Consider the following 109,687-nt stretch of genomic DNA (forward strand, 5'->3'; position numbering starts at 1 on the left):
ATGTCGGCAATACCACCGCCACATGCGCATTTGGGAGGGTGTGGCGGTAGTTAGTGCCCGGGTGTCACAGGTCATGTCGGCAATACCACCGCCACATGCGCATTTGGGAGGGTGTGGCGGTAGTTAGTGCCCGGGTGTCACAGGTCATGTCGGCAATACCACCGCCACATGCGCATTTGGGAGGGTGTGGCGAAGTGGTGTCCGGCTGTCACGGGGTCGTGGTGCTCACGCAGCCACACACGTACGAGAGCGAATCGGTTGGGGAGGGTGTGGTTCAACTGACGTCCGATGAATCGACCGAGAGGCGGGTGGGACCGAGCGACGTGCACACGGGCCGCACAGGGGCACCTGAGACGGCACGGTCGGGACCCGCGTACACGAGCCAGACACGCCTACACGTCCGGCTCGCCCGGGTGCGCCGTCGGCTCGCCGCTCGCATCCGACCCCGAGTCGACCGCGTCGTCGGCCGCCCGCGTCAACGCGTCGGCGTCGTCGGTGCCGAACGCCGAGTCGACGAGCATCTGTCCGCCGAGGACCGACGGCGAGATCACGCGGTCGGCCCCGGCACGGCGGAGCTTGTCGATGTTCTCCCGCTGGGTCGCGGCCGCGACGATCCTGACGTCCGGGTTGAGCTGTCTGGCCGTGAGGATGGCAAGCGCGTCGCGCGCGTCGTCGGCAGCCGCGACGACGACGGCCCGGGCGTCCTCGATGCGAACGCGGCGAAGCGGGTCGACGTCGCTCGGGTCGGCCGTGAGCACCGGCACCGACCGCTCTGTCAGCCGACGGGTCGCCGTCTCGTCGGTCGTCACGACGGCGTGTGCGTGTCCCTGTTCGTCGAGTCCGTCGAGGATAGGCTCCGTGAGGTCGCCGTACCCCAACACGAGGACGTGGTCGTCGAGGAGTTCGAACTGTCTGTTTGTCATGGTTCCGAGCGCCTTCGAGAGCCCTGCCTCGATGGCAGGGGTGAGGAGGACACCGAGTGCGACCGCGAAGGCCGCGACGTTCAACACGAGCGAGGAGAGCACGAACAGCTTCGTGATTCCGGTACCGGGCGTCACGTCGCCGTACCCGACCGTCGAGGCCGTGACGATGGTGAAGTAGAACGCGTCGACGAGCGTGTCGACGCCGGCGAACTCCTCGCGCAGCGCGTACGACCCGACGGTGCCGTACGCGACCGCGGCACCGAGCGCGGTCCCGGCGGCGAGCTGCGTCGGCGACGGGACGAACCGTCGGTCGAAACGCCCCCGGTTGACCGCGAGCGGCACGACGGACGCGAGCGAGAACGCCACGAGCAGCAACGAGACGGCAGACGTCTGGAGTAGTCCCTGTGCGGCCGCAAGCGGGAGCAACACCGCCGTCAGGTACCACCCGATGCGGTACCCCCGAAGCAGCGCGAATCCGCTCGCGAGCATCGCGACGCCGGTCACCGTCCCGGTGAACCCGACGGCCTGCTGGATCGACGACGGAACGTACGGCGCGAGCGGGCCACCGACGCCGACCCCGCCGATGTGGAGCAGGCCGACGACGATCGAGCACACGGCGACGGCGAACGTCAGGAGCACCGACGCACGGACCGAGACCCACTCGCGGCTCAACTCCATGCCCGCTCGTCTCCAGCGACCGTCGTAAATCCACCGAGGACGCAACGCTCATCACTCGTCCCCGCGCGAGGGAGAGGTATGGAGTGGAAGCTGTTCGCGGACATCGCGGAGATCGCTGGCAACCGCGTCGTCGACGTTGACGTGGCCGCCGGCGACACCGTCGGCGATGCCCTCGACGAGTTGCTCGCGACGCACCCGGCGCTTCGTGACCGGGTCCTCGAAGACGGCGACGTCGCCGACCACATCAACGTCCTGCACAACGGGCGAAACGTCCACCACGAGGACGGACTGGAGACGACGCTGGACGCGGGAGACGAGCTGGCGCTGTTTCCGCCGGTGAGTGGCGGATGCGTCGCGCACGTGCGTGCCGATCGGTCGGTTCAAACCCCGGCACGCCACAGTGGTGGACATGACCGACGACGCCGACGAGGAGAGCGAGACGCACACCGACGAGGGAAGCGACCGGGAGGAGTTCAGCCACGACCCCGTCGGGCACGCGCGGGTCGAAGCCGGGATGACCGCCGGCGAGCTGCTAGACGCCTACGGTGAGGCCGGGATCGGTGCAAGCGCACTCAACGACGCCGGCGACGTCCTCACCGAGATGCTCGCGAACGACGACTGCACCGTGTTCTGCTCGCTCGCCGGCGCGATGGTCCCTGCGGGAATGCGCCGGATTGTCTCCGATCTGATCCGTGACGGGTATATCGACGCACTCGTCACCACCGGTGCGAACCTGACACACGACGCGATCGAGGCGATCGGCGGCAAACATCACCACGGTCGCACCCACGACCCGGAACGCAGCCTCCGCGAGCACGACGAGACGCTGCGCGAGGAGGGAGTCGACCGGATCTACAACGTCTACTTACCGCAAGAGCACTTCACCGCGTTCGAACACCACCTCCGTGAGGCGGTGTTCCCGTCGCTCGAGGGATCCGGGCCCGTCTCCATTGCAGAGTTGTGTACGGCACTCGGCGAGGCGAACGCCCGAGTAAACGAGCGCGACGACGTCGCCGAGGACCCGGGCGTGGCCGCCGCCGCGGCCGACGCGGACGTGCCGGTGTACTGTCCGGCGGTCCAAGACTCCGTGTTGGGCTTACAGGCGTGGATGTACGCACAGACCGCCGACTTCACCCTGGACGCACTCGCGGACATGACGGCGCTCACCGACCTCGCGTTCGCGGCCGACGACGCGGGCTGTCTGCTCGTCGGCGGGGGCGTTCCAAAGAACTTCACGCTCCAAACCATGCTCGTGACTCCGCGTGCGTACGACTACGCCGTCCAGCTCACCATGGACCCCGAGGCGACGGGTGGCCTCTCGGGGGCCACGCTCGAAGAGGCGCGCTCGTGGGGAAAACTGGAGCCGGACGCACAAAACGCCTCGGTGTACGGGGACGCGACCGTGACGCTCCCGCTGCTCGTCGCGGCCGCCCGTGAGCGAATCGAAGGCGCTAATTAGATATAATTAGACTTTTTATCGAGGCGTCACACCATCCGTGTGATGAGCGAGTACACCACCATCTCGCTGCGCAAGGAGTTCGTCGCGGACGTGGAAGCGTACATCGAAGACGAGCCGTTCGGCTCGGTGAAAGAGTTCGTGAAACACGTCGTGGTTCGAGAGATGGAGACCGACGAGCCGATCTCGGCGGCCGAAGCGAAACAGATCGCCGCGAAACTCCGCGAGTTGGGCTACATGGAGTGAGTCGATGTCGGGCTCGACCCTCTCCACAGATCTCGACCGCGCGGACGTGATCCTCGGCGGGATGCCAGTGGTGTTTTTCGGGACGTCCGGCGTCGGGACCCTCGCGTTCGACGCCTGGGTCGTCGCCGTCTGTGGTGCAGCGCTGCTCTGTTGTCTCCTCGTCGTCGACGGGCTCTTCGTGCATCCGCCCTCGAACGGGTGAGTGTCCGGACACACGAGTCACTCACGAAGACAGCGGACAGACAGCAGGTAGGAGGCGATAAAACGCGGATCGTCGGTCAGTGGTCGCCGGCTTTCGACTGCCAGGCGTAGTCGCGTCGCTTCGCAGAGTCGCCGAAGCCGCAGGAGGCGCACCGTTCTTTCGTGAGGTGGTACGACTTCTCGCCGCAGCGGCGGCACTTCACGTGTACCGTCTTGTTCTTTTTCCCTTGAGAGGGCGTGCCGGAGCCGGTCATGCTTTGATCGTGACGACGTTATCGCCGCGTATAATCGTTGTGTCTTCGATTGCGACGGCGAACTCGCCGTCGAGGTCGTCGTCGACGCGGTCGTCGACGGCCGGCTCCGGTTCGATCACGATGTTCATGTGCTGGTCGTAGCCGCCGAGGACGCCGTAGTACGTCGTCCCATCTTTGAGGTGTACCGTCACCGGCTCCTCGAGCGACGCTTCGAGCACGTCGAGGGGTCGTCCACTCATTACGTCAACCGGTGCCCGTGAAACTATTAAAAATACCGGGAGACGGACGGATCGATGTGTTCGACGAGACGAGACGAGACGCCCTAGCCTCGTCACCCGAGCTCCTCGTTCCACCGCCGATAGAGACCGATGCCGAAAGCGAGGATCACGCCGCCCACGCCGATCTGCCGGCCGACCGTCCCGACGTCACCCGCAGTGAGCGCGACGACCGCTCGAACGGCCATCACGGCCGTGACGAGCCCGACCAGTGCGAGGACGACGTCTCGCGTCTCCATGCAATCTCGTCGTACAGCCGCTGCATAAACGATCAGGTTGTCACACGACAAGCCGCCCGTTAATCTAGTGGATGTCCGAACGTAACTCGTACGCGTGTAAACGCGGGTGTGCCCGGTATGATAGACCCAGTCCTCGCCAGTCGGCTGCAGTTCGCCATCACGACCATCGTCCACATCATCTTCCCGGTGATGAGCATGGGGTTGGCGCCGTTTCTCATCTACTTCACCTGGAAGGACATTCGGACGGGTGAACCGATATACGAGCAGTTACGCCGGTTTTGGACCAAGATATTCGCCATCTCGTTCGTCGTCGGGACGGTGACGGGGATCGTCTTGGAGTTCGAGTTCGGGACGAACTTCGCGGCGTTCTCGACGGCCGCGGGCGAGCTGTTCGGCGGGCCGCTCGCGGTCGAAGGGATGATGGCGTTCATGCTCGAGGCCACCTTCCTCGGCGTCTTCGTCTTCGGCCGCGAGCGCGTCGGTGACGCGCTTTACTTTGTCTCCAGTGTTGCCGTCGGACTGGGTACCTGGCTCTCTGCGGTGTGGATCCTGATCGCCAACTCGTGGATGCAGACGCCCCGCGGCTACGAGGTGGTGACCGAGAACGGCCAGCCGGTGATCCACCTCGTCGACCCCCTTGCGGCGTACTTTACGCCGCGGTTCGGATACATGTACGTCCACATGCAGAACGCGGCAGTCGAATCCGTGGCGTTGTTCATGGCCGGTGTCGCCGCGTACTTCGTCTTCAGACACCACGTGTGGGGCTATCAGACCCAACACGTCGAGTTCTGGGAGGTGACGCTGAAGATCGCGCTCGTCGCACTGCTCATCACCGCCCCGCTACAGGTGCTCCACGGCGACATGTACGGCCGGCACGTCGCCGAGACGCAGCCACAGAAGTTCGCCGCGATGGAGGCCGTCTGGGAGACGGAGGCATACGTGCCAGAGTACCTGGTCGCCGTCCCGACGAGTCTCGACCAACTCACCGATCCGCGTGCGAAGGAGCTCTTCGGCATCGGAATCCCGGGTGGTGCCTCGTGGCTCGCCAGCGGGGGTGATCCGTCGGCGGAGATACGCGGGCTCGAGACCTTCGAGTCGGAGGCTCCGCCGGTCGCGATCGTCTTCTGGGCGTTCCGGGGGATGGTCGGGCTCGGGTTCTGGTTCATCCTCCTCGCGTTCTGGGGCGGCTACCGCTGGTTCACCGGCGAGCTGTTCGAAGACGGCCTGTTACACAAGGCGCTCATGGCCTCCTCGCTGCTTGGGATCGTCGCGGTGCACCTTGGCTGGATCGTCACCGAAGTCGGCCGCCAGCCGTGGGTGATCCAGGGCGTGATGAAGACGAGCGAGGGCGTCTCTCCGGGACTCACCGCCGCCGAGGCGACGATCACGCTCGTCGGGTTCGTCCTCGTCTACGCGGCGCTGCTCGGACTGTACGTCTACGTGATTGCCCGCATCATCCGCAACGGTCCACCCGGCGAGTCGAGCCTGCGGTCGGTGCCCGACGCGCCACCGTCGCCGTCCGCGCCAGGGGCACCGGGGGTCGCCGACGATGATTAGCGTCGAGACACTCGGTGCCGGCCCGCTGTTCGGGCTGCCGCTCGCGGAGTTGTGGTTCGCGTTGTTGTTCGCCATGCTCGGGACGTTCTTGTTCCTCGACGGCTTCGACTTCGGCGCTGGGGCGATCTTCGCCGGCCTCTCCGGGCGAACCGAGCGCGAGTCAGTCCTCTCGGCGATCGGACCGTTCTGGGACGGCAACGAGGTGTGGCTCGTCGTCTTCGGCGGCGCGCTCTTCGCGTCGTTCCCGGCAGCGTACGCCAACCTGTTCAGCCGGCACTACCTGTTGATGTTCGGCATCCTCGGGGCGCTCATCCTCCGCGGGCTTGCCCCGGAGATGTACGAGCAGCGCCACGACGCCCGCTGGCAGCGGTGGTGGGGTCGGTCGTTCGTCGCCGGGAGCGTCCTCGCCCCGTTCCTCCTCGGTGCGTTCGCCGGCAACTGGCTCGTCGGAAGCACGCGGTCGGCCACTCTCGTCGGCGTCGTCATCGGCGTAACGCTCACCTCGCTCACCGTCGTCTCCGGGGCGGCGTTCCTTCGGCTGAAGACCGGAGAGACGCTGCCGACGAAGGTGACGCGATACGGACTCGTCGCGGTCGCCGGCTACCTCGTCGCGGTCGTCGCGACGCTCGCCGTCCTCGCCTTCCGGCTCCCGGGCGGCACCGCCGCGCTGTTCGACCCGCCGATACTCGGATTGGTCGTCGCATCGATCGGCCTCGCCGGTGGGTACGCACTCGCGCTGCGGCGCGGCGCGAACCTCGCGGCACTCGCCGCAGCCGGGGGACTCACCTACGGGCTCGCGGCGGTCGTCGGCCTCCTCATGTACCCGCAGATCGACCCTGCGGTCGGCCTCCGCGTCGACGAGGCGATCGTCTCTACCCTGCCGTTGAACCTGATGACGGTCGGTGCGTCGCTGTTGTTGCCGCTCGTGACGCTGTACTTTATCGTGCTGTACTCGGCGTTCAGCGGGCCGATATCACCGGAGGAGACTTACTGATGGGCGACGCGGACGGGTCCCCGCAGTCGGCAGATGGCGGTTGGCCAGGCGACCAGGTAGACGACGACCGAACGGACGACGACCGAAGAGACGACGACCGAACGGACGACGGTACGCAATCGACCGGGAATCGTGGCTCCGTCGGAACCGGACGGCTGCTCTCGCGGGTGCTCGTCACGTGGGTCGAACTCACCGTCGTCGGCTTCACGGGAGCCGCCGTGGGTGGGCTGACGTCCGGTCCACCGCAACTCGTCGGCTACTTCGCGACGGTGTTGGGACTCGTCGCGGTGTTCATGTACAACGTCGATCAACACGTCACCGAACGATTGGCCGATGTACGCTAACCCACACTGGGTCGTCGGTACCCAACCCGATCATCCGATGCGTCGACGCTCTCGGGTCTCGACGCCACGGTCTCGTCTGAGTGCGATGCCGACCAGCAGTGCTGCACTCGGCACGAACAACAGCGCACCGAGCGCCGTGACGGCATCGTCGGCGACGATGCCGTACGCGACGCCGACGACCGCGACGACGAGCGCGACGACGCCCGGAACCAGGACGCGTCGGTCGACGGCGGCCGCACGGCGAGCGAGCGAACGAAGCGCGACCATACACAGGATCGACGTGGCCAGCGAGCCCTATGTCCGTCGTTGTCGTGAGCCAACCCGGTCGATCGACGATGAGAGACGGGCGGCCGGCGCGCGGCGACCACGTCACGACCGCGAACGGCCGCCCCTCGGAGACGCCTAAATGTACGACTTTAGCTTCACGATCACCTACGAGCCCGGCGCAGACGCGTACATGGACACGTTCATCGAGTGCGACTCGCTCCGATCGGAGACGGTGTACGCCTGTCTCGACCCCTCACGGATGTGGTCACTCGAGTTTCTCACGGGCGACCCGGGCGAGATCGAGGCGGTCGACGCGCACTTCGACGACGGCGCGCCCGACCGCGAGTCCGTGAGCGGGCGGCCCTGTGCGGCGACGCGAACCGTCAGTCGGCTGGCCGGTGAGCGCCGCAGGCGGGTCACCTACACCCACCTCTCGGGTATCGACTACTGCGACGCCGTCCCGCTGCTCGCAACCCGGTTCTTCGAGACCGGCGTGGTGTTCAAACAGGTGCGGTCGGGAGCGACGGCGCAGTGGCGCGTCCTCGCACAGGACGACGAGAAGGTCGGGCTCCTGTACGACTCCGTGAGTGCCCGTCTCGCCGACGGCCTCTCCTTCTCGTTCGACCACCTGACCGAGCTCGACCGGTGGCGCGGCGACCTGCTCGCGCCCGGTGGCCTTCGCGCAGAACAACGGCAGACGCTCGTGACCGCCGTCGAGCACGGCTACTTCGAGACCCCCCGCGAGGTGACGCTCGACGAACTGGCCGAAGAACTCGACGTTCCGCGCTCGACCGTCTCGTACCGACTCCGGCGCGCAACCGCGGAGCTCGCGAAGGCCTTCGTCGACGAGGGGGCGCCGTGACCGACGCGTACCCGGACGCAGCCCTCGTCTCACCCGACTGGGTCGCCGACCGGCTCGACCGAGCGACCGCTAACGACCCCGGGCTCCGGGTCGTCGAGGTCGACGTCGACACCGACCGCTACGGGCGCGGGCACGTTCCCGGGGCGGTCGGCCTCGACTGGCGGCGCGACCTCCGTGCAGCCGACAGCCACGATATCGTCGGCCCGGAGGCGATGGCCCGACTCCTCGGCGACTGCGGGATCACCGCAGAGACGACGGTCGTCGTGTACGGCGACGAGGCGAACTGGTTCGCAACGCACTTGTACTGGCAGCTCACCCACTACGGGCACCCGGACGTCCGGGTCGTCGACGGCGGCCGCGAGTACTGGGTCGAACAGGGATACCCGACGTCGACCGCGACGGTGTCGACGACGACGCGGTCGTACGGTCGGCCGCTGTCACCGCCGGCGCGACCGGCCGTGCGCGCGTCTCGCGCCGACGTCTCTGCGGCGATCGACGACGAGACAGTCCTCGTCGACGTTAGACTCGACGCCGAGTTCCGCGGCGAGCGGACCGCCCCGCCGGGCACGGACGAGTCGGCGGTCCGCGGAGGACACGTGCCGGGCGCGACCAACGTGCTGTGGGCCGAGAACCTCCGGCCGGATCGTCGGTTCAAATCGCCGGCAGCGCTTCGGGCGCTGTACGCGGACCACGGGATCACGGCCGACGACGCCGTCATCGCCTACTGTCGGATCGGTGAGCGGTCGTCTATCACGTGGCTCGCGCTGTCGGAACTGCTCGGCTTCGATCGCGTGGCCAACTACGACGGGTCTTGGACCGAGTGGGGGAACCTCGTCGGCGTGCCGATCGAGACGGGATCGACGTCGCGGTGAGCAGAACGGCGCGATGGGTGGGGCGGTGTGACGGTCAGGATGGGGCGGTGTGACGGGCGAGGCGGTCGCCGCGGCGACGATCCCCGGTGTTTTTATCGTCCCGTGGTCTACGTCGGGGTACCACACTCCCGCGGGACACGGTGAGCCGACGTCGGCTCGGCCGTAGCGGGGCCTTCACCGACACGCGGTTAGACGCCGGGGCTGACGGCTCCTGTGCGGGGTACCAGTGAGAGACCGCCGAACGGCGGCGATCGAACCCACACCACTATGGAAATCGAAATTGCGACAATCGGCGGCTACGAGGAGGTCGGCAGACAGATGACGGCGGTCCGTGCGGGCGAGGACATCGTCATCTTCGATATGGGCCTGAACCTGAGTAAGGTCCTCATCCACGACAACGTGGAGACCGAGAAGATGCACAGCCTCGACCTGATCGACATGGGCGCGATCCCAGACGATCGGATCATGAGCGACCTCGAAGGCGACGTCCAGGCCATCGTCCCGACGCACGGTCACCTCGACCACATCGCGGCGATTCCCAAGCTCGCGCACCGATACAACGCGCCCGTGGTCGGGTCGCCGTACACCATCGAACTGGTGAAACAACAGGTCGCAGACGAGGGGAAGTTCAACGTCGACAACGACCTCGTGAAGATGAAAGCCGGCGGCACGATGGCGATCGGTGACTCCGAACAGGTCGAGCTGGAGTTCGTCAACGTTACCCACTCGATCATCGACGCGATCAACCCGGTGTTACACACGCCCGAGGGGGCCATCGTCTACGGCCTCGACAAGCGAATGGACCACACGCCGGTCATCGGCGACCCGATAGACATGGCCCGATTCCGCGAGATCGGCCGCCAGGACGAGGGTGTGCTCTGTTACATCGAAGACTGCACCAACGCCGGCAAGAAGGGCCGCACGCCGTCGGAGTCGGTCGCGCGAAAACACCTCCACGATACGCTCACGTCGGTCGAAGACTACTCGGGCGGCATCGTCGCGACGACGTTCTCTTCACACATCGCGCGGGTGAAGTCGCTCGTCGAGTTCGCCCGTGAGATCGGCAGACAGCCGGTTCTGCTCGGCCGTTCGATGGAGAAGTACTCCGGCACCGCAGAGCGACTCGACTTCGTCGACTTCCAGGGCGACGTCGGGATGTACGGTCACCGCAAGTCCGTCGACCGCGCGTTCAAGCGGATCATGAAGGAGGGGAAGGGCAACTTCCTCCCCATCGTGACGGGCCACCAGGGTGAGCCGCGCGCGATGTTGACCCGGATGGGACGCGGTGAGACGCCGTACGAGCTCGAAGACGGCGACAAGGTCGTCTTCAGCGCGGGGATCATCCCCGAGCCGACCAACGAGGGACAGCGGTACCAGTCCGAACAGCTGCTCCGGATGCAGGGCGCGCGGATCTTCGACGACATTCACGTCTCCGGACACCTGCGCGAGGAGGGGCACTACGAGATGCTCGACACGCTCCAGCCGCAACACCTCCTCCCCGCTCACCAGAACATGAAGGGCCGGTCGCCGTACGTCGACCTGGCGAACGCACAGGGGTACAAGCTCGGTCGTGACCTCCACGTCACGCAGAACGGAAACACCATCCAACTCGTCGAATGACGACCGAGACGACGGAGGCGCGGGTGCTCGAGGCCATCCGCGAGCGGCGCGAGCTGGTCAACGCCGCTATCGACGATGAGCTCCCCGTACAGCCGCCGGAGCGGCTCTACGAGGCGTCGCGGTACATCCTCGAGGCGGGAGGCAAGCGGCTCCGGCCCGCGGTGACGACGCTCGCAGCGGAGGCAGTGGCCGACGTCGAGCCGATGAGCGCCGACTTCCGGGCGTTCACCGCCCCCGACGGGAGCGTCGTGGACGTCATGCGCGCGGCCGTCTCGATCGAGGTGATCCAGTCGTTCACGCTGATCCACGACGACATCATGGACGACGACGCGCTGCGTCGCGGTGTTCCCGCGGTCCACGAGCAGTACGACACCTCGACGGCGATCCTCGCCGGCGACACGCTCTACTCGAAGGCGTTCGAGATACTGTCAGAGACCGGCGCCGACCCGGCGTGCGGGCAGGCGGCGATGCGACTGCTCGCCTCGACGTGTACGGAGATCTGTGAGGGACAGTCGCTCGACGTCGCCTTCGAGTCGCGCGACGACATCGACCCCGACGAGTACCTCGAGATGGTCGAGTTGAAGACCGCCGTGTTGTACGGCGCGGCAGCCTCGATGGCGGGCGTGTTGCTCGGCGCCGACGACGACGTCGTCGACGCGCTGTACCAGTACGGGATCGACTCCGGCCGCGCGTTTCAGATCCAAGACGACGTGCTCGACCTCACCGTCCCGTCCGACGAGCTCGGCAAACAACGCGGCTCGGACCTCGTCGAGGGCAAAGAGACGCTCGTCACCCTCCACGCCCGTCGTGCGGGCGTCGACGTCGACGGACTCGTCGACGCAGAGACGCCGGCGGCCGTCACCGAGGCGGCCGTCGACGAGGCGGTCGAGACCCTCGAGGCGGCCGGGTCCATCGCGTACGCCAGAGAGACGGCGACGGAGCTCACAGAGCGCTCGAAAGAGCACCTCTCGGTGCTCCCGGAGAGCGACGCCCGCCGCCTCCTCGAAGACCTCGCGGACTACCTCATCACCCGCGGCTACTGACCGTCGAGGGCGCGAGAGGGCATTCGAGAAGCGCAAGAGGGTTACTGATGCCCGCGAGAGGACGACCATGACCGAGTACTTCGAGGTGCACGAGCGCGACGGCGCGGCGAGGATCGGTGAGGTGCGACTCACCGACCCGGTGACCACGCCCGCGCTCGCCGACCCGTTCCTCGTCGACGCCGGCAGCCTCTGGGCTGCCGACCGCGAGGAGCCCGCCGGCGACCCCGCGGCGCTTACTGTGCTTCCACACCGATCGTTTCCGGCGGGGACGCGCACGGCGGTTCGGGAGGCGTTTCGGGTCGATCACCCCGACGTCGACGCGCCGACCGCGGCCGTCGTCGATAGCGCGTCGCCGGAGCCGGTCGGCGCGGACGCGTATCTCCTGGCCGACGCCGCCGGGTTCGTCGGCCACGGCGAGGCGTTTCGCGACGCGATCTGTGCGGCGAAAGCGGCACTGCCCGCAGACACCGCGTTGTACCTCGCCGGCGTGGCGACGCCCGCGAACGTCGCGACGCTCGTCGCCGCCGGCGTCGACCTCGTCGACGCGACACTGGCGCGAACGAAGGGCACCCAAGGGAAGTACCTCACCGAGTCGGGCGAACACTTCCTCGAAGACCTCACCGAGCTGCCGTGTGCGTGTCCGGCGTGTGCGACGCCCCGCGACGCGTTCACCCGTGCCGACTGTGCCGAACACAACGTCAACGCGCTCTCGGCCGCACTGCGGCGGGTTCGTGAGCGGATTCGGGCCGGACGGCTGCGCGACTACCTCGAGGGACAGGCGCGCCACGAGGCGTGGCTCACCGCGACGCTTCGGGAGTTCGACGACCAGTGGACGTACCTCGAGACGCGGACCCCGGTGTTTCGAAGCGCCGAACTCACCGCCGCGTCGGCCGAGACGCTCGACCGGGTGGCGATCAAACGGTTCGCCGACCGCGTGACGACCCGATATCGAAGCCGGTTCACCGACCACCCGCTGGTGCTCGTTCCGTGTTCGGCGACGAAGCCGTACAGCGACTCACAGAGCCACCGGCAGTTTCACGACGCGATCCAGTGGCGCGGACACACCGTCTCGATGACCTCGCCCATCGGGGTCGTACCGCAGGAGCTCGAGACGACGTATCCCGCCCAACACTACGACGCGGTCGTCACGGGCGACTGGGCCGAAGACGAGGTCGGCTTCGTCGCCGAGGTGCTCCGGCGGTACCTGGCTCGCACCGACTACGACCGAGTTATCGCACACGTGCCGACCGACGGGTACCGCGAGATATGTGAGCGCGTCGAGGCCGACCCGGCCGTCGATATGCCGTTCGAGTACACCTGTGAGGACCACCCCACGACCGACGCGTCGCTCGCGGCGCTCGACGCCGCACTCGAGGGCGAGCCGGCCTACAGCAAGCGCGAGCGCGAACACAACACCGTTCGGGCACTCGCCGACTACCTGATCGGTGACGGGGCGGGAGACGCGCTGTTCACCGACCTTTCGACGACGGGCCGCTATCCCAAGCTCCAAGCGTGGACGACCGAGGGCGACGACCGCGAACAGCTCGCGACGATGGTGCCACAGTACGGCACGCTCTCGTTCACGCTCGCGGGGGCTCGCCGGTGGGTCGAACGCGACGTGCCGACGCGTCGCGTCGAGATCGACGGCTTCGTTCCGCACGGCTCGGTGCTCGCGCCGGGTGTCGTCGACGCGACCGATTCGATCCGCGTCGGCGACGAGGTCGTCATCGAGGGACCGAGGGCGTTCGCGGTCGGTCGCGCCGAGATGGCCGGTACAGAGATGGTCGAGTCGACCCGCGGCGTCGCCGCGACGGTCCGTCACGTCCAAGAGACGTGAGGGGGCCGGTCACTCGACGGGGACGTACGTCTCGAGCCGGGTGAGTCGTCCGTCGGTGACGGTGAAGACGTCGAGGAAGGTGAACAGCTCGTCGCCGGTGGCCTCAAGGAGCCGACCGCGAACGGCGACGCCGGTCGCTTCACCCGCCGGACCACCGCCAGAGGCGTCGCCCGGGTCGGTCGCGTACACCGCGTCGACGACGTGTTCGGTGTCGGTCATCGGCCGATCCTCGCGCATGAACGTGACGAACCGATCGCGGCCCCGAAGCGTCTGGTCCGGACGCACGTGGACGAACGCCGGGTCGAGTCGGTCGGCGAGCGCCTCGTATCGGTCGGTATCGATCGTCTCGTAGTACGACCGCGCGAGCGCGGCGGGCGTCTGCTCACACATCGGCGAGACTGGCGAACTCGGTCGCCGACGTACGGGTGCCCTTCGAGATGATGACGTCGCCGACGCGAATGGTGGTGTCGAGGTCGGGGCCGACGAGCCACCCCTCGTCCGGGCGGCGGATCGCGAGTACGCTCGTCGAGATGTCGGTCGCCGGCACGCCGTCCTCGACGCGCGTCCCCGCCAGGGCGCTCCCAGCTTCGACCGGGGTTCGGGTGATGATTTCGTCGGACTCACGGACGGCCATCTCGACGACCGGGTGGACGCTCAAGTCACGTAACACTCCTTCGGCGATCTCGACGGCGGCGTCTGAGATCTCTTCGGTCGCGACGCCGAGGTGGATGAGCCCGCGGAGTGAGACCGGGTCCGCCGCTGCGTTCGCTGCCCGAAGCGTCCACGCCTCGAACCGTGACTGGAGCGCGTCGACTTCGACCTCGAGGTTCGACACCTCGGTCGCGAGCGCCTCGGTGTCGAACAACACGGCGCCGTACGCCAGGTCGACGGAGAGTTCAGAGAGATTCTTCATCAACACGATGGAGTCGACGGCCCGTTCGAGGTCGTCGATGGCGGGCTCTGCGGGCGGATCGGGCTCGAACGGCTCACCGGCGAGCGCCGGGTACACCTCGGAGACGCCCGCCTCGGGGCCGCGAAGCAGCGTCACATCCCCCGGCTCGAGTCGCGTCGCCGGTCCCGGGTTGCATATCCAGTCGTCGTCGCGCCGCACGGCGATGACTCGCACACCCGTCAGCGACTCCAAGTCGACGTCGCCGAGGGGTCGACCCGCGTACGTCGAGTCGTCCACGACGGTACCGCGCACGAGCGTCTCGACCCCTTCGGTGAGGGCGCCGCGCATCGCGTCCGGGAGTCCGATCTCGTCGCTCACGATCTTCGCGATGTCGCCGGCGGCGTCGGATATCTTGTCGGCGGCGGCGACGACGCCGAGTACGGGGGCCAGCGTCTCGGCCTCGCTCGGACTTCGCGCCGCGAGCATGAGGCTCATCCGGGCCCGAAGCTGGAGGACGTCCATCCGGCGTTCGAGTTCGACCACCTCGTGTGCGACCGACGGGCTCCCGTGGAGCACCGCGGAGTACGAGAGGTCGATGAGGAGCTCCGCGGTGTCTTTCATCTCCACGAGCAACTCCTTCACGCTCGTGGGCTCGTACGACACCGTCTCGGCCGGGCCCTCTTCGTCGAATCCGGGCATACCACGTGGTCCACCGGCTCCGGCAAAAAGGCTTGTCACGCCGGTGAGCCGCCGGATTCGAGCGCGTCGCCGGCGACGTACGCCGACGACTCGGTCGCTGTCCCGTCGATTGGCGTCGCCAGATCGACGAGCGAGAACCACCTCAACAGCCGGTCCGCGCGGTCGACCCACGTCTGCTCCCACGAGGGGTCCCGCGCACGGTCGTGTCGCGGAACGTCCGCACGCGTCGCCGCGAACAGCGACTCCGGCGTGACCGGCGTCGTCGGCGTCGCCTCGCGGAGCAGCTCGAGTGCGGTGGGTGCGTGTACGATCCCGTCGCGGAGGCCGCGCCGGACCACCTCGGCCGTCGGGTCGACGTCGGCGCGGACGAACCCGCGCGGCGTCTCACGGACGAGACCGAGCGTGCGGAGGAACGCGAGCCAATCGTTCGCGGCCCGCCGGTCCGCAAGTCCACAGCGATCACGGAGTCGAGCACAGCAGTCGTCGGTGTCGCCAGGCACGAGCGGGACGGCCCGCTGGTATGTGTCGAGCGCGTCGAGGTCGACTGGGGGTTCTGGAACGCGCTTGAGCCGCATCAGCGGTAGCCGAAGGAGTCGGCGAGCAACGCCTCGTCGGTCTCGCCGACCGTGTAGACGGGGCCGTCGACGACGTCGACGGTGACCTGTGCGGGCGCAAACACGCTCTCTGGCACCGCGTAGAAGTCCCACTCGGCGTCGTCGAACACCTCGACGAAGGGGGTGCCGTAGTCCTCGCGGACAGTCGAGACGATCTGCTCGAAGCGGTCGTCGTCGCGGGCCACCTGGAGATGCACTCGCCCGCCGTACGCCAGCGCGTCGTTCGTCCGGCCCATCGCCAGCGCCTCGTCGTGGGTCGCCGGGGCGATCGGCGCGCTGCCGGCCGCGTGGAGCACGTCGGTCGGCTCGTAGCCGACCTCGAGGAGCCGGAACACGGCGAGCTCTGCGGCTCGTGCCGCGGTCGCGACCGATCCCGCCATCGAGCCGGTGGCGTAGGTTGGTAAGAAGACGCCCTCCGGGTCGACCTCCGCGAGGTCGGCGACGTGCTCGGCGACCGTCTCGTCCGGAAGCGTCGCAGACTCGACGGCGAGCGTCGCGAACTCGGCTTCGTCGTAGTACCCGACCCGCTCGAACTCCGTCTCCTGGCCGACGAGCGCCCGGGCCGGCCCGGAGCCGAGGCCGTCGAAGCCGTCGTCGAACGTCAGCTCCCAGCCGGCCTTCTGTGCACACAACAGCGCGACCGCCGGATGGTCCGTCGAGAGCTCGACGTACTCTCTCGGGGCCCCGGCGAGCTCACCGAGCCGCGTGTTCACGCTCGCGAGGCCGGCCGTCTGGATCTCCGCCAGGAGCAGTCCGGCCTCCACGCCACCGGTGGCGTCCACGCCGAAGTCGATCACCGTCGCGCCGTTGTCGAGTTCGTAGCCCGCTACGTCGAGTTCGCCCGCGAAGTCGAGCGCCTCGTCGACGAGCTCGATCGCGGTCCGATTGATGCTCTCCATACCAGGCGTTCGATCCCCACACTAAGGGGTTTGCCGGTCGCGGGCGGGCCGCATCGGCGGCACTCAGAGAGCGATCACCAGAACCCCCCCGATCCGCTCGGACCGCCGGGGCCGCGTGGGCCCGACGGTCGCGGATCGGGGTCGATCCGCACTCGTTCGCCCTCGGGCCGCGGGTCTATCTCTGTGCCGTTCTCGTATCGGACGAACGAAAGATAAAACGGCTCGCCACAGCCCGGGTCGCCCTCGCTCTCGTCGGACGGATCCCAGGTGACGCCCTCGCTCTCGCCGCAGACGAACCGCACGCCGTCGGCTGCGCCGTCCTCGAACGGGGCCGTCGGCTCGACGTACTGCCACCCCTCGAACGGATACGGCGTCACCGACTTGTCGGCGAGGTAGCCGTCGCGCTCGAGGGCGACGATCGTCTCACAGTGCGGACAGTGATAGGTGACCGGGTAACTCATAACCATCGTTGGGGCGGACCCGACAAACATCCGTCGGCGCCGACGCCGACGCGGTCACCCCACCGGCACAGTCACCCCGCCGGCGCTGATCGACGCCGACTCTTCGGGTCGCGGTCGGCAGGCCCGCAATCGCTTTGGGCGGTGGCGTCGACTCTGTGTCCATGATCGACGAGACGGTCGCCGAGATACGAGCGATGCGAACGCACAGCACCTCGACGGTGGCGGTGAAAGCGACGCAGTCGCTCGCGGAGCTGCTTGAGCGTGAGTACACGGCCGTCGACGAGTTCGAACGAGACCTCGAGCACAACGCCGGCGTGTTGCGACGGTCGAATCCCTCACACGCCGCGCTCCACAACGCGATGCGAGAGGTCGAGCGGGCGGTGATCGGTGAGCCGACCACCGTCGAGGGCGCAAAACAGCGGCTCGAATCGGTGATCGACCGCGTCGTCGAAGACATCGAGACGGCGAAGGCGGCCGCGGCGGCCAACGCCGCCGCCCGGATCGCCGACGGGGAGACGATACTGGTCCACGACTACTCGAGCACCGTGCTCGAGTCGATAGAGACTGCCGCCCGCGACGGTGCTCACCTGACGGTGTACGTGACGGAGGCCCGTCCACGAACGATGGGCCGCAAGACCGCACGCGTGCTCGCGGGCATGGACCGCGTCGACACCCACCTCGTCGTCGACGCAGCGATGGGATATGCCCTCCGCGACTGCGACCGCGTCTTACTCGGGATTACGTGTATCACCGGTGGGACGTACTACAACCGGATCGGGACGTTTCCGGTGGTCGTCACGGCACGAGAGCTCGGCGTCCCGATCACGGCGGTCGGGTCGGGTGCGAAGACGATCGCCGAGTTCCGGTTCGAAAACGAGTTTCGCGACGACGTAGAGGTGATGCGCGAGCCCGTCGAGGGCGTGACCATAGAGAACCCGAGCTACGACGCGACCCCGATCGACATGCTCGACACCGTGATCACGGACGACGGCGTGCGCGAGTGAGCCCGCGGCGCGTCGTCGATCGCGGCCGAGACCGGGGGGCGCCACAACGGTTTTGACGTGTGCCGCGTTGACGTGGTGTATGAGCGTGCATCGTGGCGGCGACATCAGGTTTCAGATTCCGGCTCGAGAGACGCTCGAATCCGGCTGTGCAGGGACTGGGTGTGACCCGCTCGCGGTCGTAACCGACCCCGTCGTCGTGGCCGCGCTCGTCTGCGTCGGTCTGTTGCTCACCGTCGCCGCGGCGTACGTCCGCGACGCGAAGGCGACGTGTCGAAAGGAGCGCCGGCGGGTCGTCGACGAGCGCGACGCGTTCGAGGAGTTCGGCGACCGCGTCGCGGCGCTACGCCCGACCACGGCCCGAGAGACGTCCGTTGAGCCCGAACGCCTCACAGCCCCCGGTCTCGCCGCCGACCTACCCGTTGCGGACGGCGGCCGCAGCCGGGTGCTGGCCGCCTACCAGGACACCGTCGTCTCGTTACCCCACTACCGAGCGGAGTACGACGAGACGGTCGGCGAGAGCCTCGCTGCCGAGCTCGGCGAGGACACGGCCGTCTCACTGGCGTCGAACGAGGCGCTCTCACCGGGGCTCCAGTCGGCGCTCGTCGACCGAAGCCGGCGCGCCGCGGCGGCGCGAGAGTCGCTCGCGGCGGCCATCGACGTCGAGATCGACCGCCTCGAGCGGGCAGGCGACCGCGTGGCCGACGTCGACCGACGCCGGGAGCGGCTCGTCGACCACCTCGCGGGACTCACCGGCGAGACCGCACTCGACGCGTCGATCGACGTCTGGGAGCGGCTAGACGCCCTCGAAGCCGAGTGTGACGCGGTCGCCGCCGACCGCCAGGCGCAGCTGTCAGAGCCGCCCGCACCGATGCGGGCGTCCGGGCCGTCGCCGCCCGTCGACGTCGCGTTCACCGAGTACCTGTACGAGCCGAGCCCGGGGACAGACCACCCGGTGTTGGCGGCGATTGCGGCGGCCGCAGCCCGGATACGGCGCGACCGCGACCGCGTCGCCGCCCGCATCGCGGAGTCGTGAGTCCGCGGCCACCACCCGGACGCATCCGAGCCCCGATCACGCCGGCTCGTCCGTCCGGCGGTTGGCGTACCGCGTCCACACGAGGTGTGTGAATACGCCGAGTAGAAACGCCAGGCCGAGGTTCGTGGTGACGCCGAGCCCGCCGATCGCGACCGAGAACAGCGGCCGCTCTGATGCACGGACGGATCGGGCCAGCGAGAGTGCGACGACGCCGAGCACGGCCCCGATCATCGCCAGTGGGATCGCCGCGACGAGCGCGGTGGTCGCGACCAGCGCGGCCGCGAGGTAGCCGACCCCAACGACGACGTTCGCACCCCCCGTCCGGGCGCCGAACGCGTACTTTCCGGAGACGCCATCACAACCGTGACACATCGGAATCCCGCCGAGTGGGACGGCGAGGAGGTTCATCACGCCCATGCTTGTCGCGAGCGCGTCCGGCGTCACCTCGGCGTCCAAGCGGTCGGCCAAGAGCAGCGAGGTCGCGAGCGCGGCGTTTCCGACGGTCATCGCCAGCTGTGCGAGGGTTCCTCGAACGGCAGAGGCCGTCGCCGCCGCCGCGAACGCGGGACGCGGCGGGAGGCCGGGAAGCGTCGGCGTCGGGAGACCGGTCGTCGACACGGCGACCGCCAGACTGGTCGCGACCACGATGAGTCCGGCGGCGGATCGACGTCCGGCCAGGGCCGCGATGCCGACGAGTCCGACCCCGACGGCCCCCACGCTCGGGGTAGCCAGCGCGAGGTCGAGGCCGGTCTCGAAGAGGACCAACGCGACGGCGAACTGGACCCCGCGGATCACCGGACCGCCGATCCACCGTTCGACCGCGCCGAGCGTCCCCGAGAGGCCGACGACGAGGAGGACGGTCCCCAGTGCCACGCCCGCGAGCGCGAGTTCGGCGTAGGTGAGCGACCCGGCGATGGCGAGCGCAGCGAGCGCCTTCATCGGCTCGACCGACAGCGGGAGCCCGTACACGACGCCCCACACCACCTGGAACGCTCCGAACCCGACCAGTACGTGTGGCAGTGAGACGTCGGTCAGCGTCGCCAGCGCGACCACGAGCGGGATGACCGTAACTGAATCACCTACCGCTCCGGTGAGCTCGCCCCGGTCGAACGCGACCCGACCGTCGGTGGCCGAGGCGACGTATCCGCCCATGTGCCGGTCGTCGCGTCGACCCTGCTTGAACGTTGGTAGTAATCGGGTCCCCACACGATCGACAGACACGTAGCCGGGTTTAATTTCGCGCGTGGACGGCACCCTGCGCTGGGCGCGCGGTCAGAACGGCCACCACGACCGGTCGCGAACGAGGCCGCGGAGACGCGAGAGCCGGCTGTCTCGGGACGTCCGGTTGGTCGGGTCACGGCGCTCCCATCCCGCCAACTCGGCCGCCTCACGAACGGGCCGGTACTCCCAGTCGGTGGCGTCGGCGATCTGTCGGTCGGTCCGTCCCGTGCCGACGAAGACGTGCCGAGGCGTGTCGGTCGCCTCGCGGATCGCCTCCATCGTCCCCCACTTGTCCCACCGCCGGATCGTGTAGTCGTTCTCGACGCCGTGCCGGTCGACGAACGCCTCCACGGCGCGTGTGTCGTTCGCGATGACGCCGACGTGGGCGCTCCAGGATCTGGCGTCGGCAAACGCTGCCGCCGGGTCCGCGAGCGACCGGGCGGCGCCGAGGCTAAACAAGAGCGTCAGTTCGGCGACCTCGGTCGGATCGGCAGCCGGGCGGTCGGGTGCGGTCACGCGTGGTCGACCGATCGATCGCCCGCGTCAGGCATAAATCTCGCGCGGACCGTCGCGCCCGACTGGGCTCTACTTCGGTCGCGAGTCGCTTAAGAGGGTGAGCCTTCGATGGAACACGTGGTGGCGATGACGACAAGTTACCCCCTCTGAGCCCCGTGTGACGATGGGTTTCCACCGAGCCACCGTCTCTGCGACGAGAGCGACAGCTACGCGGGTCGAGACGACGCCGCAGCGACGACGGGCGAAACGGCTCACGGACGCGTGCAAACGCGACCGGTGACGGCCGTTTTTATACCGACGCGTCCCGTTAAGCCGGCTATGGAACTGGAGCTCCGCTTTTTCGCGACCTTTCGCGAGGCGGCCGGCGGCAAGACGGTCGTTCGCGAGTTCGAGGGCGCTACAGACGTCGGAGACGTGCTCCGTGCCCTGGAGGCCGAGTACGACGGGATGGCCGGACGGCTGATCGTCGACGGTGACCTCGCCCCGCAGATCAACGTGTTGAAGAACGGCCGAGAGGTGCTCCACCTCAAGGGCCTCGCGACCCCGCTCGAAGACGGGGACCGACTCTCTGTGTTCCCACCGGTGGCCGGTGGGGCGGTCGACGCCGAGCGCGACGACGGCGAGGACGACGAGCTGGTCGACGGTGAGGACGGCGAGCTGGTCGACGCCGACGAACGAGTGCCCGCTGAGGTGGGCTGGGTCCGCCGATCGGTCGCGTACCGTGGGATCTCTCGCCGGCTCGCCGCACACTACCTCGCGAATCTCGGCGGCCAGTTCGTCGACGCGGAGACCCCAGAAGCGGCGACTCGGATCGACGGCGATGGGTGGCGAGCGTCGCTCGAGGCGGTCGAGGTGCGAGCCGCGGGGTCGATCACGCTCACCGAGGTTCGTGTGTCGTTTGCCGGCGACGAGTCGGTGCTTGAGGGACTATTGCCCCGGTTCGAACGGAAGGCGATGCGTGCAGGGGGCTGATGGACGACGCCGATCCCGACGCCGGTGACCACCCGATCGGTGGCACGCCACTCGTGAAAACGGCCGCGCTAGCGAGCGTCCCCGCAGACCGGCTCTCACCGCTCCTCGCACAGGTGCAGCGGTGTCTCGAACCACGAATCGAGACGTACCGGCGTCGCTACGAGCGCGTCGCGTGCGATGAGGGCCACGAGTCGTTCCTCGTCGAATCGGATCACTGGGAGGCTGTCGGTGCGGAGTTAGCACTCGCCGACCGCGAGCGCGACGCCGTCCGGCGAGCCCACGAGACGGCAGTCGTCTACGACGGCACGCGGTCCGGCCAACGCGACGAACTCGAGACAGCCCTCGAGATACGGTCGGCGGTCGTAATCGGGACGACGAACGAGACGTGAGACCTCGGACGAGATGAGGCAGAAGGTGGTCTCAGAGCCACTCACGCGATTCCGGGGACGAGCACGAAGAAGCCGTACGCCAGGATCGTTGACACCGACGGCCCGATGATCCACATGGAGACGTACTTGATGATCGCGCGAGGGTTGAACAGGTCGCCCGCGTTGAGCACGGGTTCGGGCTCCGCGGCACCGATCGGCTCGGCGGGCTCGCCGGCCATCCCCTCGGCGGTGATCGCTCCCGCGGCGATTTCTTTATGTTTCGTGTCACGGCTGACCGCCTCCCGGAACGTGATCGGTCGGGTCGCCCGTCCCCACCCGATCCCGACGATCGTCATCACCGTCGCCATCACCAGACTGATCGGGATCCCGATCGCCGAGAGTGCCGTCGTGATAGTCGAGGCGGTCGCCATGACGAACAGGGCGGCGAGAAGCGGAATGTCGCTCAGCTCGCCGCCGACCGACTCCATCGTCCGCCGAGCGATGGTGAATCCGCCGACGCCGATGGCGAGCGTCGCGACGACGATCGCCAGGTTCTCTGGGAGTCCCGCGGCGCCACCTACCAGGGGCGCGGCGGCGTTCGGGACGTTGCTCGCGCCTGCGCTGAACGACATGTAACACCCGATCGCGAGCACCACGAGCGTGCTCCCGAACTCCGAGGTGGTCGTGTTCGGACCGAGCGTCGGCCGCGGCACGGCACCCGTGCGGTCGAGCGTCACCAACGGCCCGTCGGAGCTCTCGATTTCGACCCGCTGGTTCACCTCCGTGTACACGTAGCGACCGATGACGCCGCCGACCCAGAAGCCGATTATCGGGGTGACGATCCACCACGTGATGATCTGGGTGACGGTCTCGTAGTTGAGCGTGCCCGTCGCGAGTCCGAAGCCAGCGATCGCGCCGACGGTGGTCATCGAGGTCGGCACGGGCACGCCGAAGAGGTTCGCGATGAGGATCCCGAGTCCGATGAAGAACAACACCGCGACGCCTCCGCTCAAGGAGAGGTCGGTCGTGACGATTCCCTCACTCAGCGTGTCCATCACGTTCCGACCGACGGTCCACCCACCCAAAAAGACGAAGAGCGTCATGAGCGCTGCTGCCGCGGTCTTCCCGATGGTCCCTGCGCCGACCGGCGGCCCCCACGCGATCCCGGTTGAGGAGCCGCCGATGTTGAAGCCGACGAAAAGAGAAGCGACGATGCCGACGGCTAGCAGCGTTTCGATCATCAGTACACGCTACGCCGATACGGGTAAAGTAAGCATCGTCATCGGGCGGCGGCTCACCCGCGTCGCGTGCAGACCGATCCCCACGAAGGAATCCTCGCGCTTCACGGCGGGGAGGATATCAACTCCCGATCATCTGCGTCACTGCTCCTCACAGGCAACGATAGGTAGTTACCCGGGTCCGAGAGCGCTACGGTCGTCTCTCCGATCGGCCGTGTGAAGGTGTCAGCACCGTGAACGGGCGGGGAGGAGCGTTTAATCGGTCCCTCTAGTGAAGGACCTCGGGGACAAGCGGTTCGAGACGCGAAGCGTCTCGTCATCACGGAAATCTCCGATTTCCGTACGACCCCGGGGCACTCGCCTTGATTATCTGTGGATCACGTCCGACAGGTCGAAGAGGCGGACGTCGTCGCGGGCGTCGGCGACGCGTTCGAGATCGTCAGTGTATCCGGAGCGACTGAACAAGACGTACAGCGACGCCCCGTCTGCCGGTTCCGCTGCCCACCGTACGTCTGACGTCGTCCGTTCGAGATCCGTGAGGACGCCTTCGCTCACGGGGCGCGACGTGAACTTACACTCGCCGGCGACGAGTCCCTCGTCAGTAAGTCCAAGCACGTCCAACTCGCGTTCCTTGAACCACCACTGCCCGAGGTCCGTGAACTGTCGATCCACGAGAGCGGGGAGCGCCTCCTGACAGAGCCGTTCGAACAACGGACTCACGTAATCCGCGAGGTCCGGTGCCACGAGTTCGTCGTACGCGTCGTCGCCGAGCAGGCGAAGCTGGTCTTGGTTCCCGTACACGAACCGGAACCAGAACCGGAACAGCGGCGCTGCGATGCGATACCGGCCGCGGTTCGACGACGTCGGTGACGCCGTCACGGGGATGTGGCGTTCGACGAGGCGGAGGCGGCGGAGCTTCTGGAGGTACGTGCTGAGCGACCCCGACTCTACGCCGGCCATGCCCGCGATTTCGTTCGGCGTTCGACGCCCGTGAGCGAGCGCCCGGAGGATGCTGAAGTACGTGTTCGGTTGCCGGAGCTCGGTCCGGAGCAGGAACTCCGGCTCGGAGTACAGGAGCCCGCGCTCCGACAGGATCGCTTGCTGGACGTTCGTTCCCAACGGTTGGCCGGGGTCGATCGTCTGCAGGTAGTACGGCGTGCCGCCGTAAATCGACCACGCGGCGATCGCGGTCTCCGGATCGTACGCCGGGAAGAACTCGCAGGCGTCGCCGACGTTGAGCGTTTTGAGATCGATCGTCGCCGTCCGCCGCCCGTACAGCGGTGCGCTTCCGGAGAGGACCTCGTCTTCCATGACGCTGATCGACGACCCGACGAGCACGAGCGTCATTTCGGTGTCCTGTAGCTCCGTGTCCCAGACGCGTTGGATCCGGGACGGGAGTGATTCATCCTCGCCGATGAGGAACGGGAACTCGTCGATGACGACGACGGCGTCCTCTGCCCCGAGTGCTTCGAGAAGTACCTCCCAGTCACGGCGAACGTTTTGTAGCGACGGGAACTGCGCAGTAACGGTCTCGACGAACTGCTCGCGCTGGTTCTGCGCCGTGGACTCAACCGCCTGATAGTACACCGCGTCGTCCCGATCAGCGATCGACTGGCGGACGAGCTCGCTTTTCCCGAGGCGACGGCGTCCGTAGATCACGACGAAGTCCGCCGTCTCGGAGTCGTAACAGCCCGTGAGTTGATCGAGTTCAGCGTCCCGATCAACGAATCGTTCCATACCGTCAGTCCTCACTCCACACACATAGAACTCCCGAGTTTGGAAACTGCGATTTCTGAAATTGCGATTTCTTAATTGCCGTTCAACGGTAGGTCTCACACGAGGAGCCACACTCAACCGATACCGAGGCACATGCGTGTCTCACAACACGTTAACGTGTTCTGGAGTTCTTCCCGGGAACCGCCCGGTAATCGTCAAGCTCCATCGGCTCCCTCCGGAGACCGAGCCTCCCGGCACGCGGATGGCACTTCGTCCGCTGACCACGTGCGCGAACCGCACGACGACAACGGGGTGAGGATCGCGTCCTGCGAACCCGATGGGCGTCGCAAACCGGGGAATCGCATGACTGCGCGGTTGTGTGTGAATCCTTCGAACTTACGTGGTCTACACGTTGAGTCGGACATGCGTGACAGCGCAGGCGAAAACCACGAGACGGCGGGAGGAAAGAATGCTCCGGCTGGGATTCGAACCCAGGTCATTGCCGTGAGAGGGCAATATGATTGGCCGGACTACACCACCGGAGCACACCGCTACGTCGTGGTGCATCAGCAGGTACACCGCTGTAAAGTAAAACAGTTCCGCTTCGGCCCCGCCGTGATTCGGTTTGACGCGGTCGACGACCCGTGGACCGTCGTCACCGACCCCGGTCGACGCGGGACGGTGCGGCCGGTACACCCGAGAGAGGCGGGGGGTCGACGAGGCGACCGCTGCAGCCGCACTCCCAGCACAATCCACTTACGCGTCGGCAGTGTCGGATCGTCATGCACCTCTTTCGAAGTCTCCAGGCGGTCTCGGAGGCCTCCGGAACCGGCGTCGTCGACTGGGAGCAGGCCGGGGTGGCGGCGAAAGCCGGTACCGACTCGGGGTCGCTCGCGGTGAACGAGGCGGACAGATCGGGGTACGCCGCCGACGTCCGCGACGCGAGAGACCGGCTGCGAGCGGTCACCGACATCGGATTCGACCTGCCCGAGACGGTCGAACTCCAGGATCGCCACCACTGGATCGACGCGAACCGCGCGACGTTCCGGCGCGTGGTAGCCCCCGTCGAAGCCGCGGCAGCCGAAGCAGCTGGCACCGCCACCCGTGTGGTCAACACCGGCTCGATGGCGTTCGCACTCGGCTTTCTCGCCCGAAACGTCGTCGGGCAGTACGACCCGTCGTTGCTCGCCGACGCGTCTGACGCCGACCACGGACTCTACTTCGTGCACCCGAACGTCGTCGCCGTCGCCGCCGAACTCGACGTGCCGTACCCTCGATTTCGCCGGTGGATCGCGTTCCACGAGGTGACACACGCCGCCGAGTTCGGCGCGGCGCCGTGGCTCACCGGGTACCTCGAGTCGCGAATCGAACGCGGAGTGAGCGAACTGACGAGTGGCGCCGTCGACCGTGCGGCTCTCGCCGAGCTCCAGGCGACGATGACCGCCGTCGAAGGGTACGCGGAGGTGTTGATGGACCGGGCGTTCGACGACGAGTACGCCGACCTCCGTCGAAAACTCGACGCCCGCCGCGGGGGCGGTGACCCGCTCTCACAGCTCGCTCGCCGGCTCCTCGGACTCGGACTCAAGCGCCGACAGTACGAGCGTGGCGCCGCGTTCTTCGACCGGATCGTCGACGAGCGAGGACTGGACGCCGCGACCGTGGTGTGGGATCGCCCAGAGACCCTCCCGACCGACGCCGAGATTGACGAGCCCGAGGCGTGGCTCGCCCGTGTCGACCCGTGAGGACGTCGACCGGACGGCGACCACACCACGACCGTCGACGCGGATCCACGGGCGCGCTCACCGCGGGTGCGGAACACCGCCGATGGGTTTAGGGACTACCTACACGCATAGGACGCATGAGACTCACCGGGCCGTGGGACCGCGAGCGGGTCGACGAGTTCCTCGGGGCAGCACAGATCCCGGTGCGACTGGGCTGTCACACGCCAGCCGGCGATCCGTGGATCGTCTCGCTGTGGTTCCGGTGGGACGGCGCGGTCCACTGTGCGACGAGCGCCGACGCCGACCTGGTGTCGTTTCTCGCTGCCGACGACCACGTCTCCTTCGAGGTGTCCACCAACGACCCACCCTACGCGGGCGTTCGTGGGCGGGGGACGGCGTCGGTCGAGCCCGACGTCGACAAGCGGCTGTTGCGGCGGCTCTTCGGGCGGTACCTCGGTGGGACGGACAACGACCTCGCCGACGCGTTGTTGCGCCCGGAGCGCGAGGAAGTCCACGTCCGGATCGAGCCGGAGAGACTCCACACGTGGGATTTCTCGGGACGGATGCCGGGCGAGCCGACGGACGGTACGGCTGCGGCTACGGAGACCAGCGTGACGACGGAGCCCGAGTGAGCCGGGCTCAACGCCCGAGGTCGGCGAGCCGCTCCGTCTCGACGCGAGCGGGGAGCCGGTCGAGTGCGGCCGGATTCCAGTCGTCGTGTCCGAGGGTGAGTTCGGTCTCGGGGTTCGCGTCTGCCAACCGACGAACACCGTCGGCGGCCGAGGTCTGGGCGGCGGCGTCGACGCGCTCCGGAACCTCCGCGGTGAACGGATAACTCTCGGAGAGCGCACGGGGGAACGGCCCGAACGGCGGGACCACCCGCCACACCGCGTCGTACGAGTGCGTCGACGGCGACTTCGACTCCGTGAGAAGCAGCCGGGCTGGCGCGTCGAGTCGGTCGAGCCGGTCGTGATGCCGGCAGACCTCTGGCCGGCGAGCCGCCTCGTGAGAGGTGTAAAAGAAGGTGTCTTTCGAGACGGGGTCGGTCGCCTCGAGCTGATCGACGTGGTCGAGCAGCGCCCGATAGCCGTCGAGCATGGCCGGGTGGCTCCGGGCGCGGCGGTCGACCAACTCGAGGAGCGTCCCGCGGCGGATCGCGGCCTTGATTCGTCGGATCTCTTCGAACGTGACGTGGAGGTTGTGCTCGGCGAGGAGTCGCTCACGCTCGTCGGCGGCGCGGTCGCGCACCTCACTCGGCGTGTGTGCGAGACACACCGGACACGAGCAGGGAAACGCCGACAGCTCGGCGAGGTGTTCGGTGCCGGCAACGGTCAGGTATCGCCCGTCGCGCGCCATCAGCGCGTAGGCAGCCGAGTCGAACAGGTCACAGCCCACCGCGACCGCGAGCGCCAACATCATCGGGTGGCCGGCGCCGAAGAGGTGAACGGGACAGTCGGGGTCGAGCCCACGCTTTGCGGCCGCCACGGCGTCGACGACGTCGGCATAGCGGTAGGCGTTCAACAGCGGGACCATGGCGCCGACGGGGAACACGTCGAGGTCGGTCGCGGCCGCACGCCGCCCGGCCGACGCGCGAAGGTCGGCGTACGTCGAGCCCTGAACGGGGGCGTTGACGAGCATCTCACCGGTAGATGCGGCCTCTGCGTCGTCGAGTGCGCGCATCGTGGTCTCGAGTTCCGATTCGGCTCGCTTGCGATCGATGTCGGGCGGCGTCGGCACGTCGACCGGCGTGGCGATGTCGCTGCCGATCCGGCGCTGAAACTCGAGGATCTCGGCGGTTGTGACGTCGATGTCGCCGTACTCTGCGAGCTGAAACGAGCCGGAGTCGGTCATGATCGCCCCGTCGAATCCGAGATACGCGTGGAGCCCCTCCTCGAGCACCTCCTCGCGGATCCGGTCGGTCTGGTCGACAATGTAGGCGTTCGTGATGAGCATCTCCACGCCGAACTCCGCTTCGAGCCGCGCGGGCTCGATCGTGAGCACGTTCGGGTTGACGACCGGCAAGAGCGCGGGCGTCTCGACGGTGACCCCCGCACGTGGAACCGTGAGCCGGCCGATCCGGCCGGCGGCGTCGTGGTCCCGTACCTCGAAGTGATCGCGCATACCTCGAGTGCGACGAGGCGGGCGGTAAGCGTTGCGTTCTACCGGATCTGGGAGATCACGCCCCTCCGTCGCCGTGACGGCCGCGGAGACCGGTCAGGTCGGCTCGGCCGCGAAGACGACTCGTACCGTCACCGAGACGTCGACGTCGCCCGGCTCGACTCCGGTCGTCGGCCCGTCCGATCCGCCTGCCGCCTCGGCTTCGAGCCCCGTGCTCCGATACGGAGTCGTCCGGACGTTCGTCGTCGACACCGTGTGGACGCCGGTGATCGTGAGGTTCGCGTGCGAGGCGAGTACGTCGGCTTGCCCGCGCGCGCCGTCCATCGCGTCGGTGAGCGCTCGCTCGCGGACGGCCGTCTCGCGTGCCGCGGAGAGGCCGAACTGCACGCGCTCGACGCGGTCGGCACCGGCGCGTATCGCGACGTCGACGACGTCGCCCACCGCCTCCACGTCGTCGAGTGCCAGCGCGTACACGTGGGTCCCCACGTACGGTGGGTCGTCCCGTCCGGTCGACGGCTCTCGCGCTCGCCGCTGTCGAACGTCGTATCGCTCGGTCCGAACGTCGGCTTCGGTCAGCCCCCGATCGAAGAGCGCAGTCCGCAGGGCGTCGTCCGCGGCCGCGAGTTCGTCTCTGACGGCCCGTGCGTCGGGGCCGGTCGACTCGACGGCCACGAGCACCGTCGCGCGGTCCGGCGCGCCGGACGCCCCGCCGTCCGCGGTCACCTCGATCGACCGGTCGGGGCCGGCTGCGTCACCGGCCGTGGTCGCCCCACCTGTACACCCTGCGAGGAGCACGCACGCCGTGAGAGCGACGGCTGCGAGACGCTGTCGTCGTGTTCGCATCACTCGGCTCGTACGTCGCCTACCGAGATAACCTGGCGGGTGTTCTCTCGCGTCGATAGTCTCGACGCCGGGCCCGGAGAGCGCGACTACAGTCCGGTTGGGTGCGAGACGAAGCTGGTCTCGAGTCCCCACTCGTCGGCGAGTGTCTGTAGCGAGCGGACGCCGAACGTCTCCGTGGCGTAGTGGCCCGCAAGAAACACCGTGAGGCCCGCCTCGCGGGCCGCGTGGTACGCCTGCTGTTTTCCCTCGCCCGTGATCAGCGCGTCGGCCCCGGCGTCGACGGCCTCCTCGAGCCAGTCGGTTCCCGACCCGGTGACGACCGCGACGCGTTCGATCGCGTTCGGCCCGAACGCGAGTGCGCGAGTCTCGCTCGTCTGTCCCTCGAAGGCGTCGAGACGACCACAGACCGTCTCCGTCGAGAGTGGCTCACGCGTCTCGCCGACCGTCCCGACCGTCACCGGGCCGAGCGCACCGAACGGCTCCCTGTCGGAGAGTCCGAGCGCGTCGGCGACGCCCGCCGCGTTACCGAGCGTCTGGTGGCCGTCGAGCGGGAGGTGGGAGACGTACAACGAGAGGTCCGCGTCCACGAGCGCAGCGATCCGGTCGTACGTCTGGCCGGTCACGTGGTCGATCCCACCCCACGAGAGTCCGTGGTGGGTGACGAGCACGTCCGCGCCGGCCGCAGCCGCCTCGTCGATCGTCGCGACGGCCGCATCGACCGCGAACGCGGCGTGCTCGACGGTCGCCGTAGCCGGCCCGACCTGGAGGCCGTTCGCGCTGGCGTCCACCTCGCTGTACGCGTCCGTGTCGAGGCGGTCGTCGAGTCGGTCGACGAGCGTCTGAAGGTGCATACGAGTGGATACGAGGCCCGAATCAAAAGCGTTCTCGTCGCTTCCTCACGCCACGACGTGTCCGTGCTCAGTCGTCTAGCTCGTCGAACGGCGGGTCACCGGCACTGGCGAACGGAACGCCGGCCGGCGGTCCTCCCTCACCACGCTCACCCGGCGTCTCCGGCGGGGCGTCGAACTCGGGGTCGAAGAGCTCGAGAGCCGTTCGGATCGTCTCCCAGTCGTCCTCGCCGGCAGCGTCTCGTAGCGAGTGGGTGGGCGCGGCGAGAAGCTGTCCGACGAGCGCGTCAGCGAGCGACTGGACCGTCTCTCGCTGGGCGTCGGTGAGATCCCCCTGCGCCTCGAGTTTCGTCATCGCTCGGTCGACCTCACGGGCCTTCACCCGGTCTGCACTCGCGTACATCATCGAGATGGCGTCGTCGGCGCGCTTGCGCTTGTACGACCGGAGGATGCGGTCGAGCTCTTCGTCGACTATCGACTCGACCTCTCGTGCGGCCGTCTCGCGCCGCTCCCGCGTTCGGTGTGTGATGTCCTCGAGCGCGTCGATGTCGAAGACGGTGACCCCAGAGCGGTTTGCCGCGGCGGGATCAACGTCCCGTGGCTGGGCGATGTCGATACACACCACGTCCGTTGCATCCGCGAAGTCGGCAGGTTCGAGGATCGGGTCGGAACTCCCGGTCGCCGTGATCACGACGTCCGCTGTGGCGACGACCGTAGGGAGCTCGTCGAGGTGTGCGACCGAAGCCGTCGTCTCGACCGCCTCGGCGACGAACGCCGCGTGTGGCACCGTCCGGTTCGCGACGACGATCGTCGAAACGGGCGTGTCGTCGAGGCTGCGCGCCGCGAGCGTCCCCATCTCGCCCGCGCCGACGACGACCGCGGTGGCGTCCGTGAGGTCGACCTCACCCGCCGCGAGTCTGACCGCGGCCGACCCGAGCGAGACGACGCCCTCGTTGATCGACGTCTCCGTCCGTGCACGCTCGCCCACGTGGATCGCTTTCGTGACCGCGTCCTCCAAGACGGGCCCGACGCCACCGGCGGCTCGAGACTCCTCGTACGCGTCGCGAACCTGACCGATGATCTGGTCTTCGCCGAGTACGAGCGACTCAAGTCCGGCAGCGACACACATGAGGTGTCGGAGACTCCCCTCGTGGTCGAACCGCTGTACCGCACCCCCGCGGACGGTGGGGGCGAACGAGTCGAGCGCCGCGTGACCGTCGCCGGTGTGGTCGGTCACGACGAACGCCTCCGAGCGGTTACACGTCTGGAGAGCGAACGCCTCTTCGACGCCTTCCCGTGCGAGTAGGTCGGAGACGGTCGCCCGGACGCCGTCCCCACCGGCTGCCTCGATCTCGTCGACGGTCGCCGCGTCATGTGCGACGCTCACGCCCGTGATAGCACCCGGCTCGTTCATCGGTCGACGACCTCTTCGATCACGTTGTACGCCTCATTACGAGCGTACGATCTCCCCTTTTGTAAAGCCTTCCAAACCGCCGGAGATCGCACGACTCGACGGATAGCGGTCCGCCGGTCGGCGGGGGCGACGCCGGCGTCTGCAAGGGCCGTCCTGAGCTCTCCCGAGAGGAGCGCCATCTCCCCCGCGCCGTCGATCGCCGACTCGATGCGCTGGCGGAGCGCCTTCGCGAGCGCCGGGCTCTGGCCCCCCGTCGAGATCGCTACGCGAACTGGGTCGTCGGCCACCGTCGCGGGGACGACGACGCTCCCCGGGTCGCGCGCGCCAGAGACGTCCGTCCGGTTGACGAGCGCCCCGGTCGCGAGTGCCGCCGTCTCGGCCGCCTCGTTCACCGCCTCGTCGTCGGTTGCCGCAACGACGAGCGCCGGCGAGAGTCGCTCGATCCATCCACTAACCGTCGATGGTGACGGTGCCGCCCTGACGAGCTCTACGGACCCCGAAGATGCCTCCTCGGCCGCTTCCGCCGCCTCCAGAAGCCGCTCGTCGAAGTTGGGGCTGAGGACGACGACGCGAGCCTCCGAGCGGAACCGAAGCGCCTTGCGAGCTCCGACTGCACCGCCACCGACGACGAGAACGGTGGCGTGCGTGAAGTCGTGATAGAGCGGTATCATCGGTGCAGGTAACTGTGTGACGTCGGTGTCGTCTGTGCCCGCCGATCGCGTCGACGAGTCACGCCGTGTTGCTCTCGGCGCGCTCGGCGATCCGGATGCCCGTCTTCTTGAGGATTCGTGTCGAGAACAACGTGTCCCAGTCGTCCGAGCCGACGTCCCAGTAGTCGGCCATCGTCTCGCGAACCTGTGCGACTCGACGCTCGCTTTCGGCCTCCGTTCGGCCGTGCGTCATCGCGAAGAAGTTGTACTCCCACACCCCTGCGTGACGCGGTCGCTCGTAACAGTGAGTGACGAACTCGAGGTCGGCGACGACCGGGCCCACCTCGTCGAGGACGTCTTCGGGCACGTCCCAAACCGTCATGCCGTTCTCAGTGTACCCGAGCGCGTAGTGGTTCGGGATCACGCCGACCCGGCGGACCTTCCCCTCGCGTCGGAATCGTTCGATGGTCTCGACGACCCACTCGACGTCCGCGTCTATCGCCGCGGCGACATCCGCGTACGGGGTCTCGGTGATCGGTAGTCCGCCCTGAATCTCGACGACGAGGTCGCGCTCGTCCGGCGTGAGCGTCGACCGATCCGACGGATCGACCGCAGGCGCCAGTCCGGACAGGTCGACGTCGCCGTCGGGAACCGGTCCGTCGACGAGGAACTTCGCACCGACGTGAAACTCCTGGAGTTTCGGGAGGTTGTACGTCTCTTGGCCAGTCGCCGCTTCGATCTCCGCGAGCACCTCTTCGACTCGGTCGTCGCCGTCTTTGTCCGGGTCCGGGTGGTCGGCGACGCTCACCACGAACCACACGTTGAGATGTGGATGCTCCCGCTCGTAGTTGTGTGCGACCTCGGTGAAGTCGTTCACCGTCTCGACGACCTCGTCGAACCGCTCGGCCGGCGCGTGCATGGCGACGAGCGACGCGGCACCCCCGATCGCTTCTGCGTTGACGAGCGCACCGAACCGCGAGAGCACGCCCGTGTCGTCCAGCTCACGGACGCGCTCACAGAGCTCGGTGCCCGTCACCTCGACGCCGTGGTCTCCGAGTGCGGCTGCGGCGGGACCGAACGGCCGCCGTGTCACCGGGAACCCACCCTGGAAGGCGTTGATGATCGCCCGGTCGAGCGCCGACAGATCCGCGTCGACCTCTCTCATACCTACCGTTCGGGGACGCGGGAGAATAAGCGATCCGACCCGCGGCCGGTTGGCACCGACGGCGGTCGACGCACGGACGTCGACGACGGTCACTCGTCGAGACGTTCGGCGATGTCTGTGAGCGAGGATCGTGGTTCGCGCACGGCGTCGTACACCGCTCGCTCGCCCGGGAGCCGGAGTCCGTACTGCTCGCCCGGAACGACGACGTCGAGCACCACGCTGTCTCCCGGTTCGCGGTCGCTCGCGGCGAGCCACTCGGTCAGCCGATTCCGTCCCTCACCGGGCGTCCGCGCGCGCCGGCGGTCGTCGAATGCCCCGCGAAGCAGTCGCCCCTCCGTGTCGGCGGCCACCCGTGCGTGGTACGTCGACCGGTCGACATCGAGCCGGATCAGGTTGCCGTCGGTGAGTGAGAGCGTCTCACACGAGCCGGACTCGACCCGACCTTCGAGGGCTGTATCCGCCGGCAGACGCACGCAGAGACGTCGCGTGCCGCCGCTCCGGGCGAGCGACACGCGGACGGCGGCAACGCTCTCGTCGTCTGAGGCAACGCGCGGCATCGATGCGGATTATTCGTCGTCTGCAAACGCGGCCGCGACGTCGCCGTCGCCGTCAACGACCGCGACGTTGATCTGTGCCACGTCGTCGGCGATCTCGCTGCCGCGGACCGTGATTCGCTTTCGCTCGCCTTCACGAGACGGCTTGAACCCGACGCCGCCCTCCAAGAGGAGCTCTTTCAGCCGGGTTCCAGAGACGTCAGCACGCATCGGGCGGCCGGTCTCGTCGGAGCCACCGGTGATCTCGACGGTGTGTTCGGAGAGCCCCACGGCGTCACCGTCGACCTCCTCGCCGATGCTTCGACCGAGGAACCGGTTCGCATCCTGTCCGTCGACCGTTCGCTGGACCGTCTCGCCGGAGTCGGGGTCGGCGACGACGACGTTGAATTCAGCCATGAGCCGACTGAGACGCCCGCGAATAAAAAGCACGTCGAAAGACCCCACGGTCACGGCTGGCCGCTCGCCCCGGTCGTTTCGTCACCGACGTGGGTGACGGTGATCGTCGGGAACCGATCGTGTACCGTGGTGTCGGCGGCTACGTCGACATCGGCGAGGGGGCCGGCGTGGCCGTCGCTCGACGAGCGACGCGCGGTGTGAGCCTCGATGCGCTCGTCGGTCGCACGTGTCGAGGCACACAGCGCGAACTCGACTGCCCGTCGGATTGCGGCGGCGTCTGTCGGTCCACCGGCTGCCTCGACGCTCCCGACCGTCGCGGGGTCGAAGTCGACCGCGAGCGCATCGTAGGTGGGCGTGAGTACCTGGCCGAGGACCGTCGCATCCGCGACCGTCGGGACCAGACACCCCGCGACGAGTGCCGCGTCGGCGCGGACGCGCTGTGCGAGTCCGACCAACTTTCCGCTCGCTTCGACGCGAACGGAGTGGTCCCCGGGACAGAACGACGCCGGCGGCTCGCCGGGGGCCACGGCCGCACCGAGGTCCCGGAGCGCTCGCCGAACGACCCGGCCAACGACCGTGTAGCGGTCGTCGATCGATTCTCCACGGTCCTCACGAGGCGTAGCTACCGCGAACGCGAGCGTCTCCCCGGAGTAGGCGACCGCACGGCCGCCGACGGAGCGCTCGACCGGGGCGAAGCCGGCTCGCTCGGCGGCGCGACGGGCCCGTTCGTACCCCGACGCCCTGGTGTCCCGTCGCCCGAACGCGACGTGTCGCGGTGGCGCCCAGACGCGCACGCCCGGCACTCCCTCGGCGGCGCGTTCGAGTAGCCGTGCCGTCAGCTCACGGTCCCGGACGGGATCAGGTGCTCGGCCGCGAACGAGGTGCACGGTAGCTAGTCGTCCCGCCTCGGGCAAACGCGTTTCGCCCGAACTGCGATGGGGATTTTATCTTCCCACACCACGAGTGCGTATGCCTGTCAGCCTGCCGTCGTCTGTCGTTGGTCGGTACGAGCGGTTCTCACGGTACAACTCGCCGTATCCGGCACACGACGGCGGTCGTGCGGTCGATCTGTATCCGGCCGATGAGGCGGCCGTCTCGCCGGTGGCCGGCGTGGTGCGTGAGACACGCACCGTGGGTTGTCCGAGTCGGGCCTACGCCGCGTCTACCGATCACCTGATCGTCGTCGACCTCGCCGACGAGTGGTGCGTGACGGCCGGTGTCGCGGCCGGCACCGTCGCGCGGGTCCTCCACGTAGACCCCGCGGTGAGCGCGGGTGATCGGATCGCCGTCGGCGACACGCTGGGACGGCTGACGCGGTCCGGCTTCTTCGGTCGGTGGGTCGCGAACCACCTCCACCTCGGATTCCGACCACCCGGGGCAGACGCCGTGCGCGCGAGCGGGTCGCTCACCGTCGCCGTCGACGCCGACGTAGCGGGTGTCGCGTGGGACGGCACCGGAACCGTCGTCGAGACGGGACCGACACACGTCGTCGTCGGCGGACCGGACCACCCCGAGCCGGGCGACCGGTTCGCGGCGCTCGCGAGCGACGAGGGCGTCCCGCTCGACGGCGGCCTGTGTCACTACGCCGGCGGCGGGACGTTTCGTGAGGAGCCCGTCCCGGCCGCGGTGTCGCTGTGGGGGACGCGAGTCGGGACACGGACCGAGCAGGGACTCGAGTGGGAACCGGTCGACGTGGTGGTCGATGGAGCGCGCGTTGTCGGCCTCTCGCTCTTCGCGGGGATCGACGACTTCGGTGTGAAGGTCGTCTGTCCGGACCACGACCTCGTCGTCGGCGATCGCGTGACCGTCGGGACCGAGCCGAGCACGGATCCGATTCGGCTCGGGCGTGACGACCGGGCGTAGCCGCACGCGGGCGTCGGGACGAAGACGACTTGGACGGACGCGTGGTGTCGAACAGCCGGCGTGGAGGAGTCGCGACGGCCCACCGGGCTGGTCCTCGGGCGCCGCGGTCGGTGCGTCAGCGCATAGCGTGGCTGGTGCGTCATGGTATATAAGCCGTCGCCGGACACGACGAGCACCGGAACCGCGTCGGCCGACACCGACATCCCTTAGTCGGCGGACGCCCTCGTCGCGGTTGTGGTGGGATGGCAGAGCGGCCCATTGCGCCGGTCTTGAAAACCGGTAGCCTCACGGCTTCCTGGGTTCGAATCCCAGTCCCACCGTCCGAGACGGGTCCCACGTCGTCTCGCGCGCGAGTCGGAGCGGGTGGCGTAACTAATATACATTACATCTCGACCGGTCACGGCCTCCTATTGGAGACCAGTTCGGGACGGCAGGCGCGTAGCAACCCCCCACGAGGTGGTTCGAGTCGGGCGAAATCGGCGGGTTCGCTGCCTGCTGGCGTGTGGTACCACGTGCCGCATTATCTTTAACACGAATCGCTTCCATCGTAGATACAGGTGATACAACGATGAGCTACGAACTCGACCCACTTCCGTACGAGTACGACGCGCTTGAACCGCACATCTCCGAGCAGGTGCTCGAGTGGCACCACGACACCCACCACCAGGGGTACGTCAACGGCTGGAACGCCGCCGAGGAGACGCTCGAGGGGAACCGCGATGAGGGCGAGTTCTCCTCGTCTGCCGGCGCGATCCGTAGCGTAACCCACAACTCGTCGGGCCACATCCTCCACGACCTGTTCTGGCAGAACATGTCACCGGAGGGCGGCGACGAGCCCGAGGGATCGCTCGCCGACCGGATCGAGGCCGACTTCGGCTCGTACGAGGCGTGGAAAGGCGAGTTCGAGGCGGCCGCCGGCGACGCGAGCGGCTGGGCGCTGCTCGTCTACGACACGTTCTCGAACCAGCTCCGCAACGTCGTCGTCGACAACCACGACGAGGGCGCGGTGTGGGGCGGTCACCCGATCCTCGCGCTGGACGTCTGGGAACACTCCTACTACCACGACTACGGTCCGGCCCGGGGCGACTTCGTCGAGAACTTCTTCGAGGTCGTCGACTGGGAGGAGCCGGCAGCCCGCTACGAGCAGGCCGTCGAGCTGTTCGAGTAACGCCAGCCGGACGCGCTGGACGCGCGTCGAATCCTGTGTTTTTTGATCGAGACCAGCCACAGCGACGACCGAGGTGAGCGGCCCGTCGGTGTCGGTCGGCAGGTGACATCCTCGGTATTTACCCGGTGGACGCGCTACGCGGGTAGTATGCCGGAGCCAAGAGACGCCTTCGACGAGACGTTCCCGTGTGACTTCTACGAGCCGAGTGATCTCTTCGAGCCGGAGCTGTTGTACACGATACCGGAGATCGGACGACTGCTCCAGGGGCTCAACCCGGACGCCGAAGTGGACCCAGAGACGGAGGCGGTCTTAGTCGACTGGGCAGTTCCGTGGGTGCTCGTCAACGCCGACGACCTCGTCGTCGCAGAGCCGCGCACCGAGAACGGACCGGGATACTACGGACTCGCCGAGCACGCGTTCGACGAGGAGACCACCGAGAAGTCCTGATCGACTCGAGACGTTCGAGTCGTCTGTGCCGTCAGCTGTCGGACTACGCTTCTTGGCGTTTGGTGTACGCGTCGAGCGCCGTCTCTATCGTCGAGAGCGACTCGGTGACGCGACCGTCGGCGACGCGCATCAGCCCGGGCGTGTACGTCGGGGAGTAGTCGAAGATGCGATTGACGGCGCGTTTCGAGACGGTAATCGGCGTGAACGACGCGACGGTGTACACCCGTGTGGCCGGGAAGGCGGTCCACAGCGTGCTGCTGGCCCAGCGGTCCTCGTCGAGGAACGTCTGGCCGACCCGGCCCGTTCCGACGTACTCGCCGTCGTCGTAGAACAACAGGAGGTCGTCCGGCTCCATCTGCTCGAACGTCGAGCCGCTCCCGGTGTCGTCGCCGATCGCCCACAGGCGTGCCTCCTCGGCGTCCGCGATCGCGTCCGGCCGGTCGGCGTACGTGGTGAGGTCGACGGGGGACCGGACCGTTCGGTCGAAGTTCTCCGGCTCTATCGGGACCAGGAACACGTTCTCGCTCATCGACTCACGATTCGGGGGTGGGATTTAAAAGCGTTCGTTGTCGAGGCTCACGCCTCGGCGTACAGGCGGTCCATTCGCGCCGCCATCACGAAGTCCGAGCGGTGAAGACCGTCGATGTCGTGACTCCAGAGCTCGATGCCGACGGCGCCCCACGAGAGGTGGATGTCCGGGTGGTGCCACTCCGCCTCGGCGAGGGCACCGACCTCGTTCGTGAACGCCAACGCGTCCGCGAAGTCGTCGAACGAGTACGTCGCCTCGAGGTGGTGGTCGTCGACGACCTCCCAGACGTCGTCGAGAGAGGCGAGCAGTGGCTCGTACTCAGCTGGCGTGAGTGGCTCGTCGTCGGCGGACGACGGTTCGACCGGCTCGTCTGCGAGTGCAGTCGACATACACGCCTTTCGGCGTCGACCGGTTTGTAGCTTCGGTGCGGCGGCGGGGCGCGGGGGGAAGGGGTGGCCCGCGGTCGTCGCGGCAGAGCGGGAGGGTTATGATTCAGTCGACGCACCAGACGGTATGAACATCGAATCGACGTTCGGAACGGCCACCCCGGTGATCGGCATGGTCCACCTTGGCCCACTGCCGGGTGCACCGAAGGCCGCCGCCGACGGTGCGGCGGCGATGCAGTCCGTCCTCGAGGGGGCGGTCGCAGACGCACGCGCCCTGGAGCGAGGAGGCGTCGACGGCGTGCTGGTAGAGAACTTCGGCGACGCGCCGTTTCACCCCGACGACGTGCCGAAACACACCGTCGCAGCGACGACTCGCGCGGCGACGGCCGTCGCGGACGCGACGACGCTCCCGATCGGTATCAACGTACTCCGGAACGACGCCGAGGCGGCCGTCTCGGTCGCCGCCGCCGTCGACGCCGCGTTCGTCCGCGTGAACGTCCACACCGGAGCGCGCGTCACCGATCAAGGCATCGTCGAGGGACGGGCCCACGAGACGCTCCGACTCCGCGAACGGCTCGGTGTGGACGTCGGGATCTTCGCCGACACCGACGTGAAACACTCTGCCCCACTCACCCCGGAGGGGTACTCGGCAGAGTCGTTCGCCGACGCGACGGAGCGGGGACTCGCCGACGCGGTCGTCGCCTCGGGGTCCGGGACCGGTGCGGCGATAGACCGCGCGGCGCTGGAGGCCGTGGTCGACGAACGAGAACGACACGGCCTCGAGACGCCCGTCTTCGTCGGGAGCGGCGTCCGTCCAGAGACGATCGGCGACCTGCTCGCGCTCGCCGACGGCGTGATCGTGGGAACCGCGCTGAAAGCGGCGGGTGAAACGACGGCGCCGGTCGACGAAGAGCGCGTGGCGACGCTCGTCTCGCGTGCCGACGACTGTCGGTGAGTCCGAGCCAGAGAGCGCCCGACCACCCGAGCGGAGACGGGCTCAACCCGTCGGGTCGACTCCACGCTCAGCGAGGAACTGTCGAACCGTCTCACGCGTCGGCAAGCCGGCCTGCGTGGACCGCTCGGTGCAGTTGATCGCGGCCACTGCGGCCGCGAACCGGACTGCATCGTCGATCGCAGTCGGCGCGTCCCTCGCGAGTAGCCACCGATCTATCAGTCCGGCGGTGAACGCGTCGCCGGCGCCCGTTGCGTCGACGACGTCCACCTCGAACGCGTCGAACCGCCGAACCCGTCCGTTCGCGACGACAGTCATCCCCTCGGCGCCGTGGGTGAGCACCGCCGGTCCTACCTTAGCGGTTCGGACCCGTTTGAGCCGCTCGACGGCAGCCGCGTCCGAGCCAAAGTACGCCGGTGTGGCGACGCCGCCGGCGACGAACAGGTCTGCGTGGTGGACGTATCCATGGATCGTCTCAGGGGCCGTTCCGCGCCCGACGAGTTCGGTGACCGGCCCGGAGAGGTCGAAGACGAGCGCCGGGCGCGCGGCGGCGGACTGTGCGACGACGGCGTCGAGCAGCCGACGTGCGACGCGGTCCGGCGTGTACGCGGTGACGAAGACGACCGCGCTCTCGAGCGTCCGCTCCAGCGTCGCATCGTCGAGCTGGAGTGACCGGAAACTCTCACCGGTGGTGACGATCGCCCGTTCGCCAGCGGGATCGCGGAGGACGAGCGATCGGGTGGTGGACTCGTCGCCGACGGCGACGTGGGTCGTATCGACGCCCGTGTCGGCGAGCCACGCGATCGCTCGGCGGCCGTACTCGTCGTCGCCGACGCGACTCACGAGGCCGACGTCGCGTCCGAGCCGGTCGAGAGCCACGGCGACGTTGGCGCCGACTCCGCCGGGTGCAGCAGTCACGTCGCGTGCGAACGCGCCGCCGTCTGGCTCCGGGAGGTTCGACACCGCGTACCACTCGTCGACGGCGGCTGCGCCGACGGCGGTGACGCGCGGAGCGGCAGTCGACTCGTCCCGTCGTTCACGCCCCACCGTCGTCGCCTCCGAAGACCGACTCGTGGAGCCGCATCGCGGCGTCGGTCGCGACCGGGCCCTCGACGCTCGTCTCACCGCCGGCGCGCTCGATCACCTCCGTGGCCGGGATCGTCACCACGTCGCCGGTGAGTTCGTCGAGAGTCGCACCGTCGACGCCGAAGACGACCCGATCGATTCCGGCGTAGTGGATGGCAGTGGTGCACATCGGACAGGGTTCGGTGCTGGCGTACATCGTGCAGGTCGCCAGCTCGTCGGCGTCGAGTTCGCGTCCCGCCCATCGAGCGAGCTTGAGCTCTGGGTGGGCGGTGACGTCCTCGGCCGTTCGTGTCGTGTTCCGCGATTCGCGGACTACCTCGCCGTCGACGGTCAACAGCGCACCAAACGGCGTGTTTCCGGCGTCCACCGCCTCGGCGGCCAGTTCGATCGTTCGTTCGACGTGGTCGTCTCGGGTCACAGCTTCGCTTCGAGCGGGACGACCTAATGGTTCGCGTCGCGGTCGTCCGCACCGGGATCCGCGGCGGCTCGTCCGGTCCCATCCCGGCTCGTTGCGTGCCGGCCGGTCGTGTGCTGACCCTCGGACGCGTCCGCCTCGCTTGCCCTCTGACCGCTCCCGCCCGGGTCCGTCTTCGTCCCGTCGTCTGGAGCGTCTACCGGTGGCTGCCGAAGCGACCGCAGCGCGTCGACCGCATCGTCGGTCGCGCCCGCCCTGGTCTCGGTCACGGCGTCGGGGTCGAGCTGGGTCGGGTCGCTCGCCGGTCGGTCGTCGGCGGTAGGCGTGGCCGTCTCGTCGTCAGCTGGCGTCTCCTCGGCGGGGTCGGTCCCACCGAGTACCGCGGCGAGTGCGTCACGGATCGACTTGAGGATGGACATCGAATGTGTGGATGGTGCCGTCGGTCAGTAGTGTTTGAACAACAGGGCGCGGACGTCGTCTTTGGTCCGTGCGGCCTCGATGCTGCCGTCGGGGAGTTCGACCTCGTAGCGGGCGTCTCCGGCGGACTCGCTCCACTTGTCGGCGTGGGTGTCGAGGAGCCGCATCATCGCGTTCAGCTGTCCGGCGCCCCCGTCGTCTGCTCGGTCGTCGTCGTCGGTCGTCTGGGCGTCGGCCACACCCGCTGCCGCGTCGGTCCGTCCACCGTCGCGGGCGGTTTCGTCGGCAGTTCCCGACGAGTCGCTGGTCTCCGACGAGTCGACAGACGACGCGGGCTCGCGCGCCGCCTCTGCCGGCGTTTGGTCCGGGAGGTCGAGGTCGACCAGCGCGAAGGGGTTCGCCGCGAGCGTCGCTGCACGGTCGAGGATCGCCTCAACGAGCTCGTCTTTCTGCATGTCGCTGCGGCCGGTGACGTCGAAGGCGGCTGCGATCTCGTGGAGGTCGAGCCGGTCTGCTGAGTCCGGGTCACCGTGGCGGAGATTTCGGTCCTCAAGCGCCGTCCGTGCCGAGTCACGGTCGAACGGGGGCGCGGGCGTATTCCGGACGGCGGGTTCCGTAGGGTCGGCGCGGTGCCCGGGGTCGTCGACGGCGTCGGCGAGGTCGAGGAGGTACGTGATCGTCTCACCCGTACCGACCGTCGCGTACGGTCCCGCGTGGTCGTCCGTCAACGCGGCTCGTAGCTGCTCGATCCGGTCCCGCTGTTCGGGCGTTAACTCCAGTGTTGGCATCTCACTCTCTCCTCGCGAACCGTTCGAGTGCCTCGGCCCACGTCTCGACGGCGCGCGGCTCACCCGAGTGGTCGGCCTCCACGCCGACGTACCCACACTCCTCACACGAGACCGCCTCTGCGCCGCCGAGGCTGAGCGTCGTCAGCGTCGATCCACATCGCGGACACTCTGTCGACACGCGTTCTCGGACGGGGAGACGACGCCGGTGGTGAAAAACACCGGGGTCGCCCGGCGGGGCAACAGTCATTAGACTCCGCACAGAGGTCGACGTATGAGCGACTCGAGTGAGGAAGCGAACCCGCTTCTCGGGTTCTACCGACGGTACGTCGGCGACCCCGACCGAGCCGTCGACGTGTACGCCGGGTTCGGGCTCTTCTTCGTGGGACTCGGACTGGGGGTCGTCGGCGTCGCCGTCTTCCTGTACAGCGCGACGCTTCCGCCGAACAGCATCTCGATGTACTCGGTCCGTGAGGTGGCCGCCGTGGCAGCCGCGCTCGGCCTTCCGGGTCTCCTTCTCGGCGTCGTCGTGCTCCTCCCTGTCGACCGTCGCATGCGCTACCTCGGCAGCGCCGGGTCGGCGGTTTCCGTGGTCGCCGTCGGATGGTTCGTCACGGTGTACCCGTACGACTGGAACGTACCGGAGCCGCCGGACTACAGCGCCCAGGTCGTCGCACTGTACAGCGCCGGCCTCGTCGCCGTGATCGCCGCGACCGGTGCCGCGCTCGTCGCCCACCGGGTGGAGCAGGCGACCGACGGTGTCACGGTCGATCCGGATTCGACCGCCACGACGCGGTCGGCCGACGACGGAACCGAGACGGACGCGGAGACGGTGACGGACGAGGCAGTTCGGGCGGACATCGAGCGCGAGCTCGAGAAGACGGAGCTCACCTGGGGTGGCGTCGAGCGCTCCGAGGGGCGGCGACTCCAACTCGACACGTCAGTCGTCGACGACGCAGACGTCGACCCGGGCACGCTCTCGGGCTCTGCGACCGAGACGCGGACCACCTCAAGTACCGTCGACGACGCCGTCTCACAACTCGCCGGGCTGCAAGGCGGGACCCAGAACACCGCGAGCGGCGAGAGCACCGACGACCAGGCGGACGCGCTCCGCGCGCTCCGCGAACAACAGCGCGCGGAGGAGGCCGCCGAGGCTGACGACGAGTCCGTCGTCGGCCGGATCCGCGGGTTGTTCGACTGATCCGCGGGTGCCGCCCGCGGCGCGGCGTCTCGGGTGGCTGTCCGTCTGTCGTGTACCGTCTCCGTCCCGACCCTTTTCTACGATCGGGAGACTACGCTCACTCGTGTCCAGCGTCACCGTCAGTGTCGACCCCCACGTCCACTCTGCGGCCAGCTACGACGGTCACGAGCCCGTCGAGCTGATACTCGAACACGCCGCGGAGATCGGGTTGGACGCGGTCGCGATCACCGACCACGACACGATGGGGGCCTCCCGGCGTGCCGCCGCCATCGCCGGGGAGTACGGGCTGATCGGGATCCCGGGCGTCGAGGTGTCGACGGCACACGGCCACCTACTCGCACTCGGCGTCGACCGGATGCCGCCACGCCGCACGGCATACGCCGACACGATCCGGTGGGTTCACGACCACGGTGGCGTGGCGATCGTGCCCCACCCGTTCCAGCGATCCCGCCACGGCGTCCGTCGTCGCGACGTGCCGCTCCCCGACGACGAGGACGCGTGGAGCGGTGGTGCGGGCGGTCGAGCCGGTCCGACGCCCGACGCCGTCGAGGTGTTCAACGCCTGGCTGTTCACCGGCTACCGCAACCGTCGCGCCCGCCGCTTCGCGACGAGCTACGGCTTTCCCGGCGTCGCGGCGAGCGACGCTCACCACCTCCAGTACGTCGGCCGCGCGTTCACCGAGGTACGCGTCGGCGACCGGGAGAGCGTCGAGCAGGTGACGGCAGCGGACGTGCTCACGGCGATTCGAACCGGGACGACTCGGGTCGACGGCCGGCGCGCACCCGTCCGGATGGCGGCGCGACACTACCTGACCGCGGCCGAAGAGAAGTCGCGATACTACGCCACGCGTGGGGCCGTCCGTGGGGTGACGGCGACGGTGGCGGGAACGAGAGCAGCCCTCTCGCTCGGCCGTGTCGGGGTCGCACAGGGGCTCCATCGGACGCGGCGGGCACTCTCGTGGTTTCGGTGAGCGGCGGGTGCTCGTGTGGATCCGGTCCGAGACGCCCGCCGTCGCCGGCGGCGGGGTTTTTGCCCGCGGAGGCGAAACGGACGGACATGAGTCACGACAGACGGGAAGCCGGGTTCAAGCGTCGGACCCGCGTCGAAGAGGCGCGCTCGACGCTCCTCGCGGCCGCCGAGGCCCACGGACGGACCGAGACCGTCCCGCTCTCGGCCGCCGACGGACGGGTGCTCGCGGAGCCCATCGACGCCCCCGTGCCGGTACCGGGGTACGACCGGGCCGCCATGGACGGCTACGCGGTTCGCGCGGCTGATACGTTCGGTGCGTCCGACCGGTCTCCGGCCGTGTTGCGTGCGGTCCCCCTCGGGGACGGGTCGGTCGGTCCCGACGAGGCGGCACGGGTCCACACCGGGAGCGCGCTTCCAGACGGCGCAGACGCGGTCGTCACGATCGAGCAGGTCGAAACCGTCGGCGACGACGTCGAGACGTTCGACGCGGTGGCGCGCGGCGAGAACGTCGGTCCGGTGGGCGAAGACGTCGCCGAGGGACAGCGGCTCTACGACGCCGGTGAGACGCTCCGGCCGTCGGATCTGGGGCTCTGTCGGTCGGTCGGGCTCGACGCCGTCACCGTCTACGAGCCGCCGACGGTAGCCGTGATTCCGACCGGTGAAGAGCTGGTCGAGTCGGACCCGGACGCTGGCGAGGTGATCGAGACGAACGGGCTCACCGTCTCGCGGCTGGTGAGGCGGTGGGGCGGTGAGGCCCGCTATCGAGACGTCGTGACCGACGACGAGACGGCGCTTGCGGCCGCCATCAAGGCCGACCTCGACGCCGACGTGATCGTCACCACCGGCGGCTCCTCCGTCGGCGAGCGTGACCTCCTGCCCGAGGTCGTCGACGAGCTCGGGTCCGTGCTCGTTCACGGCGTCGCGCTCAAGCCGGGACACCCCGTGTGTCTCGGTCGCGTAGACGACACGCCGGTGGTGTCGCTGCCGGGATACCCAGTCGCCTGCATCGTCAACGCGGTGCAGTTCCTCCGGCCGGTACAAAAGCGGGTCGGCGGCACGGACGCCGGACCGATCCCGACCACTCGTGCCCGACTATCGCGGAAGATCGCGAGTGAGCCCGGTACACGGACGTTCGCGCGGGTGACGCTGTCACGCGAGTCGGCGTCCGAAGACGCAGCCGACTCCGGCGGCCCCACCCACGTCGCGACACCCACGCGCGCCAGCGGCTCCGGCGTCCTCTCGAGCGTCGCGCTCGCGGACGGCTGGGTCGTCGTCCCGGAGTCACAGGAGGGATTCGATGCCGACGCGGTCGTCGACGTCGAGCGGTGGGAGGTGACGGAATGACCGACCGAAAGGAGTTTCGCGACCTCGCGACGCCCGCGGCGGCACACGACGCGATCGACTCGTTGGAGCTCACGCCAGCGCCCGAGTCGGTTCCACTGACGGCGGCTCGCGGTCGGGTCCTCGCCGAGCGTATCGACGCCGGCGTCGACGTTCCGGGGTTCGACCGCGCGTCGGTGGACGGGTACGCGGTTCGCGCTGCCGACACCTTCGGTGCCGACGAGGCCGACCCGGTCGAGTTGTCCCTCGTCGGTGCGGTTCACGCCGGTGTCGCCCCCAAGGTGTCCGTCGAGGCCGGCACGTGCGTCGAGGTGTCGACCGGGGCCGTGTTGCCCCCCGGCGCCGACGCCGTCGTGATGGTCGAGCGAACGAACGAGCATCTCGACGAGGACGGCGACCCGACCCGAATCGCCGTCAGGACGGCGGTCGCACCCGGCGACCGCGTCATGGCCGCCGGCACCGACATCGCCGCGGGTGCCCGCGCGCTCGGACCCGGTACCCGCCTCACCCCGCGTGAGATCGGACTCCTCTCTGCGCTCGGCGTCAACGAGGTCCCGGTTCGCGGTCGCCCGACCGTCGGTATCGTCTCGACGGGAGACGAGCTGGTACGCCCCGGCGACGAACTCGACCCGAACCGCGGTGAGATCTACGACGTCAACTCGACGACGATCGCCGCCGGGGTCGAGGCGGCGGGCGGCGAGGCGGTGTTGTACCCACACGCAGGCGACGACTACGACGAGATGGAGCGGCTGCTCAGAACCGCAGCCGACGAGTGTGACTTGGTGCTCTCGTCCGGCTCGACCTCTGCGAGCGCCGTCGACGTGATCTACCGCGTCATAGAAGCGCGCGGCGAGCTGTTGCTCCACGGCGTCGCGGTCAAGCCCGGCAAGCCGATGCTCGTCGGCCGAATCGACCGTGCCGACGGCGGTGAGTCGGCGTACGTGGGACTGCCCGGATACCCCGTCTCTGCGCTGACGATCTTCCGGACGTTCGTCGCCCCTGCGATCCGGTCGGCTGCCGGTCGTGCCGAGCCGGCGACCGCGACCGTCGTCGGCGAGATGGCCGTCCGCGAGCGCTACGCGGAGGGGCGAAAGCGGCTCCTCCCGGTCGGCGTGTTGGACGTCCACGACGAGTCGACGGCGGGAGCGGAGGGCGGCCGGCCGCTCGTCTACCCGGTCGACAAGGGGTCGGGAGCGACGACCAGTCTGGTCGAGGCCGACGGAGTCGTCGCCGTCGACCCGGACACCGAATACCTCGACGCCGGCGAGACCGTCACGGTGCAGCTCTTCTCGCCGGGAGTCGCGCCGCCGACGCTCCTCGGTGCCGGCGAGGACGACCCCGCGTTGAACCGACTGCTCGACGAACTCGCCGCGCCGCGCTACCTCCCGGTCGGCTCCCGAGAGGGGCTCCGCCGACTCAGGGCGGGCGTCCCGGACGTCGCGGTGACCGCCGGCCCGACCGACCGGCAGGTCGAAAGCGTCGAGCTCGGCGGATGGCGGCGCACGTGGGGACTCGCCGTTCCCGCCGGCAATCCCGACGGTATCACCGACCTCGGCGACGTCGTCGACGACGACCAGCGACTCGTGAACCGGCCGACAGAGACAGGGCTCAGGAGCGCGCTCGACGACGCGATGGCGGATCTCGCCGCCGAGCGGGGCGTCGACCGACGCGACCTCACCGACGCGGTCGACGGCTACGCGATGACCCGCCGCGGGTTCGAGAGTCCGGTCCGGGCGGTGTGTGAGGGGCGCGCGGACGTGGGTCTCGCGCTCCGAGAGACGGCCGAGCGGCTCGGCTGTGATTTCGTCCCGCTCGGCGAGCAGTCGGTCGTCGTCCGAGCGGCACCGGACCGCGCCGACCGGGAAGCCGTCCGGGCGGTCGGTGCGGCGCTCTCTGGGGAGCCGTTCGCAGAGACGCTCGCGTCGCTCCCGGGCTACGAGCGTCGGTAGGATCTGGTGGCGTCGAGCCGACGCGGGTCGGTGCGTGGCGGCGTGTCGCGGCTACGCACGGACGATCCGTCGCCCGTCCTCGTCGTCGACGACGTCGAGCCCGTGCTCGTGGACGAACGCCGCGGTGTGGTCGGGGACGATTCGCTCGGCCGCAAAGCGCGCTCTGAGCTGTGGGATCGTATCGAGGAGGTCACCGCGGGTCTCGAGTGCGGGCAACGACTGGAGGAAGTCGACGTCGAGGCCGGCGTCAGCGCCGCGCGCGGCGAGCGTGGTGAGTGCGGGTCCCTCGAACGCGCCCGCGAAGTCGATCGGCTCGGTGAACCCCGCGTAGTACGTGTGGCCGCGGGTCGACGGACCGAGCACCACCTGCGTGGTTCGCAGCTTCATCGCCGCGGCGTCGACGATGCTCCGTGAGAGCAGCGGTGCGGTCGGCGTCACGACGGCGACCGAGTCGGCGTCCTCTTCGCGGAGAAGGTGCGTGACGGTGTTGCCGGCGCGAGCGCTGAACGACGAGCCGACCTGCGGTTCGAATCGAGCGCTCTCGGTCCCGCCGAGGGTGTCGGCGACGAGCGCCCGAAGGGTCGCCTCCGGCGACGACGCAGCCCGGTGGGGTGCGGGTAGCTGGTCGGCCGTCGGGTAGTTGACGAGGAGTTCACCGCCCGAGCGGTCGACCGCGAGTACGGCGTCTCTGAACGCGGCCTCGTACAGCTCTGCGGCCTCCGCGGTCGACAACGGCGTCGAGTCCGCGAGGTCGGTCGCGACGAGTCCGTCACGCGGCGGATCGGCCAACACGGCGACGACGGTCATATCGGATCCTGTCGCGTCGGCATCTTCAACCCGCCGACTCGGCGCGTCCGTGGTCGGCTCACGCGAAGTCGCGCCGCATCGCGATCTCGAACCACGGGCAGAGCCGGAGCTGGCGGTACAACGCCGGGTTGTCGTGGAGATGGTCGTAGTCGACCCACAGCCGCCCGCCAATCTCCTCGGGGTCGGGGTCGAGCGTCGTCTCCTCGAGTGTCACTTTGAGCACCGCACACACCTCCCACTCGACGCCCTCGTTCGGGTAGTAGCGCTTGTACTCGAACCGGTCGGTGACGCGGAGGTCGTCGTACTGTGCGGGGGTGATCCCGAGCTCCTCTTCGAGCCGGATCGCCGTCGCCTCCTCCTGTGATTGTCCCTCGACGGGGTGTGAGGCGACCGTGCCGTCCCAGTGACCGTCCCACAGCCGCTTCGTCGGGGCGCGCTGGGCGAGCAGGATGCGACCGTCGGTGTCGAACACCAGACAGGTGAACGCGCGGTGGCGGATGCCGTCGCCGGTGTGGGCATCAAGTCGGTTGACCGTTCCACTCGGGGTGTCGTCTGGGTCGACCGCGACGACGTCTTGGGCGGCGTTCTCGTGGTCGAGGTCCTCCCCTCCGAGGCTGCCCGCTGGATCCGGGCGCTCGGCGTCCTCTGAGCTCATACAGTCTCTGTCACCAACCGAGGATAATAAGCGTTCGATACACGCGACCGGACGGCGGCGAGGCCCCGCCGCGTCTGCCGTCGCTTCGACGCGCTTAAACGGCCAGCACGGCTACGTAGCGGGGATGAGTGACCCGGCGCTCGACGTTGTCGAGTTCGTTTTAACCACGCACTTCTACACCGAGAACCGCGACCTCGACGAGAACGATCTCCCGCCTCGGTTCCGGCAGGTGTTCTGGTCCGACGACGCCGCCGCCGACGCACCGGGGGGTATCGAGCGACCGCTTTCCGCGACGGACGCGACGACCCGCACGGCGACGGGAGTCGAGCGGCCGTGGGACGCGGTTTCTGATCTGTTGTTTACCCAGCACACGGACTTCGCGGGCGAGATATCGCTCACCCAGCCGTCGATGGCACTAGAGTGGTACCGGGACCGGGCCGACGACGACCGCATTGCGTCGAACCCCACGATGGTCGCGACGCTCGAATCGACCGACGGGGTCGAGCCTCCCGTTACCCACGCGGAGGCGCGTGAGGACGTTCGCCCGATCCAAGCCGACCGGGTCTGGATCGACGCGTTGCTCTCGGAGTACTTCGACGAGGACGAGGACGGCGAGATGTTAGACCTCGTCAACGTTCGTGCCCCCGAGGAGATCGAGACGACGATCACGGACCTCGTGTTGACCGGCAATCAGGAAGCGGAGATCCAGAAGATCGTGAAGGCGATCGAACACCGCGAGTATCTCGCGAGCATCGGCCTTCGAGAGATCGGCAAGCTATTGTTCGTGGGGCCGCCCGGCACCGGTAAAACGACGATATCCCGGGCGTTGGCACACCAGCTCGGCATCCCGCTCGTCGAGGTGAAGCTGTCGATGATCACGAGTCAGTACCTCGGAGAGACCGCAAAAAACGTCGAGAAGACGTTCGAGGTCGCAAAGCGGCTCTCGCCGTGTATCCTCTTCATCGACGAGTTCGACTCCGTGGCGAAGACGCGTCGTTCCGACGAGCACGCCGCGCTCAAGCGGGCGGTCAACACCCTGCTCAAGTCGATCGACGAGGTGTCGCTCGTCCGCGACGAGGTGTTGCTCATCGGGGCGACGAACCACCCGGACCAGCTCGACGCGGCCGCCTGGCGGCGCTTCGACGAGATCGTCAACTTCCCCAAGCCCGACCGCGACATGCGCGCCGACATCCTCCGAGTCGTCACCCAAGAGATGGAGATCGCCGACTTCGACCCCGAGGCGGTCGCCGACCGAACGGCCGGGCTCACCGGATCGGACCTCCGGATGGTGCTCCGTGAGGCGGTGTTGGGAGCGCTGACCGAAGACCGGATGACGATCACCCAGACGGACGTGATGGAGGCGGTCGCGGACTTCGAAGAGCGGGACAACCTGAAAAATATGGATATGATCGACGGCGAGGGAGCCGAAGTGCTCGGTGAGGGAGCGGGCCACGATCACGACCACGGCGATGGTCACGACCACGGCGACGGTCACGACCACGGCGACGAGACGACCCCGGACGACGCCCACGCTCACGGCCATCCGCAGGATTGAGTCCGTGATCGAGACCGCTCCGTGACACACAGACACCAATTGGCCACACCCTCCCCAATACGCATGTGGCGGTGGTAGTAGGACTGGCACGACCGCGCGACACACGGACACCAGTTACAGCCACACCCTCCCGGGCCGATTCGATACGACTGTGACAGTACCAGCGTGAACGACACGACCGCGCGACACCCGGGCACGTATTTCCGCCACACCCTCCCCAGCCGATTCGCTCGTATACGCGGTCGGTGGGTGCGTGATCGACGCGACGACGCTGCGACCGCCGGACACCAGTTACAGCCACACCCTCCCCAGCCGATTCGCGAGTCGCCCGCGGCGACTCGCTCATCCCTCGCACGCGCTCGCGAGCCCGCCTTCGGCGTGCTCGCGAGGCGCGCGCCACCGCAAGTTGTGTGTTGGAGTCGGTGTCACACGGACGACCGGTCGGTGGACGTCACGCAGCGTCGAAGAACTGTGGTCGGTACACCACTGCGAGGTCCCGGTCGAACGCATCGAGCTGGACGATGTCCGCGTCGTCGTACGCCTCGAACGAGTCGACGAACGCCTCGGCGTCCGCGCGGTCGGCGAACGGCGTCGGGTTCATCCGCATGATGTCGTCGACGTGGTCTGTCTCGGTTACACGGACGAAGTACGCCGTCTCTGCTGGACACAACTCACCGGTCTCGTAGCCGGTCACCCAGCCGCTCGCGACGGGGGACGCCGGACCGTCGAAGCGCGCTGGGTCGACGTAGTACGCCGCAAAGCAGCCCGAAGAACAAAAGAACGACCGCGTGCCGTCCTCGTGGGCCAGCTGTGCGTTCCACGTCGGATGCTCGGCTGCGACCATGTTACACACCGCACATCCCTCCGCATCTGGAACCGCCACGGCACGCTCGAGGTCGGCGGTCGATTCGTCACCGGTTTCGGCCCCACCGTCGCCTGTGCCGTCGCCTGTGTTGTCACCAGCGCTGCACCCAGCGAGTGCGACCGCAGCTGTCGTCCCGAGCGTCCCGACGACCGTCCGTCTGTCGAGGTGGCTGTGAGCGTCCTCCATACCGTACGGGTCGGTGGCGACCGGAATACCTGATCTGGTCCGCGCGTCGAACGGGACGCAGCCCGCGGACGGACCCGCGGCGTCGTCGGCGCTACCGAACGCCGGCGACCGTGTACCCGAATCCCCGGTCGACGACAACCGCGTCGAACCCGCTCGCGTCGAGGGCAGCCGCGAGGTCGTCCGGCGAGCGGAAGCGCGAGCCCATCCCGATCGCGTGCTCGGCCGCGACGAGCAGGCGGCCGAGCGGGTGGGTGGGGTCGAACTCACGGACCACGAACACGCCGCCGGGAGCGAGGACGCGCGCCGCCTCGTCGATCGCGGCGGCCTGTGCCGGGAGGTGGTGGAAGGCGTCGACGACGAGCACGGCGTCGACCGCGCCGTCGGCGACTGGAAGCCGGCCAGCGTCGCCGGCGACGGCCGACAATCCCCGGACTGTGCGGGCTCGCCGGAGCATCGGGCGTGAGACGTCGACGACCAGCCGATCGGGACCCGTCACCGCGGCCGCCGCTCGTCCCGATCCCCCGCCGACGTCGAGGAGTCGGTCGATCGGGCGGGTCGCCCGGTCGAAGCCCGCGGCCAGCGCGTCCCCGTCTGCGGGTGGCATCGCGAGGTCGTACAGCGGGGCGATCCGGTCGAAGAAGCCGACGTCGCCGGTCCCGTACATACCAGTTCCGGGGCCGCGAGTGGCTTGTATCGGTCGATCGTCGACAGCCTGCACCGGGGAGTCACCAGCAGTTGCCGTCGGAGTCGGGGGTGGGCCCGTGCGTTTTTCGCCCGCGCGTGACCGAGACACCGCATGGAGTTCACCGTCCTCGGTGCGGCGGGCACGGGCGCGTCCTGCCGACTCGACTATCGAGCGTTCGCGTACGCCGGCAAGTTCGTCACCGGTGACACCGGGAAGGCGGTCCTCGAGACTGGAGACGGCTCGGCGGCAGCCCCAGCGTGGACACCAGACCGGTCGGTGCCGGAGACCGTCGACCCCGCGGACTTCGACGAGTCCGTCGTCGCCGCGGTGTCGTTTTCGCCCGACCGAACCGACCCCACGTGTTGTCGACTTCGGTACGTCACCGTCCACGCCGCGCGCCGCGGCGAGGGGATCGGTCCAGTGCTCGTCAGTAGGACGGTTCGCTGGCTGGCCGACGCAGGATACGATCAGATCCGGATCGCGGTCAACAACCCGTTCGCGTACGAGGCGCTGTACAAGTGTGGGTTCGCGTACACCGGCGAGCAGACGGGGCTCGCCGAACTCGAACTGGCGCGCCCCGCGGCGGCGGTGGCAGCGACCCGTGCCGACGCCAGCCGCTATCGGGCCGGGCTCCGGCAGTTCTGCGACGACGACACCGAGCGGTCGGACGCCGAACGGACGTTTCTCCGGTCACGACTCGACGACACGGACCCGGCGACACCGCCGGCACTCGGCCGAGTGGGTGCGAGAGACTCGTAGGCGTCGGCGTGTCGGGTGGCCCCGCTCGCCTCTCAGGCGCTCGCCTCGTCCTCGTCGATTCCTGGGGCCACGGTCGGGTCAACGTCGGCGGGCTCTTCGGTGCCGCCGACGACCGTCTCGCCGGATTCGGTCTCGACGTACACGTCGTCGGCGAAGCCGGCGAGGGCGTTCTCGTACGCCGGCGTCTCGAGTCGCTCCGGCGTCGCTGGGGCGTCGGTCACGCCAGCCGCGGGGCGGAACGTCCCGAGCGGGTCGTCGATCGTGATGTCGTGGTCGGTAAAGAACGCCTCGTAGCGGCGATAGTGCGCTTCGAGCTCGTCGGCCGGTATCTCCATCATCTCCGTCCACCCGTAGGTGAAGAAGTCGAAGTTGGCTTGCACGTGGGTGATCTCACGCGCCTCCGCCTCCGCGAAGCCCGCCTCCAGTGCGGCGACGTAGGTGTCCATCGTGGCGTCGAAGAAGTCGTCGAGGTGCTCGCGACGCTCCTCTCGGCGGTCCTCGTCGGCCTTGTTGAGGAAGATGCTGGTGTGGAGGTCGACGAGCTTGTCGTTGGCGACGTCACCGATGACCGGCGTCGTAAGCGCCTTCTTCGCTGCCCAGTGGCGGATGTTCTGGCGAATCTTCATATCTACGGTAGGGTGTGAACCCTATTCAATCTGTGGCGTCGGGCGGGGTCAGCTCCGGCCGTCGCAGCGGGTTCTGAACGATCGATCCGGACCGACTCGCCAGGATGGCAACCCACATTAACCCGGAATTCGAACGCTCGTGTATGAGCGATTCGTACGTGATCGTCGGTGACGGGATCGCTGGCGCGTCCGCCGCAGAGACCCTCCGCGAGGAGGCGCCCGCTGCCGACATCACGGTCATCACCGACGAGGGAGAGTCCCTCTACAACCGGATCCTGATCAAGGAGTACGCGAAAGGCAAGCTCCCCGAGGCCCCCATCTCCATCCACGAGGAGTCGTGGTACGACGACCACGACGTCGACCTTCGACTCGACACGGTCGTCGTCGACATCAACGTCGACGATGACGCGGTCCACACCCACGCGGGCGAGACGATCACCTACGACAAGCTCCTGTTGGCGATCGGTGGCACCCCACAGCAGCTGCCCGTCGAGAACGCCGACGCCGACGGCATCCACCACTTCTGGACGTTCCAGGACGCACGAAAGATCAAAGCCAGCGTGGAGGACGCAGAACGGGGCGTCGTCGTCGGCGCCGGACTGCTCGGTATCGACTTCGCGGCCATCTGTGGCGCCCAAGACGTCAAGGCGAAGTACCTGATGCGCGGCGACTGCTGGTGGCGGTACGCGCTCTCGAACGAGGGCGCCGAGATCATGCACGAAGCCATGCGCGAGCGGGGTGTCGAACCCGTCTTCGGCTCCGGCGTCGACCACTTCGAGGTCGACGACGACGGACGCGTCGAGGCCGCTGTCGACCCGAACGGCGAGCGGTACGCCTGCGACTTCGCGGGCGTCGCGATCGGACTCGACCTCAACACCGAACTCGTCGAAGACACGCCCGTCGAGGTCGACGACGGCATCGTCGTCGACGAGTACATGCAGACGTCCGTCGACAACGTGTTCGCGGCCGGCGACATCACCCGCTTTTACGACGTCGTCCTCGGCGAGCAGGCACAAAACGGCGCGTGGGGGTCGGCCAAAGAGCAGGGAACGATCGCCGCGAAGAACATGCTCGCGTACGAGAGCGAGCCGTTCGAGTGGGTGTCGTCGTACTCGATCACGCACTTCGACTTCCCGTTCCTCTCGTTCGGGCACCCGACGCTCGGTGACGACGCCGTCGAGGCGACGACGGGCGAGAACGAGTGGCGGCGGGTCGCGCTGAAAGACGGCCGCGTCGTCGGCGGCGTCCTCATCGGCGACCTCTCGCCGCAGTCGGCGTTCAAACAGCTGATGCGTGAGGGACGCGACGTCTCCGGGCAGACGGAGCGACTCCTCGAGCCGGACTTCGCCGTCGACGACCTCGCGGCGCCGACAGAGCAGTAGCACGTGCCCGCAGGCGGGCACGTAGCCGGCCGACCCGGAAGCGAAGTTGTTTTCGCCCGTGACGCGATACCAGGAGCATGGACAGTGGCGGATCAACCGACATGACGCTGGCCTTCGAGCTGTCGGCGCTGAAGGCGCTCGCGGACCCGAACGCCGTCTTCAACAACGCCCGACAGTGGACCGAGTACGTCGGTGTCGTCAGCGAAAAGCCCACGTACGTCGTGACGAACTTCACCCGGAAGCACCGCGTTCGCCAGGACTTCTTTTCGGGCCCCCGCGGCGTCGAAGAGAGCCTCGAGAACATCAAGAGCCAGTTCGACACGGACCGGCACGTATTCGTCGGTGTCGACGCCGACGACGAGGCCCTCGCCGACGCGGCCGGGTGGGAGTTCCTCGACGTCGAGGACGCAGCGTCGGCGGCCGGATGGACGGTCGGAGCCGCAGAAGAGTCCACGTCAGCCGACGCACAGACGCGCGACGACTGGCCCTGACACCCGACCGTCGGTGACCGCCGAGACGGATGCTGTTTTGACGCGTCGGGTCGAATCGCGGCCTATGGACGATAGCCACGAGCGCGGCGAGGACGAGCACGGCGACCACGATCACCACGCGCACGGCGACCACGACCACCACGCGCATGGCGACCACCACGACCACCACGCGCACGACACCGACACCGTCGGCGTCGCGGTGCTCACCGTCTCGTCGTCGCGCACCGCCGACGACGACCCCTCTGGTGACCGGATCGTCGACGCGTTCGACGCGGCGGGACACGAGACGGTGGCTCGCGAGCTCGTCGACGACGACCGCGAGCAGGTGCGCGAAGCGGTCGACCGGCTCGTCGCGCGCGAGGCCGTCGACGCGGTCGTGACGACCGGTGGCACGGGAGTCACACCCGACGACGTCACACCGGACGCGATCGAACCGCGCTTCGAGAAGCCACTCCCTGGGTTCGGCGAGCTATTCAGACGACTCTCGTACGAGGAGGTGGGCGCCCGCACGGTGGGGTCGCGCGCGACGGCGGGGATCGTCGACGACACGCTCGTTTGCTGTCTGCCCGGCTCGACCAACGCGGTGACGCTCGGCGTCGAGTCGGTGCTGTTACCGGCGATCGGTCACCTCACTGGGCTGGCGACTCGTCACGAGTGAGCACGGCGACCAACGGCGACACGACGAATGCCACCGGCCCGTCTCAATCGACGGTCCCCGACCGTACCGACGCGAGGAAGTTCTCGATGATGTCGTGACCGACGGCCGTGAGTACGCTCTCGGGGTGGAACTGCACGGCCTCGATCGGGTGACGTTCGTGGCGGACACCCATCACGAGCGACTCGTCGCCGTGGGTCGTCGTCGCCGTGACGGCGAGTGCGTCGGGCACTTCGGTGGCGATGAGCGAGTGGTACCGACCCGCACGGAATCCCTGGTCGAGCCCGGCGAAGACGCCCGCGCCGTCGTGTTCGACCGGAAACGCCTTCCCGTGGATCGGCTCGGGGGCGTGGCCGACCGTGCCGCCGTACTCGTGGACTGCCGATTCGAGGCCCAAACACACGCCGAGGGTCGGAACCGACGGAGAGAGCTCCCGGAGCACCGGCCCGGTGACGCCGACGTCACGCTCGTTCTTCGGGTGTCCCGGTCCGGGGCTGATGAGGATGGCGTCCGGATCGGCGTCTTCGACCGCCGCCAGCGACGCGGTGTTCTTGAACACCGTGATGTCGGCGACCGGTTCGTCGTCGCCGTCGACGGTCGATTCTGTCTCGGCGTCGGGCTCGCCTCCGGCCGCGACCGCCGGCCGACCGAGTGCCTGTTCGGAGACGTACTCGACGAGGTTGTAGGTGAACGAGTCGAAGTTGTCGACGACGACGACGTTCATCGCTCCACCCCCTCGGTCGGTGCAGGCGCATCTGCCGGCATCTCCTCGCGGATCCGGTCGACAGCTGCGAGCACGCCCTCCATCTTGTGTTCGGTCTCTTCGTACTCGGCGGTCGGGTCGGAGTCCGCGACGAGACCAGCACCGGCGCGGATCGTCACCTCGTCTGCACCGCGCTCGCCGACGTCCGATCGCAGCGTCGCGGTACGGATCACGATCGCGAAGTCGGCGTCGCCGGTCCACGAAAAGTATCCCACGCCGCCGCCGTACGCCTCACGCGGCGTGGGTTCTAACGCGTCGATGATCTCCATGGCGCGAACCTTGGGCGCGCCGGTGAGGGTGCCAGCAGGGAACGCGGCGCGGGTCGCATCGAACGGGTCGGCCTCGGCGGCGAGCCGTCCCGTCACCGTCGACTCGATGTGCTGGACGTGGCTGTACTTCAATACGTTCATGAACTCCTCGACGCGTACCGACCCAGGCGTCGACACCCGGCGGACGTCGTTTCGCGCGAGGTCGACGAGCATCGTGTGTTCGGCCCGTTCTTTGCCGTCGGCGAGCATCTCACCGGCCAACCGGCGGTCCTCGACCGGACTCGTCCCCCGCGGGCAGGTGCCCGCGATCGGGTTCGACACCACGCGGTCGTCTTTCACCGAGACGAGCGTCTCCGGGCTCGCCCCGACGACGGTCCGGTCGTCGTGTCTGAGTACGTACATGTACGGCGACGGGTTGACGTCTCGAAGGGCCGCGTACAGCCCGAGCGGGTCGACGTCGCCGCGAAGCCGGCGGCTCCGAGAGATCACGCCCTGATAGATGTCGCCGTCCAGGACGTGTCGTTTCGCAGTCTCCACTGCGTCCTCGTACGCCGACTGTGCACCCGCCTCCTCGGCTCGAACGCGGATCCCGTCCGGGTCTGGCGCGTCGGCGTCGGCCAACGCGGCGGCGACGCGGTCGGCCTCCGCCGCGAGGGCGTCGTAGGTCGCCCCGGGGTCGTCGTCGACGATGGGAGTGAACACGAGTTCGACGGTGCCGTCCACCTCGTCGAAGACGACCGTCCGCGTCGTCAACAGAAACTCCGCGTCGGGAAACGTCGTCTCCGGGCGCTCGACGCCAACTTCGTCGAGCCAGAGGTCGTACACGGCCTCGTACGCCAGGAAGCCGACGAATCCGCCGGAGAGTATCTGACGGTCGGTGTCGGGGAAGTTCCGGCGCGCGACGTCTGGAAATGCCGCGCGGAGTCTGTCGACGACGTCGCCGACGTCGGGGCCGAGCGCGTCGACGACGCCGTCGTCACCGCCCCCGACGAAGTCGGCCGCCGGGCCGAGGCTGGTGAGACGGGTCGCCGTCGGGTGGACGGATACCACGGCCTCCGGGTCGTACCCGACGAACGAGTACCGAGCGTGTTTGTCGGCGCTCCCGCCCGCGGTGAACGCGCCGTCGGGGTCACTCGAGGCGACCTTCTCGCCGGACTCCAAGAGGAAGCCGTACGGACTCTCATCGACGAGCGTCGCGTACGCCGCGAGGGGCGTGACCGCCGCGTCGAGCGGGGCGGCCACCCGGACGACGACCGGGCCGTCGGCGTCGGCCGCGTGCGCGCAGAACGCCTCGCGCGAGCAGTCGAGCGCCGTCATACGATCGCCACCTCTCGACCGGCGTTCGCCACGAAGCGAGCGACGGCGTTGTGGTCCTTTCGTCCGGGTGTCAACTCGACACCCGAGGAGACGTCGACCGCGAACGGCTCGGCGGTCTGTACCGCCGCCGCGACGTTCTCCGGGGTGAGCCCACCGGCGAGTACGACCGGCGTCGTGAGTCGCGTCGCCAGTTCACCCGTGGCGGTCCAGTCGTGCGTCTCGCCCGTACCGCCGGCGCCCGACTCGTCCGTCGAGTCGACGACGAGGGCGTCGACGACCCCGTCGAACGACGCCGCGCGAGCCGGCTCGTCGGCGTCGACGGTGAGCAACACCTTCGCTTCGGTCTCGGCGCGCACGAATCCGATCTCGTCCGGGGTCCACTCGCCGTGGAGCTGGATCGCGTCGGGTCCGACCGTGCGGGCGAGTTCGACCGCGCGTGGAGCCGTCTCCGGCATCGTGACCAGCGTCGCCGTGACGAACGGCGGCACGTCGGCGAGCAGCTCGGCCGCGTTCGCCGGGTCGACTGCTCGTGGGGTGTCGACGGGGACCTCGGTTATGACGCCGACCGCGTCGGCACCGGCTTCGACGGCCGCTCTGAGGTCTGCGGCGTCGGTGAGTCCACATACCTTCACGCGAGCCATCAGCGGGCCTCCTCGTCCGTCCTCGCCGGCGTCGGGGTCTCGGCCGACTCAGTCGACTCGGCACACAGCGCCTGGAGCTTCGCCGCGGCCGACCCGTCGTCGATCGCCGCGGCAGCGCGGTCGACACCGGCCGACAGGGAGTCTACCCCCCCGGCGACGTAGATCGCGGCGCCCGCATTCGCGAGAATCAGATCGCGTTTTGGGCCGGTCACGGAGCCGTCGACGATCCCCCGAAGGTCCGCGGCGTTCTCCGTCGGTGTCCCGCCGGCGACGGCCGCTATCGGCGCTCGGTCGACGCCGAGGTCGGCCGGCGACAGCGTGAACTCGGTGACGGTCTCGCCGTCGACTTCGGCGACCGTCGTCTCGTCGTGAATCGCGATCTCGTCCATCCCGGCGCCGTGGACGACCAGCGCGTGCTCGACGGGCATGTGCGCTACGGCCTGCGCGATAGGCGCGACGAGGGAGGCGTCGTACACCCCGAGGACCTGTGCGTCGGCGCCGGCGGGGTTCGTCAGCGGGCCGAGCACGTTGAACAGCGTCCGCATGCCAAGCTCCTTTCGTGGGCCGATGACTGCCTTCATTGCCGGGTGGAACACCGGCGCGAGCATGAACCCGATGCCGTCGGTCTCGATAGCCGACTCGACGGCCGTCGGTTCGGCCTCGACGTCGACGCCGGCGACCGAGAGGACGTCGGCACTGCCGGAGGAGGACGAGACGGAGTAGTTGCCGTGTTTGGCGACCGGGACGCCGGCCCCCGCGGCGACGATGGCCGCGGTCGTCGAGACGTTGATCGTGTCGTAGGCGTCGCCGCCGGTCCCGCAGGTGTCGACGAGCGGTGACCGATCCGGGTCGATCGTCCGTGCCGCATCGCGCATACCGGTGGCGAAGCCGGCTATCTCCGCTTCCGTCTCGCCTTTCGCCCGCAGTGCGGCCAACAGTGCGCCGATCTGCGCCTCGGTCATCTCCTCGAAGACCAGCCCGGCCGCCTCGCGGGCCTCCTCGAGCGTCAGGTCGTCGCCGTCTGTCACGCGTTCGATGGTCTGTTGAGTGTCCATGGGAGATGTGAATGTATGAGTCCGTGTTGTGATGTACAAGTATGTACACTAATTTAACCTTGTCGGCGACGACGCGGCCGCCGAACGGAAGGTGCGGTGCTGGCGACGTCAGCGGAGCGACCGCATCGTGACGAGCGCGGTGGGAATCATGATCGGAATCGTGAGTATCGCGCCCGTGATCACCACGAACGGGGCGACCTCGTCTGCGGGATACGCCAGGTGTGTCACCGTCGCCCAGTCGATCAGGTTTACCGCTAGAAAGTACGCAGACAGCGTGAGCGTCACGATCGTCGCGAACGCCACCACGACGACGGCCGCGACCGGCGGTCCACTTCGGTCGGCTGTCTTAGCGGCCTCGGCCGTCACGAACGGATCACACTCATCGAATCTTGTACACGACTCACAAGTATAAGACGTTCGAACGAGACGTCGTGCGTCTGAGTGAGCTGGTCACGGGCGGCGGACTCGGCCTATGGCCGGCCGGTCAGTCCCGAAAGAAGTCCTCGCGTTCGAACGGCTCGGCTTCCCCCTCGACTGCGAGGACGTCGAGCGCCGCGACGGTGGCGGCGACGTTGAGGAGCCCCGCGAGACTCGGCTCTGTTCGCCCGTCGTCACCGGAGATCAACTCCTTGATGTAGAGCCCGCCAGCCCCGTGGACGTCGACGGTCGCCCGCGTCGGAGACTCCTGGGTCGTCTCGACCGCGTACACCTCGCGTTCGCGGGTCAGGTTCGCCCGGCGGTGGTCGACTCGGTTCGGGGTGTACTGTTCGACGGTCGCCCCCGTGAGTCGGTCGGCTGCGGCCGCCAGCTCGGCCTCGTCGACGGGCGCTCCGAACTCGACCGTAGCGCGATAGCGCTTGGCGGCGTCGAGCGACTTCACCCGCTCGACCATCTCGTAGGTCGCGTGTCGGAGCCCCTCGACTTCGACCGCGCCGTCGGCGAAGGCGTTGATGTCGCTCTCGAGTCGATCGAGGTCGGCGCGACGACGTCGTGGCTCGTCCACCTCGATCACGAACGGTCGGCCGGTGCCGAGCATCAGCGCGTCGACGTCCTCGCGACCCGCACCGTGGAAGGTCGCGGCCGTCCCGTCGAGGACGTCCTCGACGACCGGCGCGACGTACTCCTCGACGCTGTCGTCGTAGAGGTAGCCCGATCCGCCGCAGTGGTCACACGGGTCCGCTCCCTGCCGACCCGACCCAGCACACTCCCGGCAGGGCCACTCGGTCTGTGGAATGTCGCGCTCGAGCTTCCGATAGCGGCCGTAGACGAACGTCGAGTTGACCGTCGTCTCGAGTTCGTCGGCCGCGAGATCGATCGTGAACTGCACGTCGGGCCGCTCGAACGAGACGGTCGCGTCGGTGTGCGTGCCGACCCGCTTGCCGACCTCCCGGTTGAACGCCGACTTGAACGGCTCGCCCGCATCTGCGTCGAGTCCGGCCTCCTCGCGGAGCAGCGCCTCGTTCTCCGCTATCAGCGGCGGCGGCCGCGTCCCGACGTTGTAGGTGGCGAACTCGACCGCGTCGACGGCGGCCGCAGCGCGCCTCGCCCACTCGTCGTGTGTCGCACACCGTCCCTCACACACCCAGCAGTCGGCCGTCCCGACCGGCTCGAAGTCGGCGTCCTCGCGGAGCGCGAGCCCGACCCGGAGCGCCGACCCACGCTCGGCGTTCGACAGCCCGAAGCTCCGGTCGGCGACGAGCCGCCCGAGACAGGCGTCACACACCGGCCCCGTCTCAGTCGCGCGAGCGGCGACCTCCAGTACGTCCATACGTGGGGGAGCCGACCGGCGCGTAACTGTCTTGCCCTTGCTCGGCCCCACCGGCTCACCCGGGGTCAGCCCCGCCAATTTATACGCACCGCGATTCTCGTGGCGCGTGTGAACGGGCCGACGAGCCGAGCAGAGCGCGTCGAACTCGGCGTCGAGCTGCTCGCCCACCTCGACGTGGAGGAACTGTCGCTCGCAGCGGCGGTCGACCGGATAGAGACGGTGACCACGAGCCCGACCGTCGTCCGCGCAGTGCTCGACACAGCAGAAAAGCGGGGCGTAATCGCCCGTGAGGACGCCCACCTCCGTGTAACCCGCGGTGGGACCGTCGTCGACTACGAGTCACAGGTGACGAGTCGTTCCGGCGAGTTCACCTGTGCGCGCTGTGGGACGGGAATCTCGACCGGGTACTTCGTGCGGCTCGACAGCGGAGAGCTGGGACCGTTCGGCTCCTCGTGCGTTCGAACGGTCACCGGCCGGACGACCGAGTGATCGGGACCCGCACCGAGCCCGATCACCGCCCCTGTCGGAGCTCCTCTATCAGTTGTTCGATCAGGTCGGCCTGGCGATCGATCGCCGCCGACTGCGCCTCGACGGTCTGCCGGAGGTCGGCCACCGCCTCGGCGAGCGAGTCGTCCTCAACGGTGGCACGCTCGAAGGCGTCCTCGAACTCGTCCGTAGCCGATCGGTCCGCCGGAGGCCCCTCGCTCGCGTCGCCCGTGTCGGCGTCCGTCTCGACGTTGGGTGACGGGCCCCCCTGTGAAACGTCGACGTCGTCTGCCGCGCTCGTCGTCGCGGCTGCCGCTGCGTCGGCCGCGTCGACCGACGGCGACGCAGAGAGCGGGTCCGGGCCGGCACCGAAGTCGGTCGGACTCGCCGCGTCGTCGGCCGCAGCGGTCTCGTCTTCGGTGTCGACGGCGACCGCACGGCGGAACTCCTCGAGCCGGTCGACGTCGTGGAACGCACACACGGCCTCGACGAGCGTCTCTCGAACCGAGCGCGCAGATTCGTTCGGGGTCTTGAACCGCTCTGAGCGGCCCGAGTGCTGGATCACGACCGTCGTCGCGACCGTGCCCTCCTCGAAGTACAGGTCGGTCAGGTCGGCGTACGGGAACGCCTCGAACTCCTCGTCCCACACTGCAGCGCCGACGTGTTTCACCAGTCGCCGGTCGGTGACCACGAGCGTGAGTTCGGAGAACCGGAACGCCCGTACGATGGACTCGTCGGGCCCCGTGACCCCTCGGGCCGAGAGCACGCCGAGGAGGGTCGGATGGATGACGTCGTCGAGGCGACTCGACGGAATCGCGAGCGTCTCGTCGCCGTCGAGTCCGTAGCTGAAGGTGATCTTCGACTTGCGGCGGCCCGTCGAGACCGCCAGCCGTTCGGCGTCGTGCGGGTACTCCTCTACGGTCTCACCCGAAAGGAGCCCCTCAGCACGATACACGAGCGTCCGGGAGGGCGTGACGACGAGAACGTCGTCTCCTCCGAGCGGGATTCGCGTGGCGACCTGCTCGTCGCCGATGGCTCCCGAGAGCACGTCGGGAAGACTCATGCGAGGTAGTTCCAGCCACTAGGTATAAATCCGCGGGTCGAGCGCGCTCGGCCGGCCCCGACGCCACCGTGTGTTCGCGTGACACGCCCCTACCGGATGGGAAGGTTAAAGAGTGTCATCGCGGTACGTGTGAATGAGGCCGGGTGGCTTAGCTGGACATAGCGCCGCACTCATAGGGTTCAGAGATTCGGTGCGGTACGCTGCCTTGGAAGCGTCCGCGTCCTTCCGTGGCTCCGCCGAGCCTCGGACCTGGGACATGCGGAGATCGTGGGTTCGGAGCCCACCCCGGCCATCTTCCTTCGACACGCCGAGTGACGCCCGTTCACCGCATCGCACTCGACCGGACTCGCTCACGCCTCAGAGACGATTCTCGCGGCCAGGGTCGACGTCGATCGCGTCGACCGGACAGACGTCGACGCACAACATACAGTCGATACACTGGTCCTCGTCGATGGGGTTCGCCTTCCGTTCGGACTCGGGGTGGCCGGGCGTCTCGACCCAGTCGAAGACGTCGACCGGACAGTCTTCCAGACAGGCACCGTCTGCGAGACAGATGTCGAAGTCGACCGCGACGTGGGTGCCGCGGATACCGAGGTCGTCCGGCTGGTCGACGGGGCCCCACACGTCGACCCCGTGTTCTTCGCCGGTCCGCTCCAGATTCCGCTCGAAGTTCGGGTCAATTCCCATTAGCGGATGATTCCACTCGCCGGCAGTTAAACGCCCCGACGAGCCACGCTGCGTGACGGTGTCCGCGCGAGCCCGCTCGGCGTCCGAGCGAGCCCGCCCGGCGTCCACACCGGCGGCTCACGACGCCACCGGCCACCGGTGCGATCGGTCACGGATGCGCGTAGTACGCCACGAGTTCCGCATCGGTCGAATCGTCCTCGTCGGTCGACCGACCGTCGAACGCGTCGAGGCGAACGAAGCCGACCCGCTCGAACTGCACGACGGTATCGACCGGCGTGTCGGCGATCCCCGGCTCGGTGTAGCCGGTGACGTCTCCCTCAAGCGTGCGTACGCACGTCTCGAGCGACGCTGCGACGGGGACCCAGTGAACCACGTCCACGGTGCCGTCCCGGACCACCTCGATGTCGGCGTCGACGAACACCAGCTCGTCTGCGTCCCGGCGGACGCAGCCGTACCCCTTCAGCCACACTCGCTCACCGACCGGCGGCAGATCGCCCGACTCGAGGTAGACGCGGCCGGCCGGGACGGTGCGAGTGCCGCGGTCCGGGTGGTCCGGGTGGACGGGCGGCTGACCGGCCGCGGGTGCCGGGGCGTCGCCGTCGACGATCGGATACGCGACGGCCGGCTCGTCCGCGCGGTCGCGCACGAAGAACCGACGGTCTGCCTCGTCGTCGACGAGGTCGCGGTTGTTGGCGTACACCGACGACATCGCGAGGTCGACGTCGGAGGTCGACATGCCCAGCGCGGTCATCGACTCGACGAGCGCTTCACCACGAATGCCGCGCCGACGAACCGACCGTATGGTCGGCGCGCGCGGGTCGTCCCACCCGGACAGTTCGCCCCGCTCGATGAGCGATTTGATCGTCGACGTCGAGAGCGTCACGTCGTACGCGTCGAGCTGGACGTGGCCCCAGTGGAGCACCTCGGGGTACGTCCAGTCGAAGGCGTCGTAGACGAACCGCTGCCGCTTCGCCGAGTCCTGGAGGTCGATCCCACGGATGATGTGTGTGACCCCCGTGAGGTGGTCGTCGACGCCCGACTGGAAGTCGAGCATCGGCCAACAACGGTACTCGGCCGCCGCCTCGCGGGGGTGTGGCGTGTCGATCAGCCGGAAGGCGACCCAGTCGCGGACCGCGGGATTCTTGTGGGTGATGTCGGTGCGAACACGAAGCACCATCTCACCGGCGGCGTACTCGCCGGCGATCATCGCCTCGAACTCCTCACGAACGGTCGCCGCGTCCTTCTCGCGGTGCGGACACGCTTCGCCGTCGTTCTTCAGCTCGGAGAACGTCTCCGCCGGACACGAGCAGGTGTACGCGCCGCCCCGGTCGACGAGGTCACGGGCGTGGTCGTAGTACGTCTCGAGCCGATCGGACGCCTTCAACACGCGGTCCGGCTCGAAGCCGAGGTACGCGATGTCTTCGAGGATGGCGTCGTACGCGTCGAGGTCCGGTCGCTTCGTCTCCGGGTCGGTGTCGTCGAACCGGCAGATGAACTCCCCGTCGTACCGCTGTTTGTACGTCCCGATCACCGCAGGCATTCGGGCGTGTCCGATGTGCCACGGTCCATTGGGATTGGGCGCGGCACGCATCACGACCGACCCCGTCTCTGCGTTCGGTAACGCCGGAAGCACGTGCTCGTCTGTCGCGTCTTCGGCCTCGAGCTCGGCGAGCATCTCGGGAGCCAGCTCCGAGAGTCGGTCGCGGCGTTCGGCCTCGTCCATCGCCGCGACCTCAGAGACGACGGGTGCGATCACGCCCGGGATCTCGTCGCCGTGCGGGCGGAAGTCCGGGTTGTCACCCATCAACGGGCCCATGATCGCCCCGACGTCGGGGTCGTTACCGTGCTTGAGCGCGTTGAAGAGGGCGGCCCGTTCGCCGGCCGTCCGCACCCGATCGCGGAGTTCGTCGTCCATACGCGTCGATTGTGGGGGTTCGCTCAAAAGCTGCGCGGAACGGCTGGTCGCCGTCGCGCCCGCGTAGCGACGGCCGAACAGCGCGTCACCACGGTGGAGACGTATCGGCTGCCCGCACCGGTGAGCGTCCACGACGGACTTCACGAGGTTGATACGCTCCCGGCTCGTGGTCGGGGTATGACGACACCACGGACCGAGCTGGTGCCGCGGGGCGGAGGCCGACGATGGTAGCGCCGATGTCGCGCGAAGAGCGCGACGCCGGCAATCGAAAGGTGAAAGTCGGGTTTCTGTTGCTGGTTACCGTCTCGCCGCCACTCATCACCCTGCAGGGCGACCCGACTCCGTTACAGTTCGGGGCTGCGAGCGCCGGGGGGTTCATTCTCGGGCTCCTACTCGTGTGGTACCTCGGCAGCCTTGCCGCCGAGTTCACCGACTCCTCGCGGCGGCCGCGCTGACTCAGCGGTCGGGCGAGCGACGCGACGGCTCTTCGGTCGCGGATCCGACACCGGAGACGACCTCCGCCTCGTCGCCGGGACGTGCGGTTCTCGCGTCGCCTCCCTCGTCGGTGACGTCGAACGCGTCACCCGCCCGAGCACCTGCGACGGAGCGCGAGGTCGACAGCGGCGACACGCTCACCTCCCCTTCGATCGTCGCGAGGCGGTCCGAGCCCCGGTCGTCTGCGACGTCGCCGCGGAGGAACTCCCGCCAGAAGCGGTCTCGAAGCTCCATGCCCATCTCGCCGCGGTGTGCCCCAAACCCGTCGCCCCATCCGGCGTCGTCGTCGATTCCGGCCGTCTCCGCGTCGGCCGCGTCGGTGCCCGGATGGAACTCGATCACGTCGAAGCCCCGGGCGGGCTCCGTCACCCGATACGTCGGATCCGCGGCCGCCTCGTCGTCGGCAGCGGGCACGTTCACGTTCAGCACGTCGGCGTCGAAGGGGAGCCGGCCGTCCGCGTCGACCCGGTCGACGAACGCCCGAGCGACCCGGCCCGCGAGCGCGAAGTCGTCGTGGCTCACCGTCGGGGGAATCGGCAGGTTCCCTCGGTCGTACATCGAGAGCGCGACCGCAGGCGTCCCGAGGAAGGAGGCCTCCATCGCCGCCCCGACCGTCCCCGACTGTCCGAGCACGTGCGCGCCGATGTTCGGCCCGTGATTACAGCCGGAGACGACGAGGTCCGGCTCGACGTCGAGTGCGACGGCCGCCACGGCGACGCAGTCCGCCGGCGTCCCCTCGACCGCGTAGCCGAGGTCGCGCTCTGTGTACTCGACGGCCGTCTCCCACCACGAACGGTTGCCGCCGACGCCCGACTGGTTCGTCGCCGGCGCGACGACGGTGACCTCGTGCTCGCGTGAGAGCGCCTCGTGAAGCGCCCGGAGCCCGACCGCGTCGATCCCGTCGTCGTTGGTGAGGAGGACGTCGAGTGTCATGACTCACGGTTGGGCGTCCCGTCATAAAAACGCACCCGGCCGGCGGTCGGTGGTGACCGACCGAGACGGCAGGCGCGAGGCGAGCGAGCGTCGGGGAGGGCTGGTACTCCGTTGGTCAGGGGAACGAGTGCGTGGGACCAGATCGGGTGCGTGGGGCCGCCGCCTCGGTGCGGATCAGTCCGCAGTTACCGGATTCTCGTTCGTCGCCATCGCGACGACCTCGTCGAAGAAGCCGAGCGAGTCGTGTGGGCCGGGGTTCGCCTCTGGATGATACTGACGGGTGATCACGTCGAGCGACTCGCTGTCGAGTCCCTCCACCGTGTCGTCGTTGACGTTCACCTGCGTGACCTCGAGCGGCCCGGTGTCGTCGACGGTGTAGCCGTGGTTCTGAGTGGTCATCACGACCTTCCCGGTGCGAAGGTCCTTGACCGGCTGGTTGACGCCGCGGTGCCCGAACATCATCTTCTCGGTAGAGCCGCCGAGTGCACTCGCGATGATCTGCTGACCGAGACAGATCCCTGCCATGGGGAGCTCTCCGGCGAGCGCATCGACGACTGCCTGGGCAGCGACGTAGTTCTCCGGGTCGCCGGGACCGTTCGAGACGAAGAGGACGTCCGGGTCGATGGCGGTGACGTCGGCCTCAGTTGCGTCGTACGGGAGTACGTGTACGTCCGCACCGCGGGCGGTGAGCGAGTCGATGATCGACCCCTTGGCGCCACAGTCGATCAGCGCGACGGTGACCTCGCCGCCGCCCTCGTGGACCGTCGGTGTCGCGACGGAGACGTCTGCACCGATGTCGACGTGTGCGCTCATCGGCTCACACGCCTCCATCTCTGCGATCGCGTCTTCGGGCGTGACGTCGTCTCCGGCCGCGATACCGCAGGCCATCGCGCCCTCCTCGCGGACCGTCGTGACGACCTCGCGGGTGTCGAGATGGTCGATGGCGGGTACGGCTTCGCTCTCGAGCCAGGCGGCGACCTCGTCGGTCATCTCCCGAGCGATGGCAGCACGAGGCTGGACCGTCCCCGACTCGAATCGCTCGTCTCGGACGCCGTAGTTCCCGATCAACGGGTACGAGAACGTCAACACTTGCTCGGCGTACGACGGGTCGGTCAGCGACTCCTCGTAGCCGGTGTACGCGGTGGTGAACACGAGCTCTCCGCGCGTCGTCCCCGGTGCACGGGCACGTGCCTCGAGCACGCGTCCGTCGGCCAGCGCGAGATAGGCGTCCGACATTACGAGAAACGTATGGATGTCCAGTATTAAATGCGTCGTTCGAAGCTCAGTTACGAATATCGCAACGCGGGCGGCGCGGGTGCGCACTCGTTCGGTGGTCCGGGTGACGCTGCTCACGGCACAGAGATGCGCACGCGACGGGACCAACTCGGACACACGGCCGTGTTCGCGTCGCGTCTTTCCGAAGATCGAACTCAACGAGACGTATCGTTGTGGAGTTCGAAGCGAGACTACGATATTCACAAGTCGTAAGTCGTCGCTCGCCGTGGATACCGTATGGACGACCTCGACCGGCGTATCCTCTCGATCCTCCGTCGAGACGCGCGAACGCCGTACACGGAGATCGCAGAGCGCGTCGGCACCTCCGAGGGGACGGTTCGAAACCGCGTCGACCGGCTGACCGAGGACGGCATCATCGAACGGTTCACCGTGACCACCCGGACGGGAAACGTGAAGGCGATGATCGAGATCTCCGTCGAGATGAACGTCAACACCGCGGCCGTCAGCGAGCGACTCGTCGAGTGGGACGAGGTCGACTTCGTCTGGCAGGTCTCCGGCGAAGACGACGTCGTACTCGTCGTGGACGCGGTCGACACCACGGCGGTCAACGACCTCATCACCCAGGCGCGCGAGCTCGACGAGGTGAAGTCCACGAAGACGCGTCTCATCCTCGACGAGCGGCTCGGCTAGCCGGCGTGGCTGCGCGCGAGGACCGGCCCGGTGTCTCCGTTCACTGCCCGTGAGAGGCGTCTCACGCCACTCTCGGAGCGGTCTCACGCCGCACTCTCAACGATCCGAGCCGATGTCGGGCGATCGTTTGGTCGCGAACTCCTGTTCTAGCGTCCCCCGCTCCCACGCGCGCGTCGCGTCTCCGTCGATCTCGGCGCGAAGCTTCTCCTGGATGAGGTCGACGGCGACGCTGTTCGCCCCCTCCGGAATGATCAGGTCGGCGTCGCCTTTCGTCGGCTCGATGAATCGCTCGTGCATGGGTTTCACCGTCGAGAGGTACTGGTCGATGACGCCCGCGAGGTCCCGACCGCGCTCCAGTACGTCCCGCCGGATGCGCCGGAGAATGCGCACGTCCGCGTCCGTCTCGACGTAGAGCCGGAGGTCCATCATCTCGGTGAGGTCCGGGTCGTACAGCGCGAGGATCCCCTCGACGACGACGACGTCGGTCGGCTCGACGGTCGCCCGCTCGTCACGCCGTGTATGGGTCTCGAAGTCGTACTGTGGCATCGCGATCGGTCGTCCCTCGAGCAACGACTCGAGGTGTGTCGCGAGCAAGTCCCACTCGAACGCCGACGGGTGGTCGTAGTTGAGGTCGGCGCGGTCGTCGAAGGAGAGCTCGCTCTGGTCCTCGTAGTAGTTGTCGAGCGGGATTCGGGTGACGTCGTCGTCGAGGTTCTGGGTAACCTGTCTGGTCACCGTGGTCTTCCCCGCGCCGGTCCCGCCCGCGATGCCGATGACGAACGAGGGGATGGTCATACCGGGCGTGTGAGCCCGAGGGGCTTCAACGCACGTGGTTCGTCGTGACGACCGTACGTCTGCGCGTACGGCGCGACGAGCGGCCGGCAGGCTCAAGCGCCGACGGCGACAAACGAGCACTCGTGAGCGACGAACCGTCCGTGACCGGACCGCCGGGAGTGCGAATCGCTCCGGCGGCGACCGACGACGCCGACGCCGTCGCGGACCTGTGGGTCGCGCTCGCGGCCGACCAGCGCCAGCACGGGTCGACGTTGCTCGCGACCGCGAACCGCGACGCCGTCCGCGAGTGGGCGGCCAGCCGAGCGGTCACCGGTGAGCTGTTCGTGGCCCGAGACGGCGGTGAGACCGACGCCACAGCGGCGCTCCTCGGCTTCGTCGGCTTCACACTCGAACACGGGGGCTACGATCGGGACTGTACCCGCGGTGTCGTCAGTAACCTCTACGTCGTCCCCGAGCGACGCGGCGAGGGCGTCGGATCGGCGCTGCTCCACGCGGCCGAGCAGGCGCTGTCGTCGGCGGGGGCAGACGCGGTGGTGCTCGAGGCGCTCGCGAACAACGAGCGGGCTCGCGCGTTCTACGCCGAGCACGGATACGATATCCACCGCGTCGAGCTGCGCAAGTCGGTGGGAACCACGAACGGGACACCCGCCGAGACGACAGACGACACACCCGCCGAGACGACAGACGACCACGACGGTTCCTGACCGAACTGGCTCGCCGAAAGCGACACGCACTCATACTCGGACCGAGAACGGTCGGCCGTGCCAGGGGAGCATGGGCGGTTCATGCACTCGACTTGTAATCGAGACTTCCCGCGTTCAAATCGCGGCCCTGGCTCCTCTCGCGGCCGCTCGTTCGACCGTTCGGTCGTCCTCTATGTGTCTCGTTCCGAGTCGCGTCTCCGCGTGTGACGATTTTTGTGCGATGCCGCAGCGAACAGGCCTGTGCGCCACGTGATAGCGGAGCGAATCTTGAACGGATGTACCGCGACACTGCTGTTCGACACCGGTGGCTCGGTCGGGAGCGATCATCTAATGATCGTCACTCCCGTCAACGCGGATGCAGAGTGGGTCATAAACCGGTGGTTCTATTTCGATGAGCAGGCCGAGCCGTACATGTGGAACTTCGCCGAGAAGGTCTGCCACGACCCGGAGTACCGGCGGCAGTCACTCGAAGGGCACACCGACTGGGCCCGTGTTGCGACGCGCTACGAGTCGCTCGCCCGCCGGCTCTACGACGAGCTGGCCGCATCCGATCGGAGCGAGTTCCCGATCATGACCGACGACTCTCGCGAGGATTCGGCCCGGTTAACATCGATCTGTGAGGAAGTGTTCGAAGGTGTTCGGGCGTTCATTCGACAGGATACAGCGCCGCACCCGGACGAGGTATACCTCGACGCACAGTCCGAACTACGGCAGTGGCTTCGAAGCGACGAGCGGTGACGCGCTACGCCCGCTTGAGCACCGGGACGACTCGCAGTATCACTCCCTCACGAACGGGCGAGCGGCCAAACGGCATGGTGCTCACCAACGCATATCGTTCAGAACGTTCGGGCCCGTGCGCCAGCAGACGAACAACCAGTTCAGCACCGGTCACCCCCCAATTCCAACTCCAAGTGGCCTAGTGATCGGGCTGCTGGCGCGCGCCTTGCGAGCACGCCGCAGGCGGGCTCGCGAGCGCGCGCGAGGGATGAGCGAGGTGGCGAAGCCACCGAGCGAATCGGTTGGGGAGGGTGTGGCTGAAAGAGGTGTCCGGGCGTCGCGCGGTCGTATTCATCACAGAGTTACTGCCACACACGTACAGAATCGGCTGGGGAGGATGTGGCTGAAAGAGGTGTCCGGGTGTCCCAGAATCCTGTTGCTCACACAACCACCACCAGACACGTATTGGGAGAGGGTGTGGCTGAAAGCGGTGCCCGGGTGTCACTGTGCAGTGTCGTTCATCCAGCCACAGAGACACATGCATCGAATCAGCATGAAAGGGGTCACACACAGTGTCAGTACAGCCGCTCGCTCATACTGTGTCGCCCGCAACACTACCGGACGAAAATCTACTAGTAGGCTCGGTGAAAGTGTATTACCAGATTTGAAGGCCTCAAACCCGTAAAACTGATACATCTGATTAAATCCATGGATCGATTTCTTCTCGTCCACCGAACGCATCTCGGGTTGGATACGTATCGACCATGCTAATAAGGCCAGCCGCAACCCGGTACGCCGGCATCGTATCGTCGTAGAGGAGAACGATGCCTGCGTGGGCATCTGGTGGTAGTCCACCGAAGTCTTTCACGTCACTCGTTACCGTGATCAGTTGGTGTTCCCGCGCGTACGGTAGGACATCCGCTTCGTCGTCGGCTCCCTGCCAGAGCGCATCGCGGACGTGCTCGGAGTGAATTCCTTCTTTCTTCAGATACGTCGCCGTCTTCGGATCGATGTTTTCGTCCAGTAGAAACCGCCACCCGCCCATTTCAGGCGGCGTCCGGATCGACGCCTTCGGGACGATCAATCGACTCGTGGAAGTCCACTTTCGCGTCTTCGCGCTCTCGTTCGGCCTCACGCATCTCTCGTGGGTGGTCGTGGTAGTACGCCAACGCGTGGTACACGTCAGCTACGTCGAGATCGTACCGATCGGCAACGGCCTCGGGGTCTTCACCCCGGTCTTCGACGAGGGCATACACTTGCCGGACGCTGATTCGACGGCCGCGAATGTGGGGCTCGCTCATGAGCTCGCGTGCGATCCGCCGAGATTCGCCCTCTGCCATACGTGGTTCTTGCTGCTACTCCCCCAAAAACATACTGTTGACTGGATTGAGAGAGGACTGCAACACTTGAAATGTACGCCCGCGACACTAACGACCGGTCTCATCCCTGGCGGCGTGCCGTGTCGACCGGGAAACCCTCGTGGCGGGCGGCCACCGACGCGGTGGCGGGCGGGTCGCAGCGTGCGACCGGATGTACCGTGCCTGGGTTCTCCGCGCGCTCATCGCTCCCAGTTGGGAGTACTCGGGCGGGGACGTGGGGCACGCACCCGAAGTGAGTCGCTGTGGTGGCTTAACAGCCACGGTCGGACGCACACCCGCCGAGATACCCGAGGACGACGCCCGGCGCGCGTATCCGAACGCACTTATGTGATAATCGCTCACTGTCGGCAATGTCTGTACGAGTCGGCATCCTCGGTGCGACCGGTGCGGTCGGCCAACGATTCATCCAGCTGCTCGGCGACCATCCGACGTTCGAACTCGCAGCGGTCACCGCGAGTCAGTCGAGCGCCGGCAAGACGTATCGCGAGGCAGCCAAGTGGCGCGTCGACACGCCCATCCCGGACGCCGTCGCCGAGATGGAGGTCAAAGCGACCGCTCCGGCGGCGATCGAAGACGCGGACGTCGACCTGCTCTTCTCGTCGCTGCCCTCCGCGGCGGCCGCCGAGGTCGAGCCGGACTTCCTCGAGGCCGGCTACGTCGTCTCGTCGAACTCCTCGAACGACCGCATGGCACCAGACGTCCCGCTCACCATCCCCGAGATCAACCCGGACCACCTCGGGCTTATCGAGGTCCAGCGCGAGGAGCGCGGGTGGGACGGCGCACTCGTAAAGAACCCCAACTGCTCGACGATCACGATGGTCCCGACGCTGGCCGCGCTCGACGAGTTCGGTCTGGAGACCGTTCACGTCTCCACGCTTCAGGCGGTCTCCGGTGCCGGCTACTCCGGCGTCACCTCGATGGAGATACTCGACAACGCCATCCCGCACATCGGTGGCGAAGAAGACAAGATGGAGACGGAGTCACGAAAGCTCCTCGGCTCGTTCGACGGCGCAGAGCTCACCCTCCACGACGCCGACGTCGCCGCCTCGTGTAACCGGATCCCGACGCTCGACGGTCACCTCGAGAACGTGTTCGTCGAGATGGCCGAGACGCCCGAGGTCCCCGAGGTTCGTGAGGCGATGCGAGCGTTCGAGGGAACGGACCTCCCGAGCTCGCCGAGCCAGCTCATCAAAGTGTTCGGCCCCGACGAGCCCGACCGGCCACAGCCGCGACTCGACCGAACGTACGCCGACGGCATGGGCATCGTGGCCGGCGGCGTAACTGCTACCACGGCGGGCGTCCAGTACAACTGTCTCGCTCACAACACGATCCGGGGTGCCGCGGGCGCGTCGATCCTCAACGGCGAGCTGCTCGTCGACGCCGGTTACGTCTGATCGGTCGCCCGGCGACCACGACCCCTCCTCCGCCCAGCCACCACGACTCCTCCTCGACCGGCGACCACGACTCCTCCTCGACCGGCGACCACGACTCCTCTTCGCTCGCGCCGCTCAGCGCCCCTCGAACGTCGGCTCTCGATCCGCGTCGAACGCGGTCAATCCCTCCTCGAAGTCGTCGGTCCCGAACAGCCCGCCGAACGCCTGGGCTTCGAGCGCGAACCCCGCCGCGCCGTCGCCGCGTCCGGCGTGGATCGCGCGCTTCGTGTACGCCTGTGCGATCGGCGGACCGTCGGCGAGGTCGGACGCGAGGTCGAGCGCGTGCTCGAACAGCCCGTCACCGGCGACGACGTCCGTGAGGAAGCCGTACTCGGCCATCGTCTCGGCGTCGTACCGGTCGGTCGTGAAGATGATCTCCTTCGCGCGTCCCTCTCCGACGAGGCGTGCGAGTCGCTGTGTTCCACCCCACCCCGGGAGAAGCCCGAGGTCGTGTTCCGGCTGGCCGAACGTCGACCCCGCAGACGCGATGCGGAGGTCCGCGGCCGCAGCGAGTTCCATTCCACCACCGAGACAGTACCCGTCGATTCCGGCCACGACCGGGACGTCCGCCCGCTCGAGCGTCTCCATCACCCGCTGGCCGTGCCGGGCGAGTTCGACGCCCTCGGCCGCCGATGCGCCGGCGAACGCCTCGGTGACGTTCGCACCCGCAGAGAACGCCCGGTCACCCGCACCGGTGAGCAGTATCGCTCGGACCGCGTCCATCCGGTCGAGGCCCTCGGCGGCCGCCTTTAGCTCCTCGAGGAGCGTGACCGAGATCGTGTTGAGCCGTTCCGGCCGGTCGAGTTCGACGTGTGCGACGCGATCGTGCACCTCGACGGAGAGCGTGTCGTAGTTGGCGTCGAGCGGCGTCGACGCGCCGCCTTGTCCACCGTCCGACGCGTCCGTGGCTGCGGCGTCGTCACTCGACGGCGTCGACACGGCTTCGTCCGCGGTGAACCCGCCGGCTGCGGCCGCCTCGCGGAGAGCGTCGGTCGCCTCGTACCGGGCGGCACCGGTCTCGGCGGAGAGGGCGTCGAGGACCGCGACGAGCGTCCCGAGTCCCTCGGCGTCCGCGAGGGCCGCCGGACCCGTGGTGAACCCTGCGCCGAGCCGCATCGCGCGGTCTATCGCGGCGGCATCGGCGACGTCGTCACCGATCAAGCCGGCCGTCTCGTTGGCAGCGACCGCGAGGAGGCGCTGCCGAACCGCATCGTCGGGCGTCGCGGACGCGTACGCCGCGCCGTCGGCGTCGTAGTCGTAAAATCCGGTGCCGGTCTTCTTGCCGAGCGTCCCGGCGTCGGCCTTCTCGAGGAGCGCGGGCGCCGGCCGATACGCCTCACCGAGCGTCTCGTGGAGGTGCTCGAGGACGTGTAAGACGACGTCGACGCCGATCTGGTCGGCGAGTTCGAAGGCCCCCATCGGCAGATCGAGTGCCGTCGTGACGGTGGCGTCGACCGTCTCGACGGAGGCGGCGTCCGCGTCGAGCAGCCACGCCGCCTCGTTCACGAACGGAACGAGGACCCGGTTGACGATGAACCCTGGACTGTCCTTCCGGACGCGAACGGGCTCCTTACCGAGGTCCTCGGCGAGGGCGGTGACGAGATCGAGCGTCTCCGGCGCGGTGTCTGCCCCGGCGATCACCTCGACGAGCGGCATCCTGACCGGCGGGTTGAAAAAGTGCATCCCACAAAAGCGGTCGGGGCGGTCGGTGACGGACGCGAGGTCGGTGATAGAGAGACTCGACGTGTTCGACACGAGGATCGCGCCGTCGGGGGCGTGCTCGAGCGTGGACGCGTACACGTCGGCTTTGATCGAGCGCTGCTCCGGAACTGCCTCGACTATCACGTCCGCCTCTTCGACGGCAGCCTCCAGGTCGACGACCGGGTCGATCCGGTCGAGAGTGCTCTCGACCGCATCCTCGTCGAGGTCGCCGCGCTCTTCGAGCCGCTCGAGCGACCACTCGATCGACTCGTACCCGGCTTCGACGTACTCGCGTTCGACGTCGCGCATCGTCACCGAATACCCCGCGAGCGCGGCGACCTCGGCGATGCCGTGGCCCATGTTGCCGGCACCGAGGACCGCTATCTGCGTTACGTCTTCGAGTTGCATACGTGGGCCCTCACGAGGAGACGGATTCAACGTTTTCATCGCGGCACGGACGCGGCGTTCGGACTGCTGCCGCCGCGGTCACTCCTCGAGGATCTCGCCGGTCGACTCGGGCTCGTCGCCGTCGGCCCGCTTGCGAACGTCCACACGGTAGTGCTCGAGGATGTCGCGCCCCAACAGCAGCGGGTACTCCATGTGACCGCGGTCCTCGACGCTCGCGGTCACGGTGTGTTGGTTGCCGCCGACGCCGATGACGAGGTCGACGACCGGTCGCGCCTTTCCGCCCTTCACGCTACCCGATTTGACCCGCGTCATGCTCTTGATCGGTCCCGCACCGATCTCCGCGGCCAGGGAGGTGTCGATGCTGGTTCGGGTCGCGCCCGTATCGGACTTCGCGAACGACTGCGTCGACCCGGAGGTGCCGGTGACGACGACCTCCTCGATGTACCCGATCACCGGCTGGGTCGTCGGCGTTGGCTTCGGTCGCGGCGCACACGACGGCCGAGAGTCGTCGAGGGTGCCAGCGAGCCGTTCGACCGCCTCATCGTCGACTGTGCCACCCACCGTCTCGACGGCTAGCTTGGCGATGTGTGGTGCCGGGCTCGTGCCAGTGGCTTCGAACAGTCCTTTGAATCCAGCCGTCGGGTTGACCTCGAGGACGTACCAGCCGTCGTACCCCTCGACGAGGTCGACGCCCGCGTAGTCGAGACCCATCACGTCAGCGGCGTACAGAGCGGTGTCGGCCGCTTCCGTCGGCATGTCGTCGGTCGCGTCCTCGACGGCGCCGCCGAGAGCGACGTTGGTCCGCCAGTCACCCTCTGGGGCGTACCGGTACATCGAGCCGACGATCTCATCGCCGACGACGTACACCCGCAGATCCCGGTGTCGTTCGTCGTCCCGGTCGATCAGCCGCTGGAGGAACGCCTGTCGGTTGCCGACCTTCGGGTTGACGCGCTCCGTGAGGTCGACCTTCCAGGTCCCGCCGCCGTGGGTGCCGATGGCAGTTTTGTACACCCCGACCTCGCCGAACCGTTCACGGTCCTCGTTGAGCCGATCGTTCGAGAGCGCGAGTAAGGCGTCTGGGACGCGCACGTTCCAGTCGGCGAGCGTCGCCGCGCTCGCGAACTTGTGGATCGACGCCAACACCGCGTCTGGGTCGTTGAGCATCGGTCTGATTCGCTCGAACGTCGTCGCGAGCCCGAGCAGCTCTGCGGGCTGGTCGGTGTTCGAGACGAGCAGCCGATTGGCGATGACGTCGACGGCGGGCTCAATGTCGACGGTGCCGCCATCGACGCGTATCGCGGCGTTCTCCTCGCGAAGCCACACCGGCTCGTGGCCGAGCGCCTCGACGGCGTTACAGATGGCTTTCGTCTCCTTGCTGTTGTGCAGCGACAGGACACCAACACGCACCGGGTCCGTAGACATATACACTCACCTCTTCGTGCCACCTGTAAAACGCACCGGTCGGGCAGGCGGCACTCGGCGGCGGCCGTCACGTATTACCCCACCGCCCACGTCTCGCGGAACGATGAGTGACGATGGGGGGTTCACTTACGACGGCGGTGTGGTGGGACCCGGCGAGACGCAGAACGTGCGGTACAGCATCAGCGAGACGTACCTCGGCGACCCGGTTCGGATTCCGGTCACGATTATCAACGGAGAGCGCGACGGTCCGACCGCGTTCCTCTCTGCGGCCTCACACGGCGACGAACTCAATGGCGTGGAGGTCGTTCGAGAGGTCGCCCACGAGTGGGACCTCTCCGAGCTGGCCGGCACCCTCGTCTGTCTTCCCGTCCTCAACGTTCCCGGGTTCCTCGCACAACAGCGGTACCTCCCGGTGTACGACCGCGACCTCAATCGGTCGTTTCCCGGCCGCCCCGGGTCGACGAGCGCGAAGCGGATGGCACACCGAATCTACACGAACTTCGTCGAGCCGTGCGACTTCGGTATCGACTTTCACACCTCCACGCGCGGCCGGACGAACATGCTCCACGCCCGCGGTGACCTCGCCGACGACGGTGTCGCTCGGCTCGCGCGTGCGTTCGGCTCGCACGTCATCATCGACAGCGAGGGGCCGAGCGGGACGCTCCGCGGCGAGGCGACGGACGCCGGGATCGCGACGCTCACCGTCGAGATGGGTGAAGCCCACCGGTTCCAACGATCGCTCATCGACGACGCACTCGAGGGCGTGGAGTCGGTGTTCGCGGAGTACGACATGCTCGATTCAACCGCCGTCCGTCGGCCGAACTGGCGGACGATCGTCGCGGGCAGCGCCGAGAAGACGTGGCTCCGGGCCGACTCCGGCGGCATCGTCGACGTCCACCACGAGAGCGGGTCGCTGGTCGACGCTGGCGACCGAATTGCGACCATAACCAACCCGTTCAAAGAGGACGTGGTGGCGGTGTCTGCACCGTTCACCGGGCTGTTGCTCGGCGTCCTCGAGAACCCAGTCGTCTATCCGGGGAACCCGCTCTGTCACCTCGTCGAGGTCGACGAGTCGACCGAGCGCGCCATCGTGGCTGACCGGCCGGCAGCGCAAGACGACACACGCCCGACCCGCGCCGAGTGATCTGCAGAGGGCGACCGTCAGAGTGCTCACACACCGATCGCCAGTGCGGCCGGCGGCACGACGAGACGGAGATCATCGGAGTTACCCGTTCGCCCGGCGAAGCACGCGCATCTGTGATGATTCGAAACGCTACGCCGACCGGTGAGGTGCGACCGTGAACCCCGACCGGGTAGACTTCGTCGTCGACCTCGCGTACGGGCTGTTGATACTCGTCGCCATCGTCCTCTTCGCCATCGTCGGCGGCCGGGTGGGGACGGCGTTCGGCCTGGGAGTGTTCGTCTCGTACGTCCTTCACGTCGTCTGGAAGATGGCGCGGTTCGATCCCGACTGGATGACGCAGGCGGTCACCGAGAACGTCGAAGAGACGCTGCGGACCGAGGTCGAAGGCGTCATGGAGCAGGTCGAGGCGGTGAACGAGCGCGTCGACCGCCGGCCGCGCACCGACGAGGTCACCCAAGCCGTCGACGAGAGTGTCGGCGAGACAGTAGAGAAGACGGTCGGCGAGACAGTAGAGAAGACGGTCGGCGAGACAGTAGAGAAGACGGTCGGTGAAACCGTCGAGGAGACCGTCGGTGAAACTGTCGAGGCGCAGGTCGAAGAGACTGTAGAGAAGACAGTTGGAGAGACTGTCGAAGAAACCGTCGGCGAGACGGTAGAACAGACGGTTGGCCAAACTGTCGAAGAGACTGTTGGCGAGCAGGTCGAACAGACCGTCGAAGAGACTGTTGGCGAGCAGGTCGAACAGACCGTCGAAGAGACTGTTGGCGAGCAGGTCGAACAGACCGTCGAAGAGACTGTGGAAAAAACGGTCGGGGAGACGGTGGGCGAAACGGTCGAAGAGACCGTCGAAAAGCGGCTGGACGAGGTCGTGGTGAGCGATGATGCCGACTCAGCTACGGATGACAGCGGAGAGGCGCCCGACGACGACACGCCAGAGGAAAACGGCGAGACGCCTGACGATGACGACGACGCGTCCGACGACAACAACGGCGACGCGCCCGACGACGGGCGCTGAGACAACCCACCGAGCGTGACCGAATCGCACAAACACCTGGGACGCAACCTCGAACACGATACATGACCGTCGACTTGGACACGCCGGTACTCGACAACCACCTCCACCTCGATCCGCGACACGGCCGCGGACTCGCGGCCGTCGAGGACTTCGTTCGGCTCGGTGGCACACACCTACTCGTGGTCAACAAGCCGTCGTGGCACCTCGGCGTCAAGGCGACCGACCCGGCCGACTTCCGCGCCGTCTTTGAAGAGACGTGCTCGATCGTCGACGACGCGACCGAGCTGCTCCCCGGCCGGGCGTGGCCGGTTCTCGGCGTGCACCCCGGGCTCGTCAGCCGACTCGTAGACGAGCGGGGCTTCTCACCACACGACGCCCGAGAGCTCATGTGTGGCGGCATCGAGACCGCGGCGGAGTACGTGGCAGCGGGACGGGCGCTGGCGCTCAAATCCGGCCGTCCACACTACGAGGTGACGGATGCCGTCTGGGAGGCGTCGAACGCCGTGATCCGGCGGGCGTTCGAGTGCGGTGCCGACGAGGACTGTGCGGTCCAACTTCACACGGAGGCCACGGAGGACCTCACCGACCTCGCTACCGTCGCCGAGTCGGTCGGGCTCGACCCCACCCGGGTGGTGAAACACTACGCGGCCGGGCGGCTCGCGGGTCCAACGCCGAGCGTGATGAGCGAGCGTGACCGACTCGAACGGGCCGCAGCCGCCGGTCGGCCGTTCCTCATGGAGACCGACTTCGTCGACGACCCCGACCGACCGGGGATGGTGCTCGGACCGAAGACGGTACCTCGGCGCGTCCGGTGGCTACTCGAATCCGGCCACGACGACGCGGTCCGGCGGGCACACGTCGAGACGCCCGCAGCGGTCTACGGGATCGACACCGGAGCGACGCTCGATCCATCGACAGAACGTTCCGCGTGACCGCCTGCATCGGGGTGTGACGGCGTCGCTCGGGCCGATCGATAAGAAAGGCCTTTGAATCGGCCGGGAGAGAGGTGGAGTATGACCGAGGACGAGGCCGTCGAAACGTTCTACTCCGAAGAACGCTGGCAGAACTGGCTCGATCGGGTCGCCGACGAGGAGCTCGATCCCGAAAACGAGTCGTCCGCACGACTCCTGTTGAACCTCCAAGACGACGCGGCGATCGCGGTCGCAAAGATCCTGGCGGCGTTCGAGGAAGAGCGCATCGACGAGGAGCGTGCGGTCGACGAGCTCCAGACCGTGAGTGACATCGTGCTCGCGGAGACGCCCTTCGACGACGAGGAGACGGCGATGCTCATCGACGGCGTACAGACCTCGCTCGTACCCGTCTTCTACGCGGCCGAGGAGTACGTCGTCGGCGGGGCCGCCGAGGGCGACGTCACGGACTTCGTCCACGCAGCCGCCGAAGCCGAGACCGACGAGGACTTCGACGCCGCCCTCGGCTACGTGGTCCAGGCCGGTACGCGCATTCTCGACGGCGGGACGCTAGACATCGGCGTCGTAGAGGAGCTCGAGTACGGCCTCGTCTCGGAGTGGGTCAACGGCCTCGACTCGCTGCAGTCGGCTATCGAGGACCCAGAGGTCGTCGAAGAAGACTAGTCGCTCACGCCGACACGCTGAACAGCAGCAGGTTGTGTATAGCGGGTCCGAGTCCGACTGCAGCGACGAACCCGACGAGCAAGAGCCCCTCACGCGGCGCTTCTCGAACGGTCGGCGCGAAGAGCGAGACGACCCCTCCAGAGACGACGAGTTTCACCAGCACGAAGAGCCACGCCTCACCGAACACCGGTATCGACGGGACGCCGAGTTCGAGGATGATCCGGGAGAGCGGGCTCCGTTCGCCGAAGCCCAGCTGCGTCACGCCGACCGCCGTCGAGACGCCGTCGAGCGCGTGGCCGAACACGACGAGCCGCCCGACGCGATCGATCGACGCGACAGCCGGTCGGACCGCGGCGAGCACCCCCCAAGCGACGAGTGCGAACGGGACGGCGACTACCAGCGACAGGCCGGCCCACCGGGCACCCGCGCCGGGGATTCCTTGCGCGCCGACGGCGACGACGGCGACGACGAACCCGAGCGTTCCAACCGCGGCGAGCGCTCGTGGAACGCGCTCTGGGTCGGCGGTCGTGGCCGAAGCCGCGAGCCAGACCCCCCCGGCGAACGTCGCCGTCGTGAGGTACACCGTCGGCGATCCGCCGAGCGGAGCGAGAAGCGCCGGGAGGCCGTCGACGACGAAGAGCACGTGTGCTGCTGCGCCGAGCGCCATCCACGGCGCGAGCGCGAGCACGTGCGCCCCGGTGACCGCCGGTGATCGCCGACGAAACGAGACGGCGACAGCACTGGCGGCGAGGACGATCCCGAGGAGGTACGGAAGCGGCGGCAGGGTCGTCCCGGCCGGGACGAGCGGAAACGACCCCAACGACGTCACCGCGGCGGCGTCACCCGTCACACCGAGAGCACCGGCTGACTCGCGTACAAGAGGACGTACTCGGCTGCCTTCGCGAGCACCTCGCCGGGGGTACCCGTGACCGGCTCACGGGGGACGACGACGAAGTCGGCCTCAAGCTCCTCTGCGGTGTCGAGCACCACGCTTCCCGGATGGACCGTCTTCACCTGCGTCGAGAAGCCGTACGCGATGGAGTTGCTGTGTGTGACGCCGACCGCCTCGGCGCGTTCGGCGACGGACTCGGTGAACGACTCGGTGTCCGCTGCGACGTCATCTTCGTCTATCGCGCCCGTCTCGAGGGCTCTGACGACCGACTCGTCGAGGACGTACAGCGCGTGGACGGTCGCGCCGTACTCCCGAGCGATCTCGACGGCGTAGTCGACGGCCTCGTGAGACGCCTCGCTCCCGTCGACGGGAACGAGCACGAGGTCGATGTCGAGCGATGTCATACCGGACCCGAGGATGGGAGGGGGCAAAAAGCCCGTCGGATGCGAGAACGAGACGCGGTCATCGGGCGACGACGGCGACGACTGGCGGTGGGACGCACGCCGGCAGTCGTCAGTCGGCTCCCGCCGGTGGTGCCGTGCTGGCGACCTCGGGGTAGTCTTCGAGGACCGCCTCGGCGGTCCGCTCACCGCTTATGAGACACATCGGCATCCCGATCCCGGGGGCGGTGTACGACCCCGCGTAGTACAGCCCGTCGAGGTCGGCGCGGTGGCTCGGCCGGAACGGACCGGTCTGAAACAGCGTGTGTGCGAGCCCGAGCGCGGTGCCCTGTGGATTGCCGTACCGCTCCGCGAACTCGGCGACACACGCCGTCTCCTCGGTGACGATCCGGTCGCGGAAGTCGACACCGGCGTGGGCAGCGAGGTCGTCGAGGACCTGTTCGCGGAACTGCGACCGCGTCGCCGGCCCGTCGTCGAGCCCGGGGGCGATCGGCACGAGCACGACGACTGCGTGGTGACCGGGCGGCGCGACCGTGTCGTCCGTCTTCGAGGTGACAGAGAGGTAGTACGCGGGGTCACTCGGCCACGCCGGGTCGTCGAAGATGGACGCGAAGTGGTCGTCCCAGTCCGTCGGCAACACGAGCGAGTGGTGTGCCAAGTCGCCGACGTCACCTTCGACCCCGAGGTACAGCATGTACGCGGAGGGCGCGTACGTCCGGTCCTCCCAGTACGACTCGTCGTGTGCGCGGTGTGGTTCGGGGAGCAGCTCGCGTTCTGTGTGTGCTGGGTTGGCGTTGCTCACCACGACGTCTGCGGGCTCGGTACCCGCCTCGGTTCGGAGGGTGAACGAGCCGGCACGGCCGTCGATCCGTTCGACACCGACGCCCGTGTTGAGTTCGACGCCGAGTTCGCGACACAAGTCGGCGAGGCCGTCGACGACTCCGGCGATCCCTCCCTCGGGGTAGAAGACGTTTAGGTTCAAATCGACGTGGCTCATGATGCTGTACAGCGCCGGCGTGTTGTGCGGTGATCCGCCGAGGAACACCAGCGTGTACTCGAGCAGTTGCCTGAGCTTCGGGTGTTCGACGTACCGCGAGACGTAGTCGTCCATGGTCCCGAACAGCCGCACCCGTGGAGCCAGCGGCAACAGGTCGGTGTCGACGTACTCTCGCAGGCGCTCACGTCCCTCGTACACCACGCGGTCCATCGCGAGCTCGTAGTTCTCCTCGGCGGTGTCGAGGTATCGCTCAAGCGCCTCGCCCGCGCCTGCCTCGTACGACTCGAACACCTCGGCCGCGTTCGCCCGGTTCGGCTCGATGTCGACGCGGTCGCCGTCCTTCCAGAAGACCCGGTACTGCGGGTCGAGCCGCGAGAGCGCGTAGTAGTCGTCCGGCGAGCGGTCGAAGTGATCGAAAAATCGCTCGAAGACGTCCGGCATGAGGTACCACGAGGGTCCGGTGTCGAACCGAAACCCGTCGCGTTCTAACACGCCGGCGTGGCCGCCGAGTCGCTCGTGCTGTTCGTACAGTCGCACGTCCGCACCAGCGTCCGCGAGGTATGCAGCCGTCGCGAGCCCCCCGAAGCCACCGCCGACGACCGCCACTCGCTGATCTGTCTCGCGCATGCACGCTGGATACGGACTGGTCACCTATCGCCTCGGCGGCGGTTGTCAGATGCTTGGACTGCGCGCGGCTTTTTATACGGGGAGGGATCCAACACGTCGACATGAGTGTTCGGGGGAGCTGGGCGATCCGGCGGCTGTACCGGGGAGGCGAGACGCACCCGTCGTTGCGATTCTCACGTGCCGCACTGGTGGTGTTGACCGTCGCGTTCGCTGCCGTCGGGACCGCGGGGGTGACGATGCCGCTCGAAGCACAGATGGTGGTCTACCTCGTCGGAATGATCGCGTTGAACCTCCCACACGGCGGCTACGAACACTTCGAGAACCTACGGCGGCGACAGCCGACGTTTCGGTGGCGGTACGTAGCGGCGTACCTCGGCGGCGTCGCGGCGTTCGTCGGGCTGCTCCTCCTCGCGCCGGTCGCCGGACTGGCGCTCGCGGTGACGGTCGCGATCGCGAAGGGCGGACTCGGCGGCCTCTCGGTGCTCGATGCGACGAGCGGGACGGACCACCTCGAGACGCGATTCCAGCGGCTGCTGGCTGCTGGTGTTCGCGGGGGTGCCGTCATGCTCGTACCGATCGTGTTCTGGCCGGAGACGTTCCACACGTTCAGTGCGCTCATGGTTGGACTCGTCGAACCGGGCGGGCTCGCGCCGTACGCCGCGTACTTCGACGTGACGCGCCCGATCATCGCCGGCGGGTACGGACTCGCGCTCGTGACGCACATCGGTCTGGGGTACGTTCGTGGCGGTGGTCGCTCGTGGGTCGTGGACGCCGGCGAGAGTCTGCTCCTCGCCGCGTACTTCGCGTTCGTCCCCGTGCTCGTGGCGGTCGGACTCTACTTCCCCTTCTGGTACTCGGCCAGACAGGTGGCCCGGACCCAGACCGTCGACGACGCGCCGGTCGGTGACCCGTCGTGGGACCTCGTCGGTGGCTCCGACGCCGCGACCGTCGCGATCCGTGCGTGGGGCATCCTCGTCGTCGGCGCGCTCGCGACATTCGGCGTGCTCGCAGCCGTGTACTGGGCGATCCCGAACCCACTCGCTGGCGTCGGGATATTGCCGGGAGCGGTCGCCTTCTGGAGCATCTTCATCAGCATCGTGGCGCTCCCGCACGTCGTGGTCGGATCGGTGCTCGACGTCGACCGCGGAATCTGGTACGTCCCGTAGTCGCTCACGTCGTCTCGTGTTCGTCGGTCGGTAGCGTCGTCCCCGCGTCTGCTGCGGTACCTGCCTCGTCGAGACCAGTTTCGGAAGCGACGCGTTCGACGACGCGGTCACCGAACAGGACGACGAGCCCGGCACCCACGAGATTAAACACCAGATCGAAGGCGGTGTCGGTGGCGCTGTACTGGACGAGGACGGGGTCGAGCCCCACTCGACGAGAACCGGTGTGAACCACGTACTCGAGGACTTCCCACAGAGCACCGAGTCCAACTACGGCACCGAGTACGCGAGGGCGCGGGTCCGCTCCCCGCTCGCGTGCTATCACGTGGACGACTTCTCCGAGTATCGTCGCGGTGAGCGTGTGCGTGAGGTGGTCCCACCACCGAACGTCGTCGTACGGCCCGAGCATCCCAACGGCGTGTGCGACCATCGCTCCCGAGACGTACCCCCGATGCCACGGCCGGATCGCCACGTCCGCGCGACGCTCGAGAACCGACGGGAGATACGTTCCAGCCACGGATGCGACCGCATTCACGACCGCAGCCGGGTCCCGGCGGCGGAGGCCTTCGAGCAGGACGGCGACGAGTGCCAGCCGAGATCCCGTTTCGATCCGGGTCATCGCCTCGGTAGAGGAGCCGGAGGCGTATGAGTCGGTTGGAACCGAGGTCGGCCCACACGGGGTGTGGCACCCCGACAGCAGCCGGTGCCGTCGGGCCGCTGAGATATCACCACGAACGTACCTCCCGTAGTTTGACATATGCGCCCGTCGTAGGTCGACCCGATGGTCACCCCAGGAGTCGACCCGGTCGTCGAGGTACTCGGTCACCTGCTCGTCGGCTTCGGACTGGGAGCGCTCGTCGGACTCGAGCGCGAACAGAGCGAGTCTGGGGGGACGTTTGCCGGGAGCCGGACGTTCCCGCTGTTCGCGCTCTACGGTGGGCTGGTCGCTGCGTTCGTCCCGAGCGCACGAGCGGTCGCGCTCGCCGTCGTCGTCGTTCCGCTCACCGTCGCGTACGCGGCCAAAATCGTCTACGAGGGGGACGTCGGACTGACGACGCTCGTGGCTGCGCTGCTCACGACGCTGCTCGGCGCGGTCGCAATGCACTCGGACGCTGGTGCGGTCGTCGCAGTTGTCGTCGGTGGAGCGGTCACCGTTCTCTTGTCGGTCAAGGATCCGATACATGCGTTCGCCGACCGGATCGAAAAGACGGAGCGCATCGCGTCTGCGAAGTTCGTCCTCGTCGTTCTCGTCGTGCTGCCGTCGCTGCCGAATCGCTCACTCGACGTGCTGTACGGGCTCAATCCGCGATTCGTCTGGCTGATGGTGGTGTTCGTCACCGGCCTCGGATTCGTGGCGTACCTCCTCGGGATCGTCCTCGGTCCAGAGCGGAGCATCGCGGTCACCGGGGTCGTTGGCGGGTTCGTTTCCTCGACGGCGACGACGGTGTCGATGGCCGAAAAGACGGTCCAGAACGAGTCGCTGTACCGCGTGTCGGCGTTCGCCGTCGTCACCGCATCGGTAGTGATGTTCCCGCGGGCGCTCGTCGAGGTTGCCGTGGTCAATCCTCGTTTGCTCGTGCGTGTGGCACCACCGCTCGGCGCGATGACCACCGTTGGTGTGATGGCCGCGGGGGTGCTGTACTGGCGGACGGCCACAGACGAGACGGTCGATCCCGAGCCGATGAAGAATCCGTTCCGACTGCGCCCCGCGCTGTTTTTCGGTGGGATCTTCGCGGTCGTGCTCCTCGTCTCCGAACACGCGCACGGATGGTTCGGGTCGTCTGGAATCTACGTCACGGCCTTCCTCTCTGGGCTCGCAGACGTCGACGCGATGACGATCAGCCTGAGCGCGCTCGCAGCTGACGGTACGGTCTCCGAGCGGGTCGCGGCGACGGGGATCGTCGTCGCTGCCGTCGCGAACACGCTGCTCAAAGCCGGGCTGGCGTGGCTGCTCGGAACCGGTCGACTCGGGCGGCTCGTCTCGATCGTGTTGGGGCTCGTCGTCGTCACCGGGGTGGCGCTGATCGCAGTCGGGATCTGAGTGCCGGTCTCGCGGCCGCTCGACGACGGGCGAAGAACCCCGTAGAATTTCTCCATCACGAACTATTAGGATACCCGCACGCACTCTCACACACACATGACTCGAAGAAGACACGACCGGTCGTTCGTGCGGACGTTTTTCACCTCTCCCACCGCGGTCGAGGGCGAAGACGACTCCGCCAAGATGCTTCGACGCGCCGCCGAGCTCCGCGGCATGCAGGCCCCCGACGTCTGGGTCCCGGACAACGAGGACGCCACCGCCCCGTCGATGCGCGACCAGGGCGCACAGAACATCGTCGACGTCGTCGCCGAGAACGGCGCCGACTTCCCCGGCGAAATACACCCCCGGATGGTGTGGCACCGCGACGACCCCACCACCCGCTATCAGGGCTTCCAGCACATGCTCGACATCGCCGACCCGCAAAAGGGAGCCATCGAACACATCGACGGCTTCGTCATCCCCGAAGTCGGCGGCATCGACGACTGGAAGAAGGCCGACGAGTTCTTCACCATCGTCGAGGCCGAACACGGGCTCGAGCCAGGGAGTCTCGCGATGTCCGTCATCATCGAGAGCGGCCAGGCCGAACTCGCCATGCGGAACCTCCGCGACGAGATGGGCAAGCCCGAAAACACCCTCGAACGGCTGTTCTTACTCGTCGACGGCGAGGTCGACTACACGAAAGACATGCGCGCGCTCACTCCGACGGGCGAACTCCCCGAGTGGCCCGAACTGCGGCACAACACCTCGCGCGGCGCGAGCGCGGCCGGCTGTATCGCCGTCGACGGCCCCTACGACGACATCCGCGACGTCGAGGGCTACCACGAGCGCATGCGTGACAACCAGGCGAAAGGCATGCTCGGCATCTGGTCGTTGACCCCCGGACAGGTCGTCGAGGCGAACCAATCGCCGCTCCCGCCGAAGACCGGGAGCTGGCTCTTGGATACCGGCGACACCGAGGTCGAACTCGACTCCCGAGACGGCGTCTGGACGTACGACGGCACCGACGTGTCGCTCGTGGAGACGGGCAACACGTACGAGCTCGCGGTCGACGGCTCCACGCAGACGCTCGACGACGACGAGCTACACGAAACGCTGCTCGAGATGACCGCGTACGTTCCGAGCATGGACGACGTCGTGGACTCGATGGAGGAGTTCGAGGCGGCCAAGGCGGCCGGCCGCGGCGCGATCGCGATGGAGCGGTCGGCGACGCTTCGGATCGACGAGGTCGAAGTCGCCATCGCGACGGACCGCATGTGGGACGAGGCGACCTACCAGGCGGCGATGACGCCGATCGCCCTGTTCCAGGACGTCTACGAGAACCGGCCGGACCAACACGAAGCACTCGTCGAGATGTACGGCGAAGACGTCGTCGAGCGCGCGATGGCAGTCGGTACCTGAGCGCAGGTCACATAGACTGCACGCTCGTACCTCTTACCCCAATCATCCCTGCGGTGGCGCGCGCCTCGTGAGGTCGCCGGAGGCGGGCTCGCGAGCGCGTGCGAGGGATGAGCGAGGGAGCGAAGCGACCGAGCGAATCGGCTGGGGAGGGGGTGGCCAAATCGTGCCCGGCGGTCGCGCGGCCGTCTCGGTCACACGATCACCACATACGTACGAGAGCGAATCGGTCTGGGAGGGTGTGGCGAAGTGGTGTCCGGGTGTCGTGCGGTCGTCTCGGTCACACGATCACCAACGACGCATCGAATCGGCTGGGGAGGGGGTGGCCAAATCGTGCCCGGCGGTCGCGCGGCCGTCTCGATTACACGATCACCACATGCGTACGAGAGCGAATCGGCCCGGGAAGGTGTGGCCGAAAGGAGTGTCCATGTCTCCCAGGGTCGTCTCGGTGCGTGGTGTCCGGGCGTCGCACGGTCGTACTCTTTTCCAGAACCACCGGTACAGACGTAAAGAGCCAGCAACTCGCTTGACTTCGTCTCCCCTCCCTGAAGGCGTGCTCTCTCACGAGAATAACTGCATCACGGCCTGAGACGGCGGAAGACCGTCACACAACCCCGGCAAGCGACTGAGTGGGTCGGGGCAGATTCGAACTGCCGACCTGCTCCGTGTGAAGGAGCCGTCATAACCGGACTAGACCACCGACCCGTGTCCAATATGTGCTGCACGTCGAGACTTAAACGTTGCTTTGTGGGTGCCCGCACCCACACACGCGCAGAGCCGATTGACCCACTCAGGTCGCGTCCTCAGTCACCGCTTCGGCGTCGTCGTCGGCCCGATACGCCTCGATGCGGCCGCGAGCCGACGCAAGTGCCGTACGCACCTCCCCCTCCGTGCGTGCCTCGAGGTCGGCGACGTCGGACTGCAGCCGTTCGAGTCGCGACGGCTCCGGTTCCGCTGGCGACTCCTCACCGATCAACGCGCTGACCCGCTCTCGAAGCGGCTCGAGTTCCTCTTCGACACCCGCTTTCGCGTGTTCAGCGGCCCGACCGAGGTAGTACCGTGCGTCTTCGAAGTGTTTGCTCATATCTGTCCTTTGGACGAGGACGAATATATGCGTTGTGGCAGTTCGCTCATACGAATGCGTGGAGACGACGCCACGCCGGCCGGTCGAGACGCAGGTACGGCCAGCAGATCAGTACGTTGGCGACTCTTCGGGCTCGCCGTCGCGAGCGTTTGCCACGCGACCGAGCGTAAAGAGGAGGTCCGAGAGCCGGTTGAGGTAGGTGACCACGGTCTCGTTTATCGGCTCAGACTGTGCGAGTTCGACGGTCCGTCGTTCGGCGCGGCGCACGACCGTTCGGGCGTGGTGGAGTCGCGCACCGGACGGCCCTCCACCCGGCAGAATGAACGACTGGAGCGGCGCGAGCTCCTCGTCGTACCCGTCGATCTCCGTTTCGAGTGTCGCGACGTGGTCCGACTCGACCTGTGGGTCCTCCGGGTCTGGGTCGGGATTCGCCAGGTCGGCTTGGACCACGTGGAGGTGATTTTGAATCGTTTCGAGCAGCGCGTCGAGGTCGTCGTAGCCCGTCGGTCGCACGGTACCGACGAGCGCGTTCGCCTCGTCGACGGTGCCGTACGCTTCGATTCGAAGACTCGACTTCGACACCCGGCTCAAGTCCCTGAGGTCCGTCTGGCCGTCGTCACCGCGGCCGGTGTAGATGCTCATCGCAGGCTCCCCTCGACGTACTCGAGGATGTTCGCACTCTCGCTCATCGTCACCCCACGCGTCTCGTCGACGAGGACCGGGACACCACGCTGCCCGCTCACGCGCTTCACCTCGTTTCGGTCGGAGTGGAGGGGGTCGACCGCGATCGTCTCGTAGTCGACGTCGGCGTCGGCGAGTGCGTCGTGCACCCGCTCACACCACGGGCATCCGTCGAGTGCGTACAGCTGGATCGACATGGCTCGACGAAGTGGATGAAGCCAAAAGAAGGTACGTATCCGCCCGCGCGACTCACAGGTCGTGGTACGTCTCGATCGTCGCACGGTAGCGCTCTGGAAGCGGACGAGAGGCGCCGTCGTCGTCGACGGCGACCTGGACCGACTCCGCTTCGGCGACCGTCTCTCCGCCGGTCCGGAGCTCGTAGCGCATCGGCACGCTCGAGGTGCCGAGCCGGGGAACGTCGACGTCGACCGCGACGGTCTCGTCGCCGAGGTGGACCGGTCGGTGGAAGTCGATCGAGAGCGAGGCGAGCACGGTCGCGACCGCCGAGAGGTCCGCGCCGAGCACCGCACGATAGTACTGCGTTCGAGCCTGTTCGAGGTACGTCGCGTACACCGCGTTGTTGACGTGACCCATCGCGTCGACGTCTCTGAATCGGATCTGCAGCTCGGTCGTGTACGTGGACATACCGTCCGGCTCGCGCCCCGACGTCATGTACGCGTCGGCTCCGGTCACGACCGCCATCGACCGGGTCACGACCGCCATCGGCACTCCGGGACCGACGGACCGTCCGGTCAGTAGAGCAGTTCGTCGTCGTTTTCGATCATGTACAGCGCTCTCGCGGCGATGTTGACCGTGTGGTCGCCGACCCGTTCGAGGTCGCGGACGGTGAGGAGGAGCCGAGAGACGTGTTCCATCGTCGTCTCCGGGTCGGCGGCGTAGTCGCTCTCGATGAGATCGCGGACGACGTGGTCGCTCGCCGCCTCACACGCCGCGTCGACGTCGTCGTCACGCGACGCCACCGTGTAACACCGGTCGGGGTCCGACTCGCCGTACGCCGTCATCGCGAGGTCAAGCATCTCGAGGGTATCGTCGCCTATCTGCTGGACGTCGACGTCGGGCGACACCTCGTGGTCGGCCTGTCCGGCGTACCGGCCGAGGTTCGTCGCGAGGTCGGCGATCCGCTCGAGGTCCGTGATGATCTTGAACGAGGCGGCGATGAACCGGAGGTCACCGGCGACCGGCTGCTGGAGCGCGATCAGGTCCGTACACCGCTGTTCTAACTCGAGGTAGAGCTCGTTCACTTCCGTGTCGCCGGTGATGACCGTCTCACCGAGCGCGGCGTCGTGTCGCGCGAGCGCGTCTAACGCTGTTTGGAGGCGGTCCGCGACCAGCTCACTCATGTAGAGGACGTCGTCACGAAGCGCCTCCAGCTTCGTCTGGTACTGTTCGCGTGGCATCGTCTCTGTCAACGACCACGCCGAGCGAGTATAAATACGTCGCACCGTAGCAGTGGCTGTCGGCGGGCGCGCCCACACTGTCTCTCGACGAGCCGCCACGGTGCGTGTACTCCTCAGGACTCGATCGTCGACACCGTGTCGACGACGCCCGTCCCGAACGAGCGCGACTCGCCGTTCGGGAGGTCAAACATGTACATGCTTCCGACGAACTCGTAGTCGACGACGGGGAGTTCCGTCACCGATTCACCGTCGTACTCTACCGACTCGGTCAACTCCGCCGTGTAGGCTGGATCCATGTGCAACGTATCGTCCGGGACGAACGCGCAAAGCGCTTCTCCCTGTGAGACGCGTCGCCAGAGCGTCACCACCGGAGTATATGTACACCGGGGCGCAATCGTGGTGATATGTCACACGCGGCCGATCGGTACGACGCGATCGTCGTCGGCGTCGGCGGGATCGGGAGCGCCGTCGTCTACGAGCTGGCACGGCGGGGCGAACGGGTCCTCGGGCTCGAGCGGTACAGCATCCCGCACACGAACGGATCCTCACACGGGTACTCGCGTATCATCAGGCGCGCGTACCACGAGGACCCGGGCTACGTCTCGATGGTCTCGCGCGCGTACGACCGGTGGCGGGCGCTCGAGGACCGAGCCGACGAGCAGCTGCTGTACGAGACGGGGTCCATCGCGGCCGGGCCACCGGACAGCGACCTCGTCACGGGAGCGGTCGAGGCGTGCCGTGCACACGGGATCGACCACGAACGACTCGACGCCGCCGAGACGACCGCGCGGTTCCCCGGGCTCGACGTTCCGGACGACCACGAATCGGTGTATCAGGCCGACGGCGGGTTCGTGCGGCCCGAGGCGGGGATCGTCGCGCACGTCCGGCTCGCCCAGCGCGCCAGTGCCCGGATCCAGGCCCGAGAGCGGGTGATCGACTGGCAGTCGACGACCGACGGCGTACGCGTGAGCACGGACAAGGGACAGTACGCGGCCGACCGGCTCGTCGTCGCTGCTGGCGCGTGGACCGGGGAACTCGTCGAGCCGCTCGCCGACGAGCTCTCACCAGAACGGCAGGTGATCGCGTGGATGCAGCCGGAGCGTCCGCGTGCGTTCACCCCGGAGCGACTCCCGGTGTTTCTCGTCTCCGACGAGGAGGGCGTCGTCCACTACGGCATCCCGACGTTCGGTGCACCGGGAGTGAAGTTCGGCCGACACTACCACCTCCACGAGGTCGTCGACCCGACCGAGATGGACGACGAGCCGACCGCACGCGACGAGTCGGTGCTCCGTGCGGCCGCAGACGAGTACCTCACCGTCGGCGACGCGACGCTGATGGGACTCGAAACGTGTCTGTACACCAACACCGAGGACCGCGACTTCATCGTTGACACGCTTCCGAACCACCCGGACGTCGTCGTCCTCGCCGGCTTCTCCGGGCACGGATACAAGTTCGCCGGAACGCTCGGCGAGATCGGCGCCGACCTCGCGACCGGCGAGCCGGCTGCGTTCGACCTCGACCCGTTCCGTATCGGACGGCTGTGAGCGTCGGCGCGCGGCGACGAGCCGTTGCGTCTCCTCGACCCACCCACCGACTCACCACGCGCGAACCGCGACGCCGACACTGCGGTGGCGCGCGCCTCGCGAGCCGCCGGAGGCGTGCTCGCGAGCGCGTGCGAGGGATGAGCGAGTCGTCGGAGGCGACGAGCGAATCGGCTGGGGAGGGTGTGGCTGAAGATCGTGCCCGGGTGTCGTAGCGTTGTCGTGTCGTTCACACAACCACGTCCACGAACGTATCGAGTCGGCTGGGGAGGGCGTGGCACAAGTAGCGTCCGGCGGTCGCAGCGGGGTCGTGTCGGTTACGCCAACTGCACCTCGTAATGTCACGAATCGGGCCGTGTCCGCCACCGGTTCACCGGCGCGTATTCGGCGTTTCGCAAGGAGAAAGTGGGTTGGGGCAGATTTGAACTGCCGGCCTCCTCCATGTCAAGGAGGTGTCATAACCGGACTAGACTACCAACCCGCAGGGGCTTACTGACGCGTTTCGAGATATCTGTGGGATACAATTGAACCTTTCGGATCGGGTTCCCGTCCCGGAATCACGCCGACACAGACGACCCGCGTCGGTCCAGTCGTGTGACTCGATTGGAGAGGGGGGGGAAGTTTCATTAAACACGCGCCCGAGTAGCGCAATATGCAATCTGCCCAGCACGGCGGGCCTCGGCGAGCACTCGAGGCCGCAGCGGCCGACCGGGGCGTCGCCGACCCCGACTCGGTCGCCGGGCCGCGGACCGCGACGGTCCCGGTGTCACACGAGCACGACACCTTCGAGGTGAGCGGGCTCGAGACGGCCCGAGACGAGTCGCTGTTACAGGCGGTACTCGCAGACCACGACGGCATCAGCAGCGCCTCTGCGACACACCGCACCGACACGGTCGGGATCCACCATGACGCCGCGCTCTCACGCGACGACCTCCGAGACGTACTCACCGAGTACGGACTCGTGGTCGCACCCGGAGACGACGCGTTCACCAACCGGCGTGCCTCGCAGTTCGCCTCCGCCCGCGTCGCCGTGGCCGTCCTCTTCGGGCTCATGGTGGCGACCCCATACGTCGGTGTGCTGTACCCGACGCGGGTTGAGTGGCTGTTTTATGACCCCATCACCGTCGCGTACCTCCAGTCGATTCTCGACTCACACGTGGCGACGCACTTCTTCGTGAACCTCGCTGCACTCTCGGGCGTCGCGTTCCTCGTGGCGTGTGGGCCAACCATCCGACGCGCCGTGTCCGGACTCAAAAGCGGTCGAGTTACGCGTGAGGCCGCGTTCGTCGGCGGCGTCTGTGCCGTCTTCGGCTACAGCACCCTCGCCGCGTTCACCGGCTTCGACGGCGCGGTCCACTACGACCTCATCGCGTACGCGGTCGCCGGCGTCACCCTCTGGAGACACCACACCGACGAGCCGGCGTCGATCGAACAGCGGGCGACGGCGCCGACCGGTTCGGCCGACGGGTCTCCGACGCGAGACGACGACCGCGTCGCACTGACCGACGGCGGGCAGTAAGCAGATACCGACCCAGACGGCTTTCTTGCGGTCCAAATACGCGTCCGTCCAGCACACAGCGACGCTACTCGAGATATACGTTCCCGACGGCAGCGACGACGAGTGCGGCGACGACGATCCACGCGAAGGGCTCGCCGACGAGTAGCATAAACGGTCGGAGCGCGGACGCCTCGAGCCCGAACACCACCGCGGCGACGACGACCGCAGCGAGCACCGTCGCCCCGATGACGCCCGCGATTGCCAGCACCACCGAGTCGGTTCGGTTCATACGATACGTCCCACGGTATCACACATAAAAGGGGGCTCTCTGCGGTGCTCTCGCGCCGTCTACTGCTCGTCGTCTCCCCCGTCGGCGCGAGCGCGCTCGGGTCCGGTCGCGGCGGGGGCCGATGGGCCGTCCGTGCCGGCGGCGGCGTCGCTGAGATCGAACGTCGCGACCTGGTCGTGGAGGTCGGTCGCGAGCGAAGAGAGGGTGTGAACGCTCTCGCCGACGTTCGCGAGCGAGGCGGTCTGTTCTTCGGTCACCGCCGAGACCGTACTCGCTTCCGCCGCGGTCTGCTGGCTCACGCTGGCCACCTCGTCGACCATCGCGACGACCTCTTCGGCGGATGCGGCCTGGTCGTCGGTCGCCCGACTGATCTCTTCGATGCCGGTCTCTGCTTCGCTCACCGCGCCCGCGATGGCGTCGAACGTCTCGATCGCGTCGCCGATCGTCTCCGTACCGTGCGTGACCCGCTCCCGCATCGACTCCATTCCGTCGACGGTCTCGGTCGTCGTCGACTGGAGCGCGTCGATCCGCGACTCGACGTCTGCGGTCGCCGCAGAGACGTCCTCGGCGAGGCTCTTGATCTCACCGGCGACAACCGCGAACCCCTCACCCGCCTCACCGGCACGGGCTGCCTCGATGGAGGCGTTCAACGCGAGGAGATTGGTCTGTTCTGCGATCGTCGTGATGAGCTCGACGACCTCGCTTATCTCGGCCATCTCGTCGTCGAGCCGCTCGACGTGGGCGGTGGCTTCGTCGGCGCGCGCTTCGATGGCCGTGAGCTCCTCGGTCGCCTCTGCTGCGTGTCGCTGCCCGAGTTCGCTTCGCTCGACGGCCGTCGTCGCGGTCGCGGTAACCTCTTCTGCTGACGCCGCGATCTCCTCGACGGTCGCCGAGAGCTCGTTCATCTCCGAGGCGACCTCTTGGAGGTGGTCGTGCTGCCGGTCGGCGCCGTGTGAGATCTCCTCGACCGACTCGGCCGCCTCCTGGCTGCCCGCTTCGATCTCCGCGGTGTCGTGTGCCACCGACTCGCTCGAATCGGCCACCGCGTCGGCGACGTGACGAACCGTCCCGAGGCTCTCGTCGAGACGGTCGATCCCCTCGTCGAGCGCGTCGAGTACGACCCCGTACGTGCCTGGGTAGCCGGTGTCGACCGACTGGTCGAGGTCGCCGTCACGGAGGCCGTGGCTCGCCCGACGAATCTGTGTGAAGCTCGACTCGAGTTGGTCCGTCCCGTCTTCGAGCGCCGTGAGCGTCTCACCGTACTGGCCGGGCTGCTCGGCGTCGATCTGTCGGTCGAGCGCACCGTCCCGGAGCCCGTCGCTGGCGCGCTGGATCTCGTCGAAAGAGGCGGTGAGTGCGTCGCCACCGGCGGCCACACCCTCGAGCACCGCGCCGTAGGCACCCGGGTAGTCGGTGTCGATCGCGCGGTCGAGGTCACCGCGTTCGAGCCCCGAGGCGACGGCCTCGAGCTCGGCGAAGACGGCCCGGAGGTTCGACTGCATCCGTTTGAACCCGTCGACCATCGTGCCGATCTCGTCGGCCTCGACGTGGTCGTCGACGGACGCCGTGAGGTCGCCTTCGCTCGCGGCGACGGCGGCAGCCGAGAGCTGTCGGATCGGCGGGCTGATCCGGCGAGTGACGAACGTCCCGATGGCGATCGCCGCGAGAAACGCGAGGACGGTGAGCGCGAGGAGTTCGGTCTGGGCGGTCCCCGTCGTCTCGTCTGCGGCGGCTACCTGCGCCTCCATGTCGGCCTCCGTTGAGGCGGCGAGCGCCTCAACGTCGGTCTCGACCTGGGCGACGAGCGACTCGAGTTCGGTCGCTCGGCGAGCGGCGACGGCGTCGTTGCCCGCGGCGCGCGCTTCGAAGTACGCCGTCGCGACCGCGACGTACTCCTCGTGTGTCGCCCGGAGCGTCTCGTACTGCGCGGTCTGCTCGTCGGTCAACCCGAGAGCCGTGAGTTCACGCTCAAGTTCGGCGTAGCGGGCCTGATGGGCCTGAAACGACTCGCGTGCCCCCGGCTCACCGAGCCGGGCCCGGAGTACGGCCTGCTGTTGTTTCTCCGTGACGATCGCCATCTCGGAAGCGGTGTCCATCGCGCGCCCGTCGTCGGCTATCTGGTGGGCCTGCCCATCGACGGTTCCGACCGCCGTATAGCCGACCGCGCCGGTCACCGCGACGAGCGTGGCGACCACCACGAACGCGAGCACGAGCTTTGGACCGAGTCCGAGCCGACTCAGTCGAAGTGCGTCCAACATAGATCGTTCGACCAATCTTATGACCGATATAAAAACCACGGCAGCCGATTACTACACGCGATAATTTGACTGTACCACGTCGACGACCGGAGCGTACACGCGCGACATCCCGCCAGGACACCGCACAATCCGTCTTTCTCGGCGGACGCGGCACGACCGCCGTCACGACGGCACGGCGGTCGACGACGCACTCGACTCGACCGGAACGCTCGGTCCCTGGGTGGCGTTTCCGGCCCCGGTCGAGTGAGCGCGCGAAGGCGTTTCCGGCCGCAGCCGAGTGGGCGGCTGGCGAAACCGTTTCCCCACTCACGGGCCTACCAGATGGCAGACGTGTCCATGACACGGAATCACGATCGGCTTGAGACGGCTGCCGAGACACGACCACGGCCGTCGTGGCGGCGCGTTCGAAGCAGCGTCACTCGCGCAGTCGCGGCGTTCGTGATCGGGTCGATACTCGTCGCCTCGGTGGTGGGGAGCGCAGCTCCAGCGACGGGTCAGCCGGCCGCGTCGGGATCGACGCCGGGAGCCGGACAGATACAGTACGCACCCGCGAGCGTCTCGATTACGGCCGTCGGTCCGACCGACAACGACACCGACGTCGAACGGCCGGCGACCGACACGACCCTCCGGCCGAACGAGACGACGGTCGTCCGCGGAGAGACGAACCTGCGTCCCGACGACAACGCCGTGCTCGTCGAACTGCGGACGGAGAACGGTACCGTGCTCGCCGCCAACGCGACCGACGAGTGGGGAACCGACGGGGCGTGGTCGACGACGGTGAACACGAGCGGGCTGCGGCCGGACACGTACGTCCTCGAGGTCGAAGCGGCCGGCAACACCGACCGCGTCGACGTCGAGGTGTCACCCGGGGGAGACCGGTCGACTGCGACAGCCGAGAACCAGTCGACTACGACAACGGAAAACCAGTCGACTGCGACAAGCAAAAACCAGTCGACCGCGGCGGCTGAGAACGCGTCGACCGAGACCACAGAGGACCGGTCGACCACGGCCGCCGAGACGAACGCGTCGACGGCCGACGGTGGAGCGACCGATCCTGTTGGCGAGAACGAGAGCGCCGACGCTGTGCGCGACGAGTCCACGGACTCCGCGGAGACCGGGGCGTCTGCACCCGGGTTCGGGTTCCTCGTCGCGGCCGTCGCGATTCTCGCACTTGGTGCGGTCGCGTCGATGCGCCGTGGGTGAGCGCGAGCCGATCGTCGAGTCGCGGTCGTGGCTACTATACTCTCGCCGTCTCGTCCGTGCCGCTCGCAGCGGTCGTGGTCGTGCGAGATTCTCCGTCCCGGAGCTGGCCGTACGCCGCCGCCAGCGTGCCGTACACGGCGAGGAAGAAGCCACTGTTGACGACCGTCACGGCGACGTCCGAAAGGCTCCCGAGTCCGGCGACGTCGAGGAGCGTCCCGACGGTGCCGACGAGCCCGCCCACGACGCCGACGGCGACGACGAGCAGTGAGAGCTTGAGCCGGCTCCCCCGGGCGAGCGCCCAACTCCGGCGGAGGCTGCCGATCGCGCCGCGGTCTTCGACGCCGGCCGCGAAGATGAACAGGAGGAACGACGCGGCGAGAAATATCCCGGGAAGCACCAACAGCACGAACCCAATGCTCACCGCCACCGAGACCACGAGGCCGCCGAGGAAGGTCGCGAGCGTCGCGCGGAGGATCCGCCGCGTGTAGAGGGTCGACGGGAACGTCGAGAGTTCGCGCCGGGGACGCGAGAGCGCTCGCGCGAGGACGACGAAGTAGACGGTGCTCACGACGATACCGACGAGTGTGAGTGCGACACCGACTCCGGGCGGGAGAGGCAGTGAGAGCCCGGTTGACCCGGTCGCCGCCGCCGACGCGGCCTCCGGTGGCAGGAATCCGACGACTGCGGTGTTGATGCCGACCTGCGTCACGAGTTGGATCGCGAGGAGCCCCGCAAAGAGGACTGCGCCGGTCGTCGAGAGTACGCGTCCGATGCCGTCGCTGATCGCCTGGCCGAGTTGGAGGGCCATATGTGCGGCTGCGTCGGTGGGGTGTTAAAACGCCCGGAGTCGAGCGACGCGACGGGACCGCTCGCTCGCCGTCGCCAGCGAATCGATCACCCGCGGTCGCTCACGAGCCGACCGATCGCCTCGCGAACCGACAGCCCCTCGGCGACCACGTCGCGCCGGTAGTGGACGTACACCGCCCCGAGCGGGGGCTGGATCACGTACGCCAACGCGATCGGGAGCACGGCCGCGTCGGGAACCGCGCCGGCGGCGACGACGATCGCCAGCGCGATAGAGAGGTTCCGCATGCTCGTGGCGTACACCAGAGCGATGGCCCGCTCGGTGTCCAAGAGCAGGCGACCCAGGCCGCTCCCGACGAGCAGGATCACGACGTAGAAGGCGACGAGCGGAGCGATCGTTGTCGCGGATGCGAACGGGTCAGCGAGGATCTGCGTCGACCGGAGCGTCATCGCGACGAAGACGATGAGCATGACGCCGAGCGAGGAGAGGCCGCCGAACGTCGGCTTGAGTCGTTTGAACCCCTCTGGCCCGTACCGGCGGAGGAGCCCACGGCGGGTGAGGTTCCCGGCGACCATCGGCACGACGACGACCTGCGCGAGCTGCCGATACAACGCGGTGGGGTCGAACCCCACGCTCGCGGGAACCAACACGGAGAGGTACGCGGGCAGGATGGCGACGGCCGCGAGGAGGTTGACCGCCATCGCGACCAACGCGGCCTCCAAGTCGCCGCCCGCCAGGCCAGTCCACGCCGCGGTCATCCCCGAGGTGGGGATCAGCGCGATGAAGTAGAGCCCGATCGCGTACTCGACGCTCCCGGCAAAAAAGAGCCGTGCGAGTCCGACCGCGACGAGCGGTGCGACTCCGAAGTTGACGAGCAGACTGAGGCCGACGGCCGCCGCGTGTTTCCTGACGTTGATGACCTCCTGGAGATCGATGTTGATCATCATCGGGTAGATCATCAAAAACAGGATGGGGACGACGGCCGCCCGGAGCAACCCCTTCGTCTCCGGCCCCGCGACCCCACCAAACGCCAGCCCGGCGACGAGCGAGCCGACGACCACGTACAGGAGGTTGGACTTGAGCCCACGCAGTCCGCGACGTATCACGCGGTGACCCCCCCGTCCGTCCCACGCCAACAGAGTATTGTGCGTATTGTAGCTTCCATACAATTCCACACGGCAGGTCGACACAAGAGTCTTTGGGACGGGGGCGACACACTACTCGTCGGTCGTGCGGTCGCGTTCGGCCGCGGCCGGGCGGTTGGCCTCCAGCTGCCGGTAGAGCCGGAGCAGCTCTTCGAGGAGGACCGCGTCGCGGTCACCCGGCACGTACTGGTGGTCGATGAAGTCCTCGGCGTCGCTGAACCGTCCCCGGAGTGCGAGCTTGCGCACGAACGAGACGGACTCGAAGAACGGCGGACCGTCTGCTGGCGCGTCGCTACCGAGTGCGTGTTCGGCCTCTGGTAAGACGTCGGCGCGGATCTGCTCGTAGTCGATGGTCTCCGGCTCGTACGCGTCGACGAGCTGCGTCAACACGAAGTCGGTCGAGAACCGGTAGAACTCGGACTTGCTCTCGAACTGCCCCGCGTCGACGAGCGCTTCGATTTCGTCGACGACCGCCTCGGGGAATCGAACGGTACTCTTCACCATGCGCACCGATACCGGCGCGAACCGTTTATACGTTCGTCAGACGCCCGACCGAGACGCGTGCTCGTCGGATCACACCCGAGAGAGCGCCGCCCAGAGCGCCGCCCCGATCGGGAGGAGGAAAAACGGCCCCAGTGCGACGATGATGGCGACGGCCTCTCCGGCACCCACCGCAGCAGAGGCGAAGAGCGCCACGGGGACGGCACCGAACGACGCCGCCAGCCCGACACCGGCGAGTATCACGGCCGGATCCCGCTCGGGACGCGCTTCGGGCTCGACGGGTAGTCCGAGCGTCTCGACGGCACGCTCGAGGTCGTCGACGGGGCCGAACTGCACCGTATCACCCGGCGCTCCCTCGACGCCACTGACCCGCAGCGTGCCGGTGCCGAGCAGCCGGTCGGGGATGGCGTTCGTGGTCTCGAACCGCGTCGCCGACCCGATCGGTACGGACCACTGCGGCGCGTCGAGGACCGTGTCGTACGCGACGAGCCGGTCACCTCGCCGCTGGTACTCGATGGTCCCGTATCGGAGCACGTAGCTTCCAACCCGTGCGGCCGCGGCCGTGACCAACACGAGCACCCCGGCCGCAGCAAGGCGGATGCGTCCGGCCGCGATCGCCGCGACGACCCCGGCAACGAGGAACAAGACGACCCGGCTCACGAATCCCATCGCGACCGCGGCGAGACTGCCGAGGAGGACCGGCCGACGACGCACCGTCACCCGGGCGTCGACGGGGGCGTCCGGCGTCGCGATCTCGGGGCGATCCGTGGACGTCGGTTCGTCTGTCGAGAGTCGATCCGCGAGCGACCGGAGCGCACGACCGAGCGGTCCGGTCGAGACCCGAGAGACGGAGAGGACGGTCTTGCCGACGACGACTGCGACGAGGACGGCGTTCGGACCGCCGCCGGCGAGTCCGAAGAACGCGATCGGAACCAGCGCGAGCGTGAGCTGGGCGGGCGTCCGCAGGATCTCGCGGGCAGAGACGTCGGCGTATCGGGCGTCGCCGAGGTAGTCGCTGCGAAACGACTCTGCGTGGGCGACCGCCAGTGCGGTGACGCCGACCACGAGGTCGACCGACACGCCGACCGGAACGTCGAGCACCAACCAAGCGAGTACGGCGGGGACCCCGCCGAAGAGCGTCCACGTCCCGAGCATCGAGAGTGCGAACGGGAGGTTTCGTGGGTACACCGGGGGCCAGCTCGGGCCGAGACGAACCCCGCCTCGCTTCTCGCGCAGCTCGTGGAGCGGCTCGTGGGTGCCGACGACGTCGGGCGACCCCCGCTCGGCGAACAGCGCCTGCATCGACGCGACGACCACCGTGACCGACACCTCGACCCAGTAGACGGCGAGCAGCCCGTATCGACTCCACCCCCAGACCGTGACGCCGACGAGCGGCAGGAGGTTCGCCGCGACGAGTGCGACCGTCCCCAGCGAACCGGCCGACCGCGAGACAGAGCGGGAGGGCATCGATCCAGATGTCAGGGATATAGAACGCCGGAGACAAAGACGGCTCGATCGAACGGCCACGACCCTCACACGTACCGTCGCTCGCGAGTGTGGATGCGTCGGCGACTACGGGCCGACGACTATGGGACGGCCACCAGCGCCCACGCGAGCGCGACGGCGACGCCGCCACCGATGGCGCTGCCGGCGGCGTGCGCCCGCAGTCGGTCTCGCGTGCGGTGTTCGTCGCTCTCCCGGACTGCGTCGACCGGGCAGGTGTCGCTGCCGGCGGTACACTCCGGGAGGAGGTCGACGGCGACGTGCAAGAAGACGCCCGCGGCGGCACCGAAGAGCAGTCCACGCACCACCGGCGACGGGGCGATGCCGACGATGCCGACCGGGAGTGCGACGAGCCCGACCGCCGCGGCCGGGAGGAGGAGGGTCACGACGGCGCGACCGTCGTCTGCCAGTCGGCGGGCCGCGGCGTACCCAGCAGGCGCCTTGTGCGAGACGAGCGCGACGCCGAGGATCGACGTCAGTGAGGGCATCGCCGCGTAGATCGCGCCGATGATCGCGCCAGCGGCGAGCGCGTGTGCCGTCAGCTCTGCGGCGGTGCGGTCGATCGGCAGGTCGCGGTGTGTGAGTCGGTGGCCGACCGCGTGGCCCGCGTAGCCGGCGAGGAACCCGGCGGCGATGCCGAGGCTCCCGAACCGCCCGTGTTGGCCGAGCGCCTGCGGGATCAGAAACAGCGCCGTGCTCGTCACCATCGCCCCACTCGCGAGGCCGTACCCCCAGACGGTCTCTCGCGGCGTCGCCGTCCGGGCCGCGCGCGCTCCGAGCGGTGCCCCGGCCGCCATCGCCGCGAAGGCGACCCACGAGATCGCGACCAGCTTTGGGGTCACCGCCGTCGCGAGCGCGACCACAGAGAGGACGACCAGCGCCACGACGCCTCCCACCCCGAGCGCGCGCTCAGAGACGTCGCCGATACCCCACCCAGACCGTGATCCGGTGACGTGTGGTCGGTTCATTTGTGCACAATAGCAACTATATTGTACAGATTAATAAATTGTGCGGGCGTCGTTGCCGACCCCACCTCACCCGCGGAGCGCCTCGACCGGCGGGTCGTTCGCGGCCTTCCACGCTGGATAGAGGCCACTGAGCACGCTCGCGCCGACCGCGAAGCCGAAGCCGCCCACCACGTATCGGGCGCTCGGCCACCCGAACACCAACAGCCGGTCGCCGGCGAGCACGTCGAAGACGACGAGACCAACGCCGATCGAGAGTACCCCGCCGACGATGCCGCCGAGAACACCCAAGAACGCCGCCTCCGCGAGGATCATCCGGAGGACCTCACCGCGGCGAATACCGACGGCCCGAAGTACCCCGATCTCGCCGCGGCGCTCGACCGTACTCATCAGCATCACGTTGAGGATCGCGACGCTGGCGACGACAAGCGAGATCGAGCCGATCCCGAGTAGCGCCAGGTTCAGCGTGTTCAGAAAGTTGTCGACGTCCTCCTGGGCGCTCGCGAAGCTCGAGACGCTGAGCTCCTCGTCGTCTTCGTCGTTGAACTCGGCCTCGAGCGTGTCCGCGATCGCGGTCGCCGACGCGCCGTCTTCGGCGAGGATCGTGACGCTGTCGTACTCGGCGTCGCCCTCGGCGACCGCGTCGATGGGGAGCACCAGCTCACTGCCGCCAGGGCCGAAGCCGCTGTCCGACTCGACGAGCCCGACGATCCGGTAGAGGCGGTCGTCGTACTCGACGGGGTCGCCGATCTCGAGGCCGAGGTCGCTGGCGGTGTCGTCCGTCAACAGCGCCCCCGTGCGGAGCCGGCTCGGAGCCCGGCCGGCTGACGTCTCGTACAGCGCGGCTGCGTCCGTCACGCCAGTCACCGTGACGCGCTGTGCATCGCCGCTCCGCGTGGAGAGCGTCGTCGCGTCGGAGCGCTGTGGGACGATCGCCCCGTCGACGACGACGTTCTCGATGTCGTCGAGCTGTGCCGCGGTCACGCCGTCGACGTCGCTGTCGGCACCCCCGCTCACGGAGACCTCGTTCGTGAGCGACCCGAGGTTCGTGTCCGCCTGCTGTTGGAGCGCGGCACCCGTCATGCCGAGCGAGGCGATGGCGATCACGCCGATGACGACGCCGAGCGTCGCGAGCGCGGTTCGGATGCGGTTCCGGCCGAGGTTCCGCCACGCCATCCTGGCGCTCGGGAACCGCCAGCGGAGGTCGGTCCCGCTCACGCAGACACCTCTCCGTCGACGAGCTCGACGACGCGGTCGGTGTACGCTACCAACTGGTCGTCGTGGGTGACGGCGACGATGGCGACGTCCTCGTTCGTCTTCAACGCGGTGAGCTCCTCGAGGATCGTCTCGCCGGTGTCGCGGTCGAGGTTCCCGGTGGGCTCGTCTGCGAGGACGATGTCCGGCTCGTTGATCAACGCCCGGGCGATGGCCACGCGCTGTCGCTGCCCGCCCGAGAGTTCGTCCGGCGTGTGCTCGAGCCGGTCGCCGAGCCCGACCCGCCGGAGCAGGTCGACCGCCCGGTCTCGTCTGTCGACGCCGGTGTCCCACATCGACGGCAGCTCGACGTTCTCCGTCGCGGTCAACATCGGGAGGAGGTGAAAGTCCTGAAAGACGAACCCGATCACGGAGCGCCGCTCTTCGGTGAGTTCGTCTTCGGTGAACGCCGTCACGTCCGTCCCTTTGAGTTGGACGGTGCCCTCGGTCGGCGTATCAAGGAGCCCGATTACGTTGAGCATCGTGCTCTTGCCCGACCCCGAAGGACCGATCACCGTGACCATCTCGCCGCGGTCGGCGTGGAAGTCGACGCCAGAGAGCGCCTCGATGGTCCCCTCGCCGCTCTGGTAGCGCTTCGTCACGTCCGTGAGCTGGACGACGGTCACCCCCGGCGCCATCGGACCACCCCGAGCGCGGCGACGAGCACCGCGATCACGACGCCGATTATCACCGCCGGAACGCCGCCACCAGAGTCGTCGGTGGTCGCTGCTGCCCCGTCGGTCGAGCCGTCTCCACCAGCGCCGCCGGCGGCCCCCGTCGTTGCGGAGCCGAGGTCGACCAGCTGCGTGCGCGTCCGGCGTTCGTTCTCGGCGATGTAGGTTATCTCCACCGGGACGCGCGAGACGTTCCCCGCCGTCTCGGCGGTGAGCTCGAACGTCGCGAACTCGCTCGCCTCGATGCTCCCGACGAAGTAGTCGGCAGCCGGCGGCGTCGGCGTCACCGCGCTCGTGTTCGGTATTCGGACGAGCACCGACGAGACGTCTGTGCCGCCGACGTTCGCGGCGTCGCCTTCGATACGGACGCCGGCCGCCGTTCGCGCGCGCTCGACGCTCGTGAGTCGGACTGCACCGAGCACGGCTTCGCGCTCGCCGAGGTCGATCGACTCGGTGGTGCGATACGTGTCGTCGTTCGCGGTGTACGTGAGCGTGACCGTCATCGGCGCGCCCGAGACGGCACGGGTGTCCAGCGCGACGCTCCGGTTCGTCGCTCGCGTGAGGTCGTCGAGCAGCACCCGGTCGACGACCGTTCCGTTCGCCGACGCAGTGAGCGTCACGTCGGTCCAGTCGGTGTTTCCGACGTTCTGGACGGCGACGTCGGTGACGCCATACTGGTTCGCGGGAACCGTCGTGTCGAGCTGTGCGCGAACCGTCGGCGCGTCGACGTCGACGTAGAGCGGCCGCTCGTACCTCGCGACGCCCGTCCCGTCGTCGTCTTCGACGTAGACGACGACCGAGAGCAGTCGCTCGCCCGGCTCCTCGAAGGTGGTAGGTACCGAGACGGTCAGCGAGCCGCCCGGATCGACGCTGCTCACGTCGTCGACGCGGCTCACGACGTCGAGGGTGTCGGCGTCGCGGACCCGGATCGAGTCGACGTCGACGCTGTCAGTACTGCTCGCGAGGTTCGATACCGTGACTTCGACGACCGCCGTCTCGCTGGCGATCGGCTCGGTGTCACCCACCACCGTCGCGTCGATCTGGACGTGCTGTGTCGACTCTTGGGCCGCGGCCGGCCCGACGCTGCCGGCGAGCGTCCCACAGAGGAGAGCGACCACGAGCAGGCCGGCGGCGACAGACGACCGAACGGTGCTCACCCGATCGTCCTCCGTGTCGTTCGCGGTCGGCGGGAGGTGTGAGCGTCGGGACGAGCACCGGCCGGTCGTCGCGGGAGAGTATTGCGGGGACGTACCACGATTAGGATTCGACGCGGTCGGTCAAATGGTTTGTGTTGTGCCCAGAGCGAGCGCCCGACGGCCGTTAGATGCTCGCCGTCCCGCTGGTGAAAAAGTAGAGGTACGCCCACCAGGCGTATCCGGCGGCGAGCACGAGGGCCGTGAGCACCTCGAGCACCGTCACGTACGTGTCACTGTGCGTCTCGCGGAACGCTTGGATCAGCTCGAACCGTCGCCACAGCGGCATGAGTGGCTCTGGGATCAGCTCGTCGAGTCCACCGACCTGGGTCTCGACGCCGTCTTCTGGAGCGTCGGCGCTCATTGTTCCACCCCGCGTGCGAACGGCAGCTGCAGGCCACGAGCCATCACCTTCTCGGCGACGAAGACCGTGATGAAGACCGCGACGCCGCCGAGCTTGACGGCCATCATCGGGTACGTCATCACGAGCACGCCGAGCACGGTCAGCGCGGCGCGCACGAGCAACAGCCGACCCACGGAGAGCCTGAACGGATAGTTCAGCCCGTAGATGATGGCGATCGCGCCGAGCATGACGAGTCCGCCGAGGAACAGTGTGGTGGCACCCGGCGCCATCGTGATCAGTCCCGGGTTGTAGACGAACGCGACCGGGAGCACGAACAACGGCGCGGCTATCTTCATCGCCGCGCCACAGGTGCGCCAGAAGTTCGCTTCGGCGATCCCCGCGGCAACCACCGCGGCCGTCGCCACCGGCGGTGTGATCCCGGCCAGGATGGCGGCGTAGAACATGGTGTAGTGTGCCGTGATCTCGGCGACCCCGAAGTCGGAGACGAACGTCGGCACGATCAGGATCGCGACGATGACGTACGCGGCGACGGTCGGCATCCCGATCCCCATCACGATGGCGACCGCCATCCCGAGCAGCACGGCGAACAACAGCACCCCGCCGGAGAGGTTGATCATCAACAGCGCGATCTTCGCCGGGACGCCGGTGGTCGAAAAGAGGTTCACGACGCCGCTCACCACGACCAGGATGATGGCGATGGGCGCGAGGATGATCGCGCCGCGGCGGAAGCCACGGATCGTGTTTTCGACCTGCGTTCGGAGCTCACCGACCGCGGACGTCGCCGAACCGTCGACGAGCCGCTGTAGCGGTGGCATCGTCACGCCGGTCGCGACCATCGCGACGACCGTGTACAGCGCGGAGGTCATCACGGTGTACTGTGCGATCCCGAGGAAGTAGATCAGGACGCCGAACGGCACCCCAAAGCGGATCGCCTCGAACACCTTCTGGTTGGACGTCATCGGGTCGTCGAAGAACTCGGAGAA

The 109,687-nt window shown here is 67.9% G+C and carries 118 protein-coding genes, 6 tRNA genes and 3 pseudogenes (1 of these 127 cut by a window edge); 51 read left to right on the forward strand and 76 right to left on the reverse strand.

The genetic code is table 11. The annotated features are described in order from the left end of the window. Positions 1-392: 392 nt before the first annotated feature. On the reverse strand, positions 393-1,601 hold the full coding sequence (locus ACNTAO_RS04090; protein ID WP_435160688.1) for an NAD-binding protein: 1,209 nt from the start codon (positions 1,599-1,601) through the stop codon (positions 393-395). 78 nt (positions 1,602-1,679) lie between these two features. Here ACNTAO_RS04090 and ACNTAO_RS04095 point away from each other — a divergent pair. The 4 genes and pseudogenes from ACNTAO_RS04095 to ACNTAO_RS04110 form a co-directional block, all read left to right on the forward strand. Then, positions 1,680-1,955, forward strand: a pseudogene (locus ACNTAO_RS04095) (ubiquitin-like small modifier protein 1); the annotation flags it as partial. Between the two features lie 55 nt (positions 1,956-2,010). After that, a complete protein-coding gene (locus ACNTAO_RS04100; protein WP_435160689.1) occupies positions 2,011-3,060 on the forward strand; it encodes a deoxyhypusine synthase in 1,050 nt (349 codons plus the stop codon). Positions 3,061-3,102: 42 nt separating this feature from the next. Next, entirely contained in the window at positions 3,103-3,303 is a 201-nt protein-coding gene (locus ACNTAO_RS04105) for a hypothetical protein (protein ID WP_435160690.1), read from the forward strand. Positions 3,304-3,307: 4 nt separating this feature from the next. After that, entirely contained in the window at positions 3,308-3,505 is a 198-nt protein-coding gene (locus ACNTAO_RS04110; protein WP_435160691.1) for a DUF8015 family protein, read from the forward strand. A gap of 76 nt (positions 3,506-3,581) precedes the next feature. On the opposite strand, the gene ACNTAO_RS04115 is transcribed toward ACNTAO_RS04110, so the two are convergent. From ACNTAO_RS04115 to ACNTAO_RS04125, 3 genes are all read right to left on the reverse strand, one after another. Next, positions 3,582-3,758, reverse strand: a complete 177-nt coding sequence (locus ACNTAO_RS04115) for a 50S ribosomal protein L37e (protein WP_435160693.1) — start codon at positions 3,756-3,758, stop codon at positions 3,582-3,584. After that, a complete protein-coding gene (locus tag ACNTAO_RS04120; RefSeq protein ID WP_435160694.1) occupies positions 3,755-3,997 on the reverse strand; it encodes an LSM domain-containing protein in 243 nt (80 codons plus the stop codon). Before ACNTAO_RS04120 ends, ACNTAO_RS04115 begins: the two co-directional genes overlap by 4 nt. A 92-nt stretch (positions 3,998-4,089) precedes the next feature. After that, entirely contained in the window at positions 4,090-4,272 is a 183-nt protein-coding gene (locus tag ACNTAO_RS04125) for a DUF8073 family membrane protein (protein WP_435160695.1), read from the reverse strand. A 117-nt stretch (positions 4,273-4,389) separates the two neighbouring features. Between ACNTAO_RS04125 and ACNTAO_RS04130 the strand changes: the two genes are divergently transcribed. From ACNTAO_RS04130 to ACNTAO_RS04140, 3 genes are read left to right on the forward strand one after another with little or no spacing between them, the layout of a single operon-like run. After that, on the forward strand, positions 4,390-5,829 hold the full coding sequence (locus tag ACNTAO_RS04130) for a cytochrome ubiquinol oxidase subunit I (protein ID WP_435160697.1): 1,440 nt from the start codon (positions 4,390-4,392) through the stop codon (positions 5,827-5,829). Next, positions 5,822-6,823 carry a cytochrome d ubiquinol oxidase subunit II gene (locus ACNTAO_RS04135; protein ID WP_435160698.1) on the forward strand — a complete coding sequence of 334 codons (1,002 nt, stop codon included), beginning with the start codon at positions 5,822-5,824 and terminating at the stop codon, positions 6,821-6,823. Before ACNTAO_RS04130 ends, ACNTAO_RS04135 begins: the two co-directional genes overlap by 8 nt. Further along, positions 6,823-7,167: a hypothetical protein gene (locus tag ACNTAO_RS04140; protein WP_435160700.1), complete on the forward strand. Its 345-nt coding sequence runs from the start codon at positions 6,823-6,825 to the stop codon at positions 7,165-7,167. Before ACNTAO_RS04135 ends, ACNTAO_RS04140 begins: the two co-directional genes overlap by 1 nt. A 30-nt stretch (positions 7,168-7,197) precedes the next feature. Here the strand turns inward: ACNTAO_RS04140 and ACNTAO_RS04145 are convergent, their stop codons facing one another. After that, positions 7,198-7,434: a hypothetical protein gene (locus ACNTAO_RS04145; protein WP_435160701.1), complete on the reverse strand. Its 237-nt coding sequence runs from the start codon at positions 7,432-7,434 to the stop codon at positions 7,198-7,200. A 139-nt stretch (positions 7,435-7,573) separates the two neighbouring features. On the opposite strand from ACNTAO_RS04145, the gene ACNTAO_RS04150 reads away from it, so the two are divergent. The 5 genes from ACNTAO_RS04150 to arcS all read left to right on the forward strand — a co-directional run bounded on the left by ACNTAO_RS04150 (position 7,574) and on the right by arcS (position 13,668). Further along, positions 7,574-8,296 carry a helix-turn-helix domain-containing protein gene (locus ACNTAO_RS04150; protein WP_435160702.1) on the forward strand — a complete coding sequence of 241 codons (723 nt, stop codon included), beginning with the start codon at positions 7,574-7,576 and terminating at the stop codon, positions 8,294-8,296. Then, entirely contained in the window at positions 8,293-9,168 is an 876-nt protein-coding gene (locus tag ACNTAO_RS04155) for a sulfurtransferase (RefSeq protein ID WP_435160703.1), read from the forward strand. The genes ACNTAO_RS04150 and ACNTAO_RS04155 overlap by 4 nt, the downstream gene beginning before the upstream one ends. A 267-nt stretch (positions 9,169-9,435) precedes the next feature. Next, a complete protein-coding gene (locus tag ACNTAO_RS04160) occupies positions 9,436-10,788 on the forward strand; it encodes an RNase J family beta-CASP ribonuclease (RefSeq protein ID WP_435160704.1) in 1,353 nt (450 codons plus the stop codon). Further along, complete coding sequence (locus ACNTAO_RS04165) at positions 10,785-11,831, forward strand: polyprenyl synthetase family protein (RefSeq protein WP_435160705.1); 1,047 nt, start codon at positions 10,785-10,787, stop codon at positions 11,829-11,831. Before ACNTAO_RS04160 ends, ACNTAO_RS04165 begins: the two co-directional genes overlap by 4 nt. A gap of 67 nt (positions 11,832-11,898) precedes the next feature. Continuing rightward, positions 11,899-13,668 (forward strand): archaeosine synthase subunit alpha, encoded by a 1,770-nt coding sequence (arcS, locus tag ACNTAO_RS04170; RefSeq protein WP_435160706.1) that lies wholly within the window; start codon positions 11,899-11,901, stop codon positions 13,666-13,668. Between the two features lie 9 nt (positions 13,669-13,677). Here arcS and ACNTAO_RS04175 read toward each other — a convergent pair whose 3' ends face one another. The 5 genes from ACNTAO_RS04175 to ACNTAO_RS04195 all read right to left on the reverse strand — a co-directional run bounded on the left by ACNTAO_RS04175 (position 13,678) and on the right by ACNTAO_RS04195 (position 17,233). Further along, positions 13,678-14,058, reverse strand: coding sequence for a nuclear transport factor 2 family protein (locus tag ACNTAO_RS04175; protein ID WP_435160707.1), 381 nt, complete (start codon positions 14,056-14,058; stop codon positions 13,678-13,680). Next, the gene (locus ACNTAO_RS04180; RefSeq protein WP_435160708.1) at positions 14,051-15,259 is read right to left on the reverse strand and encodes a potassium channel family protein; all 1,209 of its coding nucleotides are present in this window, start codon (positions 15,257-15,259) and stop codon (positions 14,051-14,053) included. The genes ACNTAO_RS04175 and ACNTAO_RS04180 overlap by 8 nt, the downstream gene beginning before the upstream one ends. Positions 15,260-15,294: 35 nt before the next feature. Continuing rightward, positions 15,295-15,834 (reverse strand): double winged helix-containing putative transcriptional regulator, encoded by a 540-nt coding sequence (locus ACNTAO_RS04185; protein WP_435160709.1) that lies wholly within the window; start codon positions 15,832-15,834, stop codon positions 15,295-15,297. Beyond that, complete coding sequence (gene mch, locus ACNTAO_RS04190) at positions 15,834-16,772, reverse strand: methenyltetrahydromethanopterin cyclohydrolase (protein WP_435160710.1); 939 nt, start codon at positions 16,770-16,772, stop codon at positions 15,834-15,836. The genes ACNTAO_RS04185 and mch overlap by 1 nt, the downstream gene beginning before the upstream one ends. Positions 16,773-16,846: 74 nt before the next feature. Continuing rightward, positions 16,847-17,233: a DUF7969 family protein gene (locus ACNTAO_RS04195; RefSeq protein ID WP_435160711.1), complete on the reverse strand. Its 387-nt coding sequence runs from the start codon at positions 17,231-17,233 to the stop codon at positions 16,847-16,849. 161 nt (positions 17,234-17,394) lie between these two features. Here ACNTAO_RS04195 and ACNTAO_RS04200 point away from each other — a divergent pair, with 161 nt between their 5' ends. Together ACNTAO_RS04200 and ACNTAO_RS04205 are read left to right on the forward strand one after the other, a co-directional pair. Beyond that, positions 17,395-18,237, forward strand: coding sequence for an eIF2B alpha/beta/delta subunit family protein (locus ACNTAO_RS04200; protein WP_435160712.1), 843 nt, complete (start codon positions 17,395-17,397; stop codon positions 18,235-18,237). 79 nt (positions 18,238-18,316) lie between these two features. Then, positions 18,317-19,270: a DUF7260 family protein gene (locus tag ACNTAO_RS04205; RefSeq protein ID WP_435160713.1), complete on the forward strand. Its 954-nt coding sequence runs from the start codon at positions 18,317-18,319 to the stop codon at positions 19,268-19,270. Between the two features lie 36 nt (positions 19,271-19,306). Here ACNTAO_RS04205 and ACNTAO_RS04210 read toward each other — a convergent pair whose 3' ends face one another. Both ACNTAO_RS04210 and ACNTAO_RS04215 read right to left on the reverse strand, forming a co-directional pair. Then, the gene (locus tag ACNTAO_RS04210; RefSeq protein WP_435160714.1) at positions 19,307-20,422 is read right to left on the reverse strand and encodes a molybdate transporter family protein; all 1,116 of its coding nucleotides are present in this window, start codon (positions 20,420-20,422) and stop codon (positions 19,307-19,309) included. A 120-nt stretch (positions 20,423-20,542) separates the two neighbouring features. Next, positions 20,543-21,007, reverse strand: coding sequence for a DUF7124 domain-containing protein (locus ACNTAO_RS04215; RefSeq protein ID WP_435160715.1), 465 nt, complete (start codon positions 21,005-21,007; stop codon positions 20,543-20,545). 318 nt (positions 21,008-21,325) lie between these two features. On the opposite strand from ACNTAO_RS04215, the pseudogene ACNTAO_RS04220 reads away from it, so the two are divergent. From ACNTAO_RS04220 to ACNTAO_RS04225, 3 genes and pseudogenes are all read left to right on the forward strand, one after another. Continuing rightward, positions 21,326-21,604, forward strand: a pseudogene (locus tag ACNTAO_RS04220) (ubiquitin-like small modifier protein 1); the annotation flags it as partial. 93 nt (positions 21,605-21,697) lie between these two features. After that, entirely contained in the window at positions 21,698-21,979 is a 282-nt protein-coding gene (locus ACNTAO_RS12480) for a MoaD-like domain-containing protein (RefSeq protein ID WP_496923238.1), read from the forward strand. Next, complete coding sequence (locus tag ACNTAO_RS04225; RefSeq protein WP_435161350.1) at positions 21,976-22,368, forward strand: DUF8048 family protein; 393 nt, start codon at positions 21,976-21,978, stop codon at positions 22,366-22,368. The genes ACNTAO_RS12480 and ACNTAO_RS04225 overlap by 4 nt, the downstream gene beginning before the upstream one ends. Before the next feature lie 41 nt (positions 22,369-22,409). Here the strand turns inward: ACNTAO_RS04225 and ACNTAO_RS04230 are convergent, their stop codons facing one another. The 3 genes from ACNTAO_RS04230 to ACNTAO_RS04240 form a co-directional block, all read right to left on the reverse strand. Then, positions 22,410-23,588, reverse strand: coding sequence for an inorganic phosphate transporter (locus tag ACNTAO_RS04230; protein WP_435160716.1), 1,179 nt, complete (start codon positions 23,586-23,588; stop codon positions 22,410-22,412). A gap of 363 nt (positions 23,589-23,951) precedes the next feature. After that, on the reverse strand, positions 23,952-25,322 hold the full coding sequence (locus ACNTAO_RS04235; RefSeq protein WP_435160717.1) for an ATP-binding protein: 1,371 nt from the start codon (positions 25,320-25,322) through the stop codon (positions 23,952-23,954). A gap of 449 nt (positions 25,323-25,771) precedes the next feature. Beyond that, a tRNA-Glu gene (locus tag ACNTAO_RS04240) sits at positions 25,772-25,846 on the reverse strand. Between the two features lie 237 nt (positions 25,847-26,083). Here ACNTAO_RS04240 and ACNTAO_RS04245 point away from each other — a divergent pair. Continuing rightward, complete coding sequence (locus ACNTAO_RS04245) at positions 26,084-27,043, forward strand: zinc-dependent metalloprotease (protein ID WP_435160718.1); 960 nt, start codon at positions 26,084-26,086, stop codon at positions 27,041-27,043. A gap of 116 nt (positions 27,044-27,159) precedes the next feature. After that, positions 27,160-27,654, forward strand: coding sequence for a pyridoxamine 5'-phosphate oxidase family protein (locus ACNTAO_RS04250; protein WP_435160719.1), 495 nt, complete (start codon positions 27,160-27,162; stop codon positions 27,652-27,654). Between the two features lie 7 nt (positions 27,655-27,661). Here the strand turns inward: ACNTAO_RS04250 and tgtA are convergent, their stop codons facing one another. From tgtA to ACNTAO_RS04295, 9 genes are all read right to left on the reverse strand, one after another. Further along, positions 27,662-29,143 (reverse strand): tRNA guanosine(15) transglycosylase TgtA, encoded by a 1,482-nt coding sequence (gene tgtA, locus ACNTAO_RS04255; protein WP_435160720.1) that lies wholly within the window; start codon positions 29,141-29,143, stop codon positions 27,662-27,664. A 93-nt stretch (positions 29,144-29,236) separates the two neighbouring features. Next, the gene (locus tag ACNTAO_RS04260) at positions 29,237-29,983 is read right to left on the reverse strand and encodes an SIMPL domain-containing protein (protein WP_435160721.1); all 747 of its coding nucleotides are present in this window, start codon (positions 29,981-29,983) and stop codon (positions 29,237-29,239) included. Between the two features lie 86 nt (positions 29,984-30,069). After that, the gene (locus tag ACNTAO_RS04265; protein WP_435160723.1) at positions 30,070-30,834 is read right to left on the reverse strand and encodes a Nif3-like dinuclear metal center hexameric protein; all 765 of its coding nucleotides are present in this window, start codon (positions 30,832-30,834) and stop codon (positions 30,070-30,072) included. Between the two features lie 67 nt (positions 30,835-30,901). Continuing rightward, positions 30,902-32,245 carry a glutamyl-tRNA reductase gene (gene hemA, locus ACNTAO_RS04270; RefSeq protein ID WP_435160725.1) on the reverse strand — a complete coding sequence of 448 codons (1,344 nt, stop codon included), beginning with the start codon at positions 32,243-32,245 and terminating at the stop codon, positions 30,902-30,904. Continuing rightward, positions 32,242-32,916, reverse strand: coding sequence for a precorrin-2 dehydrogenase/sirohydrochlorin ferrochelatase family protein (locus ACNTAO_RS04275; RefSeq protein WP_435160727.1), 675 nt, complete (start codon positions 32,914-32,916; stop codon positions 32,242-32,244). Before ACNTAO_RS04275 ends, hemA begins: the two co-directional genes overlap by 4 nt. A gap of 58 nt (positions 32,917-32,974) precedes the next feature. Next, positions 32,975-34,060 (reverse strand): siroheme decarboxylase subunit beta, encoded by a 1,086-nt coding sequence (gene ahbB / locus ACNTAO_RS04280; protein WP_435160729.1) that lies wholly within the window; start codon positions 34,058-34,060, stop codon positions 32,975-32,977. 89 nt (positions 34,061-34,149) lie between these two features. Then, a complete protein-coding gene (locus ACNTAO_RS04285; protein WP_435160731.1) occupies positions 34,150-34,617 on the reverse strand; it encodes a DUF7112 family protein in 468 nt (155 codons plus the stop codon). Between the two features lie 9 nt (positions 34,618-34,626). Continuing rightward, positions 34,627-35,010 (reverse strand): 30S ribosomal protein S6e, encoded by a 384-nt coding sequence (locus ACNTAO_RS04290; protein ID WP_435160733.1) that lies wholly within the window; start codon positions 35,008-35,010, stop codon positions 34,627-34,629. Positions 35,011-35,060: 50 nt separating this feature from the next. Next, complete coding sequence (locus ACNTAO_RS04295; RefSeq protein WP_435160734.1) at positions 35,061-35,897, reverse strand: lipoyl protein ligase domain-containing protein; 837 nt, start codon at positions 35,895-35,897, stop codon at positions 35,061-35,063. Between the two features lie 82 nt (positions 35,898-35,979). Between ACNTAO_RS04295 and ACNTAO_RS04300 the strand changes: the two genes are divergently transcribed. From ACNTAO_RS04300 to ACNTAO_RS04315, 4 genes are all read left to right on the forward strand, one after another. Beyond that, positions 35,980-36,873, forward strand: coding sequence for a DUF8155 domain-containing protein (locus tag ACNTAO_RS04300; RefSeq protein WP_435160736.1), 894 nt, complete (start codon positions 35,980-35,982; stop codon positions 36,871-36,873). Positions 36,874-37,109: 236 nt separating this feature from the next. Continuing rightward, positions 37,110-37,193, forward strand: a tRNA-Ser gene (locus tag ACNTAO_RS04305). A 248-nt stretch (positions 37,194-37,441) separates the two neighbouring features. Then, positions 37,442-38,041, forward strand: a complete 600-nt coding sequence (sod, locus tag ACNTAO_RS04310; RefSeq protein ID WP_435160738.1) for a superoxide dismutase [Mn] — start codon at positions 37,442-37,444, stop codon at positions 38,039-38,041. Positions 38,042-38,188: 147 nt separating this feature from the next. After that, a complete protein-coding gene (locus ACNTAO_RS04315; RefSeq protein WP_435160739.1) occupies positions 38,189-38,488 on the forward strand; it encodes a DUF5827 family protein in 300 nt (99 codons plus the stop codon). Between the two features lie 43 nt (positions 38,489-38,531). On the opposite strand, the gene ACNTAO_RS04320 is transcribed toward ACNTAO_RS04315, so the two are convergent. Then, positions 38,532-39,017 carry a hypothetical protein gene (locus ACNTAO_RS04320; protein WP_435160740.1) on the reverse strand — a complete coding sequence of 162 codons (486 nt, stop codon included), beginning with the start codon at positions 39,015-39,017 and terminating at the stop codon, positions 38,532-38,534. A 47-nt stretch (positions 39,018-39,064) separates the two neighbouring features. Continuing rightward, positions 39,065-39,406 carry a 4a-hydroxytetrahydrobiopterin dehydratase gene (locus ACNTAO_RS04325; RefSeq protein WP_435160741.1) on the reverse strand — a complete coding sequence of 114 codons (342 nt, stop codon included), beginning with the start codon at positions 39,404-39,406 and terminating at the stop codon, positions 39,065-39,067. A 124-nt stretch (positions 39,407-39,530) separates the two neighbouring features. On the opposite strand from ACNTAO_RS04325, the gene ACNTAO_RS04330 reads away from it, so the two are divergent. After that, positions 39,531-40,358, forward strand: coding sequence for a BtpA/SgcQ family protein (locus ACNTAO_RS04330; RefSeq protein ID WP_435160742.1), 828 nt, complete (start codon positions 39,531-39,533; stop codon positions 40,356-40,358). Between the two features lie 42 nt (positions 40,359-40,400). On the opposite strand, the gene ACNTAO_RS04335 is transcribed toward ACNTAO_RS04330, so the two are convergent. From ACNTAO_RS04335 to ACNTAO_RS04355, 5 genes are read right to left on the reverse strand one after another with little or no spacing between them, the layout of a single operon-like run. Continuing rightward, positions 40,401-41,402, reverse strand: a complete 1,002-nt coding sequence (locus tag ACNTAO_RS04335) for a carbohydrate kinase family protein (protein ID WP_435160743.1) — start codon at positions 41,400-41,402, stop codon at positions 40,401-40,403. Then, complete coding sequence (locus tag ACNTAO_RS04340) at positions 41,392-41,859, reverse strand: nucleoside deaminase (protein ID WP_435160744.1); 468 nt, start codon at positions 41,857-41,859, stop codon at positions 41,392-41,394. The genes ACNTAO_RS04335 and ACNTAO_RS04340 overlap by 11 nt, the downstream gene beginning before the upstream one ends. Before the next feature lie 23 nt (positions 41,860-41,882). Next, a complete protein-coding gene (locus ACNTAO_RS04345) occupies positions 41,883-42,275 on the reverse strand; it encodes a hypothetical protein (RefSeq protein WP_435160745.1) in 393 nt (130 codons plus the stop codon). Positions 42,276-42,299: 24 nt separating this feature from the next. Next, positions 42,300-43,061, reverse strand: coding sequence for a hypothetical protein (locus tag ACNTAO_RS04350; protein ID WP_435160746.1), 762 nt, complete (start codon positions 43,059-43,061; stop codon positions 42,300-42,302). 1 nt (position 43,062) lies between these two features. Next, positions 43,063-43,239, reverse strand: a complete 177-nt coding sequence (locus ACNTAO_RS04355) for a hypothetical protein (protein WP_435160747.1) — start codon at positions 43,237-43,239, stop codon at positions 43,063-43,065. A 93-nt stretch (positions 43,240-43,332) separates the two neighbouring features. Between ACNTAO_RS04355 and ACNTAO_RS04360 the strand changes: the two genes are divergently transcribed. The 4 genes from ACNTAO_RS04360 (at position 43,333) to ACNTAO_RS04375 (ending at position 48,518) form a co-directional block, all read left to right on the forward strand. Further along, positions 43,333-44,259 carry a cell division protein CdpA domain-containing protein gene (locus tag ACNTAO_RS04360; protein WP_435160748.1) on the forward strand — a complete coding sequence of 309 codons (927 nt, stop codon included), beginning with the start codon at positions 43,333-43,335 and terminating at the stop codon, positions 44,257-44,259. 103 nt (positions 44,260-44,362) lie between these two features. Next, complete coding sequence (locus ACNTAO_RS04365; RefSeq protein WP_435160749.1) at positions 44,363-45,229, forward strand: CehA/McbA family metallohydrolase; 867 nt, start codon at positions 44,363-44,365, stop codon at positions 45,227-45,229. A gap of 86 nt (positions 45,230-45,315) precedes the next feature. Then, the gene (locus ACNTAO_RS04370; protein ID WP_435160750.1) at positions 45,316-46,572 is read left to right on the forward strand and encodes a molybdopterin molybdotransferase MoeA; all 1,257 of its coding nucleotides are present in this window, start codon (positions 45,316-45,318) and stop codon (positions 46,570-46,572) included. Further along, entirely contained in the window at positions 46,569-48,518 is a 1,950-nt protein-coding gene (locus ACNTAO_RS04375; RefSeq protein WP_435160751.1) for a molybdopterin biosynthesis protein, read from the forward strand. Before ACNTAO_RS04370 ends, ACNTAO_RS04375 begins: the two co-directional genes overlap by 4 nt. A gap of 51 nt (positions 48,519-48,569) precedes the next feature. Here ACNTAO_RS04375 and ACNTAO_RS04380 read toward each other — a convergent pair whose 3' ends face one another. Together ACNTAO_RS04380 and idi are read right to left on the reverse strand one after the other, a co-directional pair. After that, on the reverse strand, positions 48,570-49,325 hold the full coding sequence (locus ACNTAO_RS04380) for a hypothetical protein (RefSeq protein WP_435160752.1): 756 nt from the start codon (positions 49,323-49,325) through the stop codon (positions 48,570-48,572). A 58-nt stretch (positions 49,326-49,383) separates the two neighbouring features. After that, positions 49,384-49,980 (reverse strand): isopentenyl-diphosphate Delta-isomerase, encoded by a 597-nt coding sequence (gene idi, locus ACNTAO_RS04385; protein WP_435160753.1) that lies wholly within the window; start codon positions 49,978-49,980, stop codon positions 49,384-49,386. A gap of 124 nt (positions 49,981-50,104) precedes the next feature. On the opposite strand from idi, the gene ACNTAO_RS04390 reads away from it, so the two are divergent. After that, complete coding sequence (locus ACNTAO_RS04390; RefSeq protein WP_435160754.1) at positions 50,105-51,535, forward strand: ATP-binding protein; 1,431 nt, start codon at positions 50,105-50,107, stop codon at positions 51,533-51,535. A 451-nt stretch (positions 51,536-51,986) separates the two neighbouring features. Here the strand turns inward: ACNTAO_RS04390 and ACNTAO_RS04395 are convergent, their stop codons facing one another. Next, a complete protein-coding gene (locus ACNTAO_RS04395; RefSeq protein ID WP_435160755.1) occupies positions 51,987-52,586 on the reverse strand; it encodes a nitrous oxide reductase accessory protein NosL in 600 nt (199 codons plus the stop codon). A gap of 91 nt (positions 52,587-52,677) precedes the next feature. Then, positions 52,678-53,250: a class I SAM-dependent methyltransferase gene (locus ACNTAO_RS04400; RefSeq protein WP_435160756.1), complete on the reverse strand. Its 573-nt coding sequence runs from the start codon at positions 53,248-53,250 to the stop codon at positions 52,678-52,680. A 132-nt stretch (positions 53,251-53,382) separates the two neighbouring features. On the opposite strand from ACNTAO_RS04400, the gene ACNTAO_RS04405 reads away from it, so the two are divergent. Then, positions 53,383-54,030, forward strand: coding sequence for a GNAT family N-acetyltransferase (locus ACNTAO_RS04405; RefSeq protein ID WP_435160757.1), 648 nt, complete (start codon positions 53,383-53,385; stop codon positions 54,028-54,030). A gap of 32 nt (positions 54,031-54,062) precedes the next feature. Here ACNTAO_RS04405 and ACNTAO_RS04410 read toward each other — a convergent pair whose 3' ends face one another. Next, positions 54,063-54,656 (reverse strand): DUF6149 family protein, encoded by a 594-nt coding sequence (locus ACNTAO_RS04410; protein ID WP_435160758.1) that lies wholly within the window; start codon positions 54,654-54,656, stop codon positions 54,063-54,065. A 143-nt stretch (positions 54,657-54,799) separates the two neighbouring features. Here ACNTAO_RS04410 and ACNTAO_RS04415 point away from each other — a divergent pair, with 143 nt between their 5' ends. From ACNTAO_RS04415 to ACNTAO_RS04425, 3 genes are all read left to right on the forward strand, one after another. Continuing rightward, positions 54,800-56,038 carry an NAD(P)/FAD-dependent oxidoreductase gene (locus ACNTAO_RS04415; protein ID WP_435160759.1) on the forward strand — a complete coding sequence of 413 codons (1,239 nt, stop codon included), beginning with the start codon at positions 54,800-54,802 and terminating at the stop codon, positions 56,036-56,038. A gap of 77 nt (positions 56,039-56,115) precedes the next feature. Further along, complete coding sequence (locus ACNTAO_RS04420; protein ID WP_435160760.1) at positions 56,116-56,529, forward strand: DUF7124 domain-containing protein; 414 nt, start codon at positions 56,116-56,118, stop codon at positions 56,527-56,529. A gap of 64 nt (positions 56,530-56,593) precedes the next feature. Continuing rightward, positions 56,594-57,187 (forward strand): MogA/MoaB family molybdenum cofactor biosynthesis protein, encoded by a 594-nt coding sequence (locus ACNTAO_RS04425; RefSeq protein WP_435160761.1) that lies wholly within the window; start codon positions 56,594-56,596, stop codon positions 57,185-57,187. Between the two features lie 43 nt (positions 57,188-57,230). Here the strand turns inward: ACNTAO_RS04425 and trpG are convergent, their stop codons facing one another. The 6 genes from trpG to ACNTAO_RS04455 form a co-directional block, all read right to left on the reverse strand. Next, complete coding sequence (gene trpG, locus ACNTAO_RS04430) at positions 57,231-57,908, reverse strand: anthranilate synthase component II (RefSeq protein WP_435160762.1); 678 nt, start codon at positions 57,906-57,908, stop codon at positions 57,231-57,233. Further along, positions 57,905-59,533 carry an anthranilate synthase component I gene (trpE, locus tag ACNTAO_RS04435; RefSeq protein WP_435160763.1) on the reverse strand — a complete coding sequence of 543 codons (1,629 nt, stop codon included), beginning with the start codon at positions 59,531-59,533 and terminating at the stop codon, positions 57,905-57,907. Before trpE ends, trpG begins: the two co-directional genes overlap by 4 nt. After that, entirely contained in the window at positions 59,530-60,174 is a 645-nt protein-coding gene (locus ACNTAO_RS04440; protein ID WP_435160764.1) for a phosphoribosylanthranilate isomerase, read from the reverse strand. The genes trpE and ACNTAO_RS04440 overlap by 4 nt, the downstream gene beginning before the upstream one ends. After that, positions 60,174-61,229, reverse strand: a complete 1,056-nt coding sequence (trpD, locus tag ACNTAO_RS04445) for an anthranilate phosphoribosyltransferase (RefSeq protein ID WP_435160765.1) — start codon at positions 61,227-61,229, stop codon at positions 60,174-60,176. The genes ACNTAO_RS04440 and trpD overlap by 1 nt, the downstream gene beginning before the upstream one ends. 108 nt (positions 61,230-61,337) lie before the next feature. Next, entirely contained in the window at positions 61,338-61,595 is a 258-nt protein-coding gene (locus tag ACNTAO_RS04450) for a hypothetical protein (protein ID WP_435160766.1), read from the reverse strand. A 118-nt stretch (positions 61,596-61,713) separates the two neighbouring features. After that, positions 61,714-62,997: a tRNA pseudouridine(54/55) synthase Pus10 gene (locus ACNTAO_RS04455; RefSeq protein ID WP_435160767.1), complete on the reverse strand. Its 1,284-nt coding sequence runs from the start codon at positions 62,995-62,997 to the stop codon at positions 61,714-61,716. A gap of 108 nt (positions 62,998-63,105) precedes the next feature. Between ACNTAO_RS04455 and ACNTAO_RS04460 the strand changes: the two genes are divergently transcribed. Continuing rightward, entirely contained in the window at positions 63,106-63,486 is a 381-nt protein-coding gene (locus tag ACNTAO_RS04460; RefSeq protein ID WP_435160768.1) for a DUF5830 family protein, read from the forward strand. A gap of 256 nt (positions 63,487-63,742) precedes the next feature. Here the strand turns inward: ACNTAO_RS04460 and ACNTAO_RS04465 are convergent. Beyond that, a pseudogene (locus ACNTAO_RS04465) lies at positions 63,743-64,546 on the reverse strand (DUF7115 domain-containing protein); the annotation flags it as partial. 137 nt (positions 64,547-64,683) lie between these two features. Between ACNTAO_RS04465 and ACNTAO_RS04470 the strand changes: the two are divergent. Continuing rightward, a tRNA-Met gene (locus ACNTAO_RS04470) sits at positions 64,684-64,838 on the forward strand. A 65-nt stretch (positions 64,839-64,903) separates the two neighbouring features. Here the strand turns inward: ACNTAO_RS04470 and ACNTAO_RS04475 are convergent. After that, entirely contained in the window at positions 64,904-65,233 is a 330-nt protein-coding gene (locus tag ACNTAO_RS04475; RefSeq protein ID WP_435160769.1) for a 4Fe-4S dicluster domain-containing protein, read from the reverse strand. A gap of 148 nt (positions 65,234-65,381) precedes the next feature. After that, entirely contained in the window at positions 65,382-67,148 is a 1,767-nt protein-coding gene (locus ACNTAO_RS04480; protein WP_435160770.1) for a glutamate--tRNA ligase, read from the reverse strand. Between the two features lie 224 nt (positions 67,149-67,372). Between ACNTAO_RS04480 and ACNTAO_RS04485 the strand changes: the two genes are divergently transcribed. Further along, positions 67,373-67,603 (forward strand): DUF8527 family protein, encoded by a 231-nt coding sequence (locus tag ACNTAO_RS04485; RefSeq protein ID WP_435160771.1) that lies wholly within the window; start codon positions 67,373-67,375, stop codon positions 67,601-67,603. Position 67,604: 1 nt separating this feature from the next. Here the strand turns inward: ACNTAO_RS04485 and surE are convergent, their stop codons facing one another. After that, positions 67,605-68,576 (reverse strand): 5'/3'-nucleotidase SurE, encoded by a 972-nt coding sequence (gene surE, locus ACNTAO_RS04490; protein WP_435160772.1) that lies wholly within the window; start codon positions 68,574-68,576, stop codon positions 67,605-67,607. Between the two features lie 174 nt (positions 68,577-68,750). Then, entirely contained in the window at positions 68,751-69,812 is a 1,062-nt protein-coding gene (gene carA, locus ACNTAO_RS04495; RefSeq protein WP_435160773.1) for a glutamine-hydrolyzing carbamoyl-phosphate synthase small subunit, read from the reverse strand. Between the two features lie 276 nt (positions 69,813-70,088). On the opposite strand from carA, the gene ACNTAO_RS04500 reads away from it, so the two are divergent. Next, entirely contained in the window at positions 70,089-70,502 is a 414-nt protein-coding gene (locus ACNTAO_RS04500; RefSeq protein WP_435160774.1) for an Lrp/AsnC family transcriptional regulator, read from the forward strand. Positions 70,503-70,598: 96 nt separating this feature from the next. Here ACNTAO_RS04500 and udk read toward each other — a convergent pair whose 3' ends face one another. Further along, positions 70,599-71,297, reverse strand: coding sequence for a uridine kinase (gene udk, locus ACNTAO_RS04505; protein WP_435160775.1), 699 nt, complete (start codon positions 71,295-71,297; stop codon positions 70,599-70,601). A 122-nt stretch (positions 71,298-71,419) separates the two neighbouring features. On the opposite strand from udk, the gene ACNTAO_RS04510 reads away from it, so the two are divergent. The 3 genes from ACNTAO_RS04510 (at position 71,420) to ACNTAO_RS04520 (ending at position 72,739) form a co-directional block, all read left to right on the forward strand. After that, positions 71,420-72,001, forward strand: a complete 582-nt coding sequence (locus ACNTAO_RS04510) for a GNAT family N-acetyltransferase (protein ID WP_435160776.1) — start codon at positions 71,420-71,422, stop codon at positions 71,999-72,001. A 59-nt stretch (positions 72,002-72,060) separates the two neighbouring features. Next, positions 72,061-72,134 (forward strand) — tRNA-Thr (locus tag ACNTAO_RS04515). A gap of 107 nt (positions 72,135-72,241) precedes the next feature. Then, a complete protein-coding gene (locus ACNTAO_RS04520; RefSeq protein ID WP_435160777.1) occupies positions 72,242-72,739 on the forward strand; it encodes a hypothetical protein in 498 nt (165 codons plus the stop codon). A gap of 679 nt (positions 72,740-73,418) precedes the next feature. Here ACNTAO_RS04520 and ACNTAO_RS04525 read toward each other — a convergent pair. After that, positions 73,419-73,802 (reverse strand): DUF5615 family PIN-like protein, encoded by a 384-nt coding sequence (locus ACNTAO_RS04525; RefSeq protein WP_435160778.1) that lies wholly within the window; start codon positions 73,800-73,802, stop codon positions 73,419-73,421. Beyond that, a complete protein-coding gene (locus tag ACNTAO_RS04530; RefSeq protein ID WP_267665722.1) occupies positions 73,765-74,058 on the reverse strand; it encodes a DUF433 domain-containing protein in 294 nt (97 codons plus the stop codon). Before ACNTAO_RS04530 ends, ACNTAO_RS04525 begins: the two co-directional genes overlap by 38 nt. A gap of 389 nt (positions 74,059-74,447) precedes the next feature. Between ACNTAO_RS04530 and asd the strand changes: the two genes are divergently transcribed. After that, complete coding sequence (asd, locus tag ACNTAO_RS04535; protein WP_435160779.1) at positions 74,448-75,491, forward strand: aspartate-semialdehyde dehydrogenase; 1,044 nt, start codon at positions 74,448-74,450, stop codon at positions 75,489-75,491. A gap of 114 nt (positions 75,492-75,605) precedes the next feature. Here the strand turns inward: asd and ACNTAO_RS04540 are convergent, their stop codons facing one another. After that, complete coding sequence (locus tag ACNTAO_RS04540) at positions 75,606-77,639, reverse strand: 3-hydroxyacyl-CoA dehydrogenase/enoyl-CoA hydratase family protein (protein WP_435160780.1); 2,034 nt, start codon at positions 77,637-77,639, stop codon at positions 75,606-75,608. Positions 77,640-77,717: 78 nt separating this feature from the next. Beyond that, complete coding sequence (locus tag ACNTAO_RS04545) at positions 77,718-79,061, reverse strand: putative ATP-dependent zinc protease (RefSeq protein ID WP_435160781.1); 1,344 nt, start codon at positions 79,059-79,061, stop codon at positions 77,718-77,720. 103 nt (positions 79,062-79,164) lie between these two features. Here ACNTAO_RS04545 and ACNTAO_RS04550 point away from each other — a divergent pair, with 103 nt between their 5' ends. The 4 genes from ACNTAO_RS04550 (at position 79,165) to ACNTAO_RS04565 (ending at position 82,812) form a co-directional block, all read left to right on the forward strand. Then, entirely contained in the window at positions 79,165-80,205 is a 1,041-nt protein-coding gene (locus tag ACNTAO_RS04550) for a succinylglutamate desuccinylase/aspartoacylase family protein (protein WP_435160782.1), read from the forward strand. Between the two features lie 154 nt (positions 80,206-80,359). After that, complete coding sequence (locus ACNTAO_RS04555) at positions 80,360-81,220, forward strand: hypothetical protein (protein WP_435160783.1); 861 nt, start codon at positions 80,360-80,362, stop codon at positions 81,218-81,220. Positions 81,221-81,282: 62 nt separating this feature from the next. Continuing rightward, entirely contained in the window at positions 81,283-82,152 is an 870-nt protein-coding gene (locus ACNTAO_RS04560; protein WP_435160784.1) for a TatD family hydrolase, read from the forward strand. An 81-nt stretch (positions 82,153-82,233) separates the two neighbouring features. Further along, positions 82,234-82,812, forward strand: coding sequence for a DUF2150 family protein (locus ACNTAO_RS04565; protein ID WP_435160785.1), 579 nt, complete (start codon positions 82,234-82,236; stop codon positions 82,810-82,812). A 4-nt stretch (positions 82,813-82,816) separates the two neighbouring features. On the opposite strand, the gene ACNTAO_RS04570 is transcribed toward ACNTAO_RS04565, so the two are convergent. The 3 genes from ACNTAO_RS04570 to crtID all read right to left on the reverse strand — a co-directional run bounded on the left by ACNTAO_RS04570 (position 82,817) and on the right by crtID (position 85,729). Then, entirely contained in the window at positions 82,817-83,662 is an 846-nt protein-coding gene (locus ACNTAO_RS04570; RefSeq protein WP_435160786.1) for a DUF63 family protein, read from the reverse strand. Continuing rightward, positions 83,659-84,108, reverse strand: a complete 450-nt coding sequence (locus ACNTAO_RS04575; RefSeq protein WP_435160787.1) for a universal stress protein — start codon at positions 84,106-84,108, stop codon at positions 83,659-83,661. Before ACNTAO_RS04575 ends, ACNTAO_RS04570 begins: the two co-directional genes overlap by 4 nt. Positions 84,109-84,217: 109 nt before the next feature. Continuing rightward, positions 84,218-85,729: a bifunctional phytoene desaturase/3,4-desaturase gene (gene crtID / locus ACNTAO_RS04580; protein ID WP_435160788.1), complete on the reverse strand. Its 1,512-nt coding sequence runs from the start codon at positions 85,727-85,729 to the stop codon at positions 84,218-84,220. A gap of 101 nt (positions 85,730-85,830) precedes the next feature. On the opposite strand from crtID, the gene ACNTAO_RS04585 reads away from it, so the two are divergent. Next, positions 85,831-86,895 (forward strand): Brp/Blh family beta-carotene 15,15'-dioxygenase, encoded by a 1,065-nt coding sequence (locus ACNTAO_RS04585; RefSeq protein ID WP_435160789.1) that lies wholly within the window; start codon positions 85,831-85,833, stop codon positions 86,893-86,895. 4 nt (positions 86,896-86,899) lie between these two features. Here the strand turns inward: ACNTAO_RS04585 and ACNTAO_RS04590 are convergent, their stop codons facing one another. Continuing rightward, positions 86,900-87,511 (reverse strand): DUF2238 domain-containing protein, encoded by a 612-nt coding sequence (locus tag ACNTAO_RS04590; protein WP_435160790.1) that lies wholly within the window; start codon positions 87,509-87,511, stop codon positions 86,900-86,902. A gap of 162 nt (positions 87,512-87,673) precedes the next feature. On the opposite strand from ACNTAO_RS04590, the gene ACNTAO_RS04595 reads away from it, so the two are divergent. Further along, entirely contained in the window at positions 87,674-88,933 is a 1,260-nt protein-coding gene (locus ACNTAO_RS04595; protein ID WP_435160791.1) for an MgtC/SapB family protein, read from the forward strand. A gap of 96 nt (positions 88,934-89,029) precedes the next feature. Then, positions 89,030-90,331: a malate synthase AceB gene (gene aceB / locus ACNTAO_RS04600; RefSeq protein ID WP_435160792.1), complete on the forward strand. Its 1,302-nt coding sequence runs from the start codon at positions 89,030-89,032 to the stop codon at positions 90,329-90,331. A gap of 627 nt (positions 90,332-90,958) precedes the next feature. On the opposite strand, the gene ACNTAO_RS04605 is transcribed toward aceB, so the two are convergent. From ACNTAO_RS04605 to ACNTAO_RS04635, 7 genes are all read right to left on the reverse strand, one after another. After that, a tRNA-Val gene (locus ACNTAO_RS04605) sits at positions 90,959-91,033 on the reverse strand. 85 nt (positions 91,034-91,118) lie between these two features. Continuing rightward, positions 91,119-91,412: a DUF7553 family protein gene (locus ACNTAO_RS04610; RefSeq protein WP_435160793.1), complete on the reverse strand. Its 294-nt coding sequence runs from the start codon at positions 91,410-91,412 to the stop codon at positions 91,119-91,121. Positions 91,413-91,520: 108 nt separating this feature from the next. Next, a complete protein-coding gene (locus tag ACNTAO_RS04615) occupies positions 91,521-92,054 on the reverse strand; it encodes a cob(I)yrinic acid a,c-diamide adenosyltransferase (RefSeq protein ID WP_435160794.1) in 534 nt (177 codons plus the stop codon). Beyond that, positions 92,051-92,290, reverse strand: a complete 240-nt coding sequence (locus tag ACNTAO_RS04620) for a glutathione S-transferase N-terminal domain-containing protein (RefSeq protein WP_435160795.1) — start codon at positions 92,288-92,290, stop codon at positions 92,051-92,053. The genes ACNTAO_RS04615 and ACNTAO_RS04620 overlap by 4 nt, the downstream gene beginning before the upstream one ends. Positions 92,291-92,342: 52 nt before the next feature. After that, a complete protein-coding gene (locus tag ACNTAO_RS04625; protein WP_435161351.1) occupies positions 92,343-92,738 on the reverse strand; it encodes an acyl-CoA thioesterase in 396 nt (131 codons plus the stop codon). Between the two features lie 107 nt (positions 92,739-92,845). Further along, complete coding sequence (gene phoU / locus ACNTAO_RS04630) at positions 92,846-93,511, reverse strand: phosphate signaling complex protein PhoU (protein ID WP_435160796.1); 666 nt, start codon at positions 93,509-93,511, stop codon at positions 92,846-92,848. Positions 93,512-93,624: 113 nt separating this feature from the next. After that, the gene (locus tag ACNTAO_RS04635) at positions 93,625-93,807 is read right to left on the reverse strand and encodes a hypothetical protein (RefSeq protein WP_435160797.1); all 183 of its coding nucleotides are present in this window, start codon (positions 93,805-93,807) and stop codon (positions 93,625-93,627) included. A 108-nt stretch (positions 93,808-93,915) separates the two neighbouring features. On the opposite strand from ACNTAO_RS04635, the gene solA reads away from it, so the two are divergent. Then, positions 93,916-95,055 (forward strand): N-methyl-L-tryptophan oxidase, encoded by a 1,140-nt coding sequence (gene solA / locus ACNTAO_RS04640; RefSeq protein ID WP_435160798.1) that lies wholly within the window; start codon positions 93,916-93,918, stop codon positions 95,053-95,055. Positions 95,056-95,458: 403 nt separating this feature from the next. Here the strand turns inward: solA and ACNTAO_RS04645 are convergent. Beyond that, positions 95,459-95,533, reverse strand: a tRNA-Val gene (locus tag ACNTAO_RS04645). A 171-nt stretch (positions 95,534-95,704) separates the two neighbouring features. Between ACNTAO_RS04645 and ACNTAO_RS04650 the strand changes: the two genes are divergently transcribed. Next, the gene (locus ACNTAO_RS04650) at positions 95,705-96,571 is read left to right on the forward strand and encodes a hypothetical protein (RefSeq protein WP_435160799.1); all 867 of its coding nucleotides are present in this window, start codon (positions 95,705-95,707) and stop codon (positions 96,569-96,571) included. A 64-nt stretch (positions 96,572-96,635) separates the two neighbouring features. Here ACNTAO_RS04650 and ACNTAO_RS04655 read toward each other — a convergent pair whose 3' ends face one another. Both ACNTAO_RS04655 and ACNTAO_RS04660 read right to left on the reverse strand, forming a co-directional pair. Continuing rightward, entirely contained in the window at positions 96,636-96,839 is a 204-nt protein-coding gene (locus ACNTAO_RS04655; RefSeq protein WP_435160800.1) for a hypothetical protein, read from the reverse strand. A 59-nt stretch (positions 96,840-96,898) separates the two neighbouring features. Next, on the reverse strand, positions 96,899-99,097 hold the full coding sequence (locus tag ACNTAO_RS04660; RefSeq protein ID WP_435160801.1) for a methyl-accepting chemotaxis protein: 2,199 nt from the start codon (positions 99,095-99,097) through the stop codon (positions 96,899-96,901). A 336-nt stretch (positions 99,098-99,433) separates the two neighbouring features. On the opposite strand from ACNTAO_RS04660, the gene ACNTAO_RS04665 reads away from it, so the two are divergent. Next, complete coding sequence (locus ACNTAO_RS04665) at positions 99,434-100,300, forward strand: hypothetical protein (RefSeq protein ID WP_435160802.1); 867 nt, start codon at positions 99,434-99,436, stop codon at positions 100,298-100,300. 34 nt (positions 100,301-100,334) lie between these two features. Here ACNTAO_RS04665 and ACNTAO_RS04670 read toward each other — a convergent pair whose 3' ends face one another. The 10 genes from ACNTAO_RS04670 to ACNTAO_RS04715 all read right to left on the reverse strand — a co-directional run. Next, positions 100,335-101,108: a DUF7847 domain-containing protein gene (locus tag ACNTAO_RS04670; protein WP_435160803.1), complete on the reverse strand. Its 774-nt coding sequence runs from the start codon at positions 101,106-101,108 to the stop codon at positions 100,335-100,337. An 86-nt stretch (positions 101,109-101,194) separates the two neighbouring features. Continuing rightward, on the reverse strand, positions 101,195-102,211 hold the full coding sequence (locus tag ACNTAO_RS04675; RefSeq protein WP_435160804.1) for an arsenic resistance protein: 1,017 nt from the start codon (positions 102,209-102,211) through the stop codon (positions 101,195-101,197). Positions 102,212-102,322: 111 nt separating this feature from the next. After that, a complete protein-coding gene (locus tag ACNTAO_RS04680) occupies positions 102,323-102,754 on the reverse strand; it encodes a ribbon-helix-helix domain-containing protein (RefSeq protein ID WP_435160805.1) in 432 nt (143 codons plus the stop codon). 69 nt (positions 102,755-102,823) lie between these two features. Then, a complete protein-coding gene (locus ACNTAO_RS04685) occupies positions 102,824-104,218 on the reverse strand; it encodes a DUF6498-containing protein (RefSeq protein WP_435160806.1) in 1,395 nt (464 codons plus the stop codon). A gap of 119 nt (positions 104,219-104,337) precedes the next feature. Next, positions 104,338-105,051, reverse strand: coding sequence for a ZIP family metal transporter (locus ACNTAO_RS04690; protein ID WP_435161352.1), 714 nt, complete (start codon positions 105,049-105,051; stop codon positions 104,338-104,340). Between the two features lie 237 nt (positions 105,052-105,288). Beyond that, positions 105,289-106,437: an ABC transporter permease gene (locus tag ACNTAO_RS04695; protein ID WP_435160807.1), complete on the reverse strand. Its 1,149-nt coding sequence runs from the start codon at positions 106,435-106,437 to the stop codon at positions 105,289-105,291. Beyond that, positions 106,434-107,099 (reverse strand): ABC transporter ATP-binding protein, encoded by a 666-nt coding sequence (locus ACNTAO_RS04700; RefSeq protein ID WP_435161353.1) that lies wholly within the window; start codon positions 107,097-107,099, stop codon positions 106,434-106,436. The genes ACNTAO_RS04695 and ACNTAO_RS04700 overlap by 4 nt, the downstream gene beginning before the upstream one ends. Further along, positions 107,096-108,304: a COG1361 family protein gene (locus ACNTAO_RS04705; RefSeq protein WP_435160808.1), complete on the reverse strand. Its 1,209-nt coding sequence runs from the start codon at positions 108,302-108,304 to the stop codon at positions 107,096-107,098. Before ACNTAO_RS04705 ends, ACNTAO_RS04700 begins: the two co-directional genes overlap by 4 nt. A 163-nt stretch (positions 108,305-108,467) precedes the next feature. Beyond that, positions 108,468-108,704 (reverse strand): hypothetical protein, encoded by a 237-nt coding sequence (locus ACNTAO_RS04710; protein ID WP_435160809.1) that lies wholly within the window; start codon positions 108,702-108,704, stop codon positions 108,468-108,470. Continuing rightward, positions 108,701-109,687, reverse strand: the final stretch of a protein-coding gene (locus ACNTAO_RS04715; RefSeq protein ID WP_435160810.1) for a TRAP transporter permease. It continues 1,005 nt past the right edge of the window; only the last 987 of its 1,992 coding nucleotides appear in the window; its start codon lies off the right edge, out of view; its stop codon occupies positions 108,701-108,703. The genes ACNTAO_RS04710 and ACNTAO_RS04715 overlap by 4 nt, the downstream gene beginning before the upstream one ends.

It is taken from the genome of Halorubrum zhoui (assembly GCF_051194155.1).
Classification (GTDB): Archaea; Halobacteriota; Halobacteria; order Halobacteriales; family Haloferacaceae; genus Halorubrum.

Bases quoted from the DNA above. Each gene is read 5' to 3' on its own strand.
- ACNTAO_RS04090 (WP_435160688.1), bottom strand. From the start codon at position 1,601: ATGGAGTTGAGCCGCGAGTGGGTCTCGGTCCGTGCGTCGGTGCTCCTG.
- ACNTAO_RS04100 (WP_435160689.1), top strand. From the start codon at position 2,011: ATGACCGACGACGCCGACGAGGAGAGCGAGACGCACACCGACGAGGGA.
- ACNTAO_RS04105 (WP_435160690.1), top strand. From the start codon at position 3,103: ATGAGCGAGTACACCACCATCTCGCTGCGCAAGGAGTTCGTCGCGGAC.
- ACNTAO_RS04110 (WP_435160691.1), top strand. From the start codon at position 3,308: ATGTCGGGCTCGACCCTCTCCACAGATCTCGACCGCGCGGACGTGATC.
- ACNTAO_RS04115 (WP_435160693.1), bottom strand. From the start codon at position 3,758: ATGACCGGCTCCGGCACGCCCTCTCAAGGGAAAAAGAACAAGACGGTA.
- ACNTAO_RS04120 (WP_435160694.1), bottom strand. From the start codon at position 3,997: ATGAGTGGACGACCCCTCGACGTGCTCGAAGCGTCGCTCGAGGAGCCG.
- ACNTAO_RS04125 (WP_435160695.1), bottom strand. From the start codon at position 4,272: ATGGAGACGCGAGACGTCGTCCTCGCACTGGTCGGGCTCGTCACGGCC.
- ACNTAO_RS04130 (WP_435160697.1), top strand. From the start codon at position 4,390: ATGATAGACCCAGTCCTCGCCAGTCGGCTGCAGTTCGCCATCACGACC.
- ACNTAO_RS04135 (WP_435160698.1), top strand. From the start codon at position 5,822: ATGATTAGCGTCGAGACACTCGGTGCCGGCCCGCTGTTCGGGCTGCCG.
- ACNTAO_RS04140 (WP_435160700.1), top strand. From the start codon at position 6,823: ATGGGCGACGCGGACGGGTCCCCGCAGTCGGCAGATGGCGGTTGGCCA.
- ACNTAO_RS04145 (WP_435160701.1), bottom strand. From the start codon at position 7,434: ATGGTCGCGCTTCGTTCGCTCGCTCGCCGTGCGGCCGCCGTCGACCGA.
- ACNTAO_RS04150 (WP_435160702.1), top strand. From the start codon at position 7,574: ATGTACGACTTTAGCTTCACGATCACCTACGAGCCCGGCGCAGACGCG.
- ACNTAO_RS04160 (WP_435160704.1), top strand. From the start codon at position 9,436: ATGGAAATCGAAATTGCGACAATCGGCGGCTACGAGGAGGTCGGCAGA.
- ACNTAO_RS04165 (WP_435160705.1), top strand. From the start codon at position 10,785: ATGACGACCGAGACGACGGAGGCGCGGGTGCTCGAGGCCATCCGCGAG.
- arcS (WP_435160706.1), top strand. From the start codon at position 11,899: ATGACCGAGTACTTCGAGGTGCACGAGCGCGACGGCGCGGCGAGGATC.
- ACNTAO_RS04175 (WP_435160707.1), bottom strand. From the start codon at position 14,058: ATGTGTGAGCAGACGCCCGCCGCGCTCGCGCGGTCGTACTACGAGACG.
- ACNTAO_RS04180 (WP_435160708.1), bottom strand. From the start codon at position 15,259: ATGCCCGGATTCGACGAAGAGGGCCCGGCCGAGACGGTGTCGTACGAG.
- ACNTAO_RS04185 (WP_435160709.1), bottom strand. From the start codon at position 15,834: ATGCGGCTCAAGCGCGTTCCAGAACCCCCAGTCGACCTCGACGCGCTC.
- mch (WP_435160710.1), bottom strand. From the start codon at position 16,772: ATGGAGAGCATCAATCGGACCGCGATCGAGCTCGTCGACGAGGCGCTC.
- ACNTAO_RS04195 (WP_435160711.1), bottom strand. From the start codon at position 17,233: ATGAGTTACCCGGTCACCTATCACTGTCCGCACTGTGAGACGATCGTC.
- ACNTAO_RS04200 (WP_435160712.1), top strand. From the start codon at position 17,395: ATGATCGACGAGACGGTCGCCGAGATACGAGCGATGCGAACGCACAGC.
- ACNTAO_RS04205 (WP_435160713.1), top strand. From the start codon at position 18,317: ATGAGCGTGCATCGTGGCGGCGACATCAGGTTTCAGATTCCGGCTCGA.
- ACNTAO_RS04210 (WP_435160714.1), bottom strand. From the start codon at position 20,422: ATGGGCGGATACGTCGCCTCGGCCACCGACGGTCGGGTCGCGTTCGAC.
- ACNTAO_RS04230 (WP_435160716.1), bottom strand. From the start codon at position 23,588: ATGATCGAAACGCTGCTAGCCGTCGGCATCGTCGCTTCTCTTTTCGTC.
- ACNTAO_RS04235 (WP_435160717.1), bottom strand. From the start codon at position 25,322: ATGGAACGATTCGTTGATCGGGACGCTGAACTCGATCAACTCACGGGC.
- ACNTAO_RS04245 (WP_435160718.1), top strand. From the start codon at position 26,084: ATGCACCTCTTTCGAAGTCTCCAGGCGGTCTCGGAGGCCTCCGGAACC.
- ACNTAO_RS04250 (WP_435160719.1), top strand. From the start codon at position 27,160: ATGAGACTCACCGGGCCGTGGGACCGCGAGCGGGTCGACGAGTTCCTC.
- tgtA (WP_435160720.1), bottom strand. From the start codon at position 29,143: ATGCGCGATCACTTCGAGGTACGGGACCACGACGCCGCCGGCCGGATC.
- ACNTAO_RS04260 (WP_435160721.1), bottom strand. From the start codon at position 29,983: ATGCGAACACGACGACAGCGTCTCGCAGCCGTCGCTCTCACGGCGTGC.
- ACNTAO_RS04265 (WP_435160723.1), bottom strand. From the start codon at position 30,834: ATGCACCTTCAGACGCTCGTCGACCGACTCGACGACCGCCTCGACACG.
- hemA (WP_435160725.1), bottom strand. From the start codon at position 32,245: ATGAACGAGCCGGGTGCTATCACGGGCGTGAGCGTCGCACATGACGCG.
- ACNTAO_RS04275 (WP_435160727.1), bottom strand. From the start codon at position 32,916: ATGATACCGCTCTATCACGACTTCACGCACGCCACCGTTCTCGTCGTC.
- ahbB (WP_435160729.1), bottom strand. From the start codon at position 34,060: ATGAGAGAGGTCGACGCGGATCTGTCGGCGCTCGACCGGGCGATCATC.
- ACNTAO_RS04285 (WP_435160731.1), bottom strand. From the start codon at position 34,617: ATGCCGCGCGTTGCCTCAGACGACGAGAGCGTTGCCGCCGTCCGCGTG.
- ACNTAO_RS04290 (WP_435160733.1), bottom strand. From the start codon at position 35,010: ATGGCTGAATTCAACGTCGTCGTCGCCGACCCCGACTCCGGCGAGACG.
- ACNTAO_RS04300 (WP_435160736.1), top strand. From the start codon at position 35,980: ATGCCTGTCAGCCTGCCGTCGTCTGTCGTTGGTCGGTACGAGCGGTTC.
- sod (WP_435160738.1), top strand. From the start codon at position 37,442: ATGAGCTACGAACTCGACCCACTTCCGTACGAGTACGACGCGCTTGAA.
- ACNTAO_RS04315 (WP_435160739.1), top strand. From the start codon at position 38,189: ATGCCGGAGCCAAGAGACGCCTTCGACGAGACGTTCCCGTGTGACTTC.
- ACNTAO_RS04320 (WP_435160740.1), bottom strand. From the start codon at position 39,017: ATGAGCGAGAACGTGTTCCTGGTCCCGATAGAGCCGGAGAACTTCGAC.
- ACNTAO_RS04325 (WP_435160741.1), bottom strand. From the start codon at position 39,406: ATGTCGACTGCACTCGCAGACGAGCCGGTCGAACCGTCGTCCGCCGAC.
- ACNTAO_RS04330 (WP_435160742.1), top strand. From the start codon at position 39,531: ATGAACATCGAATCGACGTTCGGAACGGCCACCCCGGTGATCGGCATG.
- ACNTAO_RS04345 (WP_435160745.1), bottom strand. From the start codon at position 42,275: ATGTCCATCCTCAAGTCGATCCGTGACGCACTCGCCGCGGTACTCGGT.
- ACNTAO_RS04350 (WP_435160746.1), bottom strand. From the start codon at position 43,061: ATGCCAACACTGGAGTTAACGCCCGAACAGCGGGACCGGATCGAGCAG.
- ACNTAO_RS04360 (WP_435160748.1), top strand. From the start codon at position 43,333: ATGAGCGACTCGAGTGAGGAAGCGAACCCGCTTCTCGGGTTCTACCGA.
- ACNTAO_RS04370 (WP_435160750.1), top strand. From the start codon at position 45,316: ATGAGTCACGACAGACGGGAAGCCGGGTTCAAGCGTCGGACCCGCGTC.
- ACNTAO_RS04375 (WP_435160751.1), top strand. From the start codon at position 46,569: ATGACCGACCGAAAGGAGTTTCGCGACCTCGCGACGCCCGCGGCGGCA.
- ACNTAO_RS04380 (WP_435160752.1), bottom strand. From the start codon at position 49,325: ATGACCGTCGTCGCCGTGTTGGCCGATCCGCCGCGTGACGGACTCGTC.
- idi (WP_435160753.1), bottom strand. From the start codon at position 49,980: ATGAGCTCAGAGGACGCCGAGCGCCCGGATCCAGCGGGCAGCCTCGGA.
- ACNTAO_RS04390 (WP_435160754.1), top strand. From the start codon at position 50,105: ATGAGTGACCCGGCGCTCGACGTTGTCGAGTTCGTTTTAACCACGCAC.
- ACNTAO_RS04395 (WP_435160755.1), bottom strand. From the start codon at position 52,586: ATGGAGGACGCTCACAGCCACCTCGACAGACGGACGGTCGTCGGGACG.
- ACNTAO_RS04400 (WP_435160756.1), bottom strand. From the start codon at position 53,250: ATGTACGGGACCGGCGACGTCGGCTTCTTCGACCGGATCGCCCCGCTG.
- ACNTAO_RS04405 (WP_435160757.1), top strand. From the start codon at position 53,383: ATGGAGTTCACCGTCCTCGGTGCGGCGGGCACGGGCGCGTCCTGCCGA.
- ACNTAO_RS04410 (WP_435160758.1), bottom strand. From the start codon at position 54,656: ATGAAGATTCGCCAGAACATCCGCCACTGGGCAGCGAAGAAGGCGCTT.
- ACNTAO_RS04415 (WP_435160759.1), top strand. From the start codon at position 54,800: ATGAGCGATTCGTACGTGATCGTCGGTGACGGGATCGCTGGCGCGTCC.
- ACNTAO_RS04420 (WP_435160760.1), top strand. From the start codon at position 56,116: ATGGACAGTGGCGGATCAACCGACATGACGCTGGCCTTCGAGCTGTCG.
- ACNTAO_RS04425 (WP_435160761.1), top strand. From the start codon at position 56,594: ATGGACGATAGCCACGAGCGCGGCGAGGACGAGCACGGCGACCACGAT.
- trpG (WP_435160762.1), bottom strand. From the start codon at position 57,908: ATGAACGTCGTCGTCGTCGACAACTTCGACTCGTTCACCTACAACCTC.
- trpE (WP_435160763.1), bottom strand. From the start codon at position 59,533: ATGACGGCGCTCGACTGCTCGCGCGAGGCGTTCTGCGCGCACGCGGCC.
- ACNTAO_RS04440 (WP_435160764.1), bottom strand. From the start codon at position 60,174: ATGGCTCGCGTGAAGGTATGTGGACTCACCGACGCCGCAGACCTCAGA.
- trpD (WP_435160765.1), bottom strand. From the start codon at position 61,229: ATGGACACTCAACAGACCATCGAACGCGTGACAGACGGCGACGACCTG.
- ACNTAO_RS04455 (WP_435160767.1), bottom strand. From the start codon at position 62,997: ATGGACGTACTGGAGGTCGCCGCTCGCGCGACTGAGACGGGGCCGGTG.
- ACNTAO_RS04475 (WP_435160769.1), bottom strand. From the start codon at position 65,233: ATGGGAATTGACCCGAACTTCGAGCGGAATCTGGAGCGGACCGGCGAA.
- ACNTAO_RS04480 (WP_435160770.1), bottom strand. From the start codon at position 67,148: ATGGACGACGAACTCCGCGATCGGGTGCGGACGGCCGGCGAACGGGCC.
- ACNTAO_RS04485 (WP_435160771.1), top strand. From the start codon at position 67,373: ATGGTAGCGCCGATGTCGCGCGAAGAGCGCGACGCCGGCAATCGAAAG.
- surE (WP_435160772.1), bottom strand. From the start codon at position 68,576: ATGACACTCGACGTCCTCCTCACCAACGACGACGGGATCGACGCGGTC.
- carA (WP_435160773.1), bottom strand. From the start codon at position 69,812: ATGTCGGACGCCTATCTCGCGCTGGCCGACGGACGCGTGCTCGAGGCA.
- ACNTAO_RS04500 (WP_435160774.1), top strand. From the start codon at position 70,089: ATGGACGACCTCGACCGGCGTATCCTCTCGATCCTCCGTCGAGACGCG.
- udk (WP_435160775.1), bottom strand. From the start codon at position 71,297: ATGACCATCCCCTCGTTCGTCATCGGCATCGCGGGCGGGACCGGCGCG.
- ACNTAO_RS04530 (WP_267665722.1), bottom strand. From the start codon at position 74,058: ATGGCAGAGGGCGAATCTCGGCGGATCGCACGCGAGCTCATGAGCGAG.
- asd (WP_435160779.1), top strand. From the start codon at position 74,448: ATGTCTGTACGAGTCGGCATCCTCGGTGCGACCGGTGCGGTCGGCCAA.
- ACNTAO_RS04540 (WP_435160780.1), bottom strand. From the start codon at position 77,639: ATGCAACTCGAAGACGTAACGCAGATAGCGGTCCTCGGTGCCGGCAAC.
- ACNTAO_RS04545 (WP_435160781.1), bottom strand. From the start codon at position 79,061: ATGTCTACGGACCCGGTGCGTGTTGGTGTCCTGTCGCTGCACAACAGC.
- ACNTAO_RS04550 (WP_435160782.1), top strand. From the start codon at position 79,165: ATGAGTGACGATGGGGGGTTCACTTACGACGGCGGTGTGGTGGGACCC.
- ACNTAO_RS04560 (WP_435160784.1), top strand. From the start codon at position 81,283: ATGACCGTCGACTTGGACACGCCGGTACTCGACAACCACCTCCACCTC.
- ACNTAO_RS04565 (WP_435160785.1), top strand. From the start codon at position 82,234: ATGACCGAGGACGAGGCCGTCGAAACGTTCTACTCCGAAGAACGCTGG.
- ACNTAO_RS04575 (WP_435160787.1), bottom strand. From the start codon at position 84,108: ATGACATCGCTCGACATCGACCTCGTGCTCGTTCCCGTCGACGGGAGC.
- crtID (WP_435160788.1), bottom strand. From the start codon at position 85,729: ATGCGCGAGACAGATCAGCGAGTGGCGGTCGTCGGCGGTGGCTTCGGG.
- ACNTAO_RS04585 (WP_435160789.1), top strand. From the start codon at position 85,831: ATGAGTGTTCGGGGGAGCTGGGCGATCCGGCGGCTGTACCGGGGAGGC.
- ACNTAO_RS04590 (WP_435160790.1), bottom strand. From the start codon at position 87,511: ATGACCCGGATCGAAACGGGATCTCGGCTGGCACTCGTCGCCGTCCTG.
- ACNTAO_RS04595 (WP_435160791.1), top strand. From the start codon at position 87,674: ATGGTCACCCCAGGAGTCGACCCGGTCGTCGAGGTACTCGGTCACCTG.
- aceB (WP_435160792.1), top strand. From the start codon at position 89,030: ATGACTCGAAGAAGACACGACCGGTCGTTCGTGCGGACGTTTTTCACC.
- ACNTAO_RS04610 (WP_435160793.1), bottom strand. From the start codon at position 91,412: ATGAGCAAACACTTCGAAGACGCACGGTACTACCTCGGTCGGGCCGCT.
- ACNTAO_RS04615 (WP_435160794.1), bottom strand. From the start codon at position 92,054: ATGAGCATCTACACCGGCCGCGGTGACGACGGCCAGACGGACCTCAGG.
- ACNTAO_RS04620 (WP_435160795.1), bottom strand. From the start codon at position 92,290: ATGTCGATCCAGCTGTACGCACTCGACGGATGCCCGTGGTGTGAGCGG.
- ACNTAO_RS04625 (WP_435161351.1), bottom strand. From the start codon at position 92,738: ATGTCCACGTACACGACCGAGCTGCAGATCCGATTCAGAGACGTCGAC.
- phoU (WP_435160796.1), bottom strand. From the start codon at position 93,511: ATGCCACGCGAACAGTACCAGACGAAGCTGGAGGCGCTTCGTGACGAC.
- ACNTAO_RS04635 (WP_435160797.1), bottom strand. From the start codon at position 93,807: ATGGATCCAGCCTACACGGCGGAGTTGACCGAGTCGGTAGAGTACGAC.
- solA (WP_435160798.1), top strand. From the start codon at position 93,916: ATGTCACACGCGGCCGATCGGTACGACGCGATCGTCGTCGGCGTCGGC.
- ACNTAO_RS04650 (WP_435160799.1), top strand. From the start codon at position 95,705: ATGCAATCTGCCCAGCACGGCGGGCCTCGGCGAGCACTCGAGGCCGCA.
- ACNTAO_RS04655 (WP_435160800.1), bottom strand. From the start codon at position 96,839: ATGAACCGAACCGACTCGGTGGTGCTGGCAATCGCGGGCGTCATCGGG.
- ACNTAO_RS04660 (WP_435160801.1), bottom strand. From the start codon at position 99,097: ATGTTGGACGCACTTCGACTGAGTCGGCTCGGACTCGGTCCAAAGCTC.
- ACNTAO_RS04665 (WP_435160802.1), top strand. From the start codon at position 99,434: ATGACACGGAATCACGATCGGCTTGAGACGGCTGCCGAGACACGACCA.
- ACNTAO_RS04670 (WP_435160803.1), bottom strand. From the start codon at position 101,108: ATGGCCCTCCAACTCGGCCAGGCGATCAGCGACGGCATCGGACGCGTA.
- ACNTAO_RS04680 (WP_435160805.1), bottom strand. From the start codon at position 102,754: ATGGTGAAGAGTACCGTTCGATTCCCCGAGGCGGTCGTCGACGAAATC.
- ACNTAO_RS04685 (WP_435160806.1), bottom strand. From the start codon at position 104,218: ATGCCCTCCCGCTCTGTCTCGCGGTCGGCCGGTTCGCTGGGGACGGTC.
- ACNTAO_RS04690 (WP_435161352.1), bottom strand. From the start codon at position 105,051: ATGGCGGCCGGGGCACCGCTCGGAGCGCGCGCGGCCCGGACGGCGACG.
- ACNTAO_RS04710 (WP_435160809.1), bottom strand. From the start codon at position 108,704: ATGAGCGCCGACGCTCCAGAAGACGGCGTCGAGACCCAGGTCGGTGGA.